Here is a 110626-nt window from a genome sequence, read left to right as displayed (position 1 = left end):
CCATGTGATGTTGGTCTGGCAGACAGGCGGCGCCGAACCCATCGCCTCCAATGCCCTGGAGGTCTACGTGCACCGACTGCGCCGCAAGCTGCAGGGCACGGGTCTGAGCATCCGCAACATCCGCGGCCTGGGTTACATGCTCGAGCTGGCCTGAACCCGCATCGCCCCGATCCGGCATGAAATCCATTCCCTCGCTGCGCCGTCAGTTGCTGGCCTGGCTGCTGCTGCCGCAGTTGGTGCTCTGGCTGGTGGGCGGGGCGCTGACCTACCGCATCGCGCTGATCTCGGCCGAAAAAGCCCTGGACCAGTCCCTGCTGCAGTCGGTGCGCTCGCTGGCCCGGCAGGTGAAGCCCATCGGCTCGGGCCTGTTGGTGGACTTCCCCCGGGCGGCGCAGGCCATCATCGAGGAAGAACCCGAGGACCGCGTGAACTACATGGTGTCCTCGCCGCCCGGCCGCTTTCTGATCGGCAACCTGTCCTTCGCCGAACCGCCTCTGCCCCTGCGCCCGGGCACGCCTGCGGTCTACCGCACCGAACAGAATGGGCGCACGATGCGCGCCGTGGTGCTGGACCTGCCCTATGGCGAGGGCGACGCGCAGCTGTTGCGGGTGCAACTGGCCAAGAGCTACGTGGCGCGTGACCGCATCGCGCGCGAGCTGATCGCCGACCTGCTCGCGCCCTTGCTGGTGCTGGGCCTGCTGCTCAGCCTGCTGGTCCATGCAGGCATCAAACGGGGCATGCAGCCCCTGACCCGGCTGGAAATCCAGCTCCAGCAGCGTTCACCGCAGGACCTGACGCCCCTCGAACTGACCACGGCGCCACGCGAAGTGCACACCCTGCTCATCGCCATCAACCGCCTGCTGGCCTCGGTGGCGCGCAACATGGTGCAGGAAAAGCGCTTCATCAACGACGCCGCCCACCAGCTGCGCACGCCCCTGGCCGGCCTGATCAGCCAGACCGAGCTGGCGCTGGAAGAAGAATCACCCGAACTCATCAAGGTGCGCCTGCAGAAAGTGCATGCCGGCGCGCAGCGCAGCGCCCACCTGCTCAACCAGTTGCTGATGCTGGCGCGCAGCGGCGCCGAGGTGCCCATGCAACCGCTGGACCTGGCCCAGCTGGCGCGGGCCGTCGCGCGCGAGTTCAGCCCGCGTGCGGTCAGCCTGGGCGTGGACCTGGGTTACGAAGGCCCTGAGCAGGCCTGGGTCTGGGTACTGGGTTCGGAACTGCTGCTGCGCGAGGCCCTGGGTAATCTCATTGACAACGCCCTGCGCTATGGTCGTCAGGAGGGCGCAGGGCACGGTGAGAGCACCGTCACCATCGCCGTGCTGGAGCATGGCCCCCGGATCGAGTTGCGCGTGGAAGACAACGGACCGGGCCTGGACGCCGCCCTGCGCGACCAGGCCTTCGAGCGCTTCTGGCGCGGCAGCAACCTGCCGGGCGGCTGCGGCCTGGGCCTGTCCATCGTGCAGGAAATCGCGCGCCGCCACGGCGGCGAGGCCCTCATCGAGGCCGCGCAGCCCCCGAGCAAAGCCAATCCGGGCGGCAGCGGCCTGCGGGTGCGCCTGCTGCTGCCCCGGCTGGCGGACGCGTCAGAGGCGCGCGCCTGAAGCGGCGTCGAACCAGTGCGCTTGGTCGGGGCTCAGTGCCAGGCCCACGCTGTCGCCGGCACGCACCGGCGTCTGCGGCGAGGTGCGCACCGTCACACGACCCGCCGCGGTCTGGACCATCACGTAGGTGTCCGCGCCCGTGGGCTCCACCACCTGCACCTCGCCGCGCCAGTCGGCGCTGTCGCTGAGCAGCAGGTGCTCGGGCCGCACGCCCAGGGTCAGGGCCTGGCCCGCCGGTGCCGGACAGGCCAGGGGCAGCCGAGCCTCGGGCAACGCGAACCCCTGGCCATCCGGTGCGGCCATGCCCGCAATCAGGTTCATGGTCGGTGAACCGATGAAGGTCGCCACATAGGTGTTGGCCGGCCGGTTGTAGATCTCGTCGGGCGTGCCGAGCTGCTGCACCAGGCCGTCCTTCATGACCGCGATGCGGCTGCCCAGGGTCATGGCCTCGATCTGGTCGTGCGTCACGTAGACGCTGGTGATGCCACTGATCTGGTGCAGACGCTTGATCTCGGCCCGCATCTCCACGCGCAGCTTGGCGTCCAGGTTGGACAGCGGTTCGTCGAAGAGGAAAAGCTCAGGCTGGCGCGCCAAGGCACGCCCCATGGCCACGCGCTGGCGCTGACCGCCCGAGAGCTGCGAAGGCCGGCGGTCCAGCAGGTGGCTGATCTGCAGCATGGCGGCCACCTCGGCGATGCGCTGCGTGCGCTCGGCCTTGGGCACCTTGCGGATCTCCATCGCGAATCCGATGTTCTCGGCCACGCTCATCGTCGGGTACAGGGCGTAACTCTGGAACACCATGGCGATATCGCGCTGTGCCGGGGGCACGCCCACCACGTCACGATCACCGATGCGGATGGCGCCCTCGGTAGGGTCGTCCAGGCCCGCGATCAGGTTGAGCAGGGTGGACTTGCCACAGCCCGAAGGACCGACCAGGATCAGAAACTCACCGGGCTTGACGGCGATGTCGATGCGCTTTAGCACCTCTACCTGCCGCTCGCCCTTGCCAAAACTCTTGCGGATGCCACGAATATCCAGCGCAGAAGCCATATCGTCTTTACTTTCCTCAACCCTTGACGGCACCGGCCGTCAGCCCGCGCACGAAATAACGTCCCGCCAGCACATAGACCAGCATGGTGGGCAGGCCCGCGATCAACGCCGCGGCCATGTCCACGTTGTAGGCCTTCACGCTGCTGGAGGTGTTGGCCAAATTGTTCAAGCCCACGGTGACGGGTTTGGAGTCCGCCCCGGTGAAGGCCACGCCGAACAGAAAGTCATTCCAGACCTGGGTGAACTGCCAGATCAGCGTCACCATCACAATGGGCGTGGACATGGGCAGGATGATGCGCCAGAAGATCATCCAGAAACCCGCGCCGTCGATGCGTGCCGCGCGCAGCAGTTCAGGCGGCACGGCCGCATAGTAGTTGCGGAAGAAGAGCGTGGTGCTGGGCAGACCCGCCAGCATGTGCACCAGGATCAACCCACCCACCGAGCTGGACAGCCCCAGCCAGCCCAACACCTGACTCATGGGCAGCAAAACCACCTGATAGGGCATGAAGACGCCAAAGAGCAGCAGGGCGAACAAGGTGTCGCTGCCGCGGAACTTCCACAGACTCAACACGTAGCCATTGATGGCGCCCCAGGCCGTGGACAGCAGCACCGCCGGCACGGCCATGAGCACCGAGTTCCAGAAATAGGGCTGCAGGCCCGAACATTGCGCGCCCGTGCAAGCCGTGGACCAAGCCAGGGTCCAGGACTCCCAGTTCAGCAAGGTCGGCAGGGCCAACAGATTGCCAGCGCGGATCTGCTCGGCATCCTTGAGCGAGGTGACCAGCATCACGTACAGCGGCGCGAGAAAGAGCAGCGCGCCCAGCCCCAAGCTGCCGTAAATCAGACCGCGACTGAGCCAGCGCCAAGACAATGTTTTAGCGCTCATGGGCCTTGCTCCGCAGTTCGCTGTAGAGATAAGGCACCACCAGGGCCGCGACCGTCATCAGCATCACCATCGCACTGGCCGCGCCGAGGCCGATCTGGCCACGCGTGAAGCTCATGGCGTACATGAAGGTGGCGGGCACGTCGGTGGCGTACCCCGGTCCACCCGCGGTCAGGGCCATGACCAAGTCGAAACTCTTGATCGCCAGATGCGACAACACCATCAGCGTGGAAAACACCACCGGCCGCAGGGCAGGCAGCACGATGCGCCAGTAGATGCGCGGCAGCGAGGCACCGTCGATCTGCGCGGCCTTGATGATGCTGTCGTCGATACCACGCAGGCCCGCCAGGAACAGCGCCATGGTGAAACCCGCCGACTGCCAGACACCCGCGATCACCACGCAGTAGATCGCCATGTCGTTGTCCACCAGCCAGCCAAAGCTCGCGCCTTCCCAGCCCCAGTCCTGCAACAGCTTCTCCAGCCCCAGGCTGGGGTTGAGCAGCCACTTCCAGACCGTGCCGGTGACCACGAAGGACAGGGCCATGGGGTAGAGGTAGACCGTGCGGATGAAACCTTCGGCACGGATTTTTTGGTCCAGCAGGATGGCCAGCCAGATGCCCAGGACCATGGAGCCGCCCACGTAACCGAAACCGAAGATCGCCAGATTCTTCAGCGCCACCCACCAGCGGTCCATCTCCCAGAGCCGGGCGTACTGCGCCAGCCCCACGAACTCGTAGTTCGGCAGCATGCGCGAGACCGAGACCGACAGCACGCCGTTCCAGATCATCAGCCCATAGATGAAGGCCAAGCCCAAGACCAGGCCAGGTGCCAGCACCAGCTTGGGCAGCCATTTTTCCAATCGATCAGTCAAACGCACAAGGTTCACGCATCCAAACAAAAAAACCGGGGAAGAGCCCATGGCTCTTCCCCTGGCCATCATTCAATCCGGCAGGTTTTTACCACCAGATCTCGTACTGCAGACCCACGATGGTCTGCTTCTTCAGGGTCGCGTTGTTGTCGTCAGTGCCAAAGGAATCCGCATTGGCAGCCGCAGCCGCGCCGTTCCAGTTCGCCATGGTCACGTACAGGCGCAATTCCGGACGCTTGTAGAAGCCCGGCCCGGTGCTGAGCGTGGGGGCGATCGTGACCTTGTTCAGCGTCTGATCATCCTCGCCGTCACGCGAGCGCTTGGTCGTGGCCGCTTCCAGCAAGAGCTTGAAGTTGTTGGTGAAAGCGTAGGAGACACGACCACCAAAGGACAGGTCCTTGGTTTCCACACCCTTGTTCGCACCGTTCTCCGGCTCACTGATTTGATAAGCCAGCAGAGCCTGTCCACCAAAGTTGCCAAACTGCCAGTCGACGGAGTCAGCAACGCGGCTCACCTTGTAAGCGATCACGTCAGCGGCAACTCCGGATGCATCATCGCTCTGCTCAAGGTCCACGAACTTGCCCTGGATATTCGCCAGACCGCTGGAGGTCTGCAGGTACAGGCTGTTCTTCAAGGCGCCGAAGCCTTGGTTGTACAGCAGCGAGAAGCCACTGCCACCATTCTTATCGAAACCCGTGGTGCTGACGCTGGTCGCCACCAGACGGAGCTTGCCGCTCTCGCTGATCGGCAAACCGACATCGAGGTTCACCTTGCTGGCCGAGGTGCCTTGCGGCAGCTTGGCGTCGAACTTGTCACCCGAGGACAGGGTCAAGGCGACGCTGGCCGGGCCAACTTTCCAGTCCTGCACGCCAGCGCCCTGGTACTCGCCCAGGTCCATCAGGAAGTTGTCGACGATGTGCACGTCCTGGATGCGCAGGCGGCGCTGGCCCACCCAGAACTTGGCCTCAGGCGCGAAATCCAAGCCCCAGATTTCACTGTAGGCCTGCACGGTGCCGATACCACCGCCCCAGTTTTCAGGCATGTAGCCGAACTTGTACTTCACGCCATTGTCGGCGTCGAAGGTCTTGCCCAGGAAGAACTCGTAACCGCTCTGGGTCCCTTCGTTGCCAAGGCGGTAGGCCTGCAGGTCACCGCCCAGGCTGAAGCCGCCGACGGAATCTTTCTTGGCATCGATGTTCTTGTCAGACTTCAACACCGGGCCACCGCGGCTGTAGCCGGTGAACTCGATGCCGGAACCCAGGTCGGCCGCGCCGGCCGCAGTGAGGGCGGCCAAGCTGGCCGCCGCGATGAGGGCGCGTTTGTAGTGCATGTTGTCTCCTGTTGAATTTTTACTTGCTTGCTAGAGGGAAATGAAAGCCCAATCACTCAGGGCTTGGTACGCGCGGCTGCCAGCAGGCGCTTGACGCCTTCGTCCACGGTGATCTTGTCGTCGTTCCAGAACTGGCTCACCAAGTCCTTGATCGCGCCTTCGGTGGCCGGGGCGATGGCCATGCCATGCGCGACCGAGGGCACCAGGCCACCGTTCTTGGCGGTGGCCACGAAGTCCTTGCTGGACAGCTTGGCGCAGTCGTCGAACTTGGCCATGGACATGTTCAGGCGCACCGGGATGGAACCCTTGTTGAGGTTGAACACCTCCTGGAAGTCCGGGCTCATGATGGCCGCGGCCAGCGTGGCCTGGGCCTGCTGGGCACCCTGGTCCTTGAGCTTGAACATGGCGAAGGAATCCACGTTGAAGGTGAAGGCGTTGGCCGTGCCCGGCGCCGCGGCGCAGAGGAAATCCTTGCCCGGCTTCTTGCCCGCCGCGATGAACTCACCCTTGGCCCAGTCGCCCATGAACTGGAAACCGGCCTTGCCCTGCATCACCATGGCGGTGGCCAGGTTCCAGTCGCGGCCCGGCGCGGCGCTGTCGGTGTAGCTCTTGATCTTGCGGAAAGTCTCGAAGGACTTCTTCATCGTGGCCGAGCCCAGGGCTGCGGGGTCGAGCTTGACCAGCGCGTCCTGGTAGAACTTGGCGCCGCCGACGCCCAGCACCACCGATTCGAAGGTGGTGAAGTCCTGCCAGTTCTGGCCACCGTGGGCGACGGCGATGAAACCGGCCTTCTTGATCTTGTCCGCCGCGGCAAAGAACTCGTCGTAGTTGCTGGGCATGCCGGCCACGCCGGCTTTCTTCAGCACGTCCGGATTGGCCCAGACCCAGTTCACGCGATGCACGTTCACCGGCGCCGCCACGTAGGCACCCTTGTACTTCATGACGTTGGCCACGACGCCCGGCAACAGGCTGTCCCACTTCTCGGCCTTGGCCACTGCGTCCAGATTGGCCAGCACGCCTTCCTGGGCCCATTCTTGGATGGCCGGGCCCTTGATCTGCGCGGCAGCCGGGGGGTTGCCCGAGACCACGCGGCTCTTGAGCACGGTCATGGCGTTGTCGCCGCCGCCGCCGGCCACGGCAAAGTCTTTCCAGGTGTGGCCCTTGCCGCTGATGATTTTCTTGAGCTCGGCCGCCGACTTGGCCTCGCCGCCCGATGTCCAGTAATGCAGCACTTCCACATCGGCCGCCAGGGCCAGATTGACGGACAAGGCCATGCCGCAGGCCAGCAGAATTCGATGGAGTCTCATGGTGTGGTCTTTCTTGTAAGTGGGTTTCCCGACATGGAAGTCAGGTGTGTTAATTTTTTATTAATTAAAGGATCCTAACGATCGGTATTTACCCCGCCCGTACAATCCGCGCATGCTGTCCCCTCGTTTCTTGTTGCTGGTTTCGCTCTGTCTCGGCCTGCCGGCCCACGCCACCGAGGAGGTGCAGGCAGGCCAAGGCGGTTTCTGCCTGTTCGAGTTGCCAGAAGACGGCGGCAAGCGTCGTTACATCAACCTCAACATCGTGCAGTACGTCGAAGTGGGCAAGGACGATTTCAAGATCGTCTACGGCGGCGGCGCGCTGGGCTCGGGGCACGAAAGCAAGTTCGCGCTCAAGTCCCCCGACGAGGGGCAGGCGCTGATGGAGCGGTTGCTCAAGACAGCCCGGGCCTGCGCGCACTAGTGAAATGAAATCGGCGGGCCTGCGCTCGCACACACACACAAGCACACCAGCGTTCACTCGCGCGTCGGCACTCTCTCGGACGAACGCGCGAAGGTCCAGCCGAAGGCCAGGCCCATGGCATGGTTGCTGCGCCGCTGCACCAGCGGGCTATCGGCGAACACCGCGTGGTGCAGGTCGTCCTGACGGAAAAAGGCACCCAACCAGAAATCCCCCCGCACACGGCTCAAGGTCAGCGTGCGTTGCTGTCCCGAGGCACCGCCGCTGGCCTGGTAGGCCGGGCGCTCAGCGCTCGCGTCACGGGCGCCCACGTCGTAGAAATACCGGTGGTAGCCTGCGTCGCCATACAACCACGCCACCGAGGCACCCAGGTTCCAGCCCGTGCCCAAAACATTCTTGTAGGCCAGGTTCAGGGTGGGCTGGGCCAGCCAGCCCACATGCTCGAAGCGTTCGAGGCTGACGGCGAACACTGGGCGCAGTGGCACGCGCAGGTCGATGAAGGTGTCGCCGCGCCGCGCCGTGCGCCGTTCGTCGCGCAGCAGCACCCAGCGCAATTCGGGACCGAGTTCCAGCGTGGGGTCCAGGTCGTCCATGCCACGGCGCGCGCGGCTTTCCGAGCTATCGACCGGCACGGAACCGTTGAGGCTGAGGTCGATTTCCACGTTCTCGCGTTCAAACAGGGGGCTGCGCATGCGCTCGCGGTCCATCTGCAGATAGTCCCCCCGGTACTGTACATAGGGGGTGGGCAGCCAGTAACGCTGCCGCTCGGCCGCGCCACGGTAGAGGGGAAAGTCCACCATGGCCACGCCCGCGCCCAGTTCCCAGCGCGGCAGGCCGGACTCGGCGACGAAGTCCTTCTCCTCCGGCACAGACTCTGCCTGAGTCGCCAAGCCCTGCGTCCAGGCCGATCCGGCGACCAATACCAAGAACAAGGCCGTACTCACCCGCGCGGCGGCAAGGCACGCCGTCCAGGGCCGCGCCGCGTCGATGCCGCGCGCCCTCATGCGCCGAACAAACCCACGTCCGGCGTGCCTGGCAAACTGCCTTGCACCTGGGGCGGCGCCACGCCCAGATGGCGGTAGGCGGCCAAGGTGGCCACGCGACCGCGCGGGGTGCGCTGCAGAAAACCCTGCTGGATCAGGTAGGGCTCGATCACGTCCTCGATGGTGCCGGCTTCCTCGCCGATGCTGGCGGCGATGTTGTCCAGCCCCACGGGGCCCCCGTCAAAGCGATGGATCACGGCCTCGAGGAGTTTGCGGTCCATCAAGTCGAAGCCCTGCGGGTCCACGTCCAGCATGACCAGGGCTTTTTGCGCCATGTCCTGCGTGATGCGGCCCACGCCCTTGACGTCCGCGTAGTCGCGCACGCGGCGCAGCAGACGGTTGGCGATGCGCGGCGTGCCGCGCGACCGGCGCGCGATTTCCTCCGCGCCCTCGTCATCCATGGGCGCGTTGAGCAGCTTGGCGCTGCGCGTGACGATGCGGGTCAGTTCCTCGGCAGTGTAGAACTCCAGCCGCGCCACGATGCCGAAGCGGTCGCGCAGCGGGTTGGTCAGCATGCCAGCGCGCGTGGTCGCCCCCACCAGGGTGAAGGGCTGCAGATCGAGCTTGATGCTGCGCGCCGCCGGCCCCTCGCCGATCATGATGTCGATCTGGTAGTCCTCCAGCGCGGGGTAGAGGATTTCCTCGACCACCGGTGAAAGGCGGTGGATCTCGTCGATGAAGAGCACGTCGTTCTTCTCGAGGTTGGTCAGCAGCGCGGCCAGGTCCTTGGGCTTCTCGAGAACGGGGCCGCTGGTTTGGCGCAGGTTGACGCCCAGCTCCTGCGCGATGATGTGCGAGAGCGTGGTCTTGCCCAGGCCGGGCGGACCGAACAGCAGCACATGGTCCAGCGCCTCTTCGCGCTTGCGCGCAGCGCCGATGAAAATTTCCAGCTGCTCGCGCACCTTGGTCTGACCCACGTACTCGTCGAGCAGCTTGGGACGCAGGGCACGCTCGATGACCTCCTCCTTGGGCGAGGCGCTGGCGGCGGACACCACGCGCGGCGTGGGAGTGAAGTCGTCGGTCTGTATGGTCATGGTGGCTGTTGCAGCGGATTATCCGTGTGATTCCCGGCCGGCCCCGCGCCCCTGCCGCCCCGCCGGCCCACCCCGCGCTCGCAGCCCACGCCCTGTCCAGCAACCACCACCTGCGCATCGCACCGCCGCTGGGCGCAGGCGCACCAAATCCGTCGCCCCAGCGAAACGCCGCGCATCAATTTGAACCATTTGGTCAAAAATCTCCTTTGATTCATTCGTAAGCCATTGAATTTAAACAGATTTATCAACTGGCACGGTGCCTGCTACTTGGCTGTCATCGGCCTGCCCAACGGGGGCGGGTTCTCTGGTTCCCTACCACTGCGAGGCTACCCATGAACGTCGGCGTCTTCATCCCCATCGGCAACAACGGCTGGCTGCTGTCGGAAAACGCGCCACAGTACCAACCCACGTTCGAACTGAACAAGCAGATCACCCAGGAGGCCGAGCGTTACGGCATGGATTTCGCGCTGTCCATGATCAAGCTGCGCGGTTTCGGTGGCAAGACCGAGTTCTGGGACCACAACCTCGAAACTTTCACCCTCATGGCTGGCCTGGCTGCGGTGACCACCAAGATCAAACTCTTTGCCACCGCGGCCTCCCTGGTCATGCCGCCGGCCATCGTCGCGCGCATGGCCTCCACCATCGACTCCATCTCCAAGGGGCGTTTCGGCCTCAACCTCGTGACCGGCTGGCAGCGTCCCGAGTACTCGCAGATGGGCATGTGGCCCGGCGACCAGTTCTTCTCCACCCGCTACCAGTACCTCTCCGAATACATCCAGGTGCTGCGCGACCTGTGGGAGAAGGGACGGTCCGACTTCAAGGGCGAGCATTTCAAGATGGAGGATTGCCGCCTGAGCCCGCAGCCCCAGGCGCCCATGAAGGTCATCTGCGCCGGCCAGAGCGACGCGGGCATGGAATTCTCAGCCCGCTACGCCGACTACAACTTCTGCTTCGGCAAGGGCATCAACACGCCCATCGCCTTCAAACCCGCAGCCGACAAGCTGATCGAGGCCACGGCCAAGACCGGGCGCGAGGTCACGACCTACGTGCTGATGATGGTGATCGCCGACGAAAGCGACGAAGCCGCCTTCGCCAAGTGGGAACACTACAAGGCCGGCATCGACCACGAAGCGGTGGCCTGGATGGCGCAACAGGGCGCGGCCGACACCAAGTCCGGTGGCGACACCAATGTGCGCCAGATGACCGACCCGACCACGCCCTCGGCGGTCAACATCAACATGGGCACCCTGGTCGGGTCCTACGCCAGCGTGGCACGCATGCTCGACGAGATGGCCGATGTCCCTGGCACCGAGGGCGTGCTGCTGACCTTCGACGATTTCGTGGCCGGCGTGCGCGCCTTCGGCGAGCATATCCAGCCGCTGATGAAGACCCGCACCCACGTCGACAGCCCCGTGCCCTCGCGCGTGCGGGCCGAGGCGCTCGCAGCCTGAGGAGCGCCAACGTGAACACCCCCAAGACCAACCAGACCCTCACGTCCACCACGCCGGTGGGCATCCCCGCGCTGGCGGGCGTGCGGCCCGCCTGGGTGCTGCCCGCGCGGCCTGAGCCTTTGCTGCTGCAAGCGGCCAATACCGCGCTGATCGTGGTCGACATGCAGAACGCCTATGCCTCGCTGGGCGGCTACGTGGACTCAGCGGGTTTCGACATCTCGGGTGCGCAGGGCACCATCGCCCGCATCGGCCGCTGCATCGCGGCGGCGCGCCGGGCGGGCGTACTCGTGGTGTACCTGCAGAACGGCTGGGATGCGCAGTATGTCGAAGCCGGCGGCCCCAGCTCGCCCAACTACTACAAGTCCAACGCCCTCAAGACCATGCGCGCCAGGCCCGAGCTCGCGGGCAAGTTCCTGGCCAAGGGCGGCTGGGACTACGAGCTGGTCGACGCCCTGCGCCCCGCGCCCAGTGACATCGTCGTGCCCAAGACGCGCTACAGCGGTTTCTTCAACAGCACGCTGGACAGCACGCTGCGCGGGCGCGGCATCCGCAACCTGGTGTTCACCGGCATCGCCACCAACGTCTGCGTGGAGTCCACGCTGCGCGACGCTTTCCACCTCGAATACTTCGCGGTCATGCTGGAAGACGCCACGCACCAACTCGGCTCGGCCCAGATCCAGCAAGGCGTGGTCTACAACGTCGAGACCTTCTTCGGCTGGGTCTCCAGCGTCGACGCCTTCTGCCAGACGCTGCCCGACTGATTGACCCTTTCCCTCACCCCCTTTACTCCCGACTGGAGAACCCCATGCCCCAAACCGCCATCATCCCGCCCGGCACCGGCGTGCCGCTCGCCCCCTATGTGCCCGGCACCCTGGCCGACGGTGTGCTCTACGTCTCGGGCACCTTGCCCTTTGACAAGGACAACAACGTCGTCCACGTCGGTGACGCCGCCGCCCAGACCCGCCATGTGCTCACCACCATCCAGGGCGTGGTGCAAGCCGCCGGAGGCACCATGGCCGACGTGACCATGAACCACATCTTCATCACCGACTGGGCCAACTACGCCAAGATCAACGCGGTCTACGCCGAGTTCTTCCCGGGCAGCAAACCCGCGCGCTTCTGCATCCAGTGCGGCCTGGTCAAACCCGACGCGCTGGTGGAGATTGCCACCATCGCCCACATAGGCAAGAAGGCCTGAACGCGATGCCGGTGCTGACGCACGAGGTGATCGGGCCCGCGAGCGGGCCCACGGTGCTGCTGTCCTCGGGTCTGGGCGGCGCGGCCGCGTTCTGGCGCCCGCAGCTCGACGCCCTGCTCGGAGCCGGCTGGCGCGTGATCACCTACGACCAGCGCGGCACCGGCCGCAGCGGCGGCACGCTGCCCGAGCCTTACCGCATCGCCCACATGGCGCAGGACGTGCTCGAGCTGCTGGACGCCACCGCCACGCCGAGCTGTCACCTCGTGGGCCATGCGCTGGGTGGACTGGTGGGTCTGCAGCTCGCGCTGGACGCGCCGGCCCGCGTGGCCAGCCTGGGACTGGTGAATGCCTGGTCCCTCCCCAACCCGCATTCGGCGCGCTGCTTTGAGGCGCGCCTGGCCTTGCTGGCCGCAGGCGGCGCCCGCGCCTACTGCGAGGCGCAGCCCATCTTCCTGTACCCGGCGGCATGGTGCGCCGAACACCCGGAGCGCGTGCAGGCCGAGGTGGAGCACGCCATCGCGCATTTCCCCGGCGAGACCGTCATGCGCCAGCGCATCGCTGCCCTGCGCGCCTTCGACTGCGACGCGGCCCTGCCCGGCCTCGACATCCCCGTCTGGGTCAGCGCTGCGCAGGACGACACGCTGGTGCCCTGGACCTGTTCGCGCCACCTCGCGGATCGCTTGCCCCGGGTCCAACTGCACACCCTGCCCCACGGCGGCCACGCCCACAGCGTGACCCAGGCCGAGGCCTTCAACACCGCGCTGCTCGCCTTCCTTGCGCAGCATGCGCGCACAGCCCACTGAACACTGCCATGCGACCACCCCTGGACACTGCCGCGCTAGCCACTCTGTACACCGAGGCCCGCACCCACGGCCACTGGACCGATGAACCCGTGTCAGATGAATTGTTGCGCCGGCTCTACGAGCTGACGCGCATGGCGCCCACCTCGGCCAACAGCTCGCCCGGCCGTTTCGTGTTCGTGGGCACGCCCGAAGCGAAACAACGCCTGGCACCCGCGCTGTCCAAGGGCAATCTCGACAAGACACTCTCCGCACCAGTCACCGTGATCGTCGCCTGGGACACAGCCTTCTACGAAGCCCTGCCCCGGCTGTACCCCCATGCGGACGCGCGCAGCTGGTTCACCGGCAGCCCGGCTGCCGCGCACGAGACCGCCTTCCGCAACAGCACCCTGCAGGCAGGCTATCTGATCCTCGCAGCCCGCGCGCTGGGGCTGGACGTTGGCCCCATGTCCGGCTTCGACAAGGCAAAAGTGGACGCGGCCTTTTTCGCCGGCAGCTCCTGGACCACGAACCTCCTCATCAACCTTGGCCATGGCGACAGCAGCCACCTGCACGAACGGCTGCCCCGCTTGTCGTTCGACGAAGCCTGCCGCCTGGCCTGACCAACGCGTCGCAAGGAACCCCATGCAATCCATCGCCGCAGACCCCGCCGTCACCCGCACCGAGTACCGCGATGCCATGGCACGTCTGGGCGCGGCGGTGCACATCGTCACCACCGACGGACCCGCCGGACGCGCGGGTTTCACCGCCTCGGCTGTCTGCAGCGTGAGCGACGAGCCGCCCACGCTGCTGGTCTGCCTGAACCGCTCGGCCTCGGTCTACCCGACCTTCCAGGCCAACGGGGTGTTGTGCGTCAACGTGCTGGGCCCAGGCCACCAAGCCCTGGCCTCCCTGTTTGGCGGCAAGACCCCGATGGACGAACGTTTTGCCGCCGCCCTCTGGCGTCGCCTGGACACCGGTGCGCCGCTGTTACAGGACGCGCTGGTGTCATTCGACTGTCGCGTGCTGCGCCACAGCGCCATGGGCACGCACGATGTGCTGTTCTGCGAGGTGACCGCGCAGGCCATGGGCGACGACGCGGGGCTAGGCCTGATCTACTTCAACCGGCGCTACCACGCGCTCGGCGCGGCGCGCTGAACAAGACGAGCAAAGTGCCTCCCGCCGGTGCCGCCTTCACACCACCGAGGCGGCCGTCGCGTCGTTCGGCACGTGCGCGTGTCGGTCGTCCGGCGCAGCCGTCACGATGGAGTCGAGCGCCGGTTCGGCCTTGCGCAGGCACGTGAGGTCCGGACGGGGGCGGCGCAAATCGGGGTCGCGCGCGAAGGCTTGCTCCATGGCCTTGGACGCCGCGAGCAGCGGCAGGTCGCCCCGGAAGCCGCCGGTCACCTGTAGACCAAAGGGCATGCCCGTGCCATCCGTGCCACACGGCAGAGTGATCGCCGGGTGCGTGGTCAGCGTGACCACATAGGTCAGCGCCAACCAGCGGTAGTAGTTCTCCTGGCGGCGCCCGTCGATCTCAGCCGCGTAGGGCAAGGTCCATGGAAAGGGTGAGACCGGCGTCGTCGGTGACAGCACCAAGTCATAGCCTTCGAACACCCTCTGGAAACGCTGCACGATGCGGGTCTGTTCCGTCTGGGCCCAGGCGGAATCCAGCAAGCTCATGCGCGCGCCCATCTCGTAATTGGCGCGCGGATGGGGTCCCAGGCTGGCCGGGTCACGTTCGTAGGTCTGACGCATGCCCGCCACAAATGCTTCGGCCCGCAACACGTCGAAGCAACGGTGCACCTCGCCCAGCTCAAACCGCACCTCATCACAGGCGGCGAACAGCCCGCGCAGACGCGAGATGCGTGCACGGAACACGCGTCGCACCAGGGGATCCACGTCGCAGGCGCCGAAATCTTCGGTCCAGGCGACACGCAGTCGCGACAGGTCGACCTCGGCCAGGTTGAGGAACGCCTTTGCATCCAGCGGATAACTCAGGGGGTCCCCGGGATGCGGACCGGCTGTCGCGGCCAGCTGCAGGCAGGCGTCCCCCACGTCACGGCCCATCGGCCCCACGACCGAGATCGGCGAGAAGCCCATGGGCTTGCGCACGCTCGGCACCACGCCCGGCGAGGGCCGCATGCCGACCACGCCGCACTTGGCCGCCGGAATGCGCAGCGAGCCCCCGGTGTCGGAACCGGTGCACAGCGGCAGCAAGTCCAGCGCGAGCGCCGCCGCCGAGCCGCCAGACGATCCGCCGGCGTTGAGATTGGGGTCGAAGGGATTGCCGGTCGCGCCCCACACCGGGTTGCGGCTGTTGGCGCCGGCCCCCATCTCGGGCACATTGGTCTTGCCGACCACGATGGCGCCGGCCGCGCGCAAGCGGCGCACCAGTTCGACGTCACGCGAGGGCACGTTGTTGCGCAGGCTGGGCGTGCCTTGGGTGGACAGCAGGCCGGCGGTCGGCTCCAAGTCCTTGACGCCCAAGGGCAAGCCATGGAGCAGGCCCAAGGGTTCACCGCGCAACACTGCAGCTTCGGCGACGCGCGCCTCTGCGCGTGCGCGCTCATACCAGGTCGCTGTGATCGCATTGACATAGGGATTGAGCTGTTCGATGCGTGCGATGCATGCTTCAAGCAACTCAACCGGTGAGAGTTCGCGCGCGCCGATAAGGCGGCGCAGCTCGACGGCGGAAGTCTCGGTGATGGATGTCATCGATGGGACGTCAATCGGCCTGGATCTTCGCGCGCAGGGCCACTTCGCGCATCAAGGGCATTTCCTTCGCAATCTGCGCGACCGACGCGGCTGCGCCAGCGAATGCCGGTTCGGCACCTTGCGCCAACAACGCTGCCTTGGCTTCGTTCGTGGCCAGGATCTTGCCGATGGTTTTTTCAAGCTTCCCTATCACCGGCGCGGGTGTGCCCTTGGGGGCGACCAGCATGATCCAGGTGTCGGCATTGATCTGGGGGTAGCCGGCTTCGGCGAAGGTCGGCACGTCTGGCAGTTGCGAGGAACGCTTGGCCGAGGTCACCGCGATGGCCTTGACCTTGCCAGCCTTGACTTGGGGGATGGCCGCAGTGACCGTGTCGAAGGAAAAGGGCACCTGGCCGCCTATCAAATCGGTCATGGCCGGTGCACTGCCCTTGTACGGGACATGCAAGGCCTGGGCGCCCACCGCGTGCAAGACGATCTCTGCCGTGAAGTGCGAGGTGGTGCCGCTGCCGAATGAAGCGTAGGTGTATTTTTCAGGCTGGGCCTTGAGCGCTGCGACGAACTGCTGCACCGTGCTGACCGGCTCATCCTTATTGGCCAGCAGGATCAGGGGAATGCGGCCCACGATGGCGATGGGGTCAAAGCTTTTGACCGAGTCATAAGGGAGATTGGAGCGAATCGCTGGATTGGCGGTGAAGGTCGAGCCAGAGCTGACCAGCAGGGTGTAGCCATCGGCAGGCGCCTTGGCCACATAACCTGCACCCACCGCCGTGCCCGCGCCCGGCCGGTTGTCGATCACCACCGGCTGGCCCAACTCGTCGGACAGGCGCTTGCCGATCAGGCGGCCGATGGTGTCGGCACTGCCGCCGGGTGGGAAGGGCACGACCAGGGTGATCGGGCGCGATGGCCAGGCGGCCTGCGCCAGCGCGGTCGCGGGAACCGCGAGCGACAGCAGCAAGGCCGTGAGCGCGCACACCACGCCCGCCGCGCGGCGCGCGGCGTGAGGAGCAGCGTGGGAACGATCCAGGGAACGGGAAGCATGCATGGGTGAGTGCCTTTCAGGTTCGGTACAGCCTCATGGTAGAAACGCGGCATACATGCAGCAAGAACAATGGAATTAAAGTTACGTTGCCGAAATCGCAACGATTGAAACGTCACCATGACGTCGACATCACGCACCCCAAGCGCCCGGACCGGCGCCGGCCGTCGGCCGATCAACCCGCGCGTGCTGCAGGAAGTGTCACTGCGCTATTTCATGGAGGTGGCTCACGCCGGCTCGGTGACCGAAGCCGCCGCCCGGCTCGAGGTGGCGCCCTCGGCGGTCAGCCGGCAGATCGCCCGGCTGGAACGCGAACTCGACACCTTGCTGTTCGAACGCCGTGCGCGCGGCATGACGCTCAACTCCGCGGGTGAACTGCTCGCCGCCCATGCCCGTCGCACCTGGCTGGACATCGAACGCGTCACCGACGAAATCCTCGCGCTGCGCGGGCTGCGACAGGGCGAGGTGCGCATCGCCGCCACTGAAGGTTTCGCCTATGACTTCCTGCCGGCCCTGGTGGCCGATTTCCAGACCGAGAGCCAAGGCATACGCTTCACGGTGGACATGTGCGTGCAAAGCGAGGTGGCCCGCCGCGTGCGCGAAGGCGCGGCCGACATCGGTGTGACGGTCAGCCTGACCTCCGAGCGCGGGCTCAACGTCGAGTTCCGTCATCCCTCGCCCATTCTTGCGGTGATGGCACCCGACCATCCGCTGGCCAAGCGGCGCCAGCTGTCGCTCTCCCAGGTGGTCGCCTACCCCTTGGCATTGCCCGCCCCCGCCTCCACACTGCGGCAGTTGCTGGACATCAGCTGCACCCGGCAAGCGCTCGCGCTCGACGCCATGGTCACCAGCGACCACCTCTACCCCCTGATCCAGTACGTGGCGCGCACGCGCGCGATCACCTTTTGCGGCGAAATCGCGCTGCGCCCGCAACTGCAGGCCGGGACCGTTGCGGCCGTGGCGCTGCGCGATCGCGAGATGAATGAACGGCATTTCGAGGTGCAGACCATGGCTGGGCGCCACCTGCCCGAGGCGGCGCGCGCCTTCATCAACCACCTGCGCGAGACGGTGCAGCACGATTTCTGAGCGAGGTCGCCTTGTCCTGGCACCCAACGCGAGTACCCCCACGCGCGGTCCATGGATTGCGGCAGGCGCAACGCAGGATTGAGCCTCTCCAACTGGTGATCGGCTGCCCCGCGCGGAATAATCAGCACTCTGACTTCACGCGTGCCGATGGCTTCCCCCTCATGACCTCACTCCCCGCACTTCCCTTCTCCAAAGTCCGCCGCGCCGCCGGCTTGGTCTTCCTGTCTGGCGACCTGCCGATCGCCGCCGACGGCAGCGTGCCCGAGGGCATCGAGGCCCAGACTGCGCTGACCCTGCAACGCATCGCGGCCACCCTGCACGGTGAAGGCCTCAGCCTGGCCGATGTGGTGTCGGTCACCGCCCACTTGGTGAACCCGGCGGACTTCGCCGGCTTCAACCGCGTCTACGCCGAAGCCTTCCCGGAACCGCGCCCGGTGCGAACCACCGTGCGCGCCGACCTGATGCTGCCCAAGGCGCTGCTCGAACTGACCGTCATCGCCAGCGCGCAACCATGAGCAAGACCACCATCGTTCTGGGTGCCGGCATGGTCGGCACCTGCACCGCCCTGCACCTGCAGCAGCGCGGGCATGCCGTTGTGCTGGTGGACCGGCGCGACCCGGGCGAGGAAACGTCCTATGGCAACGCCGGCATCATCCAGTGCGAGGCCGTCGAGCCGTACCCATTTCCGCGTGCGCTGGGCAAGCTGCTGCGCGCTGCCTTCAAACGCGGCGGGGACGTGAACTACCACTACTCCGCGCTGCCGGCGCTCGCAGGCCCGCTGGCGCGTTACTGGCACAACTCGGCACCCGCACGCTACCCGGCCATCGCGCAGGCCTACGGTCGTTTGTCCGACCATGCCATCGCCGAGCACGCACCGCTGATCGAGGCCGCCGGCGCGAACGACCTGGTGCAGCGCAATGGCTACCGCTGGGTATTTCGCGATCCCGCGACCCTGGAAACCGCGCTGCAAACGGCCGAACGTGTTGCACCGGAGCACGGACTGCGCCATGCGGCGCTCACGCCCGATGAACTGGCGCGGGCCGAACCCGCACTGAGGCAGCGCCTGGCCGGCGCCATCGACTGGCTTGACCCCTGGAGCGTGAACGACCCGGGTGAACTGGTCGGCCGTTACGCCGCGCTGTTCCTGCGCCGTGGAGGCCGCATCGCGCGCGGCGACGCCCGGTCGCTGCGGCAGGGCACCACCGGCTGGTCTGTCCGCTCTGAGGAAGGCGTGCTCGAGGCGGAACACGCGGTCGTCGCCCTGGGCCCCTGGTCCGACACGCTGCTGCACCCGCTCGGCTACCGCGTGCCGCTCTTCGTCAAGCGCGGCTACCACCGACACTACACCGGCGCCGTGGGGCCGATGCGAGCGCTGCTCGACATGGACCGTGGGCTCGTCATCGCGCCCATGAAACGCGGCGTGCGCATCACCACCGGTGCCGAATTCGCGCACCGCGATGCGTCGTCAACCCCCTGGCAATTGACGCGGGCCGAGGCCGCCGCGCGCGAACTGATCGACCTGCCCACGCCGGTGGAGGCCCAGCCCTGGCGTGGCGCGCGGCCCTGCCTGCCAGACATGAAACCGGTGATCGGCCCGGCACCGAAGCATCGCGGCCTGTGGTTCAACTTCGGTCACGCGCACCAGGGTTTCACGATGGGCCCCATCAGCGGCCGGGTGCTGGCAGAGATGGTGGACGGCGACACACCACGCGTCGATCCGCGCCCGTATTCGCCAGCGCGCTTCGGCTGAGTGCTGAAGAGAAGGCTCAGCGCTGTGCGACGATGCCTTCCAGCACCAGGCGCTGCACATTGTCCACGGCCTGTTCGAAGAAGGCGGGGTTGTCTAAGGTCTGCCCGGTGATGGCCTGCACCTGCACCGCGAAGTCGGCGTAGTGCTGGGTCAGCGCCCACAGAGCGAACACCAGGTGGTGCGGCTCCACCGGCGCCAGCCTGCCCGCGGCGACCCAGGCACGGATCACCTCGGACTTGGCGCTCACCAGGTCGCGCAGCTCGCGCGCCAGCTCGTCGCGCAGCAGGGGCGCGCCCTGAATCATCTCCAGGCAGAAGAGTCGCGAGGCATCGGGCCGGTCGCGTGAGATCACCAGCTTGCGACGGATGTAGGCGGCAATGGCCTCGCGCGGGTCCTGCTCCACCGTGAAACTGCGCAGCGGCTCCAGCCAGACCTCCAGCAGCTCACGCAGCACCGATACATAAAGCTCTTCCTTGTTGGCGAAGTAATACAGCAGGTTGCTCTTGGAGACGTCGGCGCGCGCGGCCACCTGGTCCACCGTGGTGCCATGCAGGCCGTAGCGGGAGAACAACCCCAGCGCCGCGCTGAGGATGGCGCTGCGCTTGTCCTCGATCTGCCGCAGCCGCCGGCTGCCCGGCGCCGCCGCGCGCACACCGCTCTTGCGCTGCGCACCTGCGCGCTCCCCTCGTTTGGACGACGGCTGCTTGGCCTGGGTTGCGCGCGACGCGGATGACGGAGATCGGGTGGATTTGCGGGGCAGGGGCGTGGGCATGGCAACGGTTCTTGGAGATGGCGCGGCGATGGCGGCGCCCGCCTGCGGCGTTGCCCCGCATCATGCATGAAGCGTGCAGGCCCGGCGCACCAGCCCAGCGCGCAAGCGCACCAGCGCAGCGCGCCGGGCCGTCCCGCAGATTTGTCCAATTGGTCCAAAGTTGGCATGGACGTTGCAAGACCTCCGCGTCCGCAGCCCGCGCGCCTCACCCTGGAGCCCGTCATGTCCGTGCTGAATGTTCCCGTCATCGATCTGCAGCCCTGGTTTTCAGGCACGCCCGAGGGGAAGGCGGCGGTGGCGCGCGCCGTCGACGAGGCCTGCCGGGGCATTGGTTTCCTGGTCATCACCCACCACCAGATCGACCCGGTGCTGATCCAGCGCGTGTCCGAGGCCTCACGCCAGTTTTTTGCCCTGCCGCTGGCCAACAAGCGCAAGGTGGACCGTCCCCGGGATGACGCGGTGCGCGGCTACAGCGCCGTGGGCGAGGAAGGCCTGTCCTACAGCCTCGAAGAAGCCGCGCCCGGTGACCTCAAGGAGTCCTTCTCCATCGGCCCCGGCAATGTCCCGGACGACGACTACCATCGCGGCCCGGCCGCTGGCGCGCACTTCGAACCCAATCTGTGGCCCGAGGCGCTTCCGGACTTTCGCGAGGCCTACACCGCGTACTTCGAGGCCATGAGCGAACTGTCACGCTCGCTCATGTGCATGTTCGCGCTCGGCCTGGGCCTGCCCGAAACCTTCTTCGACGACAAGATCAACGAACACATCAGCATGTTCCGCGTGCTGAGCTACCCGGCGCAGACCGAACCGCCGCTGCCCGGCCAGATGCGCGCCGGCGCCCACAGCGACTACGGCAGCCTGACCATCGTGCGGCCTGACGGGCCAGGCCTGCAGGTGTTCAACAAGGCCGGCCAGTGGGTGGACGTGCCGCACATGCCCGATGCCTTCGCGGTCAACATCGGCGACCTGATGATGCAGTGGACCAATGACCAGTGGACCTCGACGCTGCACCGCGTGGTCAACCCGCCCTTCGACGACGCGATGAAGAACACGCGGCGGCAGTCGCTGGTGTTCTTTCACCAGCCCAACTACGACGCCATGATCGAGTGCCTGCCCGTGTGCCTGGCCCCGGGTGAAGCCCCCAAGTACGCCCCCATCAGCTCGGGCGACCACCTGACCTCCAAGTTCGTCAAGCAGACGACCTTCGGCGGCACCAAGCTCGCGGCCTGAGGCAGGGCAACGACCATGGCGCATCTCTCCTACGTGAACGTGTTCGCCAAGGACGTGGTCGCCCTTTCGGGCTTCTACCAACGGGTCTTCGGCTTCCCTGAAATCGAGTCCATCCGCTCGCCCATCTTCCGCGGGCTGGACACGGGCCAATCCAGCCTGGGGTTCAACGCGCTGGACGCCTACGAACTGCTGCAGCTCTCCGAGTTCTCGGACACGCGCGGCGTGAAGTTCCTGCTCAACATCGACGTGGACAGCAAGGACGAGGTGGACCGCAGGGTGCCGCTGGCGGTCGAAGCCGGCGCCACGCTGATCAAGCCCCCGTATGTGACGTACTACAACTGGTACCAATCGGTGCTGCTCGACCCCGAAGGCAATGTGTTTCGCATCAACTTCATGATGTGACGGCCAGCACAAGGCCCCGCCATCACTCCGCCTCCACCCCCACTTTCCTCCTCCCGCCCCTGATCAGAAAGGCCTTCCCATGTTGCGCAAACTGTTCTCCCTCATCGCGGTGAGCCTCACGGCGACCACCGCCTCCGTGACACCGGCTGTCGCGGCCGACGGTTACACCCTGCCCGGCAAACCGTCCATCGCGATGCTGTACTACGGCCCCAAGAACGATGGCGGCTGGACCCAGGCCTTCGACGAGGCCCGCGTCAAGATCGAAAAGGAACTCGGCCTGAAGATCAACTTCGTCGAGAACATCACCGAGGACGCCTCCGTCATCAAGCCCGCGGCGGAACGCTTCATCTCGCGCGGTGCCAACATCGTGATCGGCACCGCCTTCGGCCATTCCGACGCCTTCAAGGACCTGGCCGCCAAGTACCCCAAGGTGGCCTTCCTGAACGCCTCGGGCACCACCAACGGCCCCAACCTCGAATCCTTCTACGGCCGCACCTATGAAAGCCAGTACCTGTGCGGCATGGCCGCTGGCGCGACCTCCAAGACCGGCAAGCTGGGCTTTGTCGCGGCCAACCCCTTTGGCGTGGTGAACTGGACCATCAACGCCTTCGCCCTGGGCGCGCAGAAGATGAACCCCAACGCGACCGTGAACGTGATCTACACCGGCACCTGGAACGACCCGGTCAAGGAACGCGCAGCCGCCTCGGCCCTGATCGACCAGGGCGCCGACGTGATCGGCCAGCACGTGGATTCGCCCACGCCGCAGATCGTCGCCCAGGAACGCGGCGTCTACGGCACCGGCCACCACCGCGACCTGCGCCAGTTCGCGCCCAAGGCCACGCTGTGCTCGTCCGTCTGGGTCTGGGACAAGTTCCTCGTCACCGAACTCAAGAAAATCATCGCCGGTGGCTGGAAGCCGGCGCCCTACGGCGCCTTCATCCCGCTCAAGGACGGCGGCACCGACATCGCAGGTTTCGGCCCCGCCGTGCCGGCCGACAAGGCCAAGCTGATCCTGGCCGAGCGCGACGCCCTGCTCAAGGGCAAGCAGATCTATGCCGGCCCGCTGCTCGACCGCGACGGCAAGCAGCGCGTGGCCGCCGGTCAGGTTCTGTCCGATGGTGATCTCTGGAAGATGGACTGGTTCGTCAAGGGCGTGGTAACCCAGAAATGAGAGGGAGCATGAGCGCCGCGCCGGGCCGCCCCAAGCAAGCTCGCACCCCCTCGGGGGGCAGCGATGCCACGCAGTGGGGAGCATGGGGGGCGGTTTTGCCCGCCGCGCCGGGCCGCCCCAAGCAAGCTCGCGCCCCCTCGGGGGGCAGCGAACCACACGCAGTGGGGAGCGTGGGGGCCTCATGACCAACGCGCTGGCCCTGCGGGGCATCCGCAAGACCTTCGACGGTTTCCTCGCCCTGGCCGACGCCCATTTCGAGCTGCGCTGGGGCGAGGTGCATGCCCTGCTGGGCGAGAACGGGGCGGGCAAGTCCTCGTTGATGAACATCGCCGCCGGGCTCTACAAACCCGAGGCTGGCGAGTTGCTGGTGGATGACAACCCGGTGCGCCTGCAGGGACCACGCGACGCGGCCCGCCAGCGCATCGGCATGGTTCACCAGCATTTCAAGCTGGTGCAGCCGTTCACAGTGGCCGAGAACATCCTGCTCAGCCTGCCCGAATCCGAATTCGAGTCCGAAGCCCTGACCAGCCATCGCCAGCGGCTCGCGGCGGTCGAAGCGCGCGTGTGCGCGCAAGCCGAGGCCCTGGGTTTCGCCATCGACCCGAAGGCGCGCATTGATCGGCTGTCCATCGCCGAGCAGCAGCGTGTCGAAATCCTCAAGGTGTTGCTGGCCGGCGCCCGCATCCTGATCCTGGACGAACCGACTGCGGTGCTGACGGACCAGGAAGCCGCTCGCCTGCTGGAAACCGTGCGCGCGCTGGCGCGGGACGGCGCAGCCGTCGCGCTGGTCACGCACAAGATGGCCGATGTCAAGGCCTACGCCGATCGCGTGACCGTGATGCGGGGTGGGCGCACCGTGGCCACGGTGGACCCGGCCGAGACCTCGGTGACAGAGCTGGTGCGACTGACCGTGGGCCCCGGCGTGGACGCGGGCAAGGCCCAGCCCGACCGCGCCGCCCACGCTCCGGGTGTGCCGCTGCTGGTGATCCGTGACCTGCGTGGCACGCAGTCCCGAGGCCGCAGCGCGCTCGATGGCGTCAACCTCACGGTGCACGCGGGCGAGATCTATGGCATCGCCGGTGTCGGTGGCAACGGCCAGAGCGAACTGGCTGCCGCCCTCATGGGCCTGCCCGGCACCACCGAAGGCGAGATCCGCCTGCAGACCCTGGACCTCCGGAACCTGCCCCCGGCGCGGCGCGATGCGCTGCGCATGGCCGTCATCCCGGCCGACCGCTACCGCTTGGCCCTGGCCGGCAACCTGTCCGTCGCCGAGAACTTCGGCATCGGCCAGGTGCGCGGCGGCCGTTACGGCGGCTGGGCCTGGCTGCGCCGACGCCGGCTCGACGCCGACGCGCGTCAGGCCGTCGCGGCCTTCGACGTACAAGGCGTGCGCTCACCGGCACAGAAAGCCGCGCTGCTGTCAGGAGGCAATGCGCAAAAGCTGGTGATCGCGCGCGAGTTCAGCAAGCAGCCCCGCCTGGTGCTGGCGCACAGCCCCAGCCGCGGCCTGGACGTGCGCGCCAGCGCCGAGGTGCACACGCGCCTGCGCGCCGCCCGCGATACCGGTGCCGCCGTGTTGTTGATCAGCGAAGACCTGGACGAAGTGCTCCAACTGGCCGACCGCATCGGCGTGATGGCTGGCGGACGCATCGTCGCCGAATTCGAACCACCGGCCGATCGCCAGGCGATTGGCCAAGCCATGACCCACCATGACTGAGCTCGCGGCCCCGACAGACGCGGCCACCTCCCCAACCTCCACGATCACGCGCCGCCGCGAGCCCCTGCTCAGCCGGCGCTACACCCTCGAAGTCCGCCAACACATGCCCTGGCCCCGGCAGGTGCTGGTGCTGCTGCTGGCCGTGGTGGCGGGCCTGGGCACCTCGGGCGCCATCCTGGTCGCGGCCGGCGTGCCGGCGGGTGAACTGTTCCAGGAATTCGTGATCGCCACCATCTTCGACACGCAAAGCCTGCAGGCGGTGTTGTTCCAGGCCTCACCCATGATCATGGTTGGGCTGGCCGCCGCCATCGCCTTCCGCGCCAGATTCTGGAACCTCGGCCTGGAAGGCCAGATGGTCTGGGGTGCGATTGGCGCGACGGCGATCTCGGTGCTGGAGGTCGGGCCGCCCGCGCTGCGCCTGCCCCTGATGCTCTGCGTGGCGGCGGCCTGCGGCCTGCTGTGGGCGCTGGGGCCGGCGCTGCTCAAACTGCGCCTGGGCGTCAACGAGATCATCGCCACGCTGATGCTGAACTACGTGGCGGGCAATTTCCTGCTGCACATGGTGTATGGCGCCTGGAAAGACCCGCAAAGCTCCTTCCCGCATTCGCCACAGTTCCGCAGCTTTGAGCGGCTGCCCGAATTCCTGGGTCCTTCGGGCGCGGCGATCACGCTGGCCTTGCTCGCCATGCTGTTGGCCTGGTGGCTGGTCAACCTCAGCCGGGCGGGCTTCTACTTGCGCTTCGTCGATGCCAACCCGGGCGTGGCGCACGCCACGGGCGTGCCCACGAACCGCATGGTGCTGCTGGCGGTGCTGGTCTCGGGCGCCCTGGCGGGCGTGGCAGGTTTTCTGGTGGCGGCCGGGCAGGAGGGGCGCCTGACCCAGGCCTTCCACCATGGCTACGGCTTCTCGGGCATCCTGATCGCCTTCCTCGCGCGCAACCACCCCGTCGCGGCCACGGTCGTGGCCCTGCTGATTGCCACGCTCTTCGTGGCCGGCCGCAGCCTGCAGGTCTTCTACCAGGTGCCGTTCTCGATGGTGCAGCTGATCCAGGCCATCATCGTGATCTGCGTGGCCTCGTCCGATTTTTTCATCCGCTACCGCCTGCGTCGCGTGTTGCCAGCATGAGGTCACCATGGAACTGATGGGTCACTGGATCAGCAGCATCCCCGACTTCGCCGTGCCCTATGCGCTGGCCGCGCTGGGGCTGATCCTCACCGAACGGGCGGGGGTTCTCTCGCTGGGCGCCGAGGGCCTGATGCTGGTGGGCGCGCTGGTGGCCATCGGCATGCAACTCACCTTCGGCTCGACCTTGGTGTCCCTGACCCTGAGCATGCTGGCGGCCAGCCTGGTGTCGGTGCTGTTCGCCATCATGGTCGTCTGGCTGCGCGTCCACCAGGTGATCGCGGGCCTGGTACTCGTGTTCTTCTGCCAGGGCCTGTCCAGCCTGCTGGGCACGTTGCTGGGCTGGACCAGCGTACCGGTCACGGCACAGGGTCCAGTGGCACTGTGGCCCTTGTCCGAGCTGCCCGTCATCGGTGGCCTGTTCGTGCAAAACCCCGTGGCCTTCCTCACGCCCTTCATCTTCCTGGCGGCGGTGTGGTTTCTCAATCGCAGCGGCACCGGGTTGAAATGGCGCGCCGTGGGCGAGAACCCGCAGGCGGCGGATGCAGCCGGCATTCCGGTCAGCGCCTACCGCTTCGTCGCGGTGCTCGCGGGCGCGGCCCTGGTGGGTCTGGCCGGCGCCTACATTTCGCTGCTGTCCACCAAGCTCTGGATCGCCGGCATGACCGGCGGGCGCGGCTGGATCGCGGTGGGCTTGGTCATCTTCGCCCGCTGGTCGCCCTGGAAGGCCCTGGCCGGCGCGGTGCTGTTCGGCTGCGTGGAGGCGCTGATCCCGCAGCTGGCTGCGGCCGGCATCCGACTGCCACAGTACTTCGTGCTGATGACACCCTACGCCATCACCCTGGGCGTGATGGTCTGGGTGGCCCTGGGCCGGCGCCAGGGCAGCGACGCCCAGCCCGGCGCCCTGGGCGAACCGTATGTGCGGGAGGAACGGCGATGAAAGTCTGGGTCTACGACCAGCCGCGCGAGGTGCCGGCCGCCGATTTCCGCGATTACCTGGACCCGGCCAGCACGGCGGTTCTGTCCATCGACATGCACCGGGGCCATCTGGAAGACAGCCCCGATTGCCCTTGCCCCGCGCCGCGTGCGCGCGACGTGGTCGCGCCCATCGACGCCTTTCACCGCCAGGCGCGGGCGCTGGGCGTGCCCATCGTGCACATCAAGTCGGTGCTGCGCGCCGGTGGCGCGGACGACCTGGCCGGCATCCCGGCCGCATGGCGGCGCACCTTCCCGCTGCATGTCGGCCCGATTCCGAACGCCGCGGCCCATGCCATCGAAGGGAGCCCCTGGACCGAGTGGGTGACCGAGGTGCTGCCCCAGGACCTGCGGGTCGAGAACAAGCGCAGGCTGTCGGCCTTCTACCCGACCGACCTGGACTTCCTGCTGCGCAACCAGCGCATCAGCACCGTGGTGTTCGACGGTGGTTTCACCGACTGCTGCGTGCTCAACAGCGCCTTCGACGCCAACAACCTCAACTACCGCGTGATCGTGCTGCGCGATCTGGTGCGCGGGACCGACGACCACCTGGAGTCGGCCGCGCTGTCCATGGTGTCCCTGCACCTGGGGCTGGTCATGACCTCGCAGGACTTGCTGGCGGGCTGGCGGCAAGGTTTCCCGGCCTGAGCCGATCCCGGGCCAGGCGCCGCCGCGATGGGGTGACCTGCGGGAAAATACCCGAAATGCCCGGCTGTCATGCGCGCAGCAGAAAATATAGCGCTCAAGTACCTCCCCCGGCTTGCCGATAGGATGACGAGTCCTATAGGATTTCGCAATTCATCCGCGAATCCGGACCAGACCACGGGAAATCGGGATCACGACAACCATGAAAACACGCACCGCACCGTCCTTGCGCCAGCAGTTGCACGCCTTGTTCACCGGCGCCGCCGTGCTGGCCCTGATCGCCACCGCCCTGGCACCCGTACTCGGTCATGCCCAGGCCCAGGCGCCCTCCTCGCAAAGCGCTGGCGGCCCTGTCAGTCTTCCAGTCGCCCCTCAGGCCGACGTGGCGACCAGCCCTGTACGCCAGCCCGCGACCGAAGCGGCCCCGGTCCGCGTGGAGGGCGGCAGCAACACCATCGCCAACCAGATCAAGGACGCGATGAACGGCGGCGACGCCACGGGCAAGCAGCTCAACATCATCATCGACCAGAACAGCAGCAGCGGCGGCATGGCTCCCGGCACGCAACCGCCGAAGAACCCTGGCGCCGCGCCGCAAGGCAGCAAGCCCACCACCAGCGCGCAGACGCGCAAGGCCGAACAGCAGGGCCAGGCCCGCCTGGCGCAATCCTCGAACCCGCGCAACGCCCCGGGCATCGTGATCCGCGCCAAACCCCTGCCCGCACCCAAACCCAAGACCCCGCCGGAACCCGAACTGCCCGAGCACTGGAGCTACGAAGGCCTGGGTGGCCCGCAGAACTGGCACAAGCTCAAGCCCGAATACGCCATGTGCGGCAAGGGCAAGATGCAGTCACCCATCGCCATCCGCGACGATGACACCCTCAAGGGTCCGGCCGAGCCGCTGCTGTTCACCTACAAACCCAGCAAGGGCACGGTCACCGACACGGGCCACGGCATCGAAGTCAAGGTCTACAACACCGACAACGTGCTGAGCGTGCGCAACACCAAGTACCGGCTACTGCAGTTCCACTTCCACGCCCCGGCCGAAGAAACCATCAACGGCCAGCGTTTCCCACTGGGCGCGCACTTCGTGCACAAGAACGACATGGGCCAGCTGGCCGTGGTGACGGTGCTGTTCGAGACCGGTGAGCCCAACGCCCTGGTCGAAAGAGTCTGGACCCACATGCCCCTGGGACCGAGCGACAGCGTGCGCCTGCCGCCCGACCTGGTGGACATCAACGACATCCTGCCGAAGGACCAGCGTTATTACTCCTACTTCGGTTCGCTGACCACGCCGCCCTGCACTGAGGGCGTGTTGTGGCTGGTGCTCAAGCAGCCGGTGCAGATCAGCCCCGAGCAGCTTTACATGTACAACCAGCTCTACAGCAAAACGGCCCGTCCGCTGCAGCCGCGCAACAGCCGCACCATCCGCGACGCCATCACGCTCACGGGCGCGATGCCCGCAAACTGAGTCCGGGGCCACGCTGGCCAAACGGCCAGCCCAGCTGAGTTGAACTGAAACAGGCCCTGCACGCAGGGCCTGTTTTCATTTGGCAAGCGACTTCAGCGCGAGGCGGATGCCGTCGCTCACGTCCACGTCCTTGGGCAAGGCCTTGAGCGCGGCGGCCGCCTCCTTGTCGCTGTAACCCAGGGCCAGCAAGGCCTGCTGGATATCGGCCTGCGCGTCATGCGCCACCGCAGCCGCGCCAGCCCCCGCCACGCCGATGTCGGCGCCGAGCTTGCCCTTGAGCTCCAGCAGCAGACGCTCCGCCGTCTTCTTGCCCACGCCGGGCGCCTTGAGCAAGCGGCCCATCTCCTGCTGGGTCACGGCCTGGGCCAGCTCGGCCACGCTCATGCCCGAGAGCACGGCCAGCGCCGTGCGCGGCCCCACGCCGCTGACCTTGATCAGCTCGCGGAAGGCGGCGCGCTCGGCGTCCTCGCCGAAGCCGTAGAGCAGTTGCGCGTCCTCGCGCACCACGAAGTGCGTGAGCAGCGTCACGGGCTGGCCCAGCGCGGGCAGGTGGTAGAAGGTGTTCATGGACACCTGCACCTCGTAGCCCACGCCGTGGCAGTCCACCAGGACCTCGGGGGGATTTTTCGCGAGTAGGGTGCCGGAAAGCCTGCCGATCATGGGGAACCTATCATTCACTGTGTTTGAAACCGACCGGAAATTATCCACCCCTGCATCCCAATGATCCTGCGCCACGATTTCACCCCGCCCAACAACACACGCCTGGCCAATCTCTGCGGCCCCGCCGACGAGCACCTGCGCACCATCGAAACCGCGCTGCTGGTCAAGATCGCCCACCGGCACGAGCAGTTCAAGATCGACGGCGCGAAGAAACCCGCGCAACGCGCGCTCGAAGTGCTGCAGGCGCTGTATGAGATGGCGGCGCGCCCCGTGCAGCCGGACCATGTGCAGCTCATGCTCGCGGGCGACAGCAGCATGACGCTGGACGACGGTGGCGAAGTCCTGCACACCCGGCGGCAGGACCTGCGCGCCCGCACGCCCAATCAGGCGCACTACATGGAGAGCATCGCCAACCACGACATCACCTTCGGCATCGGCCCCGCGGGCACCGGCAAAACCTACCTGGCCGTGGCCGCCGCCGTCGATGCGCTGGAACGCAGCGCGGTGCAGCGCATCGTGCTAACGCGCCCGGCCGTGGAAGCCGGGGAACGCCTGGGCTTCCTGCCCGGTGACCTGACGCAAAAGGTGGACCCGTACCTGCGCCCGCTCTACGACGCGCTCTACGACCTGATGGGTTTCGAGAAAGTGCAAAAGGCCTTCGAACGCAACGCACTCGAAATCGCGCCCCTGGCCTTCATGCGCGGGCGCACGCTGAACAATGCCTTCGTCATCCTCGACGAAGCGCAGAACACCACGCCCGAGCAGATGAAGATGTTCCTGACCCGCATCGGCTTCGGCGCGCGCGCCGTCGTCACGGGGGACGTGAGCCAGATCGACCTGCCCAAGACACAGCTGAGCGGTCTGGTCGACGCCGAACGCGTGCTCAAACGCGTCAAGGGCATCGCCATCTGCCGCTTCACCAGCATCGATGTGGTGCGCCACCCCCTGGTCGCGCGCATCGTCGATGCCTACGACAAGCGCCGGACTGAAAGTACACACGCCGGAGACCGCGCATGAAAGCCAGCCCACGCACGACTCGCTCGTCTGCCCATCCGTCCAACGATCTGCCGGATCTTGCGCTGGACCTGCAGTTCGGCGCCGCCGTGCCCGAAGCGCACAAGAAGCTTCTGGGCAAGGCCCGCGTCACGCGCTGGATGCGCATGGCCCTGTTGCGCGATGCCGAGATCACCGTGCGTGTCGTCGGCGCCGCCGAAGGCCGCGCGCTCAACCGCGACTACCGGAACAAGGACTACGCCACCAACGTCCTGACCTTCGACTACACGCAGGAGCCGGTCGTCACCGCCGACCTCGTGCTCTGCGCGAGCGTGGTGGCCAAGGAAGCGAAGGAACAGAACAAGACGCTGGAAGAACACTACGCCCATCTGCTGGTGCACGGCACCCTGCATGCGCAGGGGTACGACCATGAGACCAGCGAAAGCGATGCGCTGGAGATGGAGGCGCTGGAGGTGTTGTTGATGGAGGGGATGGGGTATACAAGTCCGTACTAATTTTTTCTTAAAAAGACTACAAAAATCATCCTTACACTTGCCTCCAAGAATTTACATAGTCGGCAATACCCCGCATACCTGCCTTCATTCGTTGCAACTCTTCCTTGGAGTAATACGGTACCTCATCAATCGGATCAGGCATTTCATTCGGCCAGTCAATGAAGTCATAGATCACCTTGATAGAACGTTCTTCTATTCCAGCCGCCAGCTCAGACTCATCTGTTTCAAAATAGTTCTTATGGGCCCCCACACTTCCAGGTGAGATTGGTTCCAGTAGTTCATAGAACCTTCTACGCCAGTACTCTTCTTCACCAATGTAAGTATCTTTTAGCCCTTGTGAGTGACAAGAGATTCGGCTCGCATTCTTTCCACCCGTCAGCAGTAGCCTTGCTGACGTCAACCACTTCAATCTATCCCTCACAGGGATTGACGATTTCCCATCATTCGTGAGCACCTCATACGCACGCTGCATGCAACGCACAGCATGCTCAAAGTACTCTCGATCGTCATTCACAATTCTTGCTATGTCTGCGTCAGAACGCTGTGTACGGATAGTTAACAGCAACCCTACAAAACTGACGAAAGCCAACACTGGAGAAAGAACACCACCAAGGTAGTCACCAAATGCGCCCCAATCGGAAGGATTTCCTGAAATAGTGGAGGTACGGAAGTTCCATATCCACAAAAGGGACGTGATTAAAAATCCAACAACTACGGAGACAATCAAACCCCTCTCAAGCTTCATTTCCACCTCTCACGTTGACAAATATTGGCATCCTTTAGCGCTATCAATTGATTGCCAAAGGCACCGTCACCGGCCCGTCATTGACCAGATGCACCTGCATGTCCGCCGCGAACTGCCCAGTCTGAACAACAGGATGTGAACTCCGCGCCTGGGCCACGAAGTAGTCGTACAGCCTGCGCCCCTCGTCTGGCGGCGCGGCATTGGTGAAGCTGGGCCGGTTGCCACTGGAGGTGTCGGCAGCCAGCGTGAACTGGCTGACGATGAGCAGGCCTCCACCCACATCCACCACACTCTTGTTCATCTTCCCGGCGTCATCCGAAAAGATGCGCAGCTTGAGGATCTTGGCCAGCAGCTTGTCGGCCACGGCCTCGCTGTCGCCGCGCTCGGCGCAGAGCAGCACCAGCAGTCCTTGATCAATGGCACCGACGGTTTGGCCCGCGACGTCGACGCGGGCTTCTTTCACACGTTGCAGTAAAGCGAGCATGAGAAGGTTTATAACCCGGCCCATGCTGACCCGCCCCCGTTCTACCGCGTTGCTGATGGGCTTGTTGCTCGTGGTCCAAGGCTGCGCTTCCACCGGCGACGCCCGGGCGCAGGCGCAACAGGCGGCCGAGGCTCGTGCACCGGCCATCCAGAGCGCCGCGCCGCCCGCGTTCAGCCTGGCGCGGCAGCGCACCCTGGCCGCCGTCTGCGCTACCTGCCATGGCACCGAGGGCCGCCCCCCGAAGGATTCCATCATTCCTCCGCTGGTCGCGCTCCCTCGGGGGTACATGGTGCTGCAGTTGCGCGACTTCCGCGACGGCCGGCGGCCGTCCACCGTGATGCAGCAGATCACCCTGGGTCTGACGGACGCGGAGATCGAGGCCGTGGCCTTCTACTACTCGACGCTCAAGCGCTGAGCGCGGCAGCCAAGCGTCTGGCGCGCTCCCGCCCGCAGCCTCAGGCCGGACGGCTGCGCAAGGCCCGGCTCAGCATCACCACCGGAATCAGGCCCACCAGCACCAGGGCCAGCGCGGGCAGGGCGGCTTCACCCAGGCGCTCGTCGCGTGCCAACTGGTAGGTCACCACGGCCAGGGTGTCGCTGTTGAAGGGACGCAGCACCAGGGTGGCGGGCAGTTCCTTCATCACGTCCACGAAAACCAGCAGGGTTGCCGCGATCAGCGGGCGACGCAGCAGCGGGCCGTGCACGCGCGTCAGCAGGCCCCAGCCGCCCGCGCCCAGCAGGCGCGCGCTGTCGTCCAGGCTGGGCGGGATGCGCGCGTAGCCGCTCTGCACGGACTCCAGCGCGACGGCGGTGAAGCGCACCAGGTAGGCCCAGACGATGCCCAGCGAGGTGGCGGTGATCCAGTACGAGAGGCTGCTGCTCGGCCAGTTCGTCTGCACCCAGCCCACGGGCAGCAGCAGGCCGACCACAACCACGGCGCCCGGCACGGCGTAACCCAGGCCGGCGATGCGGACCACGCCGCGCGTCAGCGGATCGGGCCGGCGGCGCAGCGCGAAGGCCAGCAGCAAGGCCACGGCCACGGCCAGCACGGCGGCGATCAGACCCAGGCGCACGCTGTTGGCGGCCCAGCCCAGAAAGCGGTCCCAGGGCAAGTCGGCCCAGTTGCCCAGCAGCGGGTGCAGCATGAAGAGCACGGGCGCGACAAAGCCCATGACGATGGGCAGCGCGCAGACCAGCCAGGCCCCCCACCGTCCCCAGGACAGCCCGCCCCAGCCCGCACCTTGCAGATTCACGGGCCGCGCTTGCTCGCCCGAGGCTGCGGCGCCGCCCGCGCCACCGCGCGCCGTGACGAAACGCAGGCGCGCGCGCGAGCGTTGCTCCAGCCACAGCAACACGGCCACCGCGCCCAGCAGCAAGGTCGACAGTTGCGCGGCGGCGATGCGGTGGTCCATGGCCAGCCAGGCCTTGTAGATGCCGGCGGTGAAGGTCTGGATGCCGAAGTAGCTGGACACGCCAAAATCGGCCAGCGTCTCCATCAGGGCCAGCGCCACGCCCGCGGCCACGGCGGGACGCGCCAGGGGTAGGGCCACCATGCGCACGCGGGCGCGCAGCGGCGCGCCGAGCAGGCGCGCGGCTTCCATCAAATGCGCGGCGCGTTCGGCCAGTGCGGTGCGTGCCAACAAGTAGACGTAGGGATACAAGGAGAACGTCAGCACCCAGGCGGCGCCCCAGGTGTTGCGGATCTCGGGGAACATGCGACCCTCAGCGCCGGTCAGCGCCCGCAGGCCCTGCTGGAAGGCACCGCTGTACTGCAGGAAGTCCGTGTAGGCGTAGGCCACCACATAGGCCGGCATGGCCAGGGGCAGAAGCAGCGCCCACTCAAAAAAGCGCCGGCCTGGAAAGTCGAACAGGGTGACGGCCGCCGCCGTGGCGAGCCCCACCAGGGTCACGCCCAGGCCCACCAGCAGACACAGCAGCAAGGTGGTGCCGATGTACCGCGGGAGGACGGAAGACGCCATCTCGCGCACCACGTCCAGCGCGCGCACGCCCTCCTCCAGGCCGCCCACGCCCATCCAGGGCGTCAGGTCGCCCGGCCACCAGGCGACGAACAAGGCCAGCACCGGCAGCATCAGCAAGGCCGTGAACACCAACAGAAGGACCGGACGCAGCCAGGCCAGGCACTGGGACCATGCGGAAGACGGGAAAGAAAGAGGCACGGGGGAGAACTTGGGATGGAAGGCGGGGGCGGAAGCGGAAGTGGGCTCGGCGAGGTTAACGCAGGGCCACAAGGCCGCCCGGAGCAATTGAGAATTGTACGCATCTACAATGCTCTCCATGTTCCTGGAAGTCCAAGACCTCGATGTGCGCTACGCGGGCGCGCCCCAGTCCGCCGTGCGCGGTGTGTCGCTGCAATTGAACGCGGGTGACATCGGTGTGTTGATCGGCCCTTCGGGCTGCGGCAAGACCACGCTGCTGCGCACCGTGGCCGGTCTGGAGCAGGTCAGCGGCGGCGAGATCCGCCTGCAGGGCCGCGTGGTCGGCAGCGCGGGCCTGCAGTTGCCGCCCGAGGAACGCCGCATCGGCATGGTGTTCCAGGACTATGCGCTCTTTCCCCACCTGACGGTGGCGCGCAACGTCGGTTTTGGCCTGGAACACCTCAAGCCCAAGCCGGACGCCGCGGAACGCCAGGCCCGCGTGCGCGAGGTGCTGGCCCTGGTGGGCCTGGAAGGCTACGAGGCACGCTACCCGCATGAACTCTCCGGCGGGCAGCAGCAACGCGTGGCCCTGGCCCGCGCGCTGGCGCCGCGGCCCCAGCTGCTGCTGCTGGACGAGCCCTTCTCCAACCTCGACGTGGACCTGCGCGAGCGCCTGGCGCACGAGGTGCGCACCATCCTCAAGGCGGCGCAGGCCACGGCGCTGTTCGTCACGCACGACCAACTGGAGGCCTTCGCCATCGGCGACCACATCGGCGTCATGCACGAAGGTCGCCTGCACCAATGGGCTGACGCCTACACGCTCTACCACCGGCCAGCCACGCGCTTCGTGGCGGACTTCATCGGCCATGGCGTGTTCGCACCCGCGACCGTCAGCGAGGTCAATGGCCGTGTCGTCGTGCAGACACCGCTGGGAGAACTGAGCGAGGTGAATTCCAGCCACTTCGCCGACGCCCACCCAGGCGAGGGCCGCGACATCCTGCTGCGCGCCGACGACATCGTGCACGACGACAGCGCGCCAGTGAAGGCGGAGATCCTGCGCAAGGCCTTCCGCGGCTCGGAATTCCTCTACACCCTGCGCCTGGCCAATGGCCAGACCGTGCTGGCCCATGTGCCCAGCCATCACAACCACCGCATCGGCGAATGGATCGGCATCCGGCCCGAGGTGGACCATGTGGTGACGTTCCCGGCACGGGACTGAGGGCACAGGCCTGCGCGCTCACTTCAGCGCCTCGGCACAGCGCAGTAGCTCAGCGCTTCAATCCCTCAAGGCCGCGCTGCCTCGGTGAAGAAGCGGATGCGCTCGGCGTCCGCCGGATGGCTGGACAGAGCGATGGGCAAGCCGCCTTCCTCGCGCGTGCGACGCGCCGGCTGACGCGCGGCCATGCGCTCGAAGAACACCACCATGGCCTCGGGCGAGAGCCGGTTGGCGCGCAAAAGGCGCACCGCCTCGGCGTCGGCCTCGCGCTCGGCATGGCGTGAATAGTCCATCTGCGCCAGCAGCAGAGGCACGGCGCCCAGCAGGCTGCTGAAGTCACCCACCACCACCGACACCGCCGCCGAGGCCAGCGTCAGCCGCGCCAGAGACTGCATGCCGTGGCGCAGGCGCACGTGGCCGTATTCATGGCCCAGCACGCCGAGCAGGGCATCGTCGCGGCCGTCCAGCAGTTGCACCAGTTCGTCGGTGACGATGATGTGGCCGCCGGGCAGGGCCAGCGCGTTGGGACCGATGCCGCCTCGGGTGGACTTGCCCTCGCCTGTGCCGCCCTCGTCCGTGGGTTCTACGCTGGGGGTGTCCGTGCTCGACGCGGATGGCGGGTCCAGAGTCTCGGACCCGGGCACACCCGCGCGGAAGTGCAACGTCCAGGGCACGGGCGCTGCGTCCATCGCCCGCAGGGCCTGGTCCAAGGCAGCGCGCAATTCGGCCTGGCGCTGCGCTGGCAAGCTACTGGGCGACAGCAGGTGCGCGTCCAGATACCCGAGCGCTTCTTGGCCCAAAGCCTCATCCACCTGCGCAGGCAAGGCCCGCACCACTTGCACCGCCGCCCAGGGCAAGCCCCAGCGGTAGCCGGCCAAGAGCAAGCCCAGCAGCAGGACCAAGGCCAGCAGCACGCCGCGCCAATGCAGCTGCGCGCGCACCACCCAGCCGTCGCTGTGCCCGAGGGCGACACGCCAGGCGTCGAAGGCCGCCGCATCCGCCACCTGCAAGGAACCACCGTGAGCCAGCAGGATGACGCGCTGTCCGTGGCGCGTGCGTTCGGGCCATTGCACCTGTTTCAGTGGCCACCGCGCGATTTCCACCCCGCTCGCTTCCCTTGACACAGTCGACGCGCTTTCCTCGGCAACACACCAGGCCCGCAGGTCCCCACGGTCCACGTCCAAACGCACCGGCAATGGCCGCGCGCTGCGGCCATCGAAGTACAGCGCTTGCGGCGACTCAGCGTTCAGCGAGGATGTTGAGGGTGAGACGTTGGACATGCGGTTTGCCTGTCAGACAGAACTCGAACTCAAAGGCCCAGATCCAGGCCGAACAGGTCCCCGGCCGCTTCCCCCGTGGCCGTGGCGGCGTTCGCATCCTGCGCAGCCACCAGTTCGTCCAGGTTGACCGTGGCCAGCAAGGACACGGCCTCCAGGCGCAGACGCGCATTGGCCACCTTGGCGTAGGGGTGGTACAGGCCGATCGTGAGAAGGGTCAGCAGCCAGTTCTTGAACCAGAGTTTGATCAAGGCGATGGCTGACAAGGTACTGCGGAAGGCCAGGCCCGGGCTGCGGGTGCCGTTCCAGACCAGGTTTTGCAGGCGGGCTGTGAAGTATCCGCCGACCACGCACAAGACCGCCAGATACGCGACGATCAGAATGGCCGTGAGCAGCCAGTTCGACGACAAGGCACCGACCTTACCCAGCGCAAAAATCGCGAGTCCCGCGACCAGCAGCACTAACAGGAAATAAACAAAGGCAACACCGAACAGGCGATAGAACTTGCTAGCGCCAACATGGAACGCGGCTTGTTCGTTGGCGATCGCCAAATGACCTTGTTGATAACGCCTGTGCAGCCAGAAACCGGCAGGGATCAATACAAGAGCGACGGGATAGGACAACAGGATCAAAACCAAGGCGTGGCTCCTGAGCACCTGCGACTGCAGGCTGGCCAAAGTGACGCCAATGAAAAACACCAAAAGCACCGCAATCAGCAACGAGAACGCGTGGTATGACCCACCACGCGTGCCGGTGAACCGAAAGCGCAGTCCTCGCCACCCGGTATTGGCCAGCCTGAATCGCAAGGAGGCATGCCACAGGGCCGGCCACGCCAACATCAGAAGCGCAAAAGCCAACAACCCGACGACGGGCGACAGGTAGTCTGCTGCGTTGTACACACCCACAAGTAATACGGCAAACACATAACCCCGGAACATCGCCCAAGGCTGTCCATGGAAGGACAGCGGGTGCCCGCCCACCTCGGTCGCGCCGTAGAAATACTTCAGCCGCCGCGTCTTGGCAAAGGGGTAGTAGAAGCCGACGGTCACCAGCGTGAGCAGCAGGTTGACGATCCAGATGCGGAAATATTCGCTACCCGAGCCGACGAAACGGATGCCGAGTTCGGTCGGACGCGGCTCCCCCGGCTGGGGTTCGGACGGCGCGAGGCCGCCCTGATCTTCGATGTGCTGCAACTTGCGGCTCCCTGAGTCATGGATGGTTCAGCCATTCTCACGCGCGAGACCTGAGGCCCCGCGCGGAGGACCGAAACAAACCGTAAAAATCAAGCCCGGAGCGAACCGATGGCTGATCGCAATTCGGCTCACTCAGCCCTGCACAGACTCCGCGCGCAGGCGGATGACCTCGTCGCGCAGCGCATCCGCCCAAGCTCGGCGATCCCGCCCCTGCGCCGTCTGCGGTGGACCGAAGGTCACACGCACCACCAGCCCCTTGGAGCGGGCCGTGCGCCAGGCGGTGTCCAGCAGGGAGTCGTCACCGATGTAGCACGGCGCGAGGCTGCGCTGGCCCCGGCTGTCCAGAAAGTCCAGGGCGACGGGCTGCACGGGCGCCTCGGCGCTGATGGCAGCCTGCAGCAGGTTGGCGTGGAAGGGGAGCAAGTCCTGTCCATCGCTGGTGGTGCCTTCGGGAAAGACCGCAAGCACCTCACCCGCGCGCAGGCGCTCGGCGATGTGCTGAACGACTCGCATCGCGTCACGCCGCGACTCGCGCTGGATGTACAGCGTGCCCGCGCCCGTCACCAGTCGCCCCACCAGCGGCCAACGCTGGATGTCGGCCTTGGCGACGAAGCGGCAGTAGCGCGCCGCGTGCAGGCTCATGATGTCCAGCCAGGAGATGTGGTTGGACGCCAGCAGCAAGGGCCCGGGTCGCACCACGTCGCCGCGCACCTCCACACGCAGACCCAGGTGGCGCAACAGCGCGCGTGCCCAGATCTGCACACGCAGGGCACGGGCCTCCTCGTTCAGACGCGGAAAGATCAGGCCGATGATGAGCAGGCCATGGAAGAGGTGCAGGAAGGCACGGGCCAGGCGCCAGCTGGCGCGCAGCCGTGAGACCTGACTAGGCTGGCGCCGGCCCACGCCAGATGGGCTTCGGCCACGCAGATCCGATTGAACTTGCTTCGTCATGCGCCTGGTCTGCGGACCGCTCAATCGCCTTGGTAGGCGACCTGCCCGCCCACGACGGTGCAGCGCACGCGCCCAGGCAACTCATAACCAGCAAACGGTGTGTGCTTGCCTTGGCTGCGCAGGGCCTCGGGCGTCACGGTCCAGGCAGCACGCGGGTCGAACAGGCAGAGGTCGGCCACGCCGCCCACGCTGAGCTTGCCGATGCTGGCCTGCAGCGTGCCCAGGGCCGCGCCCAGCACGCGCGCGGGTTCGCAACTCAGCACGGCCAGGGCGCGGCTCAGGCCATCGGCGCCCTGCGTCTCGCCCCATTTCAAGGCGAGGCTCAGCAGCAGTTCCACGCCGGTCGCGCCAGGCTCGGCGGACGCGAAGGGCAGCATCTTGGCGTCCTCGTCCACGGGGGTGTGGTCCGAGACCAGGGCGTCAATGGTGCCGTCGGCCAGCGCGGCGCGCAGGGCTTCGCGGTCGGTGCTTTGGCGCAGCGGCGGCGTCAGGCGCGCACGGCTGTCGAAATACCCGATGTCGGTATCGCACAGGTGCAGGCTGTTGACGCTCACGTCGCAAGTGATGGGCAGGCCTTCGGCCTTGGCTTGGCGCACCAGGGCCACGCCCGCCGCGCTGGAAATGCGGCACAGGTGCACGCGGCAACCGGTGTTGCGCACCAGCTCGAAGATCGTGTGCAGGGCGATGGTCTCGGCCGCCACGGGCACGCCGGACAGGCCCAGTCGCGTGGCCAGCGCGCCGCTGGCGGCCACGCCCTGCCCCAGGTGGTAATCGTTCGGTCGCAACCAGACCGTGTAGCCAAAGGTGGCGGCGTACAGCAGAGCCCGCTGCAGCACCTGGGTGTTGAGCAGGGGCACGTCGGCCTGGCCGAACGCCACGCAGCCGGCTTCGGTCAGCTCGGCCATCTCTGTCAGACTTTCGCCCTGCAGGCCGCGCGTGAGCGCGCCGATGGGGAAGACACGCGCTTGGTGCAGCTTTTCGGCGCGGAACTTCAGCATTTCCACCAGACCGGGTTCGTCCAACACCGGGTCGGTATCGGGCGGGCACGCCAAGCTGGTCACGCCACCCGCGACGGCGGCGGCCATTTCGCTTTCCAACATGCCTTCGTGCTCATGACCCGGCTCGCGCAGACGCACGGCCAGGTCCACCAAGCCTGGGGCGACCACCCAGCCGCGCGCGTCCACCACCCGATCGGGCGTGAAATCGGCTGGGGCCCGCCCGATGCCCACGATGCGTCCCGCCGCGATCACCACGTCGGCGACCCGGTCCGTCTTGCTGGCGGGGTCGATGACACGACCGCCTTGAATCAACAGTTTCATGCGATGCCCTTGTTCCGACCTTCAGTTCGCCACATTGCCCGCGACGATGCTCATCACCGCCATGCGCACCGCGATGCCGAAGGTCACCTGCGGCAGGATGACGCTCTGCTTGCCGTCCACCACCGCGGAGGCGATCTCCACGCCGCGGTTGATGGGGCCGGGGTGCATGACAATGGCGTCGGGCTTGGCGAGTAACAGCTTCTCAGGCGTGAGGCCGAAGCTCTTGAAGAATTCCTGACTGCTGGGCAGCAAGGCACCGCTCATGCGCTCGTTTTGCAGGCGCAGCATGATGACGACATCCGCGTCCTTGATGCCTTCCTCCAGCGTGTGGCAGACGCGCACACCCATGGGCGCCATGTTGGCGGGCACCAGGGTCTTGGGACCGACCACGCGCACTTCGGCGCAACCCAGCGTGGTCAGCGCGTGGATGTCGGAGCGCGCGACGCGCGAATGCAGCACGTCGCCGACGACGGCGACCGTGAGGTTGCTGAAGTCCTTCTTGTAGTGCCGGATGGTGTACATGTCGAGCAGGCCCTGCGTGGGGTGGGCATGCCGACCGTCGCCCGCGTTCACCACATGCACATGCGGCGCGACATGCTGGGCGATCAGGTAGGGCGCGCCCGACTCGCTGTGCCGCACGACAAACAGGTCGGCCGCCATGGCGCTCAGGTTGGCGATGGTGTCGAGCAGGCTCTCGCCCTTGCTGGCCGAGGAGCGCGCGATGTCGAGGTTGATGACGTCGGCCGACAGGCGCGTGGCCGCGATCTCGAAGGTGGTGCGCGTGCGCGTGCTGTTCTCGAAGAAGAGGTTGAACACGCTCTTGCCACGCAGCAGCGGCACCTTCTTCACTTCGCGGTCACTGACGCTGACGAAGTTCGCGGCGGTGTCCAGGATGTGCGTGAGGATGTCACGCGGCAGCCCTTCGGTGGAGAGCAGATGAATCAGCTCGCCGTTTTTGTTGAGTTGGGGGTTGCGGTGTTTCATGGTTGTTCTTTTGCGGCCCGGACAGATGCGCGGCGGCAGCGCTCAGGCGCTTTCCACGCGGAAGCTGAAACGGCCATCTTCGCCGCGCGCCAGTTGCAGCAGGCGATCGTCCGGCAGGCTGACGCGCGCGGCGGCGTAGTCGGCAGCCACGGGCAGTTCGCGCCCGCCGCGGTCCACCAGCACGGCCAGTTGCACGCTGGCTGGGCGGCCGTAGTCGAACAGCTCGTTGAGCACGGCGCGGATGGTGCGCCCGGTGTAGAGCACGTCGTCCAGCAGGATGATGCGCGCCTCGTTCACCTCGAAGGGCAGCACGGTCTGTGCTGAACTGCTCAGGCCCCGGCGCGCGAAGTCGTCGCGGTGCATGGCCGAGGAAATCACACCGTGCTTGCCTTCAAGCTGCAGGTCAACCTGCAGGCGCTCGGCCAGCCAGGCCCCACCGGAAGTGACGCCAACGAGCCGGGTCTGCGGTGTGACCAGGCTGCGCACGCCTTTGAGCAGTTCGCGGTACAGGGCCTCCGCATCCAGAAACAAGACTCCCGTACCGCCCGACTCCACAGCTCTCATTCCAGATTCCTCAAAAACTGTTCCAGGATGACGCAGGCCGCGCCCGCGTCGGCATCGAAACGCTTGTTGCCACCGCCCTCGGCGATGGCTTCCGTCGTGCTGTAGCGCTCGTCCACCTCATGCACCGGCAGGCCGAAACGGCCGCGCAGCTGCCGCGCGAACTTGCGGGCACGCTCGGTATTGTCGTGCGCGGCGCCGTCGGGGTGGAAGGGCACGCCCACCACCAAGGCGTCGGGCTGCCATTCGCGGATGCGCGCCGCGATCTGCGTGAAACGCGCGTCCCCCTCGGCACGGATGGTGGCCTGGGGTTGCGCCTGCTTCAGCAGACGGTTGCCCACGGCCACGCCCGTGCGCTTGAGGCCGAAGTCCAGGGCCAGGAAAGTCTGCTGCGCGGAGGGGATCAAGGTCGTGGCATTCATGTCACCCCCACAGGCGCGCCAGAAGCCCAAATGGGGAACGCCGTAGAGCCGGCTTTGCCGGGCTACTGGCGTTGCCCCCTGCAAGGGGGGGGGCGAAGCGACACGAAGTGTGTGCAGCCTGGGGGTGTGCCATTTCACGCGTGTCCAGCATCCGGGGAAAGCATCCAGGCTTCCAGGCCCAGCAGGGCCAGGGCCTTTTCGTAGCGCTGCTCGACCGGCGTGTCGAAGATCAGGGCCAGCATGCGCGCGGAGTCCACCTGCACGGTGAGCCAGCTGTTCTCACCGATTTCGGATTCCAGCTGACCCTGGGCCCAAGCCGAGTAGCCAAGCGAGATCAGCACGCGCTGCGGACCTGCGCCGTGGGACAGGGCTTCGAGCACGTCGCGCGAGGTGGTCATCTCCAGCGCGGCGCCGGGTATCACCAGGGTGGACGCATACACCGCGTCGGACGGCCCGTCATCGCGATCGCCCTGCGCCTCGTGCTGGGCGTCGTCGCCCTCTCCGCTGCCTTCACGGTCGCCGTCGGCCAACTCGTTCGCACGTGGCACTGCGGCCCAAGCTGCTGGGGCCACGACACCCGCACTCAAGGCATCGTGCAGCACAAAACCGCGTTCGGTCTGCACCGGCCCCCCCTGGAACACGGGCGCGTCCCGCAGATCGGCACGACCCAGGGGCAGTTCGACCTTGTCGAACAGGTTCTTCAGCGAGATGTCTGTGGGCTTGTTGATCATCAGTCCCAGCGCGCCGCGTTCGCTGTGCTCGCAGAGATAGACCACGCTCTTGGCGAAGAAGGCGTCGCCCAGGCCGGGCATGGCGATCAGGAAATGATTCGTCAGGTTGATGCTGTCTACCGGAGGGCGATCGTGGGCCATGCGCGGATTTTAGTGGGCCGGCTTACGGGCATCGGCAAGGCAGCCCCCTCTTGGCCACCGCCAGCCGGCTGTGGGCCCGACCTTTACTCGTCGTCCAACTCGCGCAGATCTTCTTCCAGTTCGCCCAGCGCCTCCTGCAGGTGGCGCTGCACGGTGGCGATCTCCTTGAGCGCCTCGGGCGGCAGGCCCGCCGACTTCAAGTACGTGCGCAGGCGCTCCAACATCAGGTCCAGCTCGTGCAGACCGCCATGCACCTCGTCCACCCGCGCTTCCAGGCGCTGGCGCAGCGGCAAGGCAGTGGGGGTGGCCGGTGCATCCATGACGGGGGGAGCATCAGGGAGTGGGGTGTAACCCCATTCATGGTGCAGACCGGCTTGCGTCGGGGCGGGCGTGAACAGATCGGGCTCGTCCGTCGCCACGACCTGCAGGTCGGACACGCCTGCGGGCTGCCCATGGGCCGACGCTGCAGCGGGCGCCAGCAGTTGGGGCGCCTCGATGCCGGCGGCGGCGGCCAACTCGTCCAGCAGGCCCGGCTCGGGCATCTTGAGTTCGCCGGCCGCCAACTGGTGCAGCAGGTAACGGATGTCCTCGGCGGCCAACAGGAAGATGCGCGCCGCCTCCGCGGCAGGCACCTGCAGTTCGCGCTCACCGCGCAGCTGGGTCATGGCCTGTTCCAGGGTGCGCGCGAGCGTGGCAATGGCGTCCAGCCCCAGCGCCGAGGCATTGCCCGCAAGGGCATGTGCCAGCGCCAGCAGATTGACCGGCAGGGCTCGGTGCACCTGGTGGCCCAGATCCAGCGACCATTCGTTCAGGCCGGCGCTGAGCAGGCGCGACCATTCATCCGCTTCGTTGAGGAATGCCTTGTAGTCGGCCAGGGGCAGACGCAAAGGGCCGATCTGCTTGAACAGCGACTCCCCATCGACGAAACGGTGCTGCCTGAACGCCGGCGGTTCACCGAGACTGGCCGCGTCTTGCGCGGCCACAGCCGCGACGGCGTCGTCGGCGGTGGCGCCCACCGGCGTCACGTCGGGGTCAGATACAGCCGACGCCATGGGGGGGTCGGCCTGCGCCAGTTCAGACGGCACCGCAGTCCCGCTGGATTCGAGTGCCGCCAGGTCCAGCGCGGGTTCGTCCAACACCGGTTCCGAGCCGGTGGCGGACTCGGATTGCACAAGCGATGGCGAGGCCATGGCCGCCGCCGCTTGCCTCAGGCTATCGACCAAGGCGGGCGGCTCCCGGCCAGCAGCCAGGTCCTCCACCCACAGACCGATCTGGTGCAGGGCTTCCAGCACCAGATGCAACACTTCGGGCCGCGCACCGGTGCCGCCCCCGGAGAGGAAAGGCGACAAGACCGCAACGGCCTGGACCAGTTCCTGCGCCTCGGCGACACCGGCTTCCTGCGCATCGGTCGCGGCCTGGGCCAGTGGCTCGAAGGCCTGGACCAGGGGACCATCTTCGGACTCGGCGGACGTCTGGGCCACGGGCTCCGGGTCGAACATGCCGGCCAGTTGGGCGGCCACGGCGTCCAGCCCGGCGTGCACGGCCTCCCGCGCGGCGGCCAGAAAGGTGTCCAGCCCGCTGCCACCCGCCAAGGCCTGGGTCAGCACCGGCAGGGCCTCGGGGGACACCATCGGGTTTGACGCCTGGGCGTCGGCCTCGCTCGGGGTCTGCGGCAAACCCTCGGTCCAGGTCTCGGTCAGCAGCGGCTCAGCGGGGACCGCATCGGATGCCGACACGCGTACCGGCTCCGCAGACCACTGCGGCTCACGCAGGCTGTTGGCATGGGTGTCTGGCAAGTGGTCCGGCGCATGGTCCGACAGGTCCGACACCGTTTCATGAGGAGCGTCCAGCGCGGCATCCGATTCGGCCAACGATGTGCGGTCCGATGCCGTGTCCGGCAGCGACTCCAGCACGGGGTCCGACTTGTTGCCACGGCCCGTATCCCATGGTGAGTCCGCCTGGAACGCGGGATCCCGCTCACCCAGCGTCGTATCGGTCGCCATTGATAGCACGGCTTCGGGCTGTTGCGAGGCCTGATCATCATGGGTGCCCGGGCTGGGGCTGTCGGACGGGTCGGAAGTCTCGGACAGGTCGGACGAATCAGACAATGAGGACACATTGTCCCGAGCCGCGGCAGGCCGGGCCGGTGGGGTAACCGCATCGCCGTCCCCCTCAGCCTCGGGGCTGAAGGCCGGGGCGGTGTCTGGCGATGCCTCGGCGTCGGCCGGCAGCTCGGGGGATGAGGGCACAGACGCCGACGCAAACTCGTGTGGGGGCGTGGGCTGAAAGGGGTGACCCTCATGCTCCAGCTCGAACAGGGGTTGGAACACGGAGGCGGTGAGCGCAGGCAGGCCCAGCAATTCGGCCATCCAGGGCTGGAAGGGTTCGGCGGGTTGGTCCAGGCCGCTTTCCGCCGCGTCCACCGCGCGGTCGATGCGCAGCGCCAACAGATCGCCGCGCTCCTGCTTGAGCATGTCCTCCTCGGGGTCGAGGTCCTCGTAGGCCGCGTCCAGGAAGCACAGGGCCAGGTCGATCTCGGTGGCCAGGCGCGCACCCGAAAGCGAGGGCCGCCAGGATGCGGCGCGCGCGATGTAGTCGGCAGCCTGCAACAGGGCACGCACCAGTTCGCGCCGCTCCGGTTGCAAGGTCAGCAGGGACACGCCCAACTGGCTGAAGAGCGCGGTCAGCGCCTCGAAACGCTGGCTGTCCGGGATGCTGTTGGGGTAGAGCAGGTCCGGCTCGGTGTTGAAGCCGGCCCAGCCCTCGAGCGCGGCGCGGATGCGCTGGCGCGCCTGCGCCAACGCGGTCGGGTCAAAACGGCCGTAGCGCTGGGCTTCGTAGTTGACGGGTTGGGCATCGCTCAGACCGTAGATGCGCCGCACCGTGGCCAGCACGGGTGCGGCCTGCACCGCCGTCATCAGATGGGCCGGGGCGGCCTGGGCACAGAAAAACAGCAGATCCTGCGCCAGGCCATCGGCCACGGCCACCGCAGCCCCGGACTGGTCGCGCGAGAAAGCGCTGTACTGCAGCAGCACCCGGCTGGCCGTGCGCTTGACGTAGACATCGGCCGCGATCAGCTCCAGCGCCAGTGCCTCGAAGTAAGCGGAGGCGAGTTGCCAGAAGGCACGCCGTGGCAACTGGGTCTCGCCCGCCGCCAGGCCCAGGGCGATGTCGCGCAGCGGCAGGGCCGCCGCGCCGCCACCGGCCTTGACCATCTGCAGCAAGGCCACGTCCATGCGTGAGCGCAGGGCCGGGGCATAGGCCAGCGGCTCGGCCTTGAGGGTGGCACGCGCGGCGTGATCGACCCGCGTGCCGTCGATCCAGGTCCAGACCTGTCCGACCGGCCCACGCGCCGATGCAGCAGCCCCCTCGAGCGGGAAGTCGACCGCAGGCGCGGGGCGCACGGCTGCGGGCGGCGGTGTCCAGAGTTCGGCTGGGTGCACACGCTCCTCGCCCAGCAGCATGAGCAATTCGCGGTATTGGGGAAAGAGCGCCACGGCCGAGACCTGCTTGCCGCGCGCAAGCGCGGCCAGGTGCTCGATCAGCGCGTCGCTGGCGCGCTCTACCGCAGCGGCCGAAGCCTCGCTGAGGGCTTGCGGATGCGCGGCATAACTCTGCACCAGCGAGGCCATGGCATAGAGCAATTTGGCGGAGCCGCTGAAGGGCTCCAGCGCGGTGGCGCAGCGCAGCAGGCGATCGCGCACCTCCGGCAGGGACGTCGCCTCGGGGGCGTGGCCCGTGCCCGCCGCGCCGCCGGTCGCGCGCTCATGCAGCAGCCGGCGCAGCGCGCGTCCGGCCGCGTCCAGCGTGACGCGCAGTTCTTCCTGCAGGACGGCGCTGGGAATCGACGGCATGGCGGATGGGCGTCCTTTCTGACTCGGGCGGGGCGGGCGGCATCAAGTGAATTCCGTGCTTCGGATTGTCGCCGCTGCGCCGCCCACGGCACCGATCAGATTTGCACCATCTCGAAATCTTCCTTGCGCGCACCGCACTCCGGGCAGGTCCAGTTCATGGGAACGTCGGCCCAGGCGGTGCCCGGGGCAATGCCGTGCTCGGGATCACCCTGGGCTTCGTCGTACATCCAGCCGCAGATCAGGCACATCCAGGTTTTGTTGTTATCACTCACAGCTTGCAACTTTCTCTCTATAGAATTGAAACGGAACGCGCGAGAGCCGCTGACCTGTCCAGGCCTACCCGCCAAGGTAAGCGCGACAGCCGCAACCTTCACGCACTATTCTGCCTGATGAACTTCACAGGTCAGCCATGCAAATCCCCGACACAGACACCCGCGCACAAGACCAGGACCTGGGCGAACACCAGCCACCGTGCGTGCTGGTGTTCAACGCCAATGACCCCAGCGGAGCTGGCGGCCTCTCGGCCGACATCACCGCGATGGCTTCGGTGGGCGCGCATGCCCTGCCCGTGCTGACGGGCGCCTACGCGCGCGACACGGCCACGACCTTCGACCACTATCCGCTGGACGAAGAAGCCGTGGCCGAACAGGCGCGCGCGCTGCTGGAGGACGTGCAGGTGCAGACAATCAAGGTCGGTTTCGCGGGCACGCCCGAGAACCTGAGCACCATCGCCGAAATCGCAAGCGATTACGCCGAGACGCCCCTGATCGCCTACATGCCCAATCTATCGTGGTGGAACGAGGTACAGATTGATCTGTATCAAGACGCCTTCGCCGAGTTGCTCCTGCCGCAGACCACCATCCTCGTCGGCAACCACAGCACGTTGTCGCGCTGGCTCTTGCCGGACTGGGAAAGCGACAAGCCGCCCAGCGCGCGCGACATCGCCCGCGCCGCGGGCGAACATGGGTCGGCCTATGTGCTGGTGACGGGCATTCCGGTGATCGACCCGTCCAACCCGAGTGAACAGCAGATCGACAATGTGCTCGCTTCGCCTGAAAGCGTGCTGGGCAGCCTGAAGTTCGAGCGCTTCGAAGCCTCCTTCACGGGCGCGGGCGACACGCTGAGCGCGGCGCTGACCGCGCTGCTGGCCTCGGGCAACGACCTGGACGAAGCCTTCACCGAGGCCCTGGCCTATCTGGACCAGGCCCTGGACGCGGGCTTTCGGCCCGGCATGGGCCTGGTCATCCCCGAACGCATGTTCTGGGCTCAGGGCGATGTCGATGTCAGCGAGATCGGCGCAGACGACGAAGCACGCCCCGACGACCCTCTGGACCTGCCGCCGCACAGCACCCGGCATTGAAGAACGGCCGCCGGGCTTGGCCATCCACCGCATCCCCGCACGCCCCGACGTCATCGCATCCGCTCATCCGTTTTCGTACAGCCCCTGTTCCTACACGCCACCATGTCCAGCACGACTCACCCCGCCAGCCTCAACACCACCCTGTTCGAACGCGCCAAGCGCGTCATCCCTGGCGGGGTCAACTCACCCGTGCGGGCCTTCCGTGCCGTGGGCGGAACGCCGCGCTTCATCGCGCGCGCCCAGGGCGCCTACATGTGGGACGCCGAGGGTCAGCGCTACATCGACTACATCGGATCCTGGGGCCCCATGATCCTGGGCCACGGTCACCCAACCGTGCTGGAGGCCGTGCAGAAGGCCGCGACCGAGGGCTTCTCCTTCGGCGCGCCGACCGAGCGTGAAATCGAACTGGCCGAGGAAATCCTCAAGCACGTGCCCTCGATGGAAATGCTGCGCCTGGTCAGCAGCGGCACCGAAGCCGGCATGAGCGCCATCCGCCTCGCGCGCGGCGCGACGAACCGCCCCAAGATCATCAAGTTCGAAGGTTGCTACCACGGCCATGCCGATTCACTGCTGGTCAAGGCCGGCTCCGGCCTCGCCACCTTCGGCCACCCCACCAGCGCGGGCGTGCCGCCGGAAGTGGTGCAGCACACCCTGGTGCTCGAATACAACAACGTCCAGCAGATCGAGGAAGCCTTCGCCCTGCACGGCAAGGACGTGGCCTGCATCATCATCGAGCCCATCGCGGGCAATATGAACTTCGTGCGCGCTTCCCTGCCCTTCATGCGGCGCTGCCGCGAACTCTGCACGCAACATGGTGCGCTGCTCATCCTCGACGAAGTGATGACGGGTTTCCGCGTCGCACTCGGCAGCGCACAAAGCATCTATGCAAAAGCCATCCCCGGCTTCCAGCCCGACATCACCGTGCTCGGCAAGGTGATCGGCGGCGGCATGCCACTGGCGGCCTTCGGCGGCCCGCGCGCCATCATGGAACAGATGGCCCCGCTGGGCCCCGTCTACCAGGCCGGCACGCTCAGCGGCAACCCCATCGCGACGGCCTGCGGCCTGGCCACGCTCAAGGAAATTTCCAAGCCCGGTTTCTACGAAGCGCTCGCGAAGAAAACGCGCGGTCTGGTCGATGGCCTGCAAGCAGCCGCGAATCAGGCGGGCGTGCCCTTCGTGAGCGACTGCGAAGGCGGCATGTTTGGCTTCTTCCTGCTGCCGCAGTTGCCGCAGAACTACACGCAGGTCATGAAGACCGAGGGCGCGAAGTTCAATGCGCTGTTCCACGGTCTGCTGGATCGCGGCGTCTACATCGCGCCCGCGCTGTACGAGGCGGGGTTTGTGAGCGCGGCGCACAGCGAGGCGGACATCGCGGCCACCGTCACGGCGGCGACCGAGGTGTTCAAGTCCATGCGCTGAAGCCTGCATCTTCGACCACAAAAAAAGCGACCTCAAGGTCGCTTTTTTTGTTTCGACCGGCGGTGCGGTTCAGTGCCTGAAATGCCGCACCCCCGAGAACACCATCGCAATCCCCCGCTCGTTCGCCGCGTCGATGACTTCCTGGTCGCGCATACTGCCACCCGGCTGGATGACGCAAGTGGCGCCCGCGTCGGCCACCACGTCCAGACCGTCGCGGAAGGGGAAGAAGGCGTCGCTGGCGACCGCCGTGCCTTTGAGGCTCAGGCCCGCATGCTCGGCCTTGATGCTGGCGATGCGCGCGGAATCGAGGCGGCTCATCTGGCCGGCGCCCACGCCCATGGTCATGCCGCCGCTGCAGAAGACGATGGCGTTGCTCTTGACGAACTTGGCGACCTTCCAGGCGAAGAGCAGGTCTGCGATCTGCTGCGGGGTCGGCGCGAGTTTCGTTACGACCTTGAGGTCGTCGCGCTTGAGTTCATGGTTGTCCGCGGTCTGGATCAGCAAGCCCGAACCGACGCGCTTGACGTCGTGGCTGTTCAGGCCGCGCTCCCAGGCGTTCTTGCCGTCGCGCTTGACGCCATCGAGTGCAATTTCAAGCACGCGCACATTGACCTTGCTCTTGAAGATCTCCAGCGCCTCGGGCGTGTAGGCCGGGGCCATCAGCACCTCGACGAAGTGCTTGTTGGCCACGGTGATCTCTTGCGCCACTGCGGCGTCCACCGTGCGGTTGAAGGCGAGGATGCCGCCGAAGGCGCTGGTCGGGTCGGTCTTGAAGGCCTTGCCATAGGCTTCCAAGGCATCTTTGCCCACGGCAACGCCGCAGGGGTTGGCATGCTTGACGATCACGCAGGCCGGCGCGTCAAAGGTCTTGACGCATTCCCAGGCCGCGTCGGCGTCGGCGATGTTGTTGTAGCTCAGTTCCTTGCCCTGCAGTTGCTTGGCCGTGACCAGGGACCCCGGCGCGGGGCGGAGGTCGCGGTAGAAAGCGGCGGTCTGGTGCGGGTTCTCGCCATAGCGCAGGTCTTGCAGCTTGACGAAGTTGCTGTTGGCCTGGCCCGCGTACTCGGCGGGCGTGGTGGGTTGACCGCCCTCGCCGAGGGTGACGGACGACAGGTAGTTGCTGATGGCCGCGTCGTAGTTCGCGATGCGGTTGAAGGCGGCCACGCTCAGGGCGAACTTCGTCTTGGGGGTGATAGCGCCACTCTTGAGTTCAGCCAACACGCCCGTGTACTGCGAGGCATCCGTCAGCACGGCCACGTCTTTCCAGTTCTTGGCCGCGCTGCGCACCATGGCCGGGCCGCCGATGTCGATGTTCTCGATGGCGTCTTCCAGCGTGCAGCCGGGCTTGGCGACCGTGGCCTCAAACGGGTAGAGGTTGACAGCGAGGATATCGATGCGCGTGATGCCGTGCTGCTGCATGGCGGCCACGTGCTCGGGCAGATCGGCACGCGCCAGCAGGCCCCCATGAATCTTGGGGTGCAGGGTCTTGACCCGGCCGTCCAGCATTTCGGGAAAGCCGGTGTGCTCGGCCACCTCGGTCACGGGCAGGCCGGCGTCGGCGAGCAGCTTGGCGGTACCGCCGGTGGACAGGAGCTTGACGCCGAGCTGGTTGAGTTCCTTGGCGAACTCGAGGATGCCGGTCTTGTCGGAAACGGAGAGCAGTGCTTGCATGGTGTCTTATCTATCGGTTCGGAAAATCATTTGAGCAATTTGTGCTCGACCAGCTTCTTGCGCAAGGTGTTGCGGTTCAGGCCCAGCCACTCGGCGGCGCGGGATTGGTTGTGCTCGGCATGTGTCATCACCACTTCCAGCAGCGGTTTCTCGACCACACGCACCAGCATGTCGTACATGCGGTCCGGCTCGGCGCCGCGCAGGTCCTTGAAATAAGCTTCCATGCTGTTGCGCACGCATTCTTCGATCTGCTTCTTGCTCATTTTTTCTGGCTCATTGTTCTTGGCTCATCCGTTCTGGCTCGCAGCGTCCTGCTGGCTCGCCACACCCACGCAGGCCCACGCTCCAGCGCGTGATCACACAGGCGTTTCTGCTTCTTCCACCGGTCCGGGCAACACGGCGCCCACCGCCGGCAAGCGGTCCATCACGGCACCCAGCTCGTCAAAATAATCCGACACGGCCTGCCACTGGGCGCGGCTGTCCTCCAGGCCATTCATGCGGGCGCGGAAGGCCTCGCCACCGGGCAGGCCGCGCACGTACCAGCCGATGTGCTTGCGCGCGCTCCGGACGCCGGTGTTCGCCCCCGGATGTCCGCCGGTGCTTGCGCTCGGCTGCGCTGCCGCGCCCGCAGTCCAGCCCGCATCGCCATACAACACGTAATGTTCCAGCAGGTGGTCGAGCAGCAGGCGCTTGACTTCGGCCACCAACGGCGGGGCCAGATGCTCGCCGGTGGCGAGGTAATGCGCCACTTCACGGAAGATCCAGGGCCGGCCCTGGGCGGCGCGGCCGATCATCACGGCGTCGGCCCCGGTATGAGCCAGCACCGCGCGCGCCTTCTCGGGCGAGGTGATGTCGCCATTGGCCACCACGGGCACCCGCACGGCGGCCTTGACCGCGGCAATCGTGTCGTACTCGGCCTGACCGCCGTAACCCTGTTCGCGCGTGCGACCATGCACCGTCAGCATGCGGATGCCCACGCCTTCAAAGGCTCGGGCCAGGGTGACGGCGTTCTTGTTCGCCTGGCACCACCCCGTGCGCATCTTGAGCGTGACGGGAACACCATGCGGCTCACAGGCGGCGACCACGGCCTCTGCGATTTCGAGCGCCAGGGCCTCGTCCTGCATCAGTGCCGAGCCGGCCCACTTGTTGCAGACCTTCTTGGCCGGACAGCCCATGTTGATGTCTATGATCTGGGCGCCGCGTTCGATGTTGTAGATCGCGGCCTCGGCCATCATGGTGGCGTCGGTGCCCGCGATCTGCACCGCGATCGGACCCGGCTCGCCACTGTGGTCGGCGCGGCGGCTGGTCTTGAGGCTGTTCCACAGTTCCTTGCGCGACGTCACCATCTCGCTGACCGCGTAACCCGCGCCCAGCGCCTTGCACAGCTTGCGGAAAGGCCGGTCCGTCACCCCGGCCATGGGCGCGGCGAACACATTGTTCGGCAACAGGTGCGCGCCAATGCGCACACCGGAAACAGGACCGGAGTTCATGCGGGAACAGGAAAAAAAAGGAGCCGGGGGCGAAGACGGAGCGGCGGATTCTATCTGCTCAAATTTTCAGCAGTTGGAATCGGGCGCGCAAGCCGCTTTGCCACCTCCACGTTCCACGCTTTCCCTTACTCGCGCATGCGTGCTTTCTATACTGCGCCACCATGATGGAGCAATTCAATGTGGCGCTGCAGCAATTGCTCGCCTGGCTGGCCCTGCCGGAATTCGGCCTGAGCACGCTGTTCGTGATCGCCTTCATTTCCGCGACCTTGCTGCCCATGGGCTCGGAGCCCGCGCTGGTGGGACTGCTGCATTTGAATCCCGAATTGTTCTGGCCCGCCGTCTTCGTGGCCACGGCAGGCAACACCCTGGGCGGCGCGCTGAATTGGTGGCTGGGTTACGGTGCGCACCGGGCCGTGGACAAGCTGCGGCATGACCGGGCGGGGTTGCAGGCCCATGCCAAGGCGCAGTCGCGCGCGCACCTGCGCGCGCTGGCTTGGCTGGAACACCTGGGCCCGAAAGCCTGCCTGCTGTCCTGGCTGCCCATCGTCGGCGACCCGCTGTGCGCGGTGGCGGGCTGGCTGAAGCTGCCCTTCTGGCCCTGCGTGGCCTACATGGCCGTCGGCAAGTTCCTGCGTTACGTCACCATGACGGCGGCCCTGCTGTGGCTGATCCCCGAGGCGCTCAAGCTCCTGTGAGCGCCCCCTGGTTGTCAGCGGCTGATCAAGCCTGCAGCCGACGCCGCGCCACGCGCCAAAGCGGCGGCGCGAACAGCAGCACGAGGGCGATGGCCATCAGCGTGCCCGACAGCGGGCGCGTGAAGAAGGTGAACCAGTCCCCCTGGCTGATGATGAGCGCCTGCCGCATGGACTGCTCGGCCATGGGCGCGAGGATGAGCCCGACGATCAGCGGCGCGGCGGGAAAGTCAAATCGGCGCATCACGAAACCGAGGATGCCGAAGGCGAACAGCAGGCCCACGTTGAACACCGAGTTGCTCGCGCCGTACACACCGGCGATGGACACGATGACGATGCCCGCGTACAGCCAGGGTGGCGGAATCTTGAGCAGCTTGACCCACAGGCCCACCAGCGGCAGGTTGAGCACCAGCAGGATGACGTTGCCGATATAGAGACTGGCGATCAGCGTCCAGACCAGGGCGCCCTGCTGCGTGAAGAGTTGCGGGCCGGGCTGGATGCCGTAGCCCTCGAAAGCCGAGAGCATGATGGCCGCCGTGGCCGAGGTCGGGATGCCCAGCGTGAGCAGCGGCATGAGCACACCCGCCGCCGCCGCGTTGTTGGCGGCCTCGGGTCCGGCCACGCCTTCAATGGCACCTTTTCCGAATTCCTCGGGGTGCTTGCTGAGCTTGCGCTCGGTGTAGTACGAGAGCATGGTGGGCAGCTCGGCGCCGCCGGCCGGCATGGCCCCAATGGGAAAGCCGTAGAGCGCGCCCCGCAGCCAGGCCTTCCAGGAACGCCCCCAATCCTGGCGGCTCAGGCGCAGGCTGCCCGTGAGCTTCATGACCTCGGCATTGCGCGATTCACGCCCCTGCCAGGCCAGGTACAGCGCCTCGCCCACGGCGAACAGACCCACGACGACCACCGTCACCTCCAGCCCGTCCAGCAGTTCGGCACGGCCAAAGGTGAAACGTGGCTGGCCGGTCTGCAGGTCGATGCCCACCAAGCCCGCGAGCAAACCGAGGAAGAGGCTGATCAGCCCGCGCAACACGGAGTTGCCCAGCACCGCCGACACCGCGACCAGCGACAGCACCATCAGGCTGAAGTATTCCGCCGGGCCAAAGGCCAGCGCGGCCTGCACCACCCAGGGCGCGAAGAAGGTCAGCGCCAGCGTGCCGATGGTGCCCGCGACGAAACTGCCGATGGCCGCCGTCGCCAGCGCCTGGCCCGCGCGCCCGCGCCGCGCCATCTTGTTGCCTTCCAGCGCGGTCACCACCGAGCCGGATTCCCCCGGGGTGTTGAGCAGGATGGAGGTGGTGGAGCCGCCGTAGGCCGCGCCGTAGTAGATGCCCGCAAACATCACGAACATGCTGGTGGCTGGCACCTGGTAAGTCAACGGCAGCAGCAGCGCGATGGTCAGCGCCGGACTGATGCCGGGCAAAACGCCCACCAGCGTGCCCAGAAAACAGCCGGCGAAACCCCAGAGCAGGGTCGTGGGTTGCAGCGCGCTGGCAAACCCGGCCAGCAGAGCCTCGAATCCTTGCATGCTTGCTCCGAAAAATCAGGCCGCGACAGCGTCGGTGGCCAAGTCCGTCCAGGGCCAGCTCAGCGCCGGGCCCAGGCCCACGCCCAGCAGGTAGGCCAGCACGAACCAGAAGAAGGCCGCGATGCCCAGGCAGATCAGGCCCGAGCGCCAGGCGGAACGCCCGATCACCGGCGCATCAAATGCCCGGGCCACGCCCATGCCGCACAAGGCAGCGGGAATGATGAAGCCCAACGGCTGCACCAGGGCCATGAAGAGCACACCGCCGCCCAGCAAAAACAACAAACGCCGATCACCGCCCGGCAGGGGCTCATGGTCCTCGATCTGGGCATCGTCCACCTGGCGGCCGCGCCAGGCGCTCCAGCCATAGGCCAGGGCCAGCACGACCAGCATGGCCACCACCACCCCGGGCACCAGCACGGGGCCGACGGCCATCTGGATCATGGACTCGGGGATCACCGTGACCTGCCAGGCAGCCACCACGGCCAAGGCCACCAGCAACAGGGCCAGGCGCCCGGGCGTGAAGCGCGCGCGGCGCCTGGCCGCACCCGCTGCCAGGGACTTGGACGTGGAAGCCGTTGTGGAGGTGGATGCGGACATCAGGCCAGCCCCAGGTCCTTCATGACGGCCTCGGTCGCGCGGATGTCGTCGGCCAGTTGCTTGTCGAAGGCCGGCGCGGTCAGGAACACGTCCGTCCACTTGCGGGTTTCCAGTTCCTTCTTCCAGGCCTCGGACGCATGCAGGCGGGTCATGAAACTCACCAGGGCGTCGCGCTGCGCGGTGCTGATGCCGGGCGGCGCGAACACGCCGCGCCAGTTGGCGGCCGTCACGGGCACGCCCAGCTCGCTCAAGGTGGGCACATTGACGCCGGGGATGCGTTTGTTGCCGGAGACAGCCAGCGCGACCAAGCGCCCGGCGTTGATGTGCTCCTCGAACTCGGAGTAGCCCGAAATGCCCGCCGACACCTGGCCCCCCAGCAGCGCAGCATTGGCCTGCCCGCCGCCCGAGAAAGCCACGTAGGCCGCCTCGCGCGGGTTGCGGCCCAGGGCCTGGATGATCAGGCCCAGCAGCACATGGTCGGTGCCGCCTGCGCTGCCACCCGCCACCGGCACGGCGCGGGGGTTGGCCTTGAGCGCGGCTTCCAGATCTTTCCAGGTCTTGATCGGGCCACCGGCGGGCACGGCGACCACACCAGCCTCTTCGGTCAGGCGCGCGATCGGCGTGACGTTCTTCATGGTCACCGGGCTCTTGTTGGCGATGGCCGCGCCCACCATGACGGAGCCCCCCACCATCAGGTTGTCACCCTTGCCCTTGCGCTGGTTCACGTAACGCGGCAGACCCACCATGCCGCCCGCGCCGGCCACGTTCTCGAAGGGCATATTGCCCACCAGGCCCGCGGCCTTGGCGGCGCGCTCGATGGCGCGCGCCGTGCCGTCCCAGCCGCCGCCGGGCGCGGCGGGCACGAACATATTGAGGGTGTCGAACAGGGGCTGGCCCTGAGCCCAGACGGGCAGGGCCAGACCGGCACCGGCGGCCAGACCCAGGCCGAGGAATTCACGTCGCTTCGTTTGCATCGTCGTCTCCTGTGTAAGAATCAAAAACCCTTTGCAGGCCCAGCCCGCAGTGCCGGGATTCTGGACCTGTGCCCCGGCCCAGGCTTTCAAACACCTGTCAGAACCCCCCGGTGCATACCCTGACATCCCGCCTCCTGCTCGTCGAAGACACCCCTGATTTGGCGCTGTGGCTGGGCACGGCCCTGCGCCAAGCCGGCGCGGAAGTGACCTTTGCGCGCGACGGCGACGAAGCCCTGACCCTGCTGCGCGGCGGCGAGACCTTCGACGCCGTGCTGCTGGACCTCAACCTGCCTGGCCGCGACGGCCTGTCCGTGTTGCAGGAACTGCGCGAAAGCGGCAACACGGTGCCGGTGATGATCCTGACCGCGCGCGCCAGCGTGCCCGACCGGGTGCTGGGCCTCAACCTGGGCGCGGACGACTACCTGCCCAAGCCCTTCGACCTGAGCGAATTGGAGGCGCGGCTGCAGGCCCTGCTGCGCCGGCCCGGACGCATGAAGTCCTTGCGCCTGCGCCTGGGGCCGCTGGAGATGGAACGCGAATCGGGCCAGACCACCCTGCACCAGCAGGTGCTGGCGCTGACCCCGCGCGAGACCGCCGCCCTGCGCGTGCTGCTGGAACACCCCGGCCGCAGCGTCAGCAAGGAGGCGCTGCACAGCGCGGTCTTCGCCGACGAAACGACCGAACTTGAAGCCGTGGAAGTGCTGATCCACCGCCTGCGCAAAAAACTCGACACCGCGCCCCGTGCACCGGAGCAGGCGGCGGCGCCCACGGTCAGCACCATCCGCGGCCTGGGCTATCTGCTCACGCACAAAGACACCGTGCGTCCCGCATGAACGCCACCGCCTCGTTGCGTGCCCGCCTGCTGGGCTGGATCTTGCTGCCGCTGGTGGGCTTGAGTGCACTCAACGCCTGGATCAGTTACGGCAATGCCGTTGACGCCAGCAACGAGGCCTATGACCGGGCGCTCTACCTCGCCAGCCGCGCCCTGGCGGAAGAACTGTCCTGGCGCCAAGGCGGCCTGCAACTGCAGGCGCAGCGGGCGGCCGGCTATCTGCTCGAGAACCACACCGGCTCGCGCCTGTACTACCGCATCGCCGATGCCCAGGGCCAGGGGTTGGCCGGCCAGGAAGACCTGCCCGGCCCCGCTCCCTCGCTGGCGGCGCAGGTGCATTACCACGCCCTGGTGCAGTTCGAGGACGCGCAGTTTCGCGCGCAGCCCGTGCGCCTGGCCCACCTGACCCATGTGCTGGAAGACGAGCACGGGCAGGCCCGCATCCTCAAGATCAGCGTGGCCGAGACGCTGGAGACGCGCCAACAGATGGTGCGGCACATCCTGCGCGACACTCTGGGCCAGCAGGCCCTGCTGCTGCTGGCCGCAGCGCTGCTGGTGGTCGTGGGCGTGCAGCGCGGCATCCGCCCGCTGGAGAACTTTCGCCAGCGCCTGGCACAGCGCGCGGACGACGACCTCACCCCGATCGAGCCACCCGGCCTGCCGCGCGAACTGCACCCGCTGGTGCACACGCTCAACGGCTACCTGACCCGCCTGGGCCGACTGATCGACATCCGCAAACGGTTCCTGGACAACGCCGCGCACCAATTGCGCACGCCGCTGACCGTGCTCAAGACCCAGTTGGCGCTGACCGAGCGTGAACAGACCACGGACCGCGCCGCGCTGCTGAGCGCCGCGCGCAAGACCACGGACGATGCCGTGCGGCTGACCGAACAGCTGCTGGCGATGACACGCGCCGAACACGCGCCCGAGATGCAATCGCACCAGCCGGTGGACCTGGTGGCGCTGGCGCGGCAGGTCACGCAAGAATTCCTGCCACGCGCCCTGCAACGCGGTGACGACCTCGGTTTCGAGGCGCTGGTGGTGGGCTGCGTGGTGCAGGGCTCAGCCGCGCTGCTGCACGAGGCCCTGGGCAATCTGCTGGACAACGCCCTGCACCATGCCCCGCCGGGCACGCGCGTCACGGTGCGCGTGGGGCCGCGCTGGGTCGAGGTGGAAGACGGCGGCACCGGCATCGCCGCCGAACACCAGGCCCATGTGTTCGAGCGTTTTTACCGCGCCGCGCCGGCGACGGTCAGCGGCAGCGGCCTGGGCCTGGCCATCACGCGCGAAATCGCGAAGCAGCATGGCGCCCAGCTCAGCCTGCAAAGTCCGCTGCCCAGCGGGCCGGGCACGGTGTTTCGCATCGCTTTCCCGCCCGATCCAGCAAGCGGCGCGGCCTGACTTCCCACGCGCGTCCAGCAGGGTCACGCATCCAGCGGCATACTCCATGCCCTTCACATGACCAGCACCATGTCCCCCGCTTCCAATCCGGCCCTGCGCGCCCTGCTGTTCGGCAACTTCGTGATCGGTGCGGGCGTGATGGTGCTGCCCGGCACGCTCAACGACATCAGCGCGTCGCTGGACGTGTCCATTCCAGCCACCGGCCTGCTGATCACCGTGGGCGGCGTGCTGATCGGCCTGGGCGCGCCCTTGGCCGCGGGCCTGGTGGCGGGCTGGGACCGAAGGCGCCTGCTCGCCCTCTCCCTGCTTTGGTACGCGGTCTTCATGGCGGCCAGCGCCTGCGCGCCCAGCTACGGCTGGCTGTTGGTGCTGCGCGCCCTGGCCATGGTGCCGCCCGCGATCTTCACACCGCAGGCGGCCGCCAGCGTGGGCCTGCTGGTGCCGCTGGCGCAGCGCGGGCGCGCCATCACCACCATCTTTTTGGGCTGGTCGCTGGCCTCGGTGCTGGGCATGCCGCTGTCGGCCTGGATCGCCGGAGCCTTCGGCTGGCGCTGGGCCTTCGGGCTGGTAGCGCTGCTGGCGTTTGTCGGCGCGGTCTGGGTCTGGCGCGTACTGCCCGATGGCGTGCGCCCGCCCCCGATCTCGCGCCAGGGCTGGACTCAAACCCTGCGTTCGCCCGCACTGATGGGGGTGGTGGCCGTGACGCTGTTTTATTCCTTCGGCCAGATGGTGCTGTTTGCCTACTTCGCGCCCTACCACGAGCAAGTGATGGGCATGGGCGCGACGGCGCTGGCGCTGATCCTGCTGTGGTTCGGCGTGTTCGGGCTGGCGGGCAATCTGCTGCTGTCACGCCACATTGACCGCCTGGGCCCGGCGCGCGCCGTGGCCATCACCCTGACCGGCATCGCCCTGAGCCTGGCCCTATGGCCATTGAGCCACGCCTTCGGCGCCTCCTCGTTCTGGTTGCATGCGCTACTGGCCCTGCCCTGGGCACTCTGCGGCTTCGCCTGCAATTCAGCGCAACAGGCGCGCCTGGTGCAACTGGCCCCGGCCCTGGCCTCGGCAACGATCGCGCTCAATTCCTCGGCCATCTACGCCGGCCAGGCCCTGGGCGCGGCACTGGGCGCCAGCCTGATTGACCAGGGCCTGCTGGCGAACCTGCATGTCTACGGGCTGGGCTTGGTCCTGATCGGACTGGGCATCAGCCTGTGGGCCAGCCGGCACGCGCGCACCGCGCCAGGTGACGCGCGCTGACACAGGTTGGCGGCCGCCCGCCAAATCACGCAGGCACTGCCGCAAGGGCTCAACGCCCCCAGTCCGTGCCCGCCACCAGCGTGGCCACCATGCGCGTGAGGCCCTGGGCGTCGATCTCGTCAAAGCGGGCCAGTTCCGGGCTGTCCAGGTCGAGCACACCGAGGAATTGATCCCCAGCCCGCAGCGGCAGCACCAGCTCGGAACGCGAAGCGCTGTCGCAGGCGATGTGGCCGGGAAAGGCCTCCACGTCCGGCACGATCTGGACCTGCCCGCTCGCTGCACAGGTGCCGCAGACGCCGCGGCCGAAGGGAATGCGCACGCAGGCCACCTTGCCCTGGAAGGGACCGAGCACCAAGGTCTCGCCCTGGGCCAGGTAAAAGCCCGCCCAGTTCAAGGCCGGCAGGGCCTGGTAAAGCAGGGCGGAAAACTGCGCCAGGTTGGCGATGCGGTCACGCTCGCCTTCCAGCAGGCTCTGAAGTTGGGCATTCAGGGTGTCGTAGGCCGCGCGCTTGGCGGCCGGGGTGGACATGTCGAGGGCGTCGGGGACGGTGAAGCTCATGAGATCTCGGGTTCGGTGTGCGTTTGCGGGATGCCTGTGCGTGTGAAGACACGCGGCAAGGGCAGCACTGAGTGTGGCAGAGAACAGCGCGTATTTTCTTGACGGCCCCCAAGTGTTTTGCTGCCACTTGGGGGTGCTGGCTGACAGCACGGCGGTGGACCGGATGCTTGAGCGGTTGGCGCTGCAAACGAAGCAAGCGCTCAGCGCACCTGCGGGCGACCTCGCGCTGAACGATCAGCAATGGATTTGCCTTCTGGCGCATGGGCGGAAAGTGCCACCGATGTGCCCACGTACAGGTCGCTCAGCGCCGCGTCGGCCAGGAATTCGCCCACTTGCTGGCGCGACACCTTCATGCTCTGGTAGTCACCGTTGGAGGAAGCGTATGCGGGCTCCAACACCGCGTCGTCGGTGAGGTTCACGGGTTGTACCAGCACCCAGTCCAGCCCGCTGTCGCGCACGGCGTCCTCCTGCCGCCCGGTGTCACGGATCTGAGGGCGCAGCATCAAGGCAAACACAAGCTTGACCATGAACGGCAGCCGGCCTGCTGTCGCACCCACGCCGTAGCTGGTCTGCACCACCAGCCGGCGCACGCCGTGGCGGTGCATGGCCTCGATCACATGGCGTGTGCCCCGGGAGCGCACGTCCATCGCGGTGCGGGCGCTGCCGAGCAGGCGCACACGCAGCGGGTTTTCGCGTATGCCCAGCGCCACCACCACGGCGTCGTGGCCCGCCATGGCGCGGTCGATGTCTTCAAAACGCGTGGCGTCGCCGGCCACTTTGCGCAACGGGCCATGGAGAGGCGGCAGTGATTCAGGGTGGCGGGCGAAGGCGGTGACCTGCGCCCCCCTGGCGAGCAGACTGCGGGTGACAGCGAGGCCGGAGCCGCCGGTGGCGCCGATGACGAGGACTTTCATGGGAATCTCCAAAAGAATCAAATAAGGCACCCAGTTTGCTGGCGTAAGGGTTTCAAAACAACGTTCAGAACAGCGAATTTCATGATCATTCGTCCATAACACTTGGACAAATGGTAGGTTTGCGGCACAGTCGCCGCATGACACCCGACACCCTCGACCGCTTCTGCGACCCCCTGGGCGAGGCCTTGCACCAACTGCGCATGAGCGGCGTGTTCTATTGCCAGTCGGCGCTCACGGCGCCCTGGGGGGCGCACCTGCCAGCCATGCCGGGCTGCCTGCTGATCCACCTGGTGACGCGGGGTCGCTGCTGGCTGAGCACAGACAGCGGCGAGGCAGGCGGGCGCTGGCTGCAGGCCGGTGATTTCGCGCTGGTGCCACATGGCCTGGGCCACAGCATTCAAAGCGAGCCGCAGACGGCCACGCCCGATCTGTTTGAGCTGCCCAGGGAGCTGGTGAGCGAGCGCTTCGAGATTCTTCGCAGCGGCGGCTCAGGGGAACCGACCCAGATGGTGTGCGCTGCGGTGCAGCTGGATCACCCTGTCGCGCCTCAGCTGCTTTCCGCCTTACCGCCGGTGATCTGCATTGAGGCCGCCGGGCTCACGCCTGACGACTGGTTGCCTTCGCTGCTGCGCCTGATGGCGGATGAAGCGCGGCAGATGCGGGCCGGTGGTGAAGCGGTGATCACGCGGCTGGCCGACATACTGGTGATTCAGGCGATCCGGCATTGGGTGCAGCACGACGCCACCGCGCAGTCCGGGTGGTTGGGGGCCTTGAAGGACAAGCGGATAGGCCGGGCCATGGCGATGATCCACAGGGACCCTTCCAGGGACTGGAGCGTGGCCTCGCTGGCGCAGGCATCGAGCATGTCGCGCTCGGCGTTTGCCCAGCGTTTCACGGCACTTGTGGGCGTGCCCGCCATGGAGTACATCACCAGTTGGCGCATGAACCTGGCACAGGCGTGGCTGTCTCAGGGCTTGAGCATGGCCGAGGTGGCGGCGCGTACCGGCTACCAGTCGGACGTGGCGTTCGCGCGGGCGTTCAAGCGCGTGCAGGGCGCCACGCCGGGCAGCTTGAGGCTGCACGCTCGGCACGCAGAAGCAGGCAACAGTGCTTGATCAGGCCCGGGAAGACGGCCGTGTACACCGAGACCTCCTATGATCGGCTCGGCTAGTCCGATGCACACACACGCGGTCACCGCGCGGAACACATGAAACTCACTTTCCTGGGCGCCGCCGGCACCGTGACCGGCTCGCGTTACTTGCTGGAACACGAGGGACGCCGGCTGCTGGTGGATTGCGGCCTGTTCCAGGGCTACAAAAACCTGCGCGAGCTGAACTGGGACGACTTCCCCTTCGACCCCGCGAAGCTGGACGCGGTGGTGCTGACCCATGCGCACCTGGACCATTCCGGCGCCCTGCCCCTGCTGCTGCGGCACGGGTTTCGGGGCCCCATCCACGCCACGCCGGCCACGATCGAGCTCTGCCATCTGCTGCTGCCCGACAGCGGCCACCTGCAGGAAGAAGACGCAAGCTATGCCAACCGGCACGGCAGCAGCAAGCACCACCCAGCCCTGGCGCTCTACACCGAAGCGGACGCGCGGCACAGCCTGCGTTACCTGCGGCCGCTGGACTTCGGCGTGAGCGAAGAAGTGCTGCCCGGCCTGCACGTCACCCTCGCGCCGGCAGGGCACATCCTTGGCGCGGCCCATGCGACCTTCTCGGACGGCCACACCAAGGTCCTCTTCTCAGGCGACCTGGGCCGCGACGACGATCTGATCATGCAGCCGCCCACGCCCCCCGGCGCGGTGGACTGCATGGTCGTCGAGTCCACCTACGGCGACCGTGTACACCCCACGGTGGACAACCAGGCCCTGCTGGGCGAGATTATTCAACGCACGGCCAGCCGGGGCGGCAGCGTGGTGATCCCGGCGTTCGCGGTCGGACGGGCGCAGGCGCTTCTGGTGCTGATCGCGCGGCTCAAGGCCAGCCACGCCATCCCCGATCTGCCCGTCTTCCTGGACAGCCCCATGGCCATCGACATGACGGGCATCTACCACCGCCACCACCAGGCGCACCGGCTGAGCCCGGAGGACAGCCAGCGCATGTTCCGCGTCGCGCGGATGGTGCGCACCACCGACGAGTCCCGTGCGCTCAACGAAGTGCGCTACCCCTGCGTCATCATCTCGGCCAGCGGCATGGCCACCGGAGGCCGGGTGCTGCACCACCTCAAGCGCCTGGCGCCGGACCACCGCAACACCGTCGTGCTGGCCGGATACCAGGCCGGCGGCACCCGTGGCGCCCGCATCGCCGCCGGTGAAAAGACCATCCGCATCTTCGGCCAGGACGTGCCCCTCAACGCCGAAGTCACCAGCCTGCCCGGCATGTCGGCCCACGCCGACGCGCCGCAACTGCTGCGCTGGATGGACAGCGCGCCCCGGCCACCCAAGCAGGTCTTCCTGACCCACGGCGAACCCGAAGCAGCAGACCAACTGCGCCAGCGCATCGAGCGCGAACTGGGCTGGCCGGCGAGCGTGGCGCGCATGGGGCAAGGGGTGACGGTGGAGTAGGGGAATGCCATGGAACGATAGTGAATGCGCTACGCTCTCGCTCCCGCAAAAAACACGGAGTCCCTCTTGAAGCTAAAGATGGCGAAGAACTCGCTGTTCGCGATCCTGCTGCGCTCGCGCTGGTGGATCAGCCTGTTGATCGGCCTGCTGCTGACACTGATCAGCGTGGCCCTGCTGCCCGATGAGGTCCGCGTGGTGGGCGCGCTGTCGGGCCTGCCCTTCTTCGTGATCGCCATCGTGGCAGCGATCCGTCAATGGGGCCGGCCCAGCCCCGAACGCGTGGCACAAATCCAAGACGCCATCGCCGCCCTGAGCTGGCCCGCCTTCGCCAATCTGCTGGAGCAGGCATTCGTGCGCGAGGGCCACACGGTGCAACGCGGCAAGACGGAGGACTTCGATTTTGAACTGGAGCGCCAGGGACGGCGCACCCTGGTCAGCGCACGCCGCTGGAAATCGGCGCGAACCGGGGTCGAAAACCTGCGCGCGCTGCAGGCGGCACGCGAGGCCCGCACGGCCGACGAGGCGCTGTACATCGGCCTGGCCCCGCTCAGCGAGCAGGCCCAGCCTTACGCGACTGCGCAGGGGATCCAGGTCTGGCAGGCGGAGGAGCTAGCCTTGGCCTTGCACGACTTGGCCCTGCCCAAGGCCACCGGTCGCTAGGCCAGGCGTAGATCAGCGCTGCAGGACTTGGCCCGAGAGTCTCGCGCGGGAGCCGTCCCTGAGCCCCGGGGCCGCTCACCCGTCTGCACACACGAATGAGCCAGTCACTCACTGTCGAGCAGCTGTCGAAGGCATACAAAACGCTTTCAGCAGAGGCAAATGGCTTTGGACATTACCCGGGATCAACTTATTCCGTCTTGCTGTCTGCGTCTTCTTTGTATTTCTTCGTAAAGTGGCGGGTAGTGAATCCAATCCAGCTCGGTCGGCGAGAACCATGTCATCTTGAGTGCGAAAAGCCCAAAGCACAAAGCGATCCACAATGCAGACTCACTGACACTGGTGAATGTGGTCGAAAACTCGCGCAGCAGCGTGATTCCATTTACACCAAGCCAGGATGGAAAATAGTTGGCAAAACCCAGCGCGAGAACGCCGAATACGCTTTGACCGGCAGACAGTTCGTTTGCAACTTCCGCGCTCTTCTTCTTTTGGTGAGCGCTGTAAATCTCGAGCAACGCGGGGTCATTTTTCTTGTAACCGTAGTCCTGTAGTTCACTGGGAAGAACACCCCCCACGGGCCGACTATTGTCTCGCTTAGTTCGCAACCATTGAGGCCAAGGAAAGCTGACCAACAACAGCCACAGAAGATTTCGGAAAAACTCAGCGGCGAGAGGGACAACGGCCGATTTCAGAACCCCGTAGGCGAGGACGGACACAAGTACAAATCCTGTGTTGGCAAGCAGTTGATCAGCCTGGATTGACCAATGAACTATGCCTTGGCCGGTGCGCCAAGCAAGAACGAGATCGGCGAACAAAACTGCTGTGGCAAGTTCAATTGTCCAACGCAGCTCTTGGGCTTTTTCAATCAATGACAGCCCTGTTGACAGTGTTATTTTCTGTGGATTGCCGGTGGGATTCATGCTGGCCTTTCTTCCGTAGTACTGCCGGATGTAACCGTGGCATTCTCAAGACAGGCCTTCAGCGACACCGTCCCAACTGCGGATGCGAAAGTCACTGGGTTCGAGATGCCCCCTTTTGTCACCATCCGCCAATAGCTCGCAGGCGGCGTCTCCGGACTGCTGTGTCACGGCGGGTCATCCTCGCTCTGTTCACGCACAGTCAGGTAGGCCTGGTGCGGGTGCTTTTCAGTTTCGGGATATTTCAGGATCAGTTGGCCGGCTTCGCGCAGGGGCTTGAGGTGCAAGCGCTTCAGTTCGCCGGGGTCACGGTTACCCAGCAGGCGGGCCAGGTCGGCAGCAGTGCAAGGCCGCTGGCTGCACAGGGCGAGGATCAGTTCTCGCACCACGGTCTGACGCGGCTTCTTGCCGGCCGCCTGTATGCGTTCTCGCAAAAGCGCTGGGATCTCCACCAGCTGAACAGGTGGGGATTGGGATTCAAGCATATGGGGATTTCTGGAATCCCCATATGGCGGAACGGCACCTTGGGTGGACTCGGCGTCGATGTTCAGCGGTAACTGGGCCGGCAGCTCCCAGGGCGTGGTCTCGGGCCGACTCAGAACGTAATAGGTGCGACTACCGGACCCCTCTTTTTCCAGAAGACCCCGGTCACGCAGGCGGCGCAGCACTTGACTGGCGGCCAGGGTGTCGAGGCCGCAGAAATCGCGGCAGGCGCTGTTGTCCACAGCGCCGGTTTCACGGGCGTAAATCAGCACCTTGGCATCATCGGCATTGGTACCAGCACCGGCGAAAGCACGCAACCAAGCGTGGTCATCCTCGGTCAGCAGGTTGTGGAGGAAGAGCGTGAGTTTGAACTCGTTGGCCCGACGGTCGGAATGGAACTCCGGGGAGGACAGGCCAGCCTCGGTGGCCAGCCGACGCATGGCACGGATACCAGTGCCCTTGGCTTCGGCCAAGTGCAAGTCATGCAGCACGGCAGCGATGATGGGGTTGCGCAGGCGTGAGCCGGGCTCGCCCAATTGGGCGGGTTCCTTCAGCGAATAGCCGACGTTGCGCACCTCGATGCGGTTGCTGAACCGGATGATCTGGCTTGGGCTATGCAGGGTGTAGTTGCGATGCATCGCAGCATTAGCCAGCGCTTCGCGGATGACCTTGCGCGGCAGGATAGGCTCTTGCACGCTTTGCAACTGCCCCTCGGGCAAGCGAAAGCCCTTGGGCAACTCGTCGATGATGCTGGCTTCTGCTTGTGGCAGAGCCAGAAGCAAAGGCTTGCGAATATCGATGGACTGGAAGCGGTTCTCTGGGTCTTCCACCCACTCATTGCCAGGCACCCGGATGTAGTCGATGCGTACCATGGGCAAAAGCCGTCGCAGAGCCAGCGGCCTACCGAACAGCACCATGCCCGCCAATGTGGGCTGCAGGATTCCGTCAATGCGGCGCAGAGCCCCCAGGGCTTCGAGCATGTCCTCGTCGCCGTAAGCCAATTCTTCGGCCTGCGGGTTGATGCGCGCACGGTCGCGCCGGTATGCAGCAATCGCTGCGGGGTCGAAGTCTTCCAGGCGGGCTTCGGGCACCAAACTCGCATCGGGCCCATGGCTGGGCTGGCTCTCACCGCGCAGCACCCAGAGGTCTTCATCAACGCAGTGCTGGTCGCTGCTGCCAATGCGACGATAGGCGCCCCGAGGCAGGCCCGTGGCTTTCAGGTACACCGGCTTGTGGGTGACATCGGCTTCGGGCACGTACACCACCAGCACGGACTGTCCACCCACCGTCTCCACCTGCATTTCGGGCCGCAGCGCGACGTTGAGCATGCTGGCGCATTGGGTAGCCAGATCCCGTTGAAGTTTGTCAGGATCAGGAAGACCTGCGGCCCAGTAGACGGTATCTCCCTTTTCATTGATCGACCAGTCTGCACCCAGCAGCAAGTAGCCTCCGTCCAACCCTGGTTCATTGGCAAAGGCAATGACGGTTTGCATGACCGACTTGCCAAGCTCGGTTGCCCGCTTGGCCTCAATGCGGGTGGACTCATCCACCGCGTTGAGTTCTTCCAGAAGATCTGCTGCGCTACGCACAAGAAGCCTGCCGTTCATCCATGCCATCGAGTATTTCGACCAAAGCGTCCATCTGCTTGGGCACCGAATGTTGGTGCAACATGATGTTCAGAACTAGGGTCTCAAACATCCACATCTATCGAACGACGTTTGCGCCCGACCACAAGACGGAACAGAGCTTGCTCTCGACGAAATTCCTGATGAAAGGAGTTTCGTGCTTCAAGCGCGACATGGCAGCGTCTCGTCAGTAGTTGAGCGCCAATGTATTGGCTTTTGCTGCATTCTGGCAAGGCAAGTCCAGGGGAGCAAAACTGCCGCCCTCGGGTTCCGGGGATAGACCCGCGAGATGACGACGGGCATTTAGTCCCGCTGCACAGCATCAGCTGCTGAACAAGAAATTCATCACGTCGCCGTCCTTGACGACGTATTCCTTGCCTTCAGCGCGCATCTTGCCCGCGTCCTTCGCGCCCTGCTCGCCCTTGTGGGCGATGAAGTCCTCGAAGGCGATGGTCTGGGCGCGGATGTAGCCCTTCTCGAAATCGGTGTGGATCACCCCGGCCGCCTGCGGGCCGGTGTCGCCGACGTGGATGGTCCAGGCGCGCACTTCCTTGACGCCGGCCGTGAAGTAGGTCTGCAGGCCCAGCAGTTTGTAGGCCGCGCGGATCAGGCGGTTCAGGCCCGGCTCTTCCTGGCCCAGTTCTTTGAGGAATTCCAGGCGGTCGGCATCGTCCATCTCGGACAGCTCGGCCTCGATCTTGGCGCAGATGGCCACCACGGGCGCGTTCTGCGTGGCGGCGTATTCCTTCAGGCGGTCCAGGTAGGGGTTGTTCTCGAATCCGTCTTCGCTCACGTTGCCGACGAACATGGCGGGCTTGGCCGTGATGAAGAAGAACTGCTTGAGCAGGGGCAGTTCTTCCTTGCTGAATTCCACCGTGCGCACGGGCTTGCCCTGGTCCAGCGCGGCCTGGCATTTCTCCAGGATGGCCACCAGCTTGATCGATTCCTTGTCGCCGGAACGCGCCGTCTTGGTCACGCGGTGCAGGGCTTTCTCGACCGCGCCCAGGTCGGCCAGGCAGAGCTCGGTCTGAATCACCTCGATGTCGGCGATCGGGTCCACCTTGCCAGCGACGTGGATCACGTTGTCGTCGGAAAAGCAGCGCACCACGTTGACGATGGCATCGGTCTCGCGGATGTGGGCGAGGAACTTGTTGCCCAGGCCTTCACCCGTGCTGGCCCCGGCCACCAGGCCGGCGATGTCCACGAACTCCACGATGGCCGGCACGATGCGCTCGGGCTGGACGATCTCGGCCAGCTGCTTCAGGCGCGGGTCCGGCACCTCGACCACGCCCACATTGGGCTCGATGGTGCAGAAGGGGTAGTTTTCAGCGGCGATGCCCGCCTTGGTCAGCGCATTGAAGAGGGTGGATTTGCCGACGTTGGGCAGGCCGACGATGCCGCACTTGAGACTCATGGTGTTCCTTGTTCGAGGGGCGGTATTTTAAAGGCGGCGGTGGGCACCGCCCGCCCTCGCGGCGCATGCCCGTCAAACAGGCAGTCCAATGGCAACCCAGCGCAGACGCGGCTTGCGCGACTTGTTCATGCAGTTGTCCACAGGTTTAGCCACGCAGACGCTGGATAAGTCGGCGCCGCGCTGACGAATCAGAACGTGTAATCCGCCCGCGCCACCTGCCCCACCTTGAGCCAACGGTCCACGCCGGCCGTGACGATGCAGTTCATGCCGAAGGTGATGGCGCCGTTGAGGCGCGCGTCCTGCCGGTAGGCCTGCAGCGTGTCGGTCACCGAAGGGTGGCTTTGCGCGGTGTCGGGGTCGATGTTGGGAATGGGGCAGCGCGAGCAGGGCTTGACGGGCGTGAGCTGCACTTCGCCCTCCTCCGTGTCGATGGTGATCGGCCCCACGCGGTCTTCGTCGTGGGCTTCCCAGCCCTCGATGACGAGGTTGGGCCGAAAGCGCCGCGCATCGACCAGGGGCTGGCCAGCAGCTTTCAGACGGGTGTTCAGGTCGTCCACTGCGGACTGGCTGACCACCAGCAAGGGATAACCGTCGGAAAACTGGTTGGGTGCTTCCACGCCCTTGGTCCAGTCCAGGCTGGAAAGACGACGGTGCTCGGGGTCAAAACGCGCCAGGCGGTAGGGGCGGCCCGAGCCACCGGGCGCCAGGAAGTCCGAGAACCATTGCGCAGCCACATCACCCATGTCGTAGGCCGCCACCTCGTCACGCCAGACGCGCACACGGGTCGGCGCTTCCACCACGTCCACGCGCAGATGCAGGGCCAGCATGCCCGGCGCACGCAGCACCAGTTCACCGCCGCCGCCCATCACATCGCCCTTGAAGGCGGTCTGGACCAGGGCCATGCGCGGCAGTTCGCGCTGGGTGAGGAATTCACCCGCTTCGTCCACGACCATCCAGGCCCGATCCAGGTCCAGGCCGGTTTCGGTCAGCAGCGCCTCGGGCAAGGCCAGGCCCGCGCAGGATTTGACGGGGTACACATGGAGGCTGGAAATCCGCCCCGTGACATCGGAGATTTGCATGGGATTGATTGTGCCTTGCCGTCTGGGCCCAGGCCCGGCTTCTACAATGCCCCTCAGATATGGCAACCCCCTCCCCAGCCCCGGACATCTTCATCAGCGGTGACGGCATCGTCGGCCGCAGTCTGGCCTTGTTGCTCGCGCGTGAGAAGCTGCGCGTGGGTTTGAGCGCCTCCCAGCCCGTCCCGCCGGGCGCCCCAACCGACATACGCGCTTATGCGCTCACACCCGCCTCGCGCGCGCTGCTGGAAAGCATCCGCGCCTGGCCCGAAGACGAAACCCTGGCCACGCCCGTGCTGGCCATGCAGGTGCATGGCGACGAGGGCAGCGAACTGAACTTCAGCGCGGCCCTGCACGGCCCGAATCGACACGGCATGCAGGGCACGCCAGCGCTGAACTGGATCGTCGATGCCACGGTGCTCGAAGATGGCCTGGCCACGGCGCTGCGCTACCAGCCGCAGATCGAGCGAGTGGGGAGCGGACACACCCCCGCGGCGCCGCTCACCGTCATCTGCGAAGGCCGCGGCAGCGCCACGCGCGCGGCCTTGGGTGTGGACTACGACATGGCCCCCTACACCCAGCACGCGCTGGCCGCCCGCGTGCGCTGCGAACGGCCGCACGGCCAGGTGGCGCGGCAATGGTTTCTGCACGACGAAACGGCCGGTGAAGTGCTGGCCCTGCTCCCGCTGGGTGGCCCCCAGGGCGACACCGTGGCCGTGGTCTGGTCCGTTTCTCCCCAACGTGCCGCGCAACTGCAGGCGCTGGCGCCCGAGGCCTATGCCGAAGTCCTGGCCACCGCCTGCGGCCACGCCCTGGGCGCGATGCAACTGGTGAGCGAGCGCCGCGCCTGGCCGCTGGTGCGGGCCCAGGCCCGGCACTGGTCGGGCAGCGCGGCTCAGGGCGCCTGGGTGCTGGCGGGCGACGCCGCGCACGCCGTGCACCCGCTGGCGGGCCAGGGCCTGAACCTGGGCCTGGCCGACGTGGCCGAGTTGGCCCGCGTGCTGCGCGAACGCGAGGACTGGCGCGGCGTGGCCGACCCCAAACTGCTGCGCCGTTACGAACGCGCCCGCAAGGCTGGCATGCTGCCGCTGGACCTGGGCATGGACGCGCTGCAGCGGCTCTACACCCGCGAAGGCCCGTTCTGGAACCGGCTGCGCGCCTGGGGCCTGCGCGGGGTGGAGCACAGCGGCTGGCTCAAGCACTGGCTGGCCCGCCAGGCCATGGGGGCCTGAGCGCCGCACGACGACACACACATGAGAAAGCAAGCCACACGATGACGCCATCCCTCTCCTTGCGTGCTGTTCGAAGCACCCATCGCACGGTCGTCGCCACGACAGCACGGATGCTCGCGCTGACAAGCATGCTGGCCCTCGCTTTGTTCTTGACCCTGGCCCCGGTCCAACCCGCACAAGCCCAGTCCAAGTCCTCAGCCGCCAAAGGCGTGCAAGAACCCACCGCGGCGGCGGCCATCCGCAAGAACCTGGCCGCGCGCCTGCCGCAAATGCCTGCCATCGACGAAGTGCGCGCCCTGCCGCTGACGGGTGGCACCAGCCTGTACGAGGTCCGCGTGGGGCAGGACATCTTCTACACCGACGCCCAGGGGCGGCACCTGATCCAGGGGCAGATCATCGACCTGGAGAGCAAGCGCAATCTGACCGAGGAACGCACGGAGCAATTGACGGCGGTGCGCTTCCAGGATCTGCCCTTCGACGACGCCTTCATCATCCGCCGTGGCAAGGGTGAGCGCCAGCTCGCTGTGTTCTCCGACCCGGAATGCGGCTATTGCCGGCGTCTGGAGCGTGAGCTGGCCGGCATCGACAACGTGACCATCCACGTCTTCCTCTATCCCGTGCTGGGTCCGCAATCCACCGAAAAATCCCAAGCTGTCTGGTGCACCGCGCCAGCACAACGCGCCCAGGTCTGGCTGGATTGGATGCTCAAGGGCACGCCCCCGGCGGCGCAGGCCAATTGCCCGCAACGCAATCTGGATGCCTTGGCCCGCAACCTGGAATTCGGCCGCAAACACCGCATCCAGGGCACGCCCACGCTGTTCTTCGCCAACGACGCGCGCGCACCGGGCGCACTCAGCGCGCGGCAGATCGAACAGCAGTTCGCCAACGCGGCGGCGAGCAAATAAGCCGCAGCGCGTCACCTCGCACCGTTTCGTTTCCGCAACCGTTTTCCCAGGCCCGCGCCTGTCGACCTCATGGCCCGTTCATCTTCCACCGCCCGCGTATCCCGCGCCCGGACGACCCAGGCCCGCCCCGAGGCAGCCGCCGTGGTCTGCCAGGTTGAACCAGAAGACCCGCGCGCCCACCTCTACCGCGTCACGCTGACCATCGCCGAACCCGCATCGCAGCAACGCGTGAGCCTGCCCGTGTGGATTCCGGGCAGCTACCTGGTGCGCGAATTCGCCAAGCACCTGCAGGAACTCACCGCGCGGCAAGGCAAAAAAACGCTGCTGCCGCAGCAGTTGGACAAATGCAGCTGGTTGGTCGAATGCGACCCGGAACAGCCGCTGCTGCTGAGCTACCGGGTCTACGCCTACGACAATTCGGTGCGTGCTGCTTGGCTGGACATGCAGCGCGGTTTTTTCAACGCCACCAGCCTGTGCCTGCGGGTGGATGGTCACGAAGACAGGCCGCATGAACTGACGCTGCGCCGCCCCGGTGGCGCGGCAGCCAGCAAAGAACCCATGACGCAATGGCAAGTCGCCACGGGCCTCTCGCCGCTGACCATCGACAAGCAAGGCTGGGGCAGCTACCGTGCGGCCGACTACGACGAGCTGGCGGACAGTCCGGTGGAGCTGGGCGCGTTCTGGCGCGGCGACTTCACGGCCTGCGGCGTGCCGCACCGTTTCATCGTCGCGGGCGCGCCGCCGAGCTTCGACAGTGCGCGCCTGCTGGCCGACGCGCAACGCATCTGCGAGACGGAAATCCGCTTCTGGCATGCCCAGGGCCGCGCCAGCGGCACCGTGCAACCGCCGCCGTTCCAGCACTATGTCTTCATGCTCAACGCCACCGACGACAACTACGGCGGCTTGGAGCACCGCAACAGTACCGCGCTGATCTGCGGCCGGCGTGACCTGCCGCGCATGGGCCAGAAACCCGGTGAGGGCTACACCACGCTGCTGGGGCTGATCAGCCACGAGTACTTCCACACGTGGAACGTCAAGCGCCTGCGCCCCGCCGAGTTCGCGCGCTACGACTACAGCCGGGAGAACTACACGGAGCTGCTCTGGTTCTTCGAAGGCTTCACCAGCTACTACGATGACCTGCTGCTGCGCCGCGCCGGCCTGATCGATGACGCCACCTACCTGCGCCTGCTCAACAAGAACATCAACCAGCTGCTGCAGACCCCGGGCCGCCTGGTCCAGACCGTGGCCCAGGCCAGCCTGGACGCCTGGGTCAAGTACTACCGCGTGGACGAGAACACGCCCAACGCCACCGTCAGTTATTACGGCAAGGGCGCGCTGATCGCCCTGTGCATCGACCTCACGCTGCGCGCCGAGACCGAACACAAGAAATCCCTGGATGACGTGATGCGCGCGCTGTGGCGCCGCTGCAAGGCCGGTCCGATGACCGAGGCCGATGTGCTGGCCGTGCTGCAGGAACTCAGCGGCCGGAGCTGGAAGAAGGAACTCCAGCACTGGGTGCACAGCACCCGCGAACTGCCGCTGCGCGAACTGCTGCAAGGCCAGGGCGTCGCGATCCACGACGACCCGGCCCAATTGGCGCAACGCCTGGGCCTGCGTGTCGCGGAAAGCAATGGCAACCTGCTAATCAAGACCGTGTTGCGCGGCGGCGCGGCCGAGGAGGCGGGCTTCGCTGCGGGCGACGAGTGGTTGGGCGTGGAAATCCCGGACACCACAGCGGCAGGCAAGTCCGGAAAAGCCAAGGCTACGGCCAGCCCTAACTCCTGGCGCCTGCGCAAACTGGACGACCTACCGCTCTACTCAGGGGCGCAGTTGCAGCTGACCGCGCTCGTCGCCCGCGACCAGCGCATCCTGCGCCTGCCGCTGGCCCTGCCCAAGACCAGCAGCACCTGGCGGCTGGCCTTGGAGTCGCAGGACAAGGTCAAGCGCTGGCTGGACTGAGCACCCTCGACCCAGCCGAGGCGAAGACGGCGCCTGAAAACGCCAGAGCAAGGCTGGGCAACTGCCACTGACAGCGAAGCTCAAGCCTCCGCCAGATACGCCGCCGTCGGCGTCGACAGCGACTGCTTCACCTGGCGCGTGATCTCATCGGCCAGCACCTCCAGTGCGCCGGCTTCCAGCCCTTCGTAGGCCAGGCGCACGATGTCCTGCGGCGTGGCCTTGGGCACTTCCATGCCGCGCGTCAGGTCCGTGTCCACGAAGCCCATGTGCAGGGCCGTGACCTGGGTGCCTTGCTCACGCAGCTCGTGGCGCAGGCCATTGGTCAAGGCCCAGGCAGCCGACTTGCTGGCGCCGTAGGTGCCGAGCACGGGCCGGTTGATCCAGCTCGCGATGGACAGCACGTTGAGCAGGGCGCCACCACCGTTCTTCGCCAGCACCGGCGCGAAAGCCTGGGCCATGTGCAGCATGCCGAAGAAGTTGGTCTCCAGCTGACGCCGCGTGGCGGACAGGTCCGTGTCGGCCAGGAAGCCGCCAGGGGTGGCGATGCCCGCGTTGTTGACGATCAGGGTCACGTCGCCGCAGTCCCGCGCGGCAGCGGCCACCTGCGCGGGGTCGGTCACGTCCAGGCGCACCGGCACGACGCCGTCCAGACGCACGCTGGCCGGATCACGCGCGGCGGCATAAACACGGCGCGCGCCACGCGCCAGGGCTTGCTTGGCGAATTCCAGGCCAATGCCTCGGTTGGCGCCGGTGATGAGGACTACGGATTGGTCGAGTTTCATGCTTTACTCCAGTTTATATGACGATCATCATATTCAAGTGCGAACAAAAAGCGCAGAGATCTGCGGACGTGAAAACCTTCAGGAAACGGGGTTGGGCTCGAACTGCGCGAGCAGGAAGCGCCGTGCAACCGCCAGATGCTTGCGGCCCTGGGCGTTGGGGCCCAGGGTGCGGGCGATCTGCAGCGCGCCGATGAGCTGGCCGGCGATCACGCCCGCCGCCTCCTCGGGCTGGCTGGCCGGCAGCACTTTGCGCACATCGGCCACCAGTTCGCGCACGCGTGCGACTGCGGCCTCGCGCAAGGCGTCCGCCTGGCGCGGCATCTCGGAAGCCAGGGCGGCCACGGCGCACCCGTGCTCGGGGGCACTGAGGTGCCGCTCAGACAGGTAGTTGTCGACCAAGGTCCGGAAACGGCTCACACCCCGCGCCTCGCCCTCGTCCAGCGCCTGCTGCATGCGCGCGTGGGCGTCGTGCCCGGCGCGTTCCAGCGCCTCGGCAATCAGCGCGTCACGCGAAGCGAAATGGGCATAGAAGCCGCCATGGGTGAGCCCGGACTGCTTCATGATGTCCGCCACGCCGACCCCGGCAAAACCACCGCCGCGCAAGGCACGCGCCGCCGCATCGACGATGCGGTCGTGCGTCAGTTGCTTGCGGCTGGGGGCGAGGGGCATGGAGTGCTGGCAGATGTGAGGATGGCCGCATCATAGCACAAATATGATGATTATCATATTTTAAATCGCTCAAGCGTTCGAGGTCTTGCCGTCATCGTCGCCATCCGCTTCCTATACTGCTGGAGCTGAACCCGACCGGACATCTGCCATGCGCGCCGCAGTTGAACTCGCCAAGTCCTATCGCCTCCTCAACCACGGCCCCACGGTGCTGGTGAGCGCCGCGCACGGCGGCCAGCGCAACATCATGGCCGCTGCCTGGAACATGGCCCTGGACTTTGCCCCGCCCAAGGTCAGCCTGGTGCTGGACAAGAGCACGTACACGCGGGAACTGGTCGAGGCCTCGGGCCATTTCTGCCTCAACGTGCCCTGCCGCGCGCAGGCCGGCGCGGTGCTCGCGCTGGGCCAGCTTTCGGGCCGCGAGCTGCGGGGGAACGCCGATGGCGGGGACAAGTTCACTCGCTTCGGCCTGGATACCGTCGCAGCCAGCAGTTGCGAGGCACCGCTGCTTGAAGGCTGTGTGGCCTGGTTGGAATGCAGGCTGATCCCCGAACCACGCAACCAGCAGCTGTACGACCTGTTCATCGGCGAGGTGGTCGCCGCCTGGGCCGATACGCGGGTGTTCGCGGACGGCCACTGGCGGTACGACGACAGCAGCGATCCAGCGCTGCGCACCCTGCACTACGTGGCTGGCGGGCATTTCTTCGCCATCGGGGAAGCGTTTGAGACGCAGGCCCTGCCCCCGCTGCGCTGACACCGTCATGGCAAGGCGGCCAAGGGCCCGCGTCTCAGTGGCTCGGCATCACAGGAACTCAGCGACCAAGGCGTCGGGGCGCTGGTCCAGTGGCAGATCGCTCGCCAAGGTGAAGTCGGTGAAGTCAAATCCCGGCCCGACCGTGCACCCCACCAGGACGTAATCGCCCAAGCTACGCGCGGCTTGCCAGGCATCGGCAGGCACGGTGCGTACGGGCAATACGTCGCCGCCGACCTCTGTTGCGCTTGCCGACACCGGCCCGAGCAGCCAGCGCAGCACCTCTGGCTGCCCGCGCGGCAGCACGCGCAGTTCCAGCGGTCCGCCTTCGTAGTGGTGCCAGACCTCGTCCGCCCCACGCACGCGGTGCCAGCGGCTCACGGCGCCTTGGGGCAGCAGGAAGAAGATGGTGGTCAAGGCCCGACGCACGGCACCATCTCCACGGTGGATCTGCTCGCCAGAGCGGAACACCTCGCGGTAATACCCGCCCTCGGGATGCGGCTGCAGGCCGAGACGATCGATCAGGACCTGGACGCGTTCAGAAGAAGCCATGTCGTCGGGCATTTGCCTTGTGTTTGCGTTGCATGGGCCTGCGTGTCCGTGTCCGCACGCGAGGCCGAGGCTCAAGCCTTCACGGTGACCTTCTTGAACTTGCGCTTGCCGACCTGCAGCACGTAGACGCCCGCGCCCAGCTTGAGGCCCTTGTCGCTGACAGTGTTGCCGTCCACGCGCACGCCGCCACCGTCGATGAGGCGATTGCCTTCCCCGGACGAGGCCACCAGGCCCGCCTGCTTGAGCAAGGCGGCAATGCCCACGGCCACGCCGCCGTCCAGGACCAAGGTCTGCTCTTCGACCTCGTCAGGAATGCCGCCCTTGCTGCGGTTGATGAAATCCTGCTCCGCGGCTTCGGCTGCCTGTACGCCGTGGAAACGCGTGGTGATTTCCTTGGCCAGCATCACCTTGGCGTCCTTGGGGTTACGGCCGGCTTCGACATCCTGTTTCAGCGCGGCGATCTCGGCCAGGGACTTGAAACTCAGCAACGTGTACCAGTCCCACATCAGCACGTCGCTGATGGACAGCACCTTGGCATACATGGTGTTGGCGTCCTCGCTGATGCCGATGTAGTTGTGCTTGCTCTTGGACATCTTGTCCACGCCATCCAGGCCGACCAACAGCGGCATGGTCAAGATGCACTGCGGCTCCTGCCCATGTTCCTGCTGCAAGTGGCGGCCCATGAGCAGGTTGAACTTCTGGTCGGTGCCGCCGAGCTCCAGGTCGGCCTTGAGGGCCACCGAGTCGTAGCCCTGCATCAGCGGATACAGGAACTCATGCACGCTGATGGGCGTGCCGGCCTGGTAGCGCTTGGTGAAGTCGTCGCGCTCCATCATGCGCGCCACGGTGTACTTGGCGGCGAGCTGGATCATGCCCATGCTGCCCAGGGGCAGGCACCACTCGCTGTTGTAGCGGATCTCGGTGCGTTGCGGGTCCAGCACCAGGCTGGCCTGCTTGTAATAGGTCTCGGCATTGGCCTTGATCTGCTCGGACGTGAGCGGCGGGCGCGTGCTGTTGCGGCCCGACGGATCGCCGATCAGGCTGGTGAAATCCCCGATCAGAAAGATCACCTGGTGCCCCAGGTCCTGGAGTTGGCGCAGTTTGTTGAGCACCACGGTGTGGCCCAGGTGGATGTCGGGCGCGGTGGGGTCCAGGCCAAGCTTGATGCGCAGCGGGGTATGCGTGGCCTCCGAGCGGGCCAGCTTCTTGATCCAGTCATCCTCAGGTATCAACTCCTCGCAGCCGCGCCGGGTCACGGCCAGCGCCTCACGCACGCGATCGGTAACGGGGAAAGGAGCGGCGGGAGAAGATGTGTTCATAGGGAATTTTCTACACCCCGGCTCTGAGGGGTCGATATACACTCATCGCGCGCCTCAACGGGGCGCTCCGGGCAGACCTGAGGGCGCGCAAAACTGGACAAGCGGCTGATTTTACGTGCCGCCACCGTTCGTTTCCGCCGTGACCGTTCGCTGACACGGCAGGACTGGCCCACCGCTTGCTTGAACCTTCGTGCCCCTTTTTTTTGGCTGCTCCGCCGCTCTGCCTCCGATGACTTCTGTTTCCCCATCCGCCGCGCCATCCCCGCTGCAAGGACTGCTCCGGACCCTGCGCATCCACGCGCGGCTGAAGGCGCGCCGCTTGCGCAGGCGCGTGCGGCACGATCTGCGGCCCCTGCTGCTGGGTCTGGGGCTGGTCAGCATCGGCCTGGGCGCTGGCGCGTATGCGGTGGCGGCCGTGGTGGTGTCATTCGCCCCTGATCCGGCCCGACTCCCCGTGCAGGAAGTGCGCGCGGAAGTCCAGGCCCTGCCTTTCATTTCACCCTTCGCCGCGCCGGAGGCGTCCTCGCCCCTGGCCCCGGTTGATCGGACGAGCACCCAACCTTCCGAACTGGACACCGGCTACCGCTTCAGCCTCTACCGATCCGAACTCTCCCGCGCACAAGACACGGCCGAAGGCCTGCTGTACCGCCTGGGCATCCATGACCCGCAAGCTGCAGGTTTTTTGAAGCGGGACATCCTGACGCACCGCCATCTACTGGGGCGCACGGGACGGCTACTGAGCGTGGAAGCCACCGAACGCAATACCTTGCTCAAGCTCACCGCCCGCTGGAGCCCCAGCGACGATGGCAGCTTCGAGCGCCTGATCATCGAGCGCACGGACGACGGTTTCAGCTCCCGCATGGAAAAGGCCATGCTGACGGCCTCGCTGCGCATGGCCAGCGGGGTGATTGACAGCTCGCTCTTCGCCTCGACCGACCAGGCCGGCATACCCGACGCGGTGGCCGTTCAATTGGCGGAGATTTTTTCGGCCGACATCGATTTTCACAGCGATTTGCGTCAGGGTGACCGTTACGCCGTGGTCTACGAAATGCTGGAAGGCGACGGCGAACCGCTGCGCGCGGGTCGGGTGCTGAGCGCCGAATTCATCAACGCGGGCAAGTCCTACCAGGCCGTCTGGTTCACCGAACCGAACGCGGACCAACCCGTGCCCCTGGTAGTGGGCCAGCCCACCCAGACCACGGGACGCAGCGGGTACTACAACCTGGACGGCCAAAGCCTCAAGCGCGCCTATCTGGCTTCACCGCTGGCCTTCTCGCGCGTCACCAGCGGCTTTCGCATGCGTTTTCACCCCATCCTCAAGACCTGGCGTGCGCACCTGGGTGTGGACTACGCGGCCCCCATCGGCACGCCGGTGCGCGCCGTCGGCGACGGGGTGGTGGAGTTCGCGGGCGAGAAGGGTGGCTACGGCAAGGTCGTGATCCTGCGGCACCGCAACGGCCACCAGACCCTGTACGCCCATCTGAGCCGCATACTCGTGCGGCACGGCCAGCGCATAGAACAGGGTAAGACCCTGGCGGCCAGCGGCGCCACCGGTTGGGCCACGGGTCCCCATCTGCACTACGAGTTCCGCATCAACGGCCGGCATCAGAATCCCTTGCTGATCGTGCGCCGCAGCGAGGCGGCTCCGCCGGTTTCCGCTGCGAACCGACCCGCCTTCAACCAACTCGCCCATCAGGCGCGACTGCAACTGGCCTCGGCCCAGCTGCTCGCCTCGCGTTGAACCGGCCAGCGTTCTTCTGAACATGCCTCCTCTTTTCATCGGCCTGATGTCGGGCACTTCGCTCGACGGCGTGGACGGCGTGCTGGCGCAAATCCAGGCCGATGCCGGAACGGCCCCGGTGCGCGTGCTGAGCCATGCGGCCCGTCCCTTGCCTGACACGCTGGCTGCCGAGCTGCTGGCGCTGAATACCCCGGACGGACGTGACGAATTGCACCGCGCGGCGCTGGCGGCGAATGCACTGGTGCGGATCTACGCCGCCGTGGTGGACGACCTGCTTCGGGCAACGGGCGTGGCGCGCGAGGCCGTGCGCGCCATCGGGGCGCACGGTCAAACCGTGCGGCATCAACCCGGCCCCCGGCATGAAGGTGCTGGCGGCACTGGCTACACGCTGCAGCTCAACAACCCGGCTCTACTGGTCGAACTCACGGGCATCACCGTGGTGGCGGACTTCCGCAGCCGCGACGTGGCCGCAGGCGGGCAGGGCGCGCCACTGGTGCCGGCCTTTCACCAGGCAGTCTTCGGGCGCGGCATCGGCACTGGCGAGTCCGTGGCGGTGCTCAACATCGGCGGCATGGCCAACCTCAGCCTGCTGCAAGGCGAGGCCGTGGGCGGGTTCGACTGCGGCCCCGGCAACGCCCTGCTCGATGCCTGGTGCCAGTTGCATCAGGGCGAGCCCTATGACGCCGGGGGACGCTGGGCAGCGAGCGGCCAGGTGAACGCCGCGCTGTTGCGGGACCTGCTGGATGAACCCTACTTCCAGCAGTCGCCGCCCAAAAGCACAGGCCGCGACCTGTTCCATTCGCATTGGCTTCAGGCAAAGCTGGCACCGCACCTCCAAGTCACGCCCGTGGATGTGCAGGCCACGTTGACCGAACTGACGGCGCTCAGCTGTGCCACGGACCTGCTGCGTCACGCGCCGACCTGCCGCACCCTGTACGTCTGCGGCGGCGGCGCGCTCAACGACACACTGATGCAAGGCCTGCGCACCCACCTGCCCGGCATGACAGTGAGCAGCACCGACGCTGCGGGTCTGCCACCGCTGCAGGTGGAGGCTGCCGCCTTTGCCTGGCTGGCGCGTCAATGCCTGGCGGGCGAAACAGGCAACCTGACCCGCGTCACCGGCGCGCGTCAAGCGCGCGTGCTGGGCGCCATTTATCCGGTCTGAGGTCGTGGGCGAGGCCGAGGCCATTGAGCCACTGGGCTGCGCACTGGGCGCGTGCGCCTACTCCAGCTCGGCCGCAGGGTCCTGCTTGCGCGTTGCGGCGGCCTCGGCACCCGACAACTGCCAGAAGATTGCGGCAGATGCGATGGTGATCAGGCCCATGCAGATGAAGGTGCCACGGAAGGCCGGCAGCGCGGCTGCGGCTTCCACATTCCCGAAATAGGCGGTGAAGGCAGCCAGCACCGCCCCCGCGGCCGCCACGCCCATGCCCATGGCCAGCATCTGGACCATGGACAACAGGCTGTTGCCGCTGCTCGCCATCGCCGGGCCGAGGTCCTTGAGCGTGAGCGTGTTCATGGCCGTGAACTGGACGGAGTTGACGGCGCCGAAGACCATGAGCTGCGCGATGCGCAGCCACAAGGGCTGGTCCAAGGCGGTCAAGGCAAAACTGGCGGTGGCCAGCCCAACCAACAAGGTGTTGAGCACCAGCACGCGGCGGTAGCCGAAGCGGGTGATCAGCCAGGTTCCGGGACGTTTCATGGACATGCTGGCCAGGGTGACAGGCAGCATCATCAAGCCTGCGTGCAGCGGCGAGTAGCCCAGGGTGACCTGCATCAGCAGCGGAATCATCAAGGGCATGCACGCACTACCCAGGCGTGAGAACAGATTGCCCAGCAGGCCGATGCGCAGGGACGCCACGCCGAACAAACGGGGGGAGAACAGCGGATCAGGGCGCCGCAGCGCGTGCATCCAGTACGCGGCGAGGCTGGCCAGACCGAAGATCATCAGCACCAGCACGCTGGCTTGGCGCAAGCCCAGACCCGACAGGCCGTCCAGCGCGAGGGAGATCGTCACCATGCCGAAGGCCAGCAGCAGGTAGCCGGTCAAATCGAAGCGGGCCAAGGTGGCCTCTCGCAAAACGGGCATGTAGCGCAGGGTGGCCAGCCCCCCAATCAGACCCACGGGCAGATTGATCAGGAAGATCCAATGCCAGGTCGCGACCTCGACGATCCAGCCACCCAGCGAAGGGCCGAGCAGCGGACCGATGAGTCCGGGTATGGCGACGAAGCTCATGGCTTGCAGAAAGCGCTCGCGCGGAAACGTCTTGAGTACCGCGAGCCGACCCACGGGCAGCAACAAAGCGCCGCCCAGCCCCTGCAGCACGCGCGCGGCCACCAGCAAGCCCAGGCTGTCGGCCGTCGCGCACAGCAGAGAGCCGGCGGAAAACAGCGCGATGGCGCCCAGGAACACGGGACGCACGCCGAAACGGTCCGCCAGCCAGCCCGATGCCGGGATCAGCATGGCCATGGTCAGCGAATAGGCCACGATCACGGACTGCATGCGCAAGGGGCTTTCGCCCAAGCTGCGCGCCATGGCGGGCAAGGCCGTGTTGACGATGGTCGCATCCAGCGTCTGCATGAAAAACCCCACCGCCACCAGCCACAGCAAAGCGCGCAGCTCACCTTCCGAGGGCGCAGCGGCGGTGTGTGTTGCGTTCATGGAGAGATCAAGACCAGGAAAGGAAGCCGGCGGCCACGCGGCGGACAGCAAAAAGCCACCCGAAGGTGGCCTGCTTGGCGAATCAACGGCCGTCGAGGCTTACACCGAGAAGCTCGATCCGCAACCGCAGGTGGTGGTGGCGTTCGGATTCTTGATGACGAACTGCGCGCCTTGCAGATCTTCCTTGTAGTCAATCTCGGCGCCCAGCAGGTATTGGTAGCTCATCGCATCGATCAGCAGGGACACACCGTTCTTGGTCATCGTGGTGTCGTCCTCGTTGGCCACCTCGTCGAAGGTAAAGCCATACTGAAAGCCGGAGCACCCACCGCCTTGCACGAAGACGCGCAGTTTCAGATCCGGATTGCCTTCCTCGGCGATCAGGTCAGCCACCTTGGCCGCCGCGCTGTCGGTGAAGAGTATGGGCGCGGGCATCTCGCTCACGGCTGCGGTTTGGACGGATTCGGCTACGGCGCTCATGGCAAACTCCTTCAAACAGGATGTTCGTTGACTGGGAAGGCGATACTACACCCAACGATGATCACACACTGGGCCCGGAGCACAAACCCGTACCGCCAGTGACGCCTTCACCTGCTCCCCCTTGCGACGCGGGATCAGTTGCCTGAAGCGGCGGCGAGCTTGAGCGCGGGTTTGTCTTCCAGCATGGACGGCGTCGGACGCAGCATGCCCGCGATGATGGCACCTTGGTGCATTTCCAGAGCGGTGTAGAAGACATCGCCTTCGATGCGCGCCTTGGGTTGCAACTCCAGCATCAGGCGCGCGTAGACGGGCCCCTTGATCGTGCCGTTGACGATCACATGGTCCGCATGCACCTCACCAATGATGGACGCAGTTTCGGAAATCACCAGGATGCTGCTGTCTTCCTCGCGGGCGCGCACATCGCCGACGATGGTGCCATCCACGCGCAGGCCGTCGCGAAAACGCACATGACCTTCAACGTGGTTGCCATCCGCGATGAGACTGCGGATGGCCGGGGGTTTTTGCTTGCTGAACATGGGAACAACTTTCTACACAGAACCTCGGAATGCATCGATTGCCGCGCGGGCCGGCGAGCACATCCTTGCAAATTCAGATTACAACTTGACGGACTGCTCCGCGCGCACTGCGTCGCCTTGCATGACCTTGGCGCTGATACTCCTGATCTCGGTGTCAGGTGGCAACTGGAAGGTGCCCTCTGCCCGCGCATACTGACGCAGGCGTATCGGTTGCGCACCCTGCGGCAGGGGCGCCGACCATGGTCGGCCCGACTGCACACCAATGAACAGCACTTCCAACTGTCCACTGAACTCCCGCGCATTCTTCTGCGGCTGGATCACCAGCACCTGCCACTTCACCTGCTGCCCCTGCCCATCCTGCTGCACCACGGCCTGCAGGCCACGGATGGCGAGGGACTCCCCCCCGCCTTCGGTCGGAATGAGGCGCTCAAAGAAGCCCAAATCATCACGCAAGCGCTGATTATCCGCTTCCAACTGCTTGTTGAGTTCAGTCAAGCGTGCCTGCGCGGCTTGCTCTGCCGCCATCAGCATGGAAGCTGTGTTCGCCTTGGCGAGGGCCTCGTCGCGCTCGTCTTTCATGGTGCGGGCTTGGCGTCGCAACTCGGAGAGCTGCTGTTCGAGCTTCTCCACGTAACCCACGCTGCTGCCCTCGATGCCAGCGATGTCGCGGCCAAACTCGAAGGCCCATAGGCCGATTGCCGCGCAAAAGCCCATGGTCACGGCGATGATCACCCAGCGCACAGGCCAGGGCATCGCACTGCGCACGGACATGCGTGGGGCGCTCACCGTCAGACGCCGAAGTAGCAGACGCATTCGCATAGGGGCAAAAGTCTAGCAGCCAGGCAGAGAAAAAGGCCGGCGGATTGAAGCCCGCTCGGCCTTTACATTGCAACATTTTGTCAGGTCAACGACGCGTGCATGAAGAAGCGCGACATCCAGCTTGGAGGTGGCTTGATCCATTGCGATGCAACCTGGCGAAATGCCGATTCCACGTTGCCACACCAACCCCCATATAGGGATGGGGGCATGGGCAGCGCATGAACGCAATCAGCGCTTGCTGAACTGCTTGCGACGACGGGCGGAGTGCAGACCGACCTTCTTACGCTCCACTTCGCGGGCGTCGCGGGTCACGAAACCGGCTTGCGACAGCGCGGGCTTGAGCGACGCGTCGTAGTCGATCAGCGCGCGCGTGATGCCGTGGCGGGTCGCGCCAGCTTGTCCGGACTCGCCGCCGCCATGTACGTTGACCTGGATGTCGAAGGTTTCGGCATGGTTGGTCAGCATCAGCGGTTGCTTGGCGATCATGATGGAGGTTTCACGGCCGAAGTACTCGGCGATGTCCTTGCCATTGACCGTGATCTTGCCGGAGCCCTTCTTCAGGAACACGCGCGCGACGCTGGACTTGCGACGGCCCGTGCCATTGTTCCATTCACCAATCATTTCGGACTCCTTCAGATGGCCAGCGGCTTGGGTTGCTGCGCGCTGTGCGGATGCTCGGCGCCGCCGTAGACCTTGAGCTTCTTGATCATGGCGTAGCCCAGCGGGCCCTTGGGCAGCATGCCCTTGACGGCCTTCTCCAGCGCGCGGCCGGGATGCTTGGCCTGCGAGTCGCGGAAGCTGGTGGCGGTGATGCCGCCCGGGTAACCCGAGTGGCGGTAATAGATCTTGTCGAGCGACTTGTTGCCCGTCACGCGCAGACGGGCTGCGTTGATGACGACAATGAAATCACCGGTATCGACGTGAGGCGTGTAGATGGCCTTGTGTTTGCCGCGCAGACGGAGTGCCACTTCGCTGGCGACACGTCCGAGCACCTTATCGGTGGCGTCAATCACAAACCACTCGTGCTTCACGTCAGCGGGCTTGGCGCTGAACGTAGTCATGAGTTTTCTCTTTCCAGAGGATGGTTTGGCGGGCTCTTTTCCACGGTCGGTGCTCCTCTTGAGGGGGCCTCTTAGGTGGTGATATCAAAGCCAAGGCGACGCACGAATGTCTGCGTGCGCAGATATTGCTGAATCAGGCGTTGCCTTGACCGTCTTCGCCGCGGAGCCACAAAAGCGCTGCGAAGCCTGCCATTATACAAATTCCTTGCCCGCCGGGCAGTTAACATCGGATGGCCATGTTCAGCTACCGCCACGCCTTCCATGCCGGCAACCATGCCGATGTCCTCAAACACAGCACACTGATCGCGATCACGCGGCATCTCACGCAAAAAGACACGGCACTCACCGTCATCGACACCCATGCCGGCGCGGGCCTGTACCGACTGGACGGCGACTACGCCCAGACCAGCGGTGAGGCCGCCTTTGGGATTGCCAAGCTCATGGATGTTGGCGCCCACTCTCTGCCTGAACTTTTGCAGGACTACCTGTCCTTGATTGTCGCGTTCAACCCGGGTGCCGCCTACGCCCAATCCTCCACGCCCAAGGTCTACCCGGGTTCGCCCTTCATCCTCCATCGCCTGCTGCGTGAACAGGACCGGCTCAAGCTCTTTGAACTGCACCCCACGGACGGCAAGGCCCTGGCGGCCAACATCGCTCAATTGGACGCGGACCGGCAGATCGCCGTGCTGCGGGAAGACGGTTTCGGTTGCGTCCCCAAGTTCCTGCCCCCGCCCTCGCGGCGTGCCCTGCTGCTGTGCGACCCAAGCTACGAAATCAAGACCGACTATGCGCGCGTCGCCGGTCTGCTCGCTGAGGCGCTGAAACGCTTCGCCACGGGTTGTTATGCGATCTGGCACCCCATCATCCCGCGCCCCGAGGCGCATGAACTGCCCCGCCGCCTGCGTACCCTGAGCAACCAGGCCGGCAAACCCTGGCTCCATGCAACGCTCACCGTCAAGTCCGGGAAGGACGCCACGGGTCTTCCCGCGAGCGGCATGTTCATCGTCAACCCGCCCCACACCCTGCAAGCGGCCCTGAAAGCGACCTTGCCACAGCTGGTCGAGCTGTTGGGGCAGGACCGTAACGCGGCCTACACCCTGGAAAGCACATCGCACTGAGCGCGCGCCGAAGCTTGTTCAAGGCCCCATCCGCTCGAGCCAGGCGTGATGCGCGGGCTCAGACCAGACCCAGCCGCCGGCAGATCTCCAGCGTGGCCGCGCTCTGATTCATGCTGTAAAAGTGCAGGGCTGGCGCGCCGCCGGCGCGCAGTTGCTCGCAAAGTTCCGTCACCACGTCCAGGCCGAAGGCCTTGATGCTGGCCGTGTCATCGCCATAGCCTTGCAGGCGCAGACGGACCCAGCGCGGAATCTCCGCACCGCAGGCGTCGGAAAAGCGCATGAGCTGGGCGGAACTGGTGATGGGCATGATGCCCGGCACGATGGGCACGGTCACACCCAGCGCGTCGGCGTCCTCCACAAAGCGGAAGTAGGCGTCGGCGTTGTAGAAGTACTGGGTGATGGCCGAATCCGCACCCGCCTTGACCTTGGCCGCGAAGGCCTGCAGGTCGGCCTCGGGCGAGCGGGCCTGCGGATGCACTTCGGGATAGGCCGCGACTTCGACATGGAAATGGTCACCCGTCTCGGCGCGGATGAAGGCCACCAGGTCACTGGCGTAGTGGAACTCGCCACCGGCGCCATATCCACTGGGCAGATCACCACGCAGTGTGACCAAACGCTTGACACCCATGCCCTTCAACGCGGCCAGGTTCTCGCGCATGGTGGCCTGGGTGGCACCGATGCAGGAGATGTGCGAGGCCGCGTCCCGACCCTCGGCCATGATTTCCTTCACGGCGGCAAAGGTGCCTTCCTGCGTGGAGCCGCCCGCGCCGTAAGTGACCGAGCAAAATTCGGGCTGCAAGGCATACAGCTGCTGGCGCACGGCGCGCAACTTCTCGACGCCCTCGGGCGTCTTGGGCGGAAAAAACTCGATGCTCAGAGGCAAGGATTGCGGTTTTGTTTGTTCGCTCATGCGAGCCTCACGGTGATTTGATCGCGTGGATGAAAAATTCGCGGTTGCCGTCGCCCCCGGAGATCGTTGAGTCAAACCAGTCGCGCACCTGCAGCCCCAGTGCTTCGCAGGCTGCGCGCAGGCGTTGCTCCACCAGCGGGTACATGGCGGCATCGCGCACGATGCCGCCCTTGCCGACCTGACCGGGCTGCAGCTCGAACTGCGGCTTGACCAGCGTCAGAAGCACACCACCCGCCTTTAGCCAAGGCACGACGGCCGGCAACACCAGGGTCTGCGAGATGAAGGACAGGTCACCCACCAGCAGGTCGAAACCGTCCGCCGGCGCAACGCCGTCCAGGGCAGCGGCCACGGCGGCGGCATCGCGGGCATTCAAGCTTTCGATGCAGACCACCCGCGCGTCCTCGCGCAAGCTTGGATGCAACTGCGCCTGGCCCACGTCCAACCCCACCACTTGCGCCGCGCCCGCTTGCAGCAGGCAGTCGCTGAAGCCACCGGTGGACTGGCCCAGGTCAAGGCAAGTCCATCCTGCAAGCTTCAGGTCGATGTGCTTCAGCGCGCCTTCGAGCTTGAGCCCGCCGCGCGAGACGTAGCGGGCCTCCGCATCGTCCAGCAGACGCAGCTCCGCGTTGTGGGGCACCTCGTCCCCATTCTTCGCGACGCGCCGCCATTCCTCGCCCTGGCGCCACTCCACGCCCCCCGCGATCAGGCGCTGGGCCTGAGAGCGGGTGCTGGCAAGTTGACGCTGGACCAGGAGCTGGTCGATGCGCATCAATAGCGGTAGGTGTCGGGCTTGTACGGACCCTGCTTCGGCACGCCGATGTAGGCGGCCTGCTCGTCCGTCAGCTCGGTCAGCATCGCGCCGACCTTCTTCAGGTGCAGGCGTGCCACCTTCTCGTCCAGGTGCTTGGGCAGCACATAGACCTGGCCCGGCGTGTACTTCTGCGGCTGGGTATAGAGCTCGATCTGCGCGATGGTCTGGTTGGCGAAAGAGCTGGACATCACGAAGCTGGGATGGCCCGTGCCGCAGCCCAGGTTCACCAGGCGGCCCTTGGCCAGCATGATGATGCGCTTGCCGTCCGGGAAGATCACATGGTCGACCTGGGGCTTGATTTCCTCCCACTTGTACTTCTCGATCGAGGCGATGTCGATCTCGTTGTCGAAGTGGCCGATGTTGCAGACGATGGCCTGGTCCTTCATCTTGACCATGTGGTCGTGCGTGATGATGGACTTGTTGCCCGTGGTCGTCACGAAGATGTCGGCCTTGTCGGCGGCGTACTCCATGGTCACGACCTTGTAGCCTTCCATCGCCGCCTGCAGGGCGTTGATGGGGTCGATCTCGGTCACCCACACTTGGGCGGAGAGCGCGCGCAGGGCCTGGGCCGAGCCCTTGCCCACGTCACCGTACCCGGCCACCACGGCCACCTTGCCGGCGATCATCACGTCTGTGGCGCGCTTGATGCCATCCACCAGCGATTCACGGCAGCCGTAAAGGTTATCGAACTTGCTCTTGGTCACCGAGTCGTTCACGTTGATGGCGCGGAAGGGCAGCGTGCCCTTGGCACTCATTTCCTTCAGGCGGTGCACGCCGGTGGTCGTCTCTTCGGTCACGCCGATGATCTGGCTGGCCTTGCGGGTGTACCAGGTCGGGTCCACGGCCAACTTCGCCTTGATGGAGGCAAACAGGCAGGTTTCTTCTTCGCTGGTGGGCTTGCTGATGACCGACGGATCCTTCTCGGCCTTCTGACCCAGGATCATCAGCAGCGTGGCATCGCCGCCATCGTCGAGGATCATGTTCGGGCCTTCGTCCGGACTGCCCTTGGGGCCAAACTCGAAGATGCGGTGGGTGAAGTCCCAATACTCGGCCAGGGTTTCGCCCTTGTGCGCGAACACCGGCGTGCCCTTTTCCACCAGCGCGGCGGCGGCGTGGTCCTGCGTGGAGAAGATGTTGCACGAGGCCCAGCGCACGCTGGCACCCAGCGCCTGCAGCGTTTCCACCAGCACGGCGGTCTGGATGGTCATGTGGATGCTGCCCGTGATGCGCGCACCCTTGAGCGGCTGGCTCTTGGTGAACTCTTCACGGATGGCCATCAGGCCAGGCATCTCGGTTTCGGCGATCTTGATTTCCTTGCGCCCCCAGGCGGCAAGGGACAGGTCACGGATGGCGTGATCGTGGGCGGGTTTGACGACGGCATTCATGGTGAACTCCAAAGCTGTAGCGGTTGAACACCACCGGAGTTGCCGCGCGCGTGGAAGACCTCACCTCACGACGACCGGTGGGTGAGCGCAGTTGGAAGGCAGGGCCTGCCGCCCTGGGGTTCGAGCCTCACCGCTGGGCCTGCCAGGCAGGCGCAAGGGCTGCAACGCTCCTCGAACGGTTGAGATTGTAGCGCGCTGGCGTATGAACACCACCCGGTTCACAGCGCGGCTGGACGGTGCATCGGCTGCGCTTTCCAGCCACAAACGGCGGGTGGGTGCTAGCTGGCCTGCATCTCAAAGGCATTCAGGGTCATGGCCACGAATGCGTAGTACCCCACGATGCCGACCAGCTCAACAAGACCACGCTCACCCAGCTGTCTCAACCCCTGCGCGTACAGCTCAGGCGATATACGATTCTTGCGCAGGAGTTCCTCGGCCAAGGCGTGGATCAGCTGCTGGCGTGGGGTGCTCAGGGCGGGCTGGTCGCCTTGGCGAATGAGGGCGATGTCGTCGGCGGAGATACCCACGCTGGCCGCTATGGGTTCATGGATTTGCTGCTCAGCCAGGCAATCGAAGTGCGCGGCGACGGTGAGGATCAGTAGTTCCGACTCGACCCGCTCGAACTGGGTCTGGTAACGACAGAAGGCGCCCAATTTCTCGGCGCGCGTGGCCAGGGAGGGGCTGTGCATCCAGGCCAGAAAGGGGCCGTCGAGACTGCCGCGCGTGGCGAGGATCGACTCGTAGACAGCCCGTTGCGCACCATCGAACGAGTCTGGCGCGGGCAGGGGAAGGCGGGATTTCATGGGAAGAATATTCGACGGGTCTAAGCGCAAGCGCTGCCTTGCGCCGTCACCAACCTCGTCCCTGGATGAGAACGAGGCCAGCAACGCGCAAGCAAGCTCCCTCAGGAAGTCAAGGCGGTGAAATTGAAGGATTTGACGATGGTTTTCCAAAGCGTCAGATCGGCCTTGAGGCGCTTGTCGAGCTCGTCTGGCGTGGACCAGCGCAATTCGAGCCCTCGTTCGTCCATGGCCCTGACGAGGGCAGGGTCACTCAGCGCCGTCTTCAAGGCCTTGCTCAGGAGCTGAACCTTGGCCGCGGGGGTATTAGTCACGACGAAAAAACCGAACCAATCGTTGATCACGATGCCACGGTAGCCCTGCTCGACGAAGGTCGCCACCTCCGGCGTGAAGCGGCTGCGCTGGGCGCCGGTGGTGGCCAGCACGCGGCACTTGCCGCTGCCCATGTGGGGAATGAAGTCACCCAGCGGCGCGCAGACCGCCGCGATCTGCCCCCCGATCATGTCGCTGATGGCCGGGGTGGTGCCGCGGAACGGCACATGCGTGAGCTCGACGCCCGCGGCGCGCGCCGCCATGCTCCCAACAAAATGAGGCGTCGACCCCGCCGCGGGCGAGCCGAAGTTCGCGACCACGGGGTTGGCCTTGCACCATGCAAAGAACTCGGGCATGGTCTTCACGCTGGCGGGGACCATGGGCCCCACCGCGAAAGCCAGATCGAACACGGCGGCCATGGACACGGGGATGAAATCCGCCTGCGGGTCGTATGGCAGTCGGGTGTAGGTGTGCGGATAGATGCCCATCATGGGCATGGGCGTGAGCAGGATGGTGTTGCCATCCGCCGGCGCCGTCTTGACCGCGCTGACCGCGATCTGGCTGGCGGCGCCGACCCGGTTCTCGACGATCACGCTGCGCGCGTAGGCTGGCGCGATGCTTTCCGCGACGCGTCGCGCCAGCAGATCCACCAGCGTTCCTGGTGGCGGGCCGATGACGATCTTGGCCAACTCGGCTGGGTTCCCGACGCTCTGGGCCGAAACCAGAGGCCAGCTGCCGGCGGCCAGCGTGCCTACCGCCAACTGAAGCAGCCGACGGCGTTGATGAATCTGGGTCTTGTCCATGGTTGTCTCCTAGGGTTTCAGGGTGAAGCTCAATGCGCGACGACCGTCTGGAGAAAGGTGCCGACGGTTTCGGTGAACAGCACGGGCGCCTGGACGTTGCCCAGATGGGCGACGCCGGGCAGCACGACCAGGCGCGCGTTCGGCATCTGCGCGGCGAGGCGCGCGCCGGCGTCGGGCGGGGCCGCCGCGTCCAGTTCCCCGGCGATCACCAGCGTGGGCGCACCGACGACGTGCAATCGATCCAGGTGGTCCAGCCCCTGGATCGCCCGGATGGCGCTGATGTAGCCTTCGGCGGAGGTGCTGGTGATCTGCCCGGCGATCCATCGCAGCGTCCAGGGCGAGGTTTGAGCGAACGTGGGCGGAAACCAGCGCTCCAGAATGGAGGGGACCTGGGCGGGAAGCCCCTGCGCCGCAGCTTGCGCGCAACGTTGGGCCCAGATCGCGCGCAATGGCTCGGGCGTCCGCGCGCTGGTGTGGGCCAGCACCAGCGCCAGACAGCGCTCGGGGTAGGCCAGGGCGTAGGCCTGGGCCACCATGCCGCCCAGTGACAGGCCCACCAGCGCGGCGCGCTGGACACCCAAGTCGTCGAGCACCAGGGCCACCTGGCGCGCATGGTCCGCCAGGGTCAAGACGCCCTCGATCCGTGGACTGCGCCCGTGCCCGGGCAGGTCAATGGTGATCACGCGCATGCGCGTGGCCCAGACAGGGATCTGCGCGCGCCAGAGCTCACCGTGGGTGGCCAGCGCATGCAGCAGAACCAGGGCGGGTGCATGCTCCGGTCCGCTGACTTGGTGGTGCAACGATGCCTGGCTCATGCTCGCGCTCCGACGTCCCAGCGTCCCAGTCCGATGCCGGTGTACCAGTTGGGAATGGGCTTGTAGTAGAGCGGTTCGAACTGGCCACCCAGCGCCACGCCGTGCGCCATCAACCAGGTGCGCACTTCCTCCGCGCCGTTGCCCGCCTCGTTCACATGATGGGTTGCGTAAGCCAGCAGCGCGTCGTCATCGTTCGCCGCCAGGAGGCGCAGAAACTCGCGGTCGAAGCGCTCGTTGACCAGGCCCATGCGAGGTGTGGCGATGTCGTGGCTCAGGCCCCCGGTCGCAAGCACCGAGACGCGTCGGCAACCCGGGTAGGCACGCAGGGCGCGCCCGAGAAAACGCCCCCATTGCAACGCCCGCCGCATCGAAGGCAGCGGGGGCTGCACGCAGTTGATCATCACCGGCACGACGTTCACGTGCTGCGCCAAACCCGCCAGATGCAAGGGCGCCAGGGTCGCGTGGTCGAGGATCAATTCCATCGAAAACGCCGGATCAAAGTCCTGGTCCAGGGCCTGACGGACCAAGTAACTGCCCAGCTCTGCATCACCGTTCAGCGTGCGCCGGTCCAGCTTGAGCCAGTGCTCCACCGGCGTCTCGTAGACATTGGCCGCGCCGATGCAGACGGCTGGCAGGTTATCGAGAAAGAAGTTGTGCATGTGGTCGTCGGAGATGACGACCACCACCTCCGGATCGGCCTGCAAGATGCTCTCCCCCAACTCGCGGAAGGTTGCGAAGATCCGTTCACGATCCTCGTCCGCGATGGCGTCCGGAAAATTGATCATCACCGGCGTGTGGCTGGTGGCGTGGATGGAAACAATCTCAGCCATGGGAGGGATGCTCCTTCGTGGGGACGGCGGCGCGCAGGGACTGCACGAAGGTGGCTTCTGGAATGCGCAGGCCCAGGCAGTGGGCCCTGAGCAGCAGGGGGTTGACCCCGGCGTGGTACATCGCGCCAATGTCGTTGTCGCGGATGGCCGCCTTGCGCTCCGGGGGCAAGGGGATGTCGGCCATGTAGGCATCCGGATCGGCGAGGTAGCGCTGCAGGTCACTGCTGACATGGTGGATGTCGTAGAGCACCCGGTTCATCCAGTAGGCCTCGGGCGTGGGCATGGGCTGACGCCAGTTGCTGCTGCTCATGCCGGACTCCTGGATTGCAGCTGACGGGCCAGCCAGTCGACGATGGTGGGCAAGGTCTGCGGGGTCAAGCCCATGTGCCCACCCGGGAACATGCGGACCGATTTGGGCCAACCGTGATCGAGCAGCAGCTCGATGTCCGCCACCGGACATTGCTTGTCCTCCTTGCCGTTGACCAGCAGCAAGGGAGCACAGGGGCGGTCCAGCAGGCCCTGGTCCAGCAAGGAGAGACGTCCAAAAGCCTGGACATACTCCTCGTCGTTGCGGGCGCCCAGCATGAGACTGCGCGTCTCCACCAGTTCCATCAGATAGCTGTCCGGATACCGGGACGCCTGGACCCATTCGGGCTGGAACATGTGGTGCACACCGCCGCCCCAGTTCACCGCAGCCGTCAGACGCTCGGGCAGAAGATGGGCCAGCTTGGTGGCCCAGTACCCCCCGAAGGAGCGCCCCAGGCAGGCGGGACGTGCGCCATCCAGCGTGTCCTGGGTCGCCAGCCAGTCGAGCACGGTGATGAACTGGCGTTCGGCGTCAGGCACGCCGCGCACCGGGGATTCACCTGTTCCGGCGTTGTCCATGGCCACGGTGGCGATGCCTTGCTCGAGCAGCGCGTCGCAGGCCGCCGTCATCTGCTCCTTGCAAGCGTCCACCCCGCCCCACATCAGTACCACCTTGGGGCGCTCTATCCCTAGCGGTCGCCTCAGCAGGACCACCACGCTGGCGCCTTCTCCCGCCTTGCCCTCGAACGGAATCTCGATGCGCTCAATCGGCTCGCGCCAGTAGCGGCTGGCGGCGATATAGGTTTCACGCTCGGCGACAGCGCAGCGTGCCTTGGCCGGATGGTTGGGGCAGGGAAACCGCCCCATGAAAAACAGTCCGCTGGCCTTCTGAAACAGAGCTGCGGCGGCTTGCCGATCACCCTGGGCTTGCGCTTGGAGGGCCGCCGCGCGAGCCTGTACACCGAGCCCATGCCAATAGTCGCCCCAGCTCTGCCCGTCCAGCCCCGGCACGCCCTCGATGTAGACCGGGCCGTCCTGCAGGCTCAGCGCGTTCATTGGATGAAAGCGGGCCTTCAGGCGCTGATGCATCCATTGCTTGGACTCGGCAAGGGTCTTGGGGCGGTGGGCTGCGCTGGCAACCGGATCGGCGAGGCTCAAGTTGTCGTCTCCGTTGGATGGGAAGCGGGATCACGTGGGGTCATCACGAGCAAAGGCGAACGCCCTGCCCGCGCCTGCGCCCTCAAGGGGTATAGGGTTCACGCATGGTAGGGAAAGGCTGCGACACACGCTGTGCTGGTTGTGTAGCGGAACTTGACTGCGCTTGCGAGGCCCGATCGACCCCGCATGCACATGCGCCAGCCTGTGTCACCGCTCGCGGCGTGACGCCGCCCCACGCATTTGCCCAGGTTTGCGGCCGGTGTTGCCTGGGGAAGCGCCGGGCACCTTCCTCCGTTGACGCGGCAACTCGCCTCTGGGCGTAATCGCAGCCGAACCGGAATCCCGGCTCCGACTTTTCGCCCGCAATCCGTATCCCCAGGAAACAACATGGCCTCGCACAAACCCCTCCAAGCCCTGATCGTCGGTGGAGGCATCGGCGGCATGTCCGCCGCCATCCAGCTCAGCGCCATCGGGCACGAGGTGGACCTGATCGACCTGGACCCTCATTGGCGCGTCTACGGCGCGGGCATCTCCATCACCGGCCCGACCTTGCGTGCCTTCAAGAGCCTCGGCATCCTCGATCAGGTCCGGGCCCTGGCCTTCACGGGTGACGGCATCCAGGTGTGCGACGCGCAGGGCCGCCCCCTGCACATCGTGCCCACGCCCATCGTCACCGACGAGGACATCCCCGGCAGCGGCGGCATCATGCGCCCGCTGCTGCACCGCATCCTCTCCGAGAAGACACGGGCCGCCGGCGCCAAGGTCGGCCTGGGCCTGACGGTGGACCAACTGGAGTCCGACGCCGAAGGCGTGAACGTGCTGTTCTCCGACGGGCGGCGCGCGCGTTACGACCTGGTGATCGGCGCGGACGGCGTCTACTCCCGGGTACGCGGTCTGCTCTTTCCCGCCGCACCTGGGCCCGTGTACACGGGTCAATGCGTCTGGCGCGTGACGGTGCCCCGTCCTCCCGAGGTGACACGGCGCATGTTCTTTCTGGGTGGCCCGCTCAAGGTCGGGCTGACCCCGGTCTCAGGCGATCGGATGTACATGTTCGCGCTGGAAACCGGCCCCAAGCGACCCGTGATGCGGGATGCGGAATTGCTGTCGGAGTTGCGGCGGCTGTTGAAGGACTACGGTGGCATCGTGGGGGATGTGCGGGACGGATTGAGCGAAGGTGCCGGCATTGTCTTGCGCCCCCTGGAGGGTTTTCTCCTGCCGCGCCCCTGGGAACTGGGACGGGTGATCCTGATTGGGGACGCGGCGCATCCCACCACGCCCCAGCTGGCGTCCGGAGCGGGCCTGGCCGTGGAAGACGCCCTGGTGCTGGGCGAGGAACTGGGCAAACACGCCACGGTGGAGCAGGCCTACGCCGGGTTCATGGCGCGGCGCTATGAGCGCTGCCGCCTGGTGGTCGAAAACTCGCTGGAAATCGGCCGCCGTGAACAGACCCGCGCACCGATCGAGCAGCAGGCCGAACTGGTGGAACAATCACTGCGCGTGCTGGCCGCCCCGATTTGAAGCCGGCCAGCGCGGCACCGTCTCAGTGGGCGACTTGGCGCTGGTTGCGAAATTCGCGCGGACCGATACCGTAGGCCGCCTTGAAGGCCCGGCTGAAATGAGAGACATTGCTGAAACCCCAGGTGTAGGCGATTTCACTGATGGATCGGGCACTCAGCGTCGGCTCTTCCAGATCCCGGCGGCACAGCTGCAAGCGCTGCTTCCAGACCCACTTCATCAAGGTTTCGCCATCCTTCTCGGCGAACAGATCGTAGACGTGTCGCGCGGACAGTTGCACGCCGCGGGCGATGGCGTTGGCGTCGAGCTGACTGTCCCAGAGGTTGTCGCGCACATAGCGCAGGATGCGATGGCGATGCAGTTCCCTCAGGCGCGTGGGCGCATCTTCGGGCTCGCTTTCGAGCGAGCGTAGCGCCGGCGCCAGGAGATGCGGAAGGGCCTCGGCGATGTCGTCGGCGGTCTCCTCGGTCATCGACGGCGCCAACGACACGAGCTGGTCCAGCATCAGGGTGAACAAGTTCGCGAGCTTGCAGTCGGGATGGATCGCGCGCGCGGTCAAGGCCTCCCACTGCGGTAGCACCCGACGCAAGGCGTGGGGTTTGATGTAGACCGATTGCACATGGCACTCGGTGGTGTGGATGTGGAAAGGCTTCGAGGGATCAATCACAAAGAAGTCACCCGCCTCGATCTGGCTTTCGCGCCCACCTTGCGCAACGATGGCGCTGCCTTGCTTGTGACAAGCGACCAGCAAGCGCGAGTCATCCAACGGAGCGGCATGTGGGGAAGCAGTGGAATGAGGCGAAAAGCGCAAGGATGCGAAGCGCAGATTGCGCCCGTGGTACCCCTGCACCTCCGCCTTCAGCGGCCTTTCCGGCGGACTGCTGACGGCCAGGTTGATGGCAAAAATGGAGCGCATTTCCCGCTGGAACTGTTGGGCGCGCATGGGGCCAGGCGTCGCGTCCACCGAAAAGTGACGTGTCGAAGCTGGGCCGGGGGTGAGCGAGGGCATGTTGTCTCCTAGCGAGAGGAAATACTTTTTGTTTTCCCCATTGTGCCCTGCCGCCGCCGTGGCGTTAACAGGGTCGGCCGACAGTGACGACCAGATAAAATCCCGCCCTTCCAGCAGGCCGCTTCGACAGTGGGCTTGCTTTTGCTTTTTCTGGAACCGCCCCGTGTCCCACGCCCCACGCACCGCCGAAGAAGTCCGCCGCCGGCGGACCTTCGCCATCATTTCCCACCCGGATGCCGGTAAAACGACGCTGACTGAAAAGCTGCTGCTGTTCTCGGGTGCGATCCAGATCGCCGGTTCGGTCAAGGCGCGCAAGGCCAGCCGCCATGCGACGTCCGACTGGATGGAGATCGAGAAGCAGCGCGGCATCTCGGTGGCCAGCTCGGTCATGCAAATGCAGTACCGGGAACACGTCATCAACCTGCTCGACACGCCCGGCCACAAGGACTTCAGCGAAGACACCTACCGCGTGCTGACCGCCGTGGACTCGGCGCTCATGGTGATCGACGCGGCCAACGGCGTGGAAGCGCAGACCCGACGCCTGATCGAGGTCTGCCGCCAGCGCGACACGCCCATCATCACCTTCGTCAACAAAATGGACCGCGAGGTGCGCGACCCGCTGGACATCCTGGACGAGGTCGAGCGTGAGCTGGGCATGCCCTGCGTGCCCATGACCTGGCCCGTGGGCCAGGGCAAGAGCTTCGGCGGCATCATCAACCTGCGCACCCAGGCCATGACGGTGTTCGAGTCGGGCAGCGAGCGCCGCCCGCAGGATTTCGAATCCATTCCGGTCAGCGACCGCGCCACGCTGCAGGCCCGCTTCGGCAGCGAGTTCGACACCGCCATGGACAGCATGGAACTCGCTACCGGCGCATCCCCCGCATTCGACCGCGAAGCCTTCCTCGCCGGCAAGCAGACCCCCGTGTTCTTTGGCTCGGGCGTGAACAACTTCGGCGTGATGGAGGTGCTGGACGCGCTGGTCGACCTGGCCCCCAGCCCCAAGGCCCGCACCAGCGCGCTCAACGGCGTCACCAAGGACGTGCAACCCGAAGACGACGCCTTCTCGGGCGTGGTCTTCAAGGTGCAGGCGAACATGGACGCCAACCACCGCGACCGCATCGCCTTCGTGCGCGTGGCCTCGGGCCAGTACCAGCCGGGCATGAAACTCAAGGTGCAGCGCACGGCCAAGGAATTGCGCCCGACCAGCGTCGTCACCTTCATGAGCCAGCGCCGCGAGGCCGTGGAAGAAGCCTACGCCGGCGACATCGTGGGCTTCACCACCCACGGCGGCGTGCAGTTGGGCGACACCATCACCGATGGCAGCGTGGCCTTGCAGTACACCGGCCTGCCCTTCTTCGCGCCCGAGCTCTTCATGACGGTGGTCCTCAAGAACCCGCTGCGCACCAAGCAGTTGCAGCAGGGCCTGGCCCAGTTGGGCGAGGAAGGCGCCATCCAGGTCTTCAAGCCCGAGATGGGCGGCAACATGCTGCTGGGCGCCGTGGGGCAACTGCAGTTCGAAGTGGTGCAGCACCGCCTGAAAAGCGAATACGACGCCGACGTGCGCCTCGAAGGTTGCCAGTACACGGGCGCACGCTGGATCACCGCCGACACGCCCGCCGAACTCAAGGCCTTCTGCGACGCCTACCCGCAGCGCCTGGCGCGCGACGCGGCGGACACCCTCGCCTACCTCTGCACCTCGCCCTACGACGTGCGCCTGGCCCAGGAGCGTTTCCCCAAGATCCACTTCCATCCGCTGCGCGAGCACGCCGGGCTGGCACTGGAACAGCACTGACAGCGTCACGCAACGATGCCATGATGCGGACGCACTCATCGCGTCCGCCTTCTGACACCCACCGCTTCTCAGCCCCGCGGAGCCCCGCCTCTGCACATCCTGACAACTCATACGCACGATTCCACGAGGAACCCGCCATGAAAACCCGCACCCTGTCTGCCTGTTTCGCCCTGACTGCCGCCCTGCTCGCCCTGCTGCTGACCGGCGCCGCCCAAGCCCAGAGCTTCCTGCCCAACCCCGCAGCCGCGACCACGATCACACTGGACGCGCATGCCTCGGTCGAGGTGGACAACGACCGCATGCATGTCACGCTCGGCACGTCCGAGGATGGAGAAGACACCCGTGCGTTGACGCAGCGGGTACTGGGGCGGCTGAACGAGGCGCTGGCCCAGGCACAAAAAACCAGCGGCGTCGAGGCCCGGCTCGGCAGCGTGACCACACAACCCATCTACGACGCCAAGGGCAAGACGCAGCGCTGGACGGTCAGCGGCAGCATCGTGCTGCAGTCGCGCAATTTCGCCGAACTGGGCGCCCTGAGTTCCGAACTCAGCCGCGACATGCGCATCCAGTCCGTCGACTTCTCGCTCTCGTCCGCCGCGCACGACAAGGCGCGGGACCAGCTCATCGCCGAACTGGCGCGCAGCGTCGACCAAAAGGCCCGCGCCACGGCGGCGGCTTTCGGTTTCGCGCAGTACCGCATCCAGACGCTGGCGCTCGACCAGTCCCAGGCCATGCCGCGCCCCATGCGCGTGCTGGCCATGGCCAAGGGCGCCGACATGGCCAGCGAGAGCATGCCGATGCCGACGGAAGGCGGCCGAACCACCGTCACCCTGCAGGTCATGGCCACCCTGCTGGCCGAAGGCAAGGCACCGGTCCGCCTGCGCTGACGACCCTGGTATTTCCCCGGAGTTTCAAGACCCTATTGTTTCTATTTTGGGAATACCGAGATTCGGTTTTGCCGGTTTATCTATTGTTTCAGCAAGCATACAGTTCATCCCATCGACGCAGCGCTCTTCAACAACGCGCATCGATGTGGCCTAGAGCTCGGTCAGTCCGACCTGCCGACCACTGCCCATTGAAGCAACCGAAAGGATTCCCATCATGAACCGCAGCACCTCCTTCTCCCTTGTCGCCATCGCCGCCGCCCTGATAGCCGGCCCCGCCCTGGCTGACACCTCCGCCAAGACCCGCGACCAAGTCCAGGCCGAACTGGCCCAGGCCGTGCGCACCGGCAACATCGTGGCCATCGGCGAAGACAACATGACGCTGAACCAACAATTCCCCGGTCTGTACCCCCAACAAACCGCCGACGCTGGCAAGAGCCGTGAGCAAGTCCTGGCCGAGCTGAGCACCGCCGTGCGCAACGGCGACGTGATCCAGGGCACCTCCAACAAGTTCAACCAGATGTTCCCCGATCTGTACCCGAAGCAAGTCGCCAAGGCCGGCAAGACGCGTGAGCAGGTCCTGGCCGAGTTGACCGACGCCGTGCGCACCGGCGACATCGTGGCCGCTGGCGAAGACCGCATGACGCTGAACGAGCAGTTCCCCGGCCTGTACGCCCAGCAAGTGGCGGCGCACACCAACACCGCCGCCCGCAAGGACGGCGCAGTGAACTTCAACTGAGTTCCAGCCACTGAGATCAAAAAACCCGGCCCTATGCCGGGTTTTTTGATCTCCCTGGGGCCGATGCGGCGACCTGTCCAACAGGCCCGGCATCCCCCCGACGCGACAGCGACGCGGCCATTCCAGGCCGACTAAACGACCCGCAACACCGAGGCAAGCGCTCAGCTTGCGGAGAACCAAGCCCCCAGCACCCGCTGCAAACGCCGATGGCCTTGCTGCAGATGCAGCATGTGCCCGCCTTCGGGAACGACCACGTACTGCTTGTCCGGATTGGGCAGGGCCGCGAAAAAAGGCAGCAAACCCTCGGTATCGGCCACATCGTCGTACTCGCCGTGGACCATCAGCGTGGGCACGGTGATGCGGCTGGGGTCCACCAGGGGCAGGCGGGTGAGCACATCGATCTGCGGGCCGGTGGGCGATTTCTCTTCCGCCGCCACGGCGGCGCGGGCGAAGGCGTCCATGACCGCCGGATCGTTCACAGCGTCGGGCGTCAGGGAATGGAACCGCAGCTTCCAGCCCTGCTCGGTGATGCGGATGTAGGGGCTGCGCTGGAACACGGCCAGACGCGGGCGGCGCGTCTTCAGGTCCGGGCTGTCGGCATGCATCTGCGCGTAGCTGGCGTAACGCGCCACTTTCTCCGGATAGGCCATCACGAACTGCCCGCCATACTGCGTGCCCCAGGACCAGGCCAACAGAAGCACACGTTCCACGCCGCGCAGCGCGCGCACATGGTCCACCACCAGGCCCAGGTCACTCGCGGCCTGCTCGGTTGTCAGGAAGGCGTCCGGTTTGGTAGAACGGCCGAAACCCCGCACGTCGAGCGCGTAGACATCGAAGCCTTGCAGCGCCAGAAAGTCCATGGTGCTGTAGCTGGGTTGGCCCGGCACCTGCAGGTCAAAACTCTCACGCCCCCCCGTTGCCGAACCATGGGCCAGCACCAGCACGGGCTTGCCTTGGGGACTGCCCGTGTATTTCTCCCAGACATGCAGGCGCAGCCCCTCGTGCTGCACCTCATGTGCCACGCCGTGTATTTCTTCCATCGCACTCACTCACCGCTCGGCGGCCCCGGATAATGTTGCCGCGCATTCTCCCCGAATCCTCATGCACTCCTCGCCCACGTTGCTCGCCCTGCCCACCTGGCCCGCCGAAGCACGCCGCCGCATCAGCGGCGTGCTGACCGACATCGACGATACGCTGACCACCGAAGGCGCGATCACGCCCGACGCGCGGCAAGCGCTGGACGCGCTGCGTGAGGCCGGCATCGCCGTCATCCCGGTCACGGGTCGACCCATCGGCTGGAGCGCGCCGCACGCGCGCAGCTGGCCGGTGCAGGCCCTGGTGGCGGAGAACGGCTCGGTCGCCTGGGTCGATGGGGGCGCGCGCAAGATCTACCAGCAGGACGAAGCCACGCGCCGCCGCAACCACGAACGTCTGCAAGAGGTTGCGCAGCGCGTGCTGCGCGAAGTGCCGGGCACGACGCTGGCCCAGGACAGCCCGGGGCGCGAGACTGACATCGCCATCGACCACAGCGAATTCACGCAGTTGCCACCCGAGGCCATCGACCAGGCGGTGCGCATCATGCAGGCCGAGGGCCTGAACGCCACGGTCAGCAGCATCCACATCAATGGCTGGATCGGCGCGCACGACAAATGGAATGGTGCGCGCTGGATCGTGCGCGAGTTGCTGGGCCGGGAGCTCGGCGAGGAGCTGGACCAGTGGGTCTACGTCGGCGACTCGACCAACGACCAACTCATGTTTCAGCATTTCCGACACAGCGTGGGTGTAGCCAACATCGCGCGCTTCCTGCCCCAGCTGACACACCGGCCGCGTTACCTGACGACGGGGGAACGCGGCGCGGGCTTCACCGAGCTGGCGCGCGCGCTGCTGCAGAGCCGGTCTTAGTCAGGCGGAGCGTTCCCGCGCGACGCTCAAGCAGCCAGGGGCTGCTTGTCGTCCAGTCGCAGGTCATCCACCCGCAGCCGGGGCAAGCGACCTGGATATTGGCTCTGGATGAAGTCGATCAGCGCCTCGCGCACCTTGCAACGCAGCTCGAACATGCGCGGCGCGTCCTGCGCGGTCACCAGCGCGCGCACCTGCATGGCGCGGTCGTTGGTGTCCGTCACATGCAGCAGGACCATGCGCCCGTCCCATTCCGGGAAGGTTGTGACGACTCGCTCCAGCTCGGCACGCAGCGGCGCCAGTGGCAGGGCGAAATCCACCCACAGGAACACCGTGCCCAGCAGGGCCGAGCCGGTGCGTGTCCAGTTCTCGAAGGGGTTGTCGATGAACCACTGCAGGGGGATGACCAATCGTCGATCGTCCCAGACGCGAAACACGACATAGGTGCCGGTAATTTCCTCGACCCGCCCCCACTCTCCCTGCACGATCAGCACATCGTCGATGCGGATGGGCTGAGTCAGCGCGATCTGCAGACCCGCGATCAGATTGCTGAACACCGGACGCGCCGCGATACCGACCACCAAGCCCAGCACACCGGCCGAGGCGAGCAGACTGGTGCCCACTTGGCGAGCACCAGGAAAGGTCATCAGCATGAAGGCCAGACCGGCAAGGAAAACGACCACCTGGGCCAAGCGCGATAACACGCGCGCTTGCGTGTGGACGCGCCGAGCCTCCATGTTCTCCTCCACGTCCACCGGGTAGCGCGCGAGCACGCCATTGGCGAACCCCGTGAGCGCGCGCATGGTCAGCGAGGTGCACAGGCCAATCAGCAGCAGGCCCGTGATGTGGCGCGCGCCGTCCATCCAAGGCAGACTCCCGGGCGAGGCTTGCAAGACCAGTAGACCCACCGCCACGGGCACGGCCCAGCGCGCGGGCCCCAGGACGGACATCAGCACATGGCGCAGCATGGACTCGGGCGTGGTGACGCGCACGATCAGGCGCCGCCCCGCGTAAAACGTCAACACGCTCAGCGTCACCGCCAGCACCAGCACCAGCAGCACCCCACCCCAGGTGGAAGATACGGGAGTCAGCAGGTTTTCAATCCAGGTCAATGTCGGCACCTCCTTGCGCAGTCGTTGGATTCATTTTTCGGAACCCGCTGTTTTAACGGCTATCGCCTGATGCGCCAAACCGGCTCCTCAATCCCTTCCGTGTGGAATGTTTTCCGCCACCACGTCCGCGTCACAGCCATGACCCGCCGCGATCCAGCGGCGCAGCCAAAACTGTTTCACGATGCGCCACCAGCGCGGCCCGCTTGGGCGCGCGGGCACGAGCAATCCACACAGGTAACGCCGCTGCACCGCGTCCCAGCGCAAGGCGGCGCAGGCCCCGCGCCAGCGCCGCGAAACCAGCACGCCCAAGGGGCATGGCGCGTGCAGACAGCACAGACCGCAGCCGTTGCAGGGCGCGCCGATGTCCGGCTTGGCGGGCGCCTCGGTCTCGATCAGAATGATGCGCTGGATCATGGAACGTGATTCTCGCGCGACGCCCGACCTCGCTCAGACCGCGTGCACCGCTCCCCTCACACGTCCTCCTTGTCAACCCCATGGCCCACGAAGCACTTGCCGAGCACTGCATCGAACTGTTCTCACCCCTGGGGCACGCGCACGCCAAGCGCATGTTCGGCGGGCACGGCCTCTACGTGGACGAGCTTTGCATCGCCTTCATCGTGGAGGGCAGGCTCTTTCTGAAAACCAGCGAGACAACACGCCAGCGCTTCATTGACGCGGGTGGCCAGCCCTTTGCTTACCAGCAAAGCTCGGCGCGCAAGCCCACCGTCGTCACGAGCTACTGGACACCGCCAGCCGAAGCACTTGAATCACCCGCACTGATGCTGCCCTGGGCGCGACTGGCGATGGAAGCCGCGCTCGCGGCACGCAAGCCTCCAAAAGCGCCCCGGGCCATCAAGTCCACCCAATCCGCCACGGCGTCCGACAAGCCCCGTAAATCCGGTGTCACCGCCAAGAACACAGCGTCCCAATCCAAACCTGCGACCAGACCCCAACCCAAGACAGGCACGCCGCGCTCCGGCAAACGCTGAGCCGTCGTCCGGCTTCGCAAGCTCGCTGTTCAAACCACCAACAGGCGCGCCGCGAAACCCATCAGCACCAGCCCCATGGCGCGCTCCAGCCAATGGCCGCTGCGCAGAAAGCGCTGGCGCACCAGCGGGCTGGTGAAGACCAGCGCCACGAAGCTGAACCAGGCCGCGATGGCCGCGCACATCCACAGCCCGTAGAAAGCCTGCACGGCCAGGGGCGTGCTCGCGCTGACCAGCGTGGTGAACATCGCCAGGAAAAACAGCGTGGCCTTGGGATTGGTCGCGTTGGTCACGAAACCCGTCCAGAACGAGGTGCGTAGGCTTTGCGCATCCTGCGGCCCCGCAGCCATCAGCGCGGCATTCGCCTGGTCCACGGCCATGGGCTGGCTGCGGATGAACACGAATCCCAGGTACAGCAGGTAGGCCGCGCCCAGCCACTGGACGACATGCAGCAGCCAGGGCGTGGCCTGCAACAGCGCGCTCACGCCGAGCAAGGTATAGGCCACGTGCAGCGCCGTGCCGGCGCCGAAACCCAGCGCCGTGAAAACCCCCGCGCGGCGGCCGTGGCGCACGCTCTGGCGCACCGCGATGGCAAAGTCGGCGCCGGGCGCCATCACCAGCAGGAAGTGGATCAGGGCGAGGCTCAGAAACTCGGAGAGATAGACGGAATACGGGGCAAAAAAGGTATGCAGGGTCATGGCATGCAGCGATTCACAAAACGATGCAGGCAGTCTAGAGGCTAGCGTTCAAAGTGATAATCCGTCCCGGCTTCAAATCATTTGTTCCCCATGAGCACAAATCAGGCCCAGCATCTGCTGAACGAAATGGCGGTTTTCGTCCGGGTGGTCGAGACGGGCAGCTTCTCGGAAGCGGCCCGCCAGATGGCGGCCACGCCTTCGGCGGCCAGCCGCGCCGTGGCCCGGCTCGAGAAGGCGCTGGGCCAGCGCCTGCTGCAACGCAGCACCCGCAAGCTGCGCCTGAGCGAGGGCGGCCAGGAGGTTTACACGCACTGCCGCGAGATGCTGGATGCGGCGCAGGCCGCGCTCGAGGCTGCCGGCCAGCGGGGCGAGGAACCCCGGGGGCAGTTGCGCATCAGCGTGCCCAAGGCCATCGGGCGGGTGCTGGTGCATCCGCACATGCCGGACTTCCTGGCGCGCTACCCGCAGGTGGATGTGCTGCTTCGGCTGGAAGACCGCTACATGGACCTGTACGACGAGCAGATCGACCTGGCCATCCGCATCACCGACCAACCCCCGCCCGGCCTGATGGGGCGACGCCTGCTGCGCATCGATCACCTGCTCTGTGCCACACCCGAGTACCTGGCACAACACGGCGCGCCCGCACAACCGCAGGAACTGAAGGCCCACAACTGCATTTACCTGGGTGAAGAGCCCAGTGACTCACGCTGGAAATTTCGCCGGGGCGAGCAGAGCGCGATCGTGCAAGTGCGCGGCCGTTACGCGGCGAACCACACCGGCGTGCGGCTGGACGCTGTGCTGCGGCACCTGGGCATCGGCAGCCTGCCGCGCTTCACCGCCCAGCAAGCGCTGGCCGAAGGCCGCATCGTCCCGGTGCTGCCGGACTGGACCTTCCAGACGAACTACAGCGGCGACGCCTGGGCGCTGTACCCGCGCACACGGCATGTCGCACCCAAGCTCAAGGCCATGCTGGATTTTCTTGGGGAGCGACTGCGGCAGGATGTGCCAGCATCCTGACATGGCACGCAACATCGAAATCAAAGCCCGGATGGCGGATCGCGCGCGGGTACTGGCCTGCCTGTTGCCACTCGCCACCTCCGGACCCACCGAGATATCTCAGGACGACACCTTCTTCAAAGCAGCTTCGGGGCGCCTGAAACTGCGGGAATTCGGCGACGGCACGGGCGAGCTCATCCACTACCAGCGCGCGGACGACGCAGGCCCCAAGACCTCGTCTTACATCCGCTCGCCGACGGCGGAACCGGACACGCTGCGGCAGGCACTGACGCTGGCGCACGGGCAGATCGGCCGCGTGCGCAAGCAGCGCACGCTCTACCTGATCGGGCGCACGCGGGTGCACCTGGACCGGGTCATCGGCCTGGGCGAATTCATCGAACTGGAAGTCGTTCTCGATGACGAGGAGACGCTGGAGTCCGGCATGCAGGAGGCAGAACAGATCATGGCGGCGCTGGGCATCGCGGAGGCCCAGCTCGTGCGGGGTGCCTACCTCGATTTACTGAGCTGAACAGCCCCATCCGCCGGTTGCTCCCGGTCGGCCACCGCAAGCGGGCGCACCCGCCACTTATCCAGCGCCACCGTGGTTAAAGCTGTGGACAAGTACCTGAACAAGTCGCATGGGCCGCGCCAACCTTGGCTTGGCGGCCCGTGCCTGTTCAACAGGCACGGGCGGGGCGATGCGTTTGCGCGGTCGGGCTCAGTGGCGCGCCAGCACGGGCGCCAGCGCCACACCCGTGTGCGTCCCCAACCGCACCACGTCTTCAGGCGTGGCAGCGGCGATGACACGACCACCGTCTTTGCCCCCTTCGGGCCCGAGGTCGATGATCCAGTCGGCTTCGGCGATCACGTCGAGGTCATGCTCGATGACGACGACGCTGTGGCCCCCATCCACCAGGCGGTGCAGCACGCGGATGAGTTTTTCCACATCGGCCATGTGCAGGCCCACCGTGGGTTCGTCCAGCACGTAGAGCGTGTGGGGCGCTTTCTGGCCGCGGCGCGTCACGTCATCGCGCACCTTGCTCAATTCAGTCACCAGCTTGATGCGCTGGGCTTCCCCGCCGCTCAGCGTCGGTGAGGGCTGGCCCAGCGTGAGGTAGCCCAGGCCCACGTCCTTGAGCAGTTGCAGCGGGTGCGCGATGCTGGGCATGCTGGCGAAGAAGTCCACCGCTTCGTCCACCTCCATCTGCAGCACATCGCCGATGCTTTTGCCGCGCCAACTCACGGCCAGGGTCTCGGGGTTGAAGCGCGCGCCGTGGCAGCTTTCGCAAAGCACTTTCACGTCGGGCAGAAAACTCATTTCGATGGTGCGCACGCCCTGGCCTTCGCAGGTGGGACAACGCCCCTCGCCCGTGTTGAAGCTGAAGCGCCCCGGGCCGTAACCGCGCGCCTTGGCCTCCAGCGTTTCGGCGTAGAGCTTGCGGATGGTGTCCCAGAAACCGATGTAGGTGGCCGGGCAGGACCGCGGCGTCTTGCCGATGGGTGTCTGGTCCACTTCGAGCACGCGGTCGATCTGCTGCCAGCCTTCGACGGACGCGCAGCCGCTCCAGGCCGGATGTGACCCACGGCCCTGGGCGTCGCGCCCGGCCTTGGTGGTGCGCTGCGCCACCGCCGCCTGCACATTGGCCAGCAGCACGTCCCGCGCCAAGGTGGACTTGCCCGAGCCGCTGACACCCGTCACGGCCACCAGGCGATGCAGGGGCAGCAAGGCATCGACGGATTGCAGGTTGTGCAGGTTCGCGCCCATGACGGCCAGCCACCCGGTTTCGCCCACGGCCCGGCGCGGCTGCAAGGGGTGCCGGATGGCGTTGAGGAGGTAACGGCCCGTCTGCGAATCCGCGGCCTGCGTGAGATCACCCACGCCACCCTGCGCCACCAGCCGCCCGCCGCGCTTGCCCGCTCCGGGGCCGATGTCGATCAGGTGGTCGGCGCGGCGGATGGTGTCTTCATCGTGCTCCACGACGACCAGGGTGTTGCCGCGCTCGCTCAGCGTGTGTAGGGCGTCGAGCAGGATGCGGTTGTCGCGCGCATGCAGGCCGATGGTGGGCTCGTCCAACACGTAGCAGACGCCTTGCAGATGGCTGCCCAGTTGCGCGGCCAGACGGATGCGCTGGGCTTCCCCGCCGCTCAGCGTGGGTGCGCCGCGGTCCAGCGTGAGGTAGCCCAGGCCCACCTGTTCCAGGAACTCCAGGCGGCTCTTGATCTCGGGAATCAGGTCGCGCGCGATGTCGTTCTCTCGTTGCGTCATGCGGCCATGCAGGGCCAGCGTTTCCAGCCAGCGCCGGATGTCTCCGATGGACAGGCGGGCGATGTCGGCGATGCCCGAGCCGCTGAACTTCACGGCCCGCGCGGTCGCGTTCAGGCGCGTGCCTTCGCAGCTCGGGCAGACCGTGTCGCCCACGTCTTCCACCTCGGGTTCGGCAAAGGTCTGCTCACGGCCGCGCTCCTTCTCGTCGCGCACGGAATCGTCGAGCACCTTGCGCTGGTCCCGGGTCAGCTTGACGCCCGTGCCCACGCAGTCGGGGCACCAGCCATGCTTGCTGTTGTAGGAGAAGAGGCGCGGGTCCAGTTCGGCATAACTCGTCGCGCAGACCGGGCAGGCTCGCAGCGTGGAGAACACCTGCAGCCGGCCGATGCCCGCCGTGCTGCCTCCGTTCGTCATCGCCTCGGCCAGGCCGTCGAGGTCACTCAGCACATGGAGCACGCCCTTGCCATGCTCCAGCGCCGTGGCCAGCTTCTCGCGCAGCAGGGCCTCGTTGGCCGGCGTCACGGTCAGGCTGGCCACCGGCAATTCGATGGTGTGTTCCTTGAAGCGGTCGATGCGCGGAAAACCCGTGGTCGGCAGGAATGCGCCGTCCACGCGCAGGTGGGTGTAGCCGCGCGGGCGGGCCCAGTCGGCCAGCTCGGTGTAGACGCCCTTGCGGTTCAGCACCAGGGGCGCGAGCAGGCCGATCTCCTGGCCCCTGAACTGCTTCATCAACTGGGCGAGGATGCTTTCCACGGTCTGCGGCTGCACCGCCGCGCCATCGTGGATGCAGTGCTGCACGCCCAGCTTGACGTAGAGCAGACGCAGGAAATGCCAGACCTCGGTGGTGGTGCCCACCGTGCTCTTGCGCCCACCGCGCGACAGGCGCTGTTCGATGGCCACGGTCGGCGGGATGCCCCAGACCGCGTCCACCTCGGGCCGGCCCGCCGGTTGCACGATGCTGCGCGCGTAAGCGTTCAGGCTTTCCAGGTAACGCCGCTGCCCTTCGTTGAACAGGATGTCGAAAGCCAGGGTGGACTTGCCCGAACCCGACACGCCCGTGATCACGTTGAACTTGCCGCGCGGAATGTCCACGCTCAGGTTCTTGAGGTTGTGCTCCTTGGCGTTGACGATGCGGATGGCGTTGTCCGCGCCAGCCGCCTTCTTGGGCGCGGCCTTACGGCCGGGCGTGAACGCGCCCAGGTAAGGCGCCGCATCACCCTCGTGGGCCGTGTGCGCCTCGCCCATCGCCGCCGCGTACTCCCGCAGCGCGCGCGCGGTGTGGGACGTGGGGTGCTGGCGCAGCTCCTCCGGCGTGCCCACGGCCACGACCT

Annotated in this window: 109 protein-coding genes and 1 riboswitch (2 of these 110 only partly in view); of the genes, 48 read left to right on the top strand and 61 right to left on the bottom strand. The window is 66.3% G+C overall.

Annotated features, from left to right (window positions below):
• Both AZ34_RS03765 and AZ34_RS03760 read left to right on the top strand, forming a co-directional pair.
• Window positions 1–154 carry the final stretch of a response regulator transcription factor gene (locus AZ34_RS03765; RefSeq protein WP_035604947.1) on the top strand. 554 nt of this gene lie to the left of the window's left edge, so the window shows 154 of its 708 coding nt (coding positions 555–708); the start codon falls outside the window, past its left edge; the stop codon is at window positions 152–154.
• Between the two features lie 22 nt (window positions 155–176).
• Window positions 177–1607, top strand: a complete 1431-nt coding sequence (locus AZ34_RS03760) for a sensor histidine kinase (RefSeq protein WP_035604944.1) — start codon at window positions 177–179, stop codon at window positions 1605–1607.
• Here AZ34_RS03760 and AZ34_RS03755 read toward each other — a convergent pair.
• The 5 genes from AZ34_RS03755 to AZ34_RS03735 all read right to left on the bottom strand — a co-directional run bounded on the left by AZ34_RS03755 (window position 1590) and on the right by AZ34_RS03735 (window position 7045).
• Window positions 1590–2657, bottom strand: coding sequence for an ABC transporter ATP-binding protein (locus tag AZ34_RS03755; protein ID WP_035604940.1), 1068 nt, complete (start codon window positions 2655–2657; stop codon window positions 1590–1592). The genes AZ34_RS03760 and AZ34_RS03755 overlap by 18 nt on opposite strands.
• A gap of 16 nt (window positions 2658–2673) precedes the next feature.
• On the bottom strand, window positions 2674–3543 hold the full coding sequence (locus AZ34_RS03750; RefSeq protein ID WP_035604936.1) for a carbohydrate ABC transporter permease: 870 nt from the start codon (window positions 3541–3543) through the stop codon (window positions 2674–2676).
• Window positions 3533–4411 carry a carbohydrate ABC transporter permease gene (locus AZ34_RS03745; protein ID WP_035610807.1) on the bottom strand — a complete coding sequence of 293 codons (879 nt, stop codon included), beginning with the start codon at window positions 4409–4411 and terminating at the stop codon, window positions 3533–3535. Before AZ34_RS03745 ends, AZ34_RS03750 begins: the two co-directional genes overlap by 11 nt.
• A gap of 85 nt (window positions 4412–4496) precedes the next feature.
• A complete protein-coding gene (locus AZ34_RS03740) occupies window positions 4497–5738 on the bottom strand; it encodes a carbohydrate porin (RefSeq protein WP_051509507.1) in 1242 nt (413 codons plus the stop codon).
• A 56-nt stretch (window positions 5739–5794) separates the two neighbouring features.
• Entirely contained in the window at window positions 5795–7045 is a 1251-nt protein-coding gene (locus AZ34_RS03735; RefSeq protein WP_035604933.1) for an ABC transporter substrate-binding protein, read from the bottom strand.
• 112 nt (window positions 7046–7157) lie between these two features.
• Between AZ34_RS03735 and AZ34_RS03730 the strand changes: the two genes are divergently transcribed.
• Window positions 7158–7466, top strand: a complete 309-nt coding sequence (locus tag AZ34_RS03730) for a hypothetical protein (RefSeq protein WP_035604930.1) — start codon at window positions 7158–7160, stop codon at window positions 7464–7466.
• A gap of 53 nt (window positions 7467–7519) precedes the next feature.
• On the opposite strand, the gene AZ34_RS03725 is transcribed toward AZ34_RS03730, so the two are convergent.
• Window positions 7520–8467, bottom strand: coding sequence for a MipA/OmpV family protein (locus AZ34_RS03725; protein ID WP_051509506.1), 948 nt, complete (start codon window positions 8465–8467; stop codon window positions 7520–7522).
• Entirely contained in the window at window positions 8464–9540 is a 1077-nt protein-coding gene (ruvB, locus tag AZ34_RS03720) for a Holliday junction branch migration DNA helicase RuvB (RefSeq protein WP_035604926.1), read from the bottom strand. The genes AZ34_RS03725 and ruvB overlap by 4 nt, the downstream gene beginning before the upstream one ends.
• A 332-nt stretch (window positions 9541–9872) precedes the next feature.
• Here ruvB and rutA point away from each other — a divergent pair, with 332 nt between their 5' ends.
• Genes rutA through rutF form a run of 6 tightly spaced genes read left to right on the top strand, consistent with a single transcriptional unit; the run spans window position 9873 to window position 14126 of the window.
• A complete protein-coding gene (rutA, locus tag AZ34_RS03715; protein WP_035604922.1) occupies window positions 9873–10991 on the top strand; it encodes a pyrimidine utilization protein A in 1119 nt (372 codons plus the stop codon).
• An 11-nt stretch (window positions 10992–11002) separates the two neighbouring features.
• The gene (rutB, locus tag AZ34_RS03710) at window positions 11003–11752 is read left to right on the top strand and encodes a pyrimidine utilization protein B (RefSeq protein ID WP_155831712.1); all 750 of its coding nucleotides are present in this window, start codon (window positions 11003–11005) and stop codon (window positions 11750–11752) included.
• Between the two features lie 44 nt (window positions 11753–11796).
• Window positions 11797–12189 (top strand): pyrimidine utilization protein C, encoded by a 393-nt coding sequence (gene rutC, locus AZ34_RS03705; RefSeq protein ID WP_035604919.1) that lies wholly within the window; start codon window positions 11797–11799, stop codon window positions 12187–12189.
• A 5-nt stretch (window positions 12190–12194) separates the two neighbouring features.
• On the top strand, window positions 12195–12992 hold the full coding sequence (rutD, locus tag AZ34_RS03700) for a pyrimidine utilization protein D (protein WP_035604916.1): 798 nt from the start codon (window positions 12195–12197) through the stop codon (window positions 12990–12992).
• 8 nt (window positions 12993–13000) lie between these two features.
• Window positions 13001–13591, top strand: a complete 591-nt coding sequence (locus tag AZ34_RS03695) for a malonic semialdehyde reductase (protein WP_035604913.1) — start codon at window positions 13001–13003, stop codon at window positions 13589–13591.
• Between the two features lie 22 nt (window positions 13592–13613).
• Window positions 13614–14126 carry an NADH-dependent FMN reductase RutF gene (gene rutF, locus AZ34_RS03690; RefSeq protein ID WP_035604910.1) on the top strand — a complete coding sequence of 171 codons (513 nt, stop codon included), beginning with the start codon at window positions 13614–13616 and terminating at the stop codon, window positions 14124–14126.
• Window positions 14127–14162: 36 nt separating this feature from the next.
• Here the strand turns inward: rutF and AZ34_RS03685 are convergent, their stop codons facing one another.
• Entirely contained in the window at window positions 14163–15686 is a 1524-nt protein-coding gene (locus AZ34_RS03685; protein WP_035604909.1) for an amidase, read from the bottom strand.
• A 10-nt stretch (window positions 15687–15696) separates the two neighbouring features.
• Window positions 15697–16728, bottom strand: a complete 1032-nt coding sequence (locus tag AZ34_RS03680) for a Bug family tripartite tricarboxylate transporter substrate binding protein (RefSeq protein WP_197026491.1) — start codon at window positions 16726–16728, stop codon at window positions 15697–15699.
• A gap of 114 nt (window positions 16729–16842) precedes the next feature.
• Between AZ34_RS03680 and AZ34_RS03675 the strand changes: the two genes are divergently transcribed.
• The 3 genes from AZ34_RS03675 (at window position 16843) to AZ34_RS03665 (ending at window position 19558) form a co-directional block, all read left to right on the top strand.
• Entirely contained in the window at window positions 16843–17808 is a 966-nt protein-coding gene (locus AZ34_RS03675) for a LysR family transcriptional regulator (protein WP_051509505.1), read from the top strand.
• Between the two features lie 161 nt (window positions 17809–17969).
• Window positions 17970–18323 carry a RidA family protein gene (locus tag AZ34_RS03670; protein WP_035604907.1) on the top strand — a complete coding sequence of 118 codons (354 nt, stop codon included), beginning with the start codon at window positions 17970–17972 and terminating at the stop codon, window positions 18321–18323.
• Window positions 18320–19558, top strand: coding sequence for an NAD(P)/FAD-dependent oxidoreductase (locus AZ34_RS03665; RefSeq protein WP_035604905.1), 1239 nt, complete (start codon window positions 18320–18322; stop codon window positions 19556–19558). Before AZ34_RS03670 ends, AZ34_RS03665 begins: the two co-directional genes overlap by 4 nt.
• Before the next feature lie 16 nt (window positions 19559–19574).
• Here the strand turns inward: AZ34_RS03665 and rutR are convergent, their stop codons facing one another.
• On the bottom strand, window positions 19575–20330 hold the full coding sequence (rutR, locus tag AZ34_RS03660) for an HTH-type transcriptional regulator RutR (protein WP_051509504.1): 756 nt from the start codon (window positions 20328–20330) through the stop codon (window positions 19575–19577).
• 222 nt (window positions 20331–20552) lie between these two features.
• Between rutR and AZ34_RS03655 the strand changes: the two genes are divergently transcribed.
• The 8 genes from AZ34_RS03655 to AZ34_RS17515 all read left to right on the top strand — a co-directional run bounded on the left by AZ34_RS03655 (window position 20553) and on the right by AZ34_RS17515 (window position 29061).
• Window positions 20553–21560 carry an isopenicillin N synthase family dioxygenase gene (locus AZ34_RS03655; RefSeq protein WP_035604897.1) on the top strand — a complete coding sequence of 336 codons (1008 nt, stop codon included), beginning with the start codon at window positions 20553–20555 and terminating at the stop codon, window positions 21558–21560.
• Window positions 21561–21575: 15 nt separating this feature from the next.
• A complete protein-coding gene (locus tag AZ34_RS03650) occupies window positions 21576–21962 on the top strand; it encodes a VOC family protein (protein WP_035604895.1) in 387 nt (128 codons plus the stop codon).
• Window positions 21963–22041: 79 nt separating this feature from the next.
• Window positions 22042–23133, top strand: coding sequence for a BMP family ABC transporter substrate-binding protein (locus AZ34_RS03645; RefSeq protein ID WP_035604893.1), 1092 nt, complete (start codon window positions 22042–22044; stop codon window positions 23131–23133).
• Between the two features lie 181 nt (window positions 23134–23314).
• Entirely contained in the window at window positions 23315–24850 is a 1536-nt protein-coding gene (locus AZ34_RS03640; RefSeq protein ID WP_035604891.1) for an ABC transporter ATP-binding protein, read from the top strand.
• The gene (locus AZ34_RS03635) at window positions 24843–25976 is read left to right on the top strand and encodes an ABC transporter permease (protein WP_035604888.1); all 1134 of its coding nucleotides are present in this window, start codon (window positions 24843–24845) and stop codon (window positions 25974–25976) included. Before AZ34_RS03640 ends, AZ34_RS03635 begins: the two co-directional genes overlap by 8 nt.
• 7 nt (window positions 25977–25983) lie before the next feature.
• A complete protein-coding gene (locus tag AZ34_RS03630) occupies window positions 25984–26913 on the top strand; it encodes an ABC transporter permease (RefSeq protein ID WP_035604885.1) in 930 nt (309 codons plus the stop codon).
• Window positions 26910–27596 carry a cysteine hydrolase family protein gene (locus tag AZ34_RS03625; protein WP_035604883.1) on the top strand — a complete coding sequence of 229 codons (687 nt, stop codon included), beginning with the start codon at window positions 26910–26912 and terminating at the stop codon, window positions 27594–27596. The genes AZ34_RS03630 and AZ34_RS03625 overlap by 4 nt, the downstream gene beginning before the upstream one ends.
• A 199-nt stretch (window positions 27597–27795) precedes the next feature.
• A complete protein-coding gene (locus AZ34_RS17515) occupies window positions 27796–29061 on the top strand; it encodes a carbonic anhydrase (protein WP_081767063.1) in 1266 nt (421 codons plus the stop codon).
• Between the two features lie 75 nt (window positions 29062–29136).
• Here the strand turns inward: AZ34_RS17515 and ruvA are convergent, their stop codons facing one another.
• Window positions 29137–29721, bottom strand: coding sequence for a Holliday junction branch migration protein RuvA (gene ruvA, locus AZ34_RS03615; protein WP_035604881.1), 585 nt, complete (start codon window positions 29719–29721; stop codon window positions 29137–29139).
• A 60-nt stretch (window positions 29722–29781) separates the two neighbouring features.
• Here ruvA and AZ34_RS03610 point away from each other — a divergent pair, with 60 nt between their 5' ends.
• On the top strand, window positions 29782–30738 hold the full coding sequence (locus tag AZ34_RS03610; RefSeq protein WP_035604879.1) for a PhoH family protein: 957 nt from the start codon (window positions 29782–29784) through the stop codon (window positions 30736–30738).
• Window positions 30735–31229 (top strand): rRNA maturation RNase YbeY, encoded by a 495-nt coding sequence (gene ybeY, locus AZ34_RS03605; RefSeq protein ID WP_051509502.1) that lies wholly within the window; start codon window positions 30735–30737, stop codon window positions 31227–31229. Before AZ34_RS03610 ends, ybeY begins: the two co-directional genes overlap by 4 nt.
• Before the next feature lie 31 nt (window positions 31230–31260).
• On the opposite strand, the gene AZ34_RS18180 is transcribed toward ybeY, so the two are convergent.
• A complete protein-coding gene (locus AZ34_RS18180) occupies window positions 31261–31974 on the bottom strand; it encodes a hypothetical protein (RefSeq protein WP_231495452.1) in 714 nt (237 codons plus the stop codon).
• Window positions 31975–32017: 43 nt separating this feature from the next.
• The gene (gene dtd, locus AZ34_RS03595; RefSeq protein ID WP_035604876.1) at window positions 32018–32458 is read right to left on the bottom strand and encodes a D-aminoacyl-tRNA deacylase; all 441 of its coding nucleotides are present in this window, start codon (window positions 32456–32458) and stop codon (window positions 32018–32020) included.
• A 22-nt stretch (window positions 32459–32480) separates the two neighbouring features.
• On the opposite strand from dtd, the gene AZ34_RS03590 reads away from it, so the two are divergent.
• A complete protein-coding gene (locus AZ34_RS03590; protein ID WP_051509500.1) occupies window positions 32481–32873 on the top strand; it encodes a c-type cytochrome in 393 nt (130 codons plus the stop codon).
• A gap of 40 nt (window positions 32874–32913) precedes the next feature.
• Here AZ34_RS03590 and AZ34_RS03585 read toward each other — a convergent pair whose 3' ends face one another.
• On the bottom strand, window positions 32914–34548 hold the full coding sequence (locus AZ34_RS03585) for an ABC transporter permease (protein WP_231495567.1): 1635 nt from the start codon (window positions 34546–34548) through the stop codon (window positions 32914–32916).
• Between the two features lie 205 nt (window positions 34549–34753).
• Here AZ34_RS03585 and AZ34_RS03580 point away from each other — a divergent pair, with 205 nt between their 5' ends.
• The gene (locus tag AZ34_RS03580) at window positions 34754–35833 is read left to right on the top strand and encodes an ABC transporter ATP-binding protein (RefSeq protein ID WP_035610782.1); all 1080 of its coding nucleotides are present in this window, start codon (window positions 34754–34756) and stop codon (window positions 35831–35833) included.
• A 65-nt stretch (window positions 35834–35898) separates the two neighbouring features.
• Here AZ34_RS03580 and AZ34_RS03575 read toward each other — a convergent pair whose 3' ends face one another.
• The 10 genes from AZ34_RS03575 to AZ34_RS03530 all read right to left on the bottom strand — a co-directional run bounded on the left by AZ34_RS03575 (window position 35899) and on the right by AZ34_RS03530 (window position 47511).
• Window positions 35899–37110, bottom strand: coding sequence for a M48 family metallopeptidase (locus AZ34_RS03575; protein WP_155831710.1), 1212 nt, complete (start codon window positions 37108–37110; stop codon window positions 35899–35901).
• 29 nt (window positions 37111–37139) lie between these two features.
• The gene (locus tag AZ34_RS03570; protein ID WP_035604869.1) at window positions 37140–38300 is read right to left on the bottom strand and encodes a YjgN family protein; all 1161 of its coding nucleotides are present in this window, start codon (window positions 38298–38300) and stop codon (window positions 37140–37142) included.
• Between the two features lie 132 nt (window positions 38301–38432).
• Window positions 38433–39251, bottom strand: coding sequence for a lysophospholipid acyltransferase family protein (locus AZ34_RS03565; RefSeq protein WP_231495451.1), 819 nt, complete (start codon window positions 39249–39251; stop codon window positions 38433–38435).
• A 20-nt stretch (window positions 39252–39271) separates the two neighbouring features.
• A complete protein-coding gene (locus AZ34_RS03560) occupies window positions 39272–40570 on the bottom strand; it encodes a dihydroorotase (protein ID WP_035604866.1) in 1299 nt (432 codons plus the stop codon).
• A 21-nt stretch (window positions 40571–40591) separates the two neighbouring features.
• Window positions 40592–41554: an aspartate carbamoyltransferase catalytic subunit gene (locus tag AZ34_RS03555; protein ID WP_035604863.1), complete on the bottom strand. Its 963-nt coding sequence runs from the start codon at window positions 41552–41554 to the stop codon at window positions 40592–40594.
• A 42-nt stretch (window positions 41555–41596) separates the two neighbouring features.
• The gene (gene pyrR, locus AZ34_RS03550) at window positions 41597–42118 is read right to left on the bottom strand and encodes a bifunctional pyr operon transcriptional regulator/uracil phosphoribosyltransferase PyrR (RefSeq protein ID WP_035604862.1); all 522 of its coding nucleotides are present in this window, start codon (window positions 42116–42118) and stop codon (window positions 41597–41599) included.
• The gene (gene ruvX, locus AZ34_RS03545; RefSeq protein WP_035604858.1) at window positions 42115–42537 is read right to left on the bottom strand and encodes a Holliday junction resolvase RuvX; all 423 of its coding nucleotides are present in this window, start codon (window positions 42535–42537) and stop codon (window positions 42115–42117) included. The genes pyrR and ruvX overlap by 4 nt, the downstream gene beginning before the upstream one ends.
• A 134-nt stretch (window positions 42538–42671) precedes the next feature.
• The gene (locus AZ34_RS03540; RefSeq protein WP_035604856.1) at window positions 42672–43409 is read right to left on the bottom strand and encodes a YqgE/AlgH family protein; all 738 of its coding nucleotides are present in this window, start codon (window positions 43407–43409) and stop codon (window positions 42672–42674) included.
• A gap of 83 nt (window positions 43410–43492) precedes the next feature.
• A complete protein-coding gene (locus tag AZ34_RS03535; RefSeq protein WP_035604853.1) occupies window positions 43493–47263 on the bottom strand; it encodes an Hpt domain-containing protein in 3771 nt (1256 codons plus the stop codon).
• A 95-nt stretch (window positions 47264–47358) separates the two neighbouring features.
• Window positions 47359–47511 carry a rubredoxin gene (locus tag AZ34_RS03530; RefSeq protein ID WP_006298126.1) on the bottom strand — a complete coding sequence of 51 codons (153 nt, stop codon included), beginning with the start codon at window positions 47509–47511 and terminating at the stop codon, window positions 47359–47361.
• A 161-nt stretch (window positions 47512–47672) separates the two neighbouring features.
• Between AZ34_RS03530 and thiD the strand changes: the two genes are divergently transcribed.
• Together thiD and hemL are read left to right on the top strand one after the other, a co-directional pair.
• Complete coding sequence (gene thiD, locus AZ34_RS03525) at window positions 47673–48623, top strand: bifunctional hydroxymethylpyrimidine kinase/phosphomethylpyrimidine kinase (protein WP_035604851.1); 951 nt, start codon at window positions 47673–47675, stop codon at window positions 48621–48623.
• Between the two features lie 102 nt (window positions 48624–48725).
• The gene (gene hemL / locus AZ34_RS03520; protein WP_035604847.1) at window positions 48726–50042 is read left to right on the top strand and encodes a glutamate-1-semialdehyde 2,1-aminomutase; all 1317 of its coding nucleotides are present in this window, start codon (window positions 48726–48728) and stop codon (window positions 50040–50042) included.
• 69 nt (window positions 50043–50111) lie between these two features.
• Here the strand turns inward: hemL and purH are convergent, their stop codons facing one another.
• From purH to dusB, 3 genes are all read right to left on the bottom strand, one after another.
• The gene (gene purH / locus AZ34_RS03515; protein WP_035604845.1) at window positions 50112–51713 is read right to left on the bottom strand and encodes a bifunctional phosphoribosylaminoimidazolecarboxamide formyltransferase/IMP cyclohydrolase; all 1602 of its coding nucleotides are present in this window, start codon (window positions 51711–51713) and stop codon (window positions 50112–50114) included.
• 26 nt (window positions 51714–51739) lie between these two features.
• Window positions 51740–51976, bottom strand: a complete 237-nt coding sequence (locus AZ34_RS03510) for a helix-turn-helix domain-containing protein (protein WP_035604841.1) — start codon at window positions 51974–51976, stop codon at window positions 51740–51742.
• Between the two features lie 93 nt (window positions 51977–52069).
• The gene (gene dusB / locus AZ34_RS03505) at window positions 52070–53203 is read right to left on the bottom strand and encodes a tRNA dihydrouridine synthase DusB (protein ID WP_051509499.1); all 1134 of its coding nucleotides are present in this window, start codon (window positions 53201–53203) and stop codon (window positions 52070–52072) included.
• Between the two features lie 161 nt (window positions 53204–53364).
• On the opposite strand from dusB, the gene AZ34_RS03500 reads away from it, so the two are divergent.
• Window positions 53365–53898, top strand: coding sequence for a YqaA family protein (locus tag AZ34_RS03500; protein ID WP_051509498.1), 534 nt, complete (start codon window positions 53365–53367; stop codon window positions 53896–53898).
• 25 nt (window positions 53899–53923) lie between these two features.
• On the opposite strand, the gene AZ34_RS03495 is transcribed toward AZ34_RS03500, so the two are convergent.
• Genes AZ34_RS03495 through AZ34_RS03485 form a run of 3 tightly spaced genes read right to left on the bottom strand, consistent with a single transcriptional unit; the run spans window position 53924 to window position 56991 of the window.
• A complete protein-coding gene (locus AZ34_RS03495; RefSeq protein WP_035604835.1) occupies window positions 53924–55420 on the bottom strand; it encodes a tripartite tricarboxylate transporter permease in 1497 nt (498 codons plus the stop codon).
• Between the two features lie 15 nt (window positions 55421–55435).
• On the bottom strand, window positions 55436–56017 hold the full coding sequence (locus tag AZ34_RS03490) for a tripartite tricarboxylate transporter TctB family protein (protein ID WP_035604832.1): 582 nt from the start codon (window positions 56015–56017) through the stop codon (window positions 55436–55438).
• Window positions 56017–56991 carry a Bug family tripartite tricarboxylate transporter substrate binding protein gene (locus AZ34_RS03485; protein WP_035604827.1) on the bottom strand — a complete coding sequence of 325 codons (975 nt, stop codon included), beginning with the start codon at window positions 56989–56991 and terminating at the stop codon, window positions 56017–56019. Before AZ34_RS03485 ends, AZ34_RS03490 begins: the two co-directional genes overlap by 1 nt.
• A gap of 110 nt (window positions 56992–57101) precedes the next feature.
• Here AZ34_RS03485 and AZ34_RS03480 point away from each other — a divergent pair, with 110 nt between their 5' ends.
• The 3 genes from AZ34_RS03480 to AZ34_RS03470 all read left to right on the top strand — a co-directional run bounded on the left by AZ34_RS03480 (window position 57102) and on the right by AZ34_RS03470 (window position 60478).
• A complete protein-coding gene (locus AZ34_RS03480) occupies window positions 57102–57824 on the top strand; it encodes a response regulator transcription factor (RefSeq protein WP_035604824.1) in 723 nt (240 codons plus the stop codon).
• Entirely contained in the window at window positions 57821–59224 is a 1404-nt protein-coding gene (locus AZ34_RS03475; protein WP_035604821.1) for a sensor histidine kinase, read from the top strand. The genes AZ34_RS03480 and AZ34_RS03475 overlap by 4 nt, the downstream gene beginning before the upstream one ends.
• A 69-nt stretch (window positions 59225–59293) precedes the next feature.
• Window positions 59294–60478 (top strand): MFS transporter, encoded by a 1185-nt coding sequence (locus AZ34_RS03470; protein ID WP_035610773.1) that lies wholly within the window; start codon window positions 59294–59296, stop codon window positions 60476–60478.
• 49 nt (window positions 60479–60527) lie between these two features.
• Here the strand turns inward: AZ34_RS03470 and AZ34_RS03465 are convergent, their stop codons facing one another.
• Both AZ34_RS03465 and AZ34_RS03460 read right to left on the bottom strand, forming a co-directional pair.
• A complete protein-coding gene (locus tag AZ34_RS03465; RefSeq protein ID WP_155831709.1) occupies window positions 60528–61037 on the bottom strand; it encodes a GAF domain-containing protein in 510 nt (169 codons plus the stop codon).
• Between the two features lie 200 nt (window positions 61038–61237).
• Window positions 61238–61951 carry an NAD(P)-dependent oxidoreductase gene (locus AZ34_RS03460; RefSeq protein ID WP_051509497.1) on the bottom strand — a complete coding sequence of 238 codons (714 nt, stop codon included), beginning with the start codon at window positions 61949–61951 and terminating at the stop codon, window positions 61238–61240.
• Between the two features lie 137 nt (window positions 61952–62088).
• Here AZ34_RS03460 and AZ34_RS03455 point away from each other — a divergent pair, with 137 nt between their 5' ends.
• The 3 genes from AZ34_RS03455 to AZ34_RS03445 all read left to right on the top strand — a co-directional run bounded on the left by AZ34_RS03455 (window position 62089) and on the right by AZ34_RS03445 (window position 65177).
• The gene (locus AZ34_RS03455; protein WP_035604818.1) at window positions 62089–63066 is read left to right on the top strand and encodes an AraC family transcriptional regulator; all 978 of its coding nucleotides are present in this window, start codon (window positions 62089–62091) and stop codon (window positions 63064–63066) included.
• A gap of 92 nt (window positions 63067–63158) precedes the next feature.
• Entirely contained in the window at window positions 63159–64517 is a 1359-nt protein-coding gene (locus tag AZ34_RS03450; RefSeq protein WP_035604815.1) for an MBL fold metallo-hydrolase, read from the top strand.
• A 66-nt stretch (window positions 64518–64583) separates the two neighbouring features.
• Complete coding sequence (locus AZ34_RS03445; RefSeq protein ID WP_035610766.1) at window positions 64584–65177, top strand: restriction endonuclease; 594 nt, start codon at window positions 64584–64586, stop codon at window positions 65175–65177.
• 182 nt (window positions 65178–65359) lie between these two features.
• On the opposite strand, the gene AZ34_RS18175 is transcribed toward AZ34_RS03445, so the two are convergent.
• The 4 genes from AZ34_RS18175 to AZ34_RS03430 all read right to left on the bottom strand — a co-directional run bounded on the left by AZ34_RS18175 (window position 65360) and on the right by AZ34_RS03430 (window position 70692).
• On the bottom strand, window positions 65360–66094 hold the full coding sequence (locus AZ34_RS18175; protein WP_155831708.1) for a hypothetical protein: 735 nt from the start codon (window positions 66092–66094) through the stop codon (window positions 65360–65362).
• A gap of 164 nt (window positions 66095–66258) precedes the next feature.
• A complete protein-coding gene (locus tag AZ34_RS03440; protein ID WP_269320437.1) occupies window positions 66259–68181 on the bottom strand; it encodes an ATP-binding protein in 1923 nt (640 codons plus the stop codon).
• A 340-nt stretch (window positions 68182–68521) separates the two neighbouring features.
• Window positions 68522–69613: a redox-regulated ATPase YchF gene (ychF, locus tag AZ34_RS03435; RefSeq protein WP_035604810.1), complete on the bottom strand. Its 1092-nt coding sequence runs from the start codon at window positions 69611–69613 to the stop codon at window positions 68522–68524.
• Between the two features lie 188 nt (window positions 69614–69801).
• Window positions 69802–70692 (bottom strand): MOSC domain-containing protein, encoded by an 891-nt coding sequence (locus AZ34_RS03430; protein ID WP_035604809.1) that lies wholly within the window; start codon window positions 70690–70692, stop codon window positions 69802–69804.
• Window positions 70693–70751: 59 nt separating this feature from the next.
• On the opposite strand from AZ34_RS03430, the gene AZ34_RS03425 reads away from it, so the two are divergent.
• From AZ34_RS03425 to AZ34_RS03415, 3 genes are all read left to right on the top strand, one after another.
• A complete protein-coding gene (locus AZ34_RS03425; protein WP_035604806.1) occupies window positions 70752–71921 on the top strand; it encodes an FAD-dependent monooxygenase in 1170 nt (389 codons plus the stop codon).
• Window positions 71922–71962: 41 nt separating this feature from the next.
• A complete protein-coding gene (locus AZ34_RS03420) occupies window positions 71963–72826 on the top strand; it encodes a DsbC family protein (protein WP_035604804.1) in 864 nt (287 codons plus the stop codon).
• 69 nt (window positions 72827–72895) lie between these two features.
• Complete coding sequence (locus AZ34_RS03415) at window positions 72896–74785, top strand: M61 family metallopeptidase (protein ID WP_081767061.1); 1890 nt, start codon at window positions 72896–72898, stop codon at window positions 74783–74785.
• Window positions 74786–74865: 80 nt separating this feature from the next.
• On the opposite strand, the gene AZ34_RS03410 is transcribed toward AZ34_RS03415, so the two are convergent.
• The gene (locus tag AZ34_RS03410) at window positions 74866–75567 is read right to left on the bottom strand and encodes an SDR family oxidoreductase (protein WP_035604799.1); all 702 of its coding nucleotides are present in this window, start codon (window positions 75565–75567) and stop codon (window positions 74866–74868) included.
• Between the two features lie 78 nt (window positions 75568–75645).
• Window positions 75646–76236, bottom strand: coding sequence for a TetR/AcrR family transcriptional regulator (locus AZ34_RS03405; RefSeq protein WP_035604797.1), 591 nt, complete (start codon window positions 76234–76236; stop codon window positions 75646–75648).
• Between the two features lie 148 nt (window positions 76237–76384).
• Here AZ34_RS03405 and AZ34_RS03400 point away from each other — a divergent pair, with 148 nt between their 5' ends.
• Window positions 76385–76987 carry a flavin reductase family protein gene (locus AZ34_RS03400; RefSeq protein ID WP_035604795.1) on the top strand — a complete coding sequence of 201 codons (603 nt, stop codon included), beginning with the start codon at window positions 76385–76387 and terminating at the stop codon, window positions 76985–76987.
• A gap of 48 nt (window positions 76988–77035) precedes the next feature.
• Here the strand turns inward: AZ34_RS03400 and AZ34_RS03395 are convergent, their stop codons facing one another.
• Together AZ34_RS03395 and tyrS are read right to left on the bottom strand one after the other, a co-directional pair.
• Window positions 77036–77536 carry a cupin domain-containing protein gene (locus tag AZ34_RS03395; RefSeq protein ID WP_035610764.1) on the bottom strand — a complete coding sequence of 167 codons (501 nt, stop codon included), beginning with the start codon at window positions 77534–77536 and terminating at the stop codon, window positions 77036–77038.
• Between the two features lie 71 nt (window positions 77537–77607).
• Entirely contained in the window at window positions 77608–78855 is a 1248-nt protein-coding gene (gene tyrS, locus AZ34_RS03390) for a tyrosine--tRNA ligase (protein WP_035604792.1), read from the bottom strand.
• A 229-nt stretch (window positions 78856–79084) separates the two neighbouring features.
• Here tyrS and AZ34_RS03385 point away from each other — a divergent pair, with 229 nt between their 5' ends.
• Window positions 79085–80596 carry a M23 family metallopeptidase gene (locus tag AZ34_RS03385; RefSeq protein WP_081767293.1) on the top strand — a complete coding sequence of 504 codons (1512 nt, stop codon included), beginning with the start codon at window positions 79085–79087 and terminating at the stop codon, window positions 80594–80596.
• Window positions 80597–80618: 22 nt separating this feature from the next.
• The gene (locus AZ34_RS03380; protein WP_035604790.1) at window positions 80619–81761 is read left to right on the top strand and encodes an anhydro-N-acetylmuramic acid kinase; all 1143 of its coding nucleotides are present in this window, start codon (window positions 80619–80621) and stop codon (window positions 81759–81761) included.
• 57 nt (window positions 81762–81818) lie between these two features.
• On the opposite strand, the gene mdtD is transcribed toward AZ34_RS03380, so the two are convergent.
• The 6 genes from mdtD to rplM all read right to left on the bottom strand — a co-directional run bounded on the left by mdtD (window position 81819) and on the right by rplM (window position 86151).
• Window positions 81819–83258 (bottom strand): multidrug transporter subunit MdtD, encoded by a 1440-nt coding sequence (gene mdtD, locus AZ34_RS03375; RefSeq protein WP_035604788.1) that lies wholly within the window; start codon window positions 83256–83258, stop codon window positions 81819–81821.
• Between the two features lie 99 nt (window positions 83259–83357).
• A complete protein-coding gene (gene erpA, locus AZ34_RS03370) occupies window positions 83358–83735 on the bottom strand; it encodes an iron-sulfur cluster insertion protein ErpA (protein WP_035604785.1) in 378 nt (125 codons plus the stop codon).
• Between the two features lie 134 nt (window positions 83736–83869).
• Entirely contained in the window at window positions 83870–84271 is a 402-nt protein-coding gene (locus AZ34_RS03365) for a bactofilin family protein (RefSeq protein WP_035604782.1), read from the bottom strand.
• A gap of 78 nt (window positions 84272–84349) precedes the next feature.
• Window positions 84350–85042 (bottom strand): DUF6776 family protein, encoded by a 693-nt coding sequence (locus AZ34_RS03360; protein WP_081767292.1) that lies wholly within the window; start codon window positions 85040–85042, stop codon window positions 84350–84352.
• 276 nt (window positions 85043–85318) lie between these two features.
• Window positions 85319–85711, bottom strand: coding sequence for a 30S ribosomal protein S9 (gene rpsI, locus AZ34_RS03355; protein WP_035604776.1), 393 nt, complete (start codon window positions 85709–85711; stop codon window positions 85319–85321).
• A gap of 11 nt (window positions 85712–85722) precedes the next feature.
• On the bottom strand, window positions 85723–86151 hold the full coding sequence (gene rplM, locus AZ34_RS03350; protein WP_035604773.1) for a 50S ribosomal protein L13: 429 nt from the start codon (window positions 86149–86151) through the stop codon (window positions 85723–85725).
• A 236-nt stretch (window positions 86152–86387) separates the two neighbouring features.
• Between rplM and AZ34_RS03345 the strand changes: the two genes are divergently transcribed.
• Window positions 86388–87269, top strand: a complete 882-nt coding sequence (locus AZ34_RS03345; RefSeq protein WP_035610761.1) for a 23S rRNA (adenine(2030)-N(6))-methyltransferase RlmJ — start codon at window positions 86388–86390, stop codon at window positions 87267–87269.
• 58 nt (window positions 87270–87327) lie between these two features.
• Here the strand turns inward: AZ34_RS03345 and metF are convergent, their stop codons facing one another.
• From metF to AZ34_RS03300, 9 genes are all read right to left on the bottom strand, one after another.
• Window positions 87328–88179, bottom strand: coding sequence for a methylenetetrahydrofolate reductase [NAD(P)H] (metF, locus tag AZ34_RS03340; RefSeq protein WP_035604770.1), 852 nt, complete (start codon window positions 88177–88179; stop codon window positions 87328–87330).
• Window positions 88180–88186: 7 nt separating this feature from the next.
• On the bottom strand, window positions 88187–88948 hold the full coding sequence (locus tag AZ34_RS03335; protein WP_035604768.1) for a TlyA family RNA methyltransferase: 762 nt from the start codon (window positions 88946–88948) through the stop codon (window positions 88187–88189).
• On the bottom strand, window positions 88948–90375 hold the full coding sequence (ahcY, locus tag AZ34_RS03330) for an adenosylhomocysteinase (RefSeq protein ID WP_035604765.1): 1428 nt from the start codon (window positions 90373–90375) through the stop codon (window positions 88948–88950). The genes AZ34_RS03335 and ahcY overlap by 1 nt, the downstream gene beginning before the upstream one ends.
• 76 nt (window positions 90376–90451) lie before the next feature.
• Window positions 90452–90554, bottom strand: a riboswitch (S-adenosyl-L-homocysteine riboswitch).
• Window positions 90555–90653: 99 nt separating this feature from the next.
• A complete protein-coding gene (locus AZ34_RS03325) occupies window positions 90654–91178 on the bottom strand; it encodes a carboxymuconolactone decarboxylase family protein (protein WP_035604760.1) in 525 nt (174 codons plus the stop codon).
• Between the two features lie 101 nt (window positions 91179–91279).
• The gene (locus AZ34_RS03320; RefSeq protein ID WP_035604758.1) at window positions 91280–92290 is read right to left on the bottom strand and encodes a Bug family tripartite tricarboxylate transporter substrate binding protein; all 1011 of its coding nucleotides are present in this window, start codon (window positions 92288–92290) and stop codon (window positions 91280–91282) included.
• 29 nt (window positions 92291–92319) lie between these two features.
• The gene (locus AZ34_RS03315) at window positions 92320–93105 is read right to left on the bottom strand and encodes an alpha/beta fold hydrolase (protein ID WP_051509495.1); all 786 of its coding nucleotides are present in this window, start codon (window positions 93103–93105) and stop codon (window positions 92320–92322) included.
• Window positions 93102–93935, bottom strand: coding sequence for a 2,3-dihydroxyphenylpropionate 1,2-dioxygenase (locus AZ34_RS03310; protein WP_035604756.1), 834 nt, complete (start codon window positions 93933–93935; stop codon window positions 93102–93104). Before AZ34_RS03310 ends, AZ34_RS03315 begins: the two co-directional genes overlap by 4 nt.
• The gene (locus AZ34_RS03305) at window positions 93928–94245 is read right to left on the bottom strand and encodes a subunit of meta cleavage enzyme (RefSeq protein WP_035604753.1); all 318 of its coding nucleotides are present in this window, start codon (window positions 94243–94245) and stop codon (window positions 93928–93930) included. The genes AZ34_RS03310 and AZ34_RS03305 overlap by 8 nt, the downstream gene beginning before the upstream one ends.
• The gene (locus tag AZ34_RS03300; protein ID WP_051509494.1) at window positions 94242–95399 is read right to left on the bottom strand and encodes an alpha/beta hydrolase family protein; all 1158 of its coding nucleotides are present in this window, start codon (window positions 95397–95399) and stop codon (window positions 94242–94244) included. The genes AZ34_RS03305 and AZ34_RS03300 overlap by 4 nt, the downstream gene beginning before the upstream one ends.
• A 387-nt stretch (window positions 95400–95786) precedes the next feature.
• Between AZ34_RS03300 and AZ34_RS03295 the strand changes: the two genes are divergently transcribed.
• Complete coding sequence (locus tag AZ34_RS03295) at window positions 95787–96917, top strand: FAD-dependent oxidoreductase (protein ID WP_035604752.1); 1131 nt, start codon at window positions 95787–95789, stop codon at window positions 96915–96917.
• A gap of 22 nt (window positions 96918–96939) precedes the next feature.
• On the opposite strand, the gene AZ34_RS03290 is transcribed toward AZ34_RS03295, so the two are convergent.
• The gene (locus tag AZ34_RS03290) at window positions 96940–97830 is read right to left on the bottom strand and encodes a helix-turn-helix domain-containing protein (RefSeq protein WP_231495566.1); all 891 of its coding nucleotides are present in this window, start codon (window positions 97828–97830) and stop codon (window positions 96940–96942) included.
• A gap of 256 nt (window positions 97831–98086) precedes the next feature.
• Here AZ34_RS03290 and AZ34_RS03285 point away from each other — a divergent pair, with 256 nt between their 5' ends.
• From AZ34_RS03285 to AZ34_RS03275, 3 genes are all read left to right on the top strand, one after another.
• The gene (locus tag AZ34_RS03285) at window positions 98087–99715 is read left to right on the top strand and encodes a peptide chain release factor 3 (RefSeq protein ID WP_035604744.1); all 1629 of its coding nucleotides are present in this window, start codon (window positions 98087–98089) and stop codon (window positions 99713–99715) included.
• A gap of 137 nt (window positions 99716–99852) precedes the next feature.
• A complete protein-coding gene (locus AZ34_RS03280) occupies window positions 99853–100602 on the top strand; it encodes an SIMPL domain-containing protein (protein ID WP_035604742.1) in 750 nt (249 codons plus the stop codon).
• A gap of 214 nt (window positions 100603–100816) precedes the next feature.
• Complete coding sequence (locus AZ34_RS03275; RefSeq protein WP_051509493.1) at window positions 100817–101338, top strand: DUF4148 domain-containing protein; 522 nt, start codon at window positions 100817–100819, stop codon at window positions 101336–101338.
• 161 nt (window positions 101339–101499) lie between these two features.
• Here AZ34_RS03275 and AZ34_RS03270 read toward each other — a convergent pair whose 3' ends face one another.
• Entirely contained in the window at window positions 101500–102378 is an 879-nt protein-coding gene (locus AZ34_RS03270) for an alpha/beta fold hydrolase (protein ID WP_035604740.1), read from the bottom strand.
• A 61-nt stretch (window positions 102379–102439) separates the two neighbouring features.
• On the opposite strand from AZ34_RS03270, the gene AZ34_RS03265 reads away from it, so the two are divergent.
• On the top strand, window positions 102440–103240 hold the full coding sequence (locus tag AZ34_RS03265) for an HAD-IIB family hydrolase (RefSeq protein WP_051509492.1): 801 nt from the start codon (window positions 102440–102442) through the stop codon (window positions 103238–103240).
• Between the two features lie 26 nt (window positions 103241–103266).
• Here the strand turns inward: AZ34_RS03265 and AZ34_RS03260 are convergent, their stop codons facing one another.
• On the bottom strand, window positions 103267–104349 hold the full coding sequence (locus tag AZ34_RS03260) for a mechanosensitive ion channel family protein (protein WP_331280895.1): 1083 nt from the start codon (window positions 104347–104349) through the stop codon (window positions 103267–103269).
• Window positions 104350–104436: 87 nt separating this feature from the next.
• Entirely contained in the window at window positions 104437–104763 is a 327-nt protein-coding gene (locus AZ34_RS03255; protein ID WP_035604739.1) for a hypothetical protein, read from the bottom strand.
• A gap of 80 nt (window positions 104764–104843) precedes the next feature.
• Between AZ34_RS03255 and AZ34_RS03250 the strand changes: the two genes are divergently transcribed.
• Complete coding sequence (locus AZ34_RS03250) at window positions 104844–105338, top strand: TfoX/Sxy family protein (RefSeq protein ID WP_081767058.1); 495 nt, start codon at window positions 104844–104846, stop codon at window positions 105336–105338.
• A gap of 29 nt (window positions 105339–105367) precedes the next feature.
• Here AZ34_RS03250 and AZ34_RS03245 read toward each other — a convergent pair whose 3' ends face one another.
• Window positions 105368–106033 carry a LysE family translocator gene (locus tag AZ34_RS03245; protein ID WP_035604737.1) on the bottom strand — a complete coding sequence of 222 codons (666 nt, stop codon included), beginning with the start codon at window positions 106031–106033 and terminating at the stop codon, window positions 105368–105370.
• A 90-nt stretch (window positions 106034–106123) separates the two neighbouring features.
• On the opposite strand from AZ34_RS03245, the gene AZ34_RS03240 reads away from it, so the two are divergent.
• Window positions 106124–107050 carry a LysR family transcriptional regulator gene (locus AZ34_RS03240; RefSeq protein ID WP_035604735.1) on the top strand — a complete coding sequence of 309 codons (927 nt, stop codon included), beginning with the start codon at window positions 106124–106126 and terminating at the stop codon, window positions 107048–107050.
• Between the two features lies 1 nt (window position 107051).
• The gene (locus tag AZ34_RS03235) at window positions 107052–107558 is read left to right on the top strand and encodes a class IV adenylate cyclase (protein ID WP_035604732.1); all 507 of its coding nucleotides are present in this window, start codon (window positions 107052–107054) and stop codon (window positions 107556–107558) included.
• Between the two features lie 189 nt (window positions 107559–107747).
• Here the strand turns inward: AZ34_RS03235 and AZ34_RS03230 are convergent, their stop codons facing one another.
• Window positions 107748–110626: the 3' portion of an excinuclease ABC subunit UvrA gene (locus AZ34_RS03230; RefSeq protein WP_231495449.1), read on the bottom strand. Its footprint extends 3013 nt past the window's final position; the window shows 2879 of its 5892 coding nt (coding positions 3014–5892); its start codon lies beyond the right edge, outside the window — the gene reads right to left on this strand; the stop codon is at window positions 107748–107750.

The organism is Hylemonella gracilis str. Niagara R (assembly GCF_000600295.1).
GTDB classification, from domain to species: Bacteria; Pseudomonadota; Gammaproteobacteria; order Burkholderiales; family Burkholderiaceae_C; genus Hylemonella; species Hylemonella gracilis_A.
This window is presented reverse-complemented; position numbering and strand designations above follow the sequence as displayed.

Bases quoted from the DNA above. Each gene is read 5' to 3' on its own strand.
- AZ34_RS03575 (WP_155831710.1), bottom strand. From the start codon at position 37,110: ATGTCCAACGTCTCACCCTCAACATCCTCGCTGAACGCTGAGTCGCCG.
- AZ34_RS03610 (WP_035604879.1), top strand. From the start codon at position 29,782: ATGATCCTGCGCCACGATTTCACCCCGCCCAACAACACACGCCTGGCC.
- AZ34_RS03645 (WP_035604893.1), top strand. From the start codon at position 22,042: ATGTTGCGCAAACTGTTCTCCCTCATCGCGGTGAGCCTCACGGCGACC.
- AZ34_RS03535 (WP_035604853.1), bottom strand. From the start codon at position 47,263: ATGCCGTCGATTCCCAGCGCCGTCCTGCAGGAAGAACTGCGCGTCACG.
- AZ34_RS03290 (WP_231495566.1), bottom strand. From the start codon at position 97,830: ATGCGCTCCATTTTTGCCATCAACCTGGCCGTCAGCAGTCCGCCGGAA.
- AZ34_RS03655 (WP_035604897.1), top strand. From the start codon at position 20,553: ATGTCCGTGCTGAATGTTCCCGTCATCGATCTGCAGCCCTGGTTTTCA.
- AZ34_RS03280 (WP_035604742.1), top strand. From the start codon at position 99,853: ATGAAAACCCGCACCCTGTCTGCCTGTTTCGCCCTGACTGCCGCCCTG.
- AZ34_RS03675 (WP_051509505.1), top strand. From the start codon at position 16,843: ATGACGTCGACATCACGCACCCCAAGCGCCCGGACCGGCGCCGGCCGT.
- AZ34_RS03665 (WP_035604905.1), top strand. From the start codon at position 18,320: ATGAGCAAGACCACCATCGTTCTGGGTGCCGGCATGGTCGGCACCTGC.
- AZ34_RS03335 (WP_035604768.1), bottom strand. From the start codon at position 88,948: ATGCGCATCGACCAGCTCCTGGTCCAGCGTCAACTTGCCAGCACCCGC.
- AZ34_RS03345 (WP_035610761.1), top strand. From the start codon at position 86,388: ATGTTCAGCTACCGCCACGCCTTCCATGCCGGCAACCATGCCGATGTC.
- AZ34_RS03270 (WP_035604740.1), bottom strand. From the start codon at position 102,378: ATGGAAGAAATACACGGCGTGGCACATGAGGTGCAGCACGAGGGGCTG.
- AZ34_RS03425 (WP_035604806.1), top strand. From the start codon at position 70,752: ATGGCAACCCCCTCCCCAGCCCCGGACATCTTCATCAGCGGTGACGGC.
- ychF (WP_035604810.1), bottom strand. From the start codon at position 69,613: ATGAGTCTCAAGTGCGGCATCGTCGGCCTGCCCAACGTCGGCAAATCC.
- dtd (WP_035604876.1), bottom strand. From the start codon at position 32,458: ATGCTCGCTTTACTGCAACGTGTGAAAGAAGCCCGCGTCGACGTCGCG.
- AZ34_RS03510 (WP_035604841.1), bottom strand. From the start codon at position 51,976: ATGAGCAAGAAGCAGATCGAAGAATGCGTGCGCAACAGCATGGAAGCT.
- AZ34_RS03410 (WP_035604799.1), bottom strand. From the start codon at position 75,567: ATGAAACTCGACCAATCCGTAGTCCTCATCACCGGCGCCAACCGAGGC.
- AZ34_RS03400 (WP_035604795.1), top strand. From the start codon at position 76,385: ATGCGCGCCGCAGTTGAACTCGCCAAGTCCTATCGCCTCCTCAACCAC.
- AZ34_RS03685 (WP_035604909.1), bottom strand. From the start codon at position 15,686: ATGACATCCATCACCGAGACTTCCGCCGTCGAGCTGCGCCGCCTTATC.
- AZ34_RS03420 (WP_035604804.1), top strand. From the start codon at position 71,963: ATGACGCCATCCCTCTCCTTGCGTGCTGTTCGAAGCACCCATCGCACG.
- ybeY (WP_051509502.1), top strand. From the start codon at position 30,735: ATGAAAGCCAGCCCACGCACGACTCGCTCGTCTGCCCATCCGTCCAAC.
- AZ34_RS03565 (WP_231495451.1), bottom strand. From the start codon at position 39,251: ATGACGAAGCAAGTTCAATCGGATCTGCGTGGCCGAAGCCCATCTGGC.
- AZ34_RS03760 (WP_035604944.1), top strand. From the start codon at position 177: ATGAAATCCATTCCCTCGCTGCGCCGTCAGTTGCTGGCCTGGCTGCTG.
- AZ34_RS03415 (WP_081767061.1), top strand. From the start codon at position 72,896: ATGGCCCGTTCATCTTCCACCGCCCGCGTATCCCGCGCCCGGACGACC.
- AZ34_RS03470 (WP_035610773.1), top strand. From the start codon at position 59,294: ATGTCCCCCGCTTCCAATCCGGCCCTGCGCGCCCTGCTGTTCGGCAAC.
- purH (WP_035604845.1), bottom strand. From the start codon at position 51,713: ATGCAAGCACTGCTCTCCGTTTCCGACAAGACCGGCATCCTCGAGTTC.
- thiD (WP_035604851.1), top strand. From the start codon at position 47,673: ATGCAAATCCCCGACACAGACACCCGCGCACAAGACCAGGACCTGGGC.
- AZ34_RS03395 (WP_035610764.1), bottom strand. From the start codon at position 77,536: ATGGCTTCTTCTGAACGCGTCCAGGTCCTGATCGATCGTCTCGGCCTG.
- AZ34_RS03670 (WP_035604907.1), top strand. From the start codon at position 17,970: ATGACCTCACTCCCCGCACTTCCCTTCTCCAAAGTCCGCCGCGCCGCC.
- AZ34_RS03585 (WP_231495567.1), bottom strand. From the start codon at position 34,548: ATGCTGCCGGTGCTGGCCTTGTTCGTCGCCTGGTGGCCGGGCGACCTG.
- AZ34_RS03750 (WP_035604936.1), bottom strand. From the start codon at position 3,543: ATGAGCGCTAAAACATTGTCTTGGCGCTGGCTCAGTCGCGGTCTGATT.
- AZ34_RS03320 (WP_035604758.1), bottom strand. From the start codon at position 92,290: ATGGACAAGACCCAGATTCATCAACGCCGTCGGCTGCTTCAGTTGGCG.
- tyrS (WP_035604792.1), bottom strand. From the start codon at position 78,855: ATGAACACATCTTCTCCCGCCGCTCCTTTCCCCGTTACCGATCGCGTG.
- metF (WP_035604770.1), bottom strand. From the start codon at position 88,179: ATGAGCGAACAAACAAAACCGCAATCCTTGCCTCTGAGCATCGAGTTT.
- AZ34_RS03730 (WP_035604930.1), top strand. From the start codon at position 7,158: ATGCTGTCCCCTCGTTTCTTGTTGCTGGTTTCGCTCTGTCTCGGCCTG.
- AZ34_RS03250 (WP_081767058.1), top strand. From the start codon at position 104,844: ATGGCCCACGAAGCACTTGCCGAGCACTGCATCGAACTGTTCTCACCC.
- AZ34_RS03560 (WP_035604866.1), bottom strand. From the start codon at position 40,570: ATGAAACTGTTGATTCAAGGCGGTCGTGTCATCGACCCCGCCAGCAAG.
- rutA (WP_035604922.1), top strand. From the start codon at position 9,873: ATGAACGTCGGCGTCTTCATCCCCATCGGCAACAACGGCTGGCTGCTG.
- AZ34_RS03265 (WP_051509492.1), top strand. From the start codon at position 102,440: ATGCACTCCTCGCCCACGTTGCTCGCCCTGCCCACCTGGCCCGCCGAA.
- AZ34_RS03555 (WP_035604863.1), bottom strand. From the start codon at position 41,554: ATGAAACACCGCAACCCCCAACTCAACAAAAACGGCGAGCTGATTCAT.
- AZ34_RS03500 (WP_051509498.1), top strand. From the start codon at position 53,365: ATGATGGAGCAATTCAATGTGGCGCTGCAGCAATTGCTCGCCTGGCTG.
- AZ34_RS03740 (WP_051509507.1), bottom strand. From the start codon at position 5,738: ATGCACTACAAACGCGCCCTCATCGCGGCGGCCAGCTTGGCCGCCCTC.
- AZ34_RS03365 (WP_035604782.1), bottom strand. From the start codon at position 84,271: ATGTTCAGCAAGCAAAAACCCCCGGCCATCCGCAGTCTCATCGCGGAT.
- AZ34_RS03640 (WP_035604891.1), top strand. From the start codon at position 23,315: ATGACCAACGCGCTGGCCCTGCGGGGCATCCGCAAGACCTTCGACGGT.
- AZ34_RS03405 (WP_035604797.1), bottom strand. From the start codon at position 76,236: ATGCCCCTCGCCCCCAGCCGCAAGCAACTGACGCACGACCGCATCGTC.
- AZ34_RS03360 (WP_081767292.1), bottom strand. From the start codon at position 85,042: ATGTCCGTGCGCAGTGCGATGCCCTGGCCTGTGCGCTGGGTGATCATC.
- AZ34_RS03540 (WP_035604856.1), bottom strand. From the start codon at position 43,409: ATGGCCCACGATCGCCCTCCGGTAGACAGCATCAACCTGACGAATCAT.
- AZ34_RS03725 (WP_051509506.1), bottom strand. From the start codon at position 8,467: ATGAGGGCGCGCGGCATCGACGCGGCGCGGCCCTGGACGGCGTGCCTT.
- AZ34_RS03485 (WP_035604827.1), bottom strand. From the start codon at position 56,991: ATGCAAACGAAGCGACGTGAATTCCTCGGCCTGGGTCTGGCCGCCGGT.
- mdtD (WP_035604788.1), bottom strand. From the start codon at position 83,258: ATGAACGCAACACACACCGCCGCTGCGCCCTCGGAAGGTGAGCTGCGC.
- AZ34_RS03695 (WP_035604913.1), top strand. From the start codon at position 13,001: ATGCGACCACCCCTGGACACTGCCGCGCTAGCCACTCTGTACACCGAG.
- AZ34_RS03310 (WP_035604756.1), bottom strand. From the start codon at position 93,935: ATGGCTGAGATTGTTTCCATCCACGCCACCAGCCACACGCCGGTGATG.
- AZ34_RS18180 (WP_231495452.1), bottom strand. From the start codon at position 31,974: ATGAAGCTTGAGAGGGGTTTGATTGTCTCCGTAGTTGTTGGATTTTTA.
- AZ34_RS03455 (WP_035604818.1), top strand. From the start codon at position 62,089: ATGACACCCGACACCCTCGACCGCTTCTGCGACCCCCTGGGCGAGGCC.
- AZ34_RS03755 (WP_035604940.1), bottom strand. From the start codon at position 2,657: ATGGCTTCTGCGCTGGATATTCGTGGCATCCGCAAGAGTTTTGGCAAG.
- AZ34_RS03465 (WP_155831709.1), bottom strand. From the start codon at position 61,037: ATGAGCTTCACCGTCCCCGACGCCCTCGACATGTCCACCCCGGCCGCC.
- AZ34_RS03430 (WP_035604809.1), bottom strand. From the start codon at position 70,692: ATGCAAATCTCCGATGTCACGGGGCGGATTTCCAGCCTCCATGTGTAC.
- rpsI (WP_035604776.1), bottom strand. From the start codon at position 85,711: ATGATTGGTGAATGGAACAATGGCACGGGCCGTCGCAAGTCCAGCGTC.
- rplM (WP_035604773.1), bottom strand. From the start codon at position 86,151: ATGACTACGTTCAGCGCCAAGCCCGCTGACGTGAAGCACGAGTGGTTT.
- erpA (WP_035604785.1), bottom strand. From the start codon at position 83,735: ATGAGCGCCGTAGCCGAATCCGTCCAAACCGCAGCCGTGAGCGAGATG.
- rutR (WP_051509504.1), bottom strand. From the start codon at position 20,330: ATGCCCACGCCCCTGCCCCGCAAATCCACCCGATCTCCGTCATCCGCG.
- AZ34_RS03530 (WP_006298126.1), bottom strand. From the start codon at position 47,511: ATGTGCCTGATCTGCGGCTGGATGTACGACGAAGCCCAGGGTGATCCC.
- AZ34_RS03235 (WP_035604732.1), top strand. From the start codon at position 107,052: ATGGCACGCAACATCGAAATCAAAGCCCGGATGGCGGATCGCGCGCGG.
- rutF (WP_035604910.1), top strand. From the start codon at position 13,614: ATGCAATCCATCGCCGCAGACCCCGCCGTCACCCGCACCGAGTACCGC.
- AZ34_RS03240 (WP_035604735.1), top strand. From the start codon at position 106,124: ATGAGCACAAATCAGGCCCAGCATCTGCTGAACGAAATGGCGGTTTTC.
- AZ34_RS03490 (WP_035604832.1), bottom strand. From the start codon at position 56,017: ATGTCCGCATCCACCTCCACAACGGCTTCCACGTCCAAGTCCCTGGCA.
- AZ34_RS03245 (WP_035604737.1), bottom strand. From the start codon at position 106,033: ATGACCCTGCATACCTTTTTTGCCCCGTATTCCGTCTATCTCTCCGAG.
- AZ34_RS03580 (WP_035610782.1), top strand. From the start codon at position 34,754: ATGTTCCTGGAAGTCCAAGACCTCGATGTGCGCTACGCGGGCGCGCCC.
- ruvX (WP_035604858.1), bottom strand. From the start codon at position 42,537: ATGAATGCCACGACCTTGATCCCCTCCGCGCAGCAGACTTTCCTGGCC.
- AZ34_RS03635 (WP_035604888.1), top strand. From the start codon at position 24,843: ATGACTGAGCTCGCGGCCCCGACAGACGCGGCCACCTCCCCAACCTCC.
- AZ34_RS03650 (WP_035604895.1), top strand. From the start codon at position 21,576: ATGGCGCATCTCTCCTACGTGAACGTGTTCGCCAAGGACGTGGTCGCC.
- AZ34_RS03680 (WP_197026491.1), bottom strand. From the start codon at position 16,728: ATGCATGCTTCCCGTTCCCTGGATCGTTCCCACGCTGCTCCTCACGCC.
- AZ34_RS03590 (WP_051509500.1), top strand. From the start codon at position 32,481: ATGCTGACCCGCCCCCGTTCTACCGCGTTGCTGATGGGCTTGTTGCTC.
- AZ34_RS03475 (WP_035604821.1), top strand. From the start codon at position 57,821: ATGAACGCCACCGCCTCGTTGCGTGCCCGCCTGCTGGGCTGGATCTTG.
- ahcY (WP_035604765.1), bottom strand. From the start codon at position 90,375: ATGAATGCCGTCGTCAAACCCGCCCACGATCACGCCATCCGTGACCTG.
- rutC (WP_035604919.1), top strand. From the start codon at position 11,797: ATGCCCCAAACCGCCATCATCCCGCCCGGCACCGGCGTGCCGCTCGCC.
- AZ34_RS03275 (WP_051509493.1), top strand. From the start codon at position 100,817: ATGAACCGCAGCACCTCCTTCTCCCTTGTCGCCATCGCCGCCGCCCTG.
- AZ34_RS03295 (WP_035604752.1), top strand. From the start codon at position 95,787: ATGGCCTCGCACAAACCCCTCCAAGCCCTGATCGTCGGTGGAGGCATC.
- hemL (WP_035604847.1), top strand. From the start codon at position 48,726: ATGTCCAGCACGACTCACCCCGCCAGCCTCAACACCACCCTGTTCGAA.
- AZ34_RS03630 (WP_035604885.1), top strand. From the start codon at position 25,984: ATGGAACTGATGGGTCACTGGATCAGCAGCATCCCCGACTTCGCCGTG.
- AZ34_RS03440 (WP_269320437.1), bottom strand. From the start codon at position 68,181: ATGAACGGCAGGCTTCTTGTGCGTAGCGCAGCAGATCTTCTGGAAGAA.
- AZ34_RS18175 (WP_155831708.1), bottom strand. From the start codon at position 66,094: ATGAATCCCACCGGCAATCCACAGAAAATAACACTGTCAACAGGGCTG.
- AZ34_RS03380 (WP_035604790.1), top strand. From the start codon at position 80,619: ATGCCTCCTCTTTTCATCGGCCTGATGTCGGGCACTTCGCTCGACGGC.
- AZ34_RS03305 (WP_035604753.1), bottom strand. From the start codon at position 94,245: ATGAGCAGCAGCAACTGGCGTCAGCCCATGCCCACGCCCGAGGCCTAC.
- rutD (WP_035604916.1), top strand. From the start codon at position 12,195: ATGCCGGTGCTGACGCACGAGGTGATCGGGCCCGCGAGCGGGCCCACG.
- ruvB (WP_035604926.1), bottom strand. From the start codon at position 9,540: ATGACCATACAGACCGACGACTTCACTCCCACGCCGCGCGTGGTGTCC.
- ruvA (WP_035604881.1), bottom strand. From the start codon at position 29,721: ATGATCGGCAGGCTTTCCGGCACCCTACTCGCGAAAAATCCCCCCGAG.
- AZ34_RS17515 (WP_081767063.1), top strand. From the start codon at position 27,796: ATGAAAACACGCACCGCACCGTCCTTGCGCCAGCAGTTGCACGCCTTG.
- AZ34_RS03450 (WP_035604815.1), top strand. From the start codon at position 63,159: ATGAAACTCACTTTCCTGGGCGCCGCCGGCACCGTGACCGGCTCGCGT.
- dusB (WP_051509499.1), bottom strand. From the start codon at position 53,203: ATGAACTCCGGTCCTGTTTCCGGTGTGCGCATTGGCGCGCACCTGTTG.
- AZ34_RS03495 (WP_035604835.1), bottom strand. From the start codon at position 55,420: ATGCAAGGATTCGAGGCTCTGCTGGCCGGGTTTGCCAGCGCGCTGCAA.
- AZ34_RS03315 (WP_051509495.1), bottom strand. From the start codon at position 93,105: ATGAGCCAGGCATCGTTGCACCACCAAGTCAGCGGACCGGAGCATGCA.
- AZ34_RS03385 (WP_081767293.1), top strand. From the start codon at position 79,085: ATGACTTCTGTTTCCCCATCCGCCGCGCCATCCCCGCTGCAAGGACTG.
- AZ34_RS03735 (WP_035604933.1), bottom strand. From the start codon at position 7,045: ATGAGACTCCATCGAATTCTGCTGGCCTGCGGCATGGCCTTGTCCGTC.
- pyrR (WP_035604862.1), bottom strand. From the start codon at position 42,118: ATGAGAGCTGTGGAGTCGGGCGGTACGGGAGTCTTGTTTCTGGATGCG.
- AZ34_RS03255 (WP_035604739.1), bottom strand. From the start codon at position 104,763: ATGATCCAGCGCATCATTCTGATCGAGACCGAGGCGCCCGCCAAGCCG.
- AZ34_RS03325 (WP_035604760.1), bottom strand. From the start codon at position 91,178: ATGAAATCCCGCCTTCCCCTGCCCGCGCCAGACTCGTTCGATGGTGCG.
- AZ34_RS03625 (WP_035604883.1), top strand. From the start codon at position 26,910: ATGAAAGTCTGGGTCTACGACCAGCCGCGCGAGGTGCCGGCCGCCGAT.
- AZ34_RS03460 (WP_051509497.1), bottom strand. From the start codon at position 61,951: ATGAAAGTCCTCGTCATCGGCGCCACCGGCGGCTCCGGCCTCGCTGTC.